Raw genomic sequence first — 115,343 nt, 5'->3', positions numbered from 1 at the left:
GTTACATGAAAAATAATGTCTATGTCGTGGAAAAGCATACCGATTTCATTTTTGCCAACATCGCTGAAGAGTTCGGCTTCATTGGAGGGGCATTTGTCATTACTCTTCTGTTTTTTGTTATTTACCGTATTGTTCTCATTACAGTAGAAGCAAAGGACCCATTTATGACATTAATGGGAGCTGGCATTGCTAGTTTATTAGCCTTCCAAATTACACAAAATATCGGTATGACAATTGGACTTTTACCTGTAACTGGTATGACTTTGCCATTTTTAAGTTATGGCGGTAGTTCCCTCATATCAAATTTCATGTTAATGGGCATTGTGCTGATTATCTATAATTCTTATAGCGGCTACATATTTAAAACAACAAAAGAGTAGGTGAAGGCTCGTATGAATGATACTTTAAAAAAGAGAATTTTATTATTACTATTTCTGGCAGGAGTTATTTTATTCATACTCATAGTGCGCCTTGCCTTTCTTATGCTGTAAGATCAAAAAGCTGTCTCAAAAGTGTTACTACGACTTTTGAGACAGCTTTGCATTTAAATTTTATGAATACTATCAATGACAACTTTTATAATTGTATCAAGATCCTCTTGTACAATATTAAGTGGTGGAGATAATGTTAATACGTTATTAAAGCCTGCAACAGTGGCACCATTTTTACCGATAATAATACCCTGCGCCTTACATGCAGCAATAATAGCATTTACTTTATCTATTGGTAAGGGCTCCTTAGACGTTTTATCTGAAACTAACTCAATGCCAATTAATAAACCTTTGCCGCGAACATTCCCAACATTCGGATGATTATTCAATGCTTGCTGAAGCGCTTGCAGAGTAGCAGCTCCAACCTCACTAGATCTTTCAAATAATGCTTCTTGCTGAAGAATCTCAATATTTTTCAATGCGACCGCACATGCGACTGGTGATCCGCCAAATGTATTGACATGACGGAAATAACCATATGCATCTGACTCGGTAAATGCCTCATAAATTTCCCGTTTTACCGCTGTAGCTGATAATGGTAAATAGGCACTTGTAATTCCTTTTGCCATCGTAATAATATCAGGTTTAACACCGTAGTTCATAAATCCAAATGGCTTACCTGTTCGACCAAAGCCACAAATTACTTCGTCTACAATCATTAAAGCTCCATGTTTTTTACACACTTCTTCAATGCCCTTTAAATAGTTCTCCGGAGGCATGATGACTCCCCCGCCTGTAATAATTGGCTCTAAAATCATCGCGGCTACTGTTTCACTTAGCTCCCACGTCATCGTCTTATCTACAGCCTTGACGCTTGCTAATTCTGTTGGGGCAAGTGTATCACTTTCATGTTCTCGATATTGATCAGGTGGTGCTACATGGATAAAGCCAGGAGATAATGGTTCATATTTATATTTTCGTTCCGCTTGCCCTGTCGCAGCCAATGCACCAAAAGAACTTCCGTGATATGCACGGTAGCGAGAAACAATTTTATAGCGAGAGCTTTCCCCTTTTTGTTGATGATACTGACGCGCAATTTTAAACGCAGTTTCGTTAGCCTCTGATCCACTATTAGAGAAGAAAATAACATAATCTCCACCAAGCATTTCATTAATCTTTTCAGCCAGTTCAACTGCTGGTAAATGCCCCTGCGATAAAGGAGCATATGCATTTTTCATCATTTGCTCATGTGCTACATCTGCTAATTCTTTGCGGCCGTAACCTACATTTACACACCACAATCCTGCCATTGCATCGATGTATTCAACGCCATCTGTATCAACAATCCTTGCACCATTTGATTTTTCTACTACATATGTTGCTTGTGGATTATAGGGTTTCATTGAATGCCATACATATTGTTCATCTTTCTTTAAAATATCACTTTTAAGATTTACTTGAACCATATCTATACACCCCTTCATGTTTTTTCACTTATTTACATCGTTATTGCTTGGGAACGCAAATGAACTTGTTGTATCCTCTGTTTCATCAGGCCAGCGTTCAGAAATTGTTTTCGCTTTCGTAAAGAATCGTGCTTGGTCTGGCCCAAACATATGCCCTTCACCGAACTTAGAGCGCTTCCATCCTCCAAAGTTGTGATAGCCAACTGGAATCGGAATCGGAACATTAACGCCTACCATACCTACCTCAATTTCTTCTTGGAATTTGCGCGCTGCCGAGCCGCTACCCGTAAACATCGTGACACCATTCCCAAGTTCGTGATCATTAATCAAATCAATAGCTTCTTGTAAGGTTTCAACGCCTACAACAATACGTGCAGGGCCAAAAACCTCCTCTTTAAAAATAGTCATTTCTGGCGTTACATTATTTATCAATGTCGGACCAAGATAAAAACCTTTAGATGTTTCACATATTTTCGGATTTCGACCATCCGTCACAAGATTAGCCCCTTCTGTAATAGCACCGTCGATATATCGTAGAATGGTATCTTTTGATTGCTGCGTAATAACTGGGCCAAAGTCTACCTCGTCATCTGTATATGGGCCAACCTTTAATTTTAAGATTTTCTCCTTTAATATCTCTGTAAAGCGTTGTTCAGTATCTTTCCCAACGACGATTGCTCCTGAAATAGCCATACAACGTTGAGACGCCGCTCCATATGCTGCACCTAAAAAGGCATTAGCTGTTTGCTCTAGGTTTGCATCTGGCATGACAATCATAAAGTTCTTCCCGCCACCAAATGCAGCAACTCGTTTATTGTGCTTCGTTCCTGTTTGGTAAATATACTCCGCAACAGGTGTTGATCCAACAAATGAAATTGCTTGTATCTCTTTATTTTCCAGCAGTTCATTAACCGCCTCTTTATCACCATTCACGACTGTCCAAATTCCATCTGGCAGTCCTGCCTCTTTCCATAAGTTACTTAAATATAAGGCCGAGATTGGCACACGCTCAGACGGTTTTAGAATAACTGCATTTCCTACCGCTACTGCCATACTTGTAATCGCCAGAGGGACCATAACTGGAAAATTAAATGGAGCAATTGTTGCAACAACTCCAAGTGGAGCTTTTGCAGAAAAGGCATTAATATCGCCACCTACATTAACCGAGTATTCCCCTTTCAGCATTTGCGGGGCGCTTATTGCCATATCTACAGATTCAATGCCACGAACAATTTCACCCTTAGCATCTTCCTTCGTTTTCCCACTTTCCTCACAAATTATTTCGATGAGCTCATCTTGTCTTTCAACTAACAACTGTCGGAAACGATGCAAAACCTCCACCCGTTTACCAATCGATGTCTTTTTCCATGCAGGGAATGCTACTTTCGCTAGCTGGATAGCTTGCTTTACCTCATCTCTAGTCGCTAACGGAACTTGCGCAATGACCTCTCCTGTTGTTGGATTATAAACTTCTGAGAAACGACCACTAGTACCTGCTGTTTCAACACCATTGATAAAATGCGTAAGCGTTTTCACTTTTTGCTGAACTGTCATAATTTCCCCACTCCTTATTTATCATTATTCAAGATCCAATTCTTCCTTTTGGAAAATAGAACTTGCTTCCTCTACTGGGTTTAACCATTTCTTCCTCTGTGTAACTAAATAGAAAATCATCACGACCGCTACTACAATACATGTAAATAAAATTTGCGAACGCATCGATTCAATAAAGAACATAGCGATTAGTAATGCTGTTGTAGCAAATATAGTGAAATACGTTAAATAGGGGAATAACCACATTTTCACTTTTAATAGTTCGGGATTTTCTTTCTCAATTTTCCGTCGCATTTTTAATTGTGAAAAGGCAATGATTAAGTAAAGAATCAACGTAATTGCACTACATGAACTAAGTAAAAACATAAATACTTTATCTGGTGAGACATAGTTCATAATAACGGCAATATAAGAGAAGAATGTCGCTGCTAATATGGCATTAACAGGTGCTCCCTTTTTATTTAATTTCAAAAATGCTTTCGGGGCTTCCCCCTTCTCCGCTAAAGAAAATACCATTCGAGATGTCGCATAAAGCGCGGAATTTAAGCACGATAAAACCGCTGTTAAGACAACAAAATTCATGATTTGCGCAGCTGCGGGAATGCCGATGTAATCCAATACTGCTACATAGGGACTCGTTAAAATACTTGAGGAATGCCAAGGTAATAATGTGACAACTACCGTTATCGACCCAACGTAGAAAATCAAAATACGCCAAGTAATTGAATTTGTAGCTTTTGTCACCGCTGCTAACGGTTCGTCAGATTCCCCTGCTGCAATCGCAACAATCTCTGTGCCCATAAAGGAGAAAATAACAATGACTACACCCATCAGGACAGCACCGAATCCATTCGGTAAAAAGCCACCCTCACCGATTAAATTAGCAGTACCTATCGCATCAAAATTAGGTGCGATTCCAAAGATAATAAATGCACCAAGTGCTAGGAAAGCTATTATACTTACAACCTTAATAAGAGAGAACCAATATTCAAATTCACCAAAAGCTTTTACGGAAAGGGCATTTGTTAAAGTAAGTGCTACAGTTAATATAAGACTTAGTAGCCATAAAGGAATGCCATCATACCAATATTGAATAATCGCAGCTGCTGCCGTTGCCTCTAAAGCAATGGCAACAACCCAGAAAAACCAATATAACCAACCAATCATAAAGCCAGCCCAAGGACCAATTGCTTCATGTGCATAATGCGCAAATGATCCACTTGTTGGATTGACAGCTGCCATTTCCCCAAGCATTCGCATGACAAGAATAACGATAATACCCGCAAAGATATAAGATAAAATTGCGCCGGGTCCGGCTAAGTTAATCACCGAACCGCTTCCCATAAATAAGCCTGCTCCAATAACCCCCGCAATAGCGATCATCGTCATATGCCTTTTCTTTAACCCTCTTTGTAAATGCGTCTGTTGCTCCATATCTGTTCACCTCTTTTATAGATTGGATTACCGCTTACAAAAATTTTACTAGTTACATTGAAATGAAGGTATAGACAAACTGTAAAATTCTATGCATTTGTTTTAAACATAATGTAAAATAGACTAAACATTCTAAAAATACAATATTTAAGTTAATTTCAGCAAAAACAACACATCAATGAGAAAACTAGAAAATATCTATGTTAAAAGGCGGGAGGTTAACATGAGTCAATTTAAGCTTCAAGTGAAGGATGTATTAGAAAACACACACTTCCAAAGTGCGGAGGTCGTAGCTGGTGAGGACGGATTATTACGAATTGTCAAGTGGGCCCATGTCATTGAAATTATACAAGTAGATAATTTTCTAGCTGGTGATGAATTAGTTTTAACAACAGGGATTAGCCTTCAGCACAGCATCGATAACTTTATCTTTTTCGTAGAATCTTTAATCGAAAAAAATTGTGCGGCATTGTGCATTGAATACGGGACTTCCATACAGACCATCCCGGAAGTGATTGTAGCTCTTGCTAACCGTCATAGCTTCCCTATTATCGTTTTTCATGACACCGTTCCTTTCGTCCGTATTACACAGGATTTACATAGTCAAATTATGAATCAGCAATATTTAATGATCTCTACTTTAGAATCCTACTCTCAAACATTAAATAAAAATGCTTTATTAGGACAAAACGCAGAAGAAATTTTACAAAATATGTATCATGAATTAAAGACACAAATTATCTTTTCTATTAAAGGTCGAGAGCCTATCTTTTTTCCTAATATGCCGCATACTAAGCGTCGGCAACTAGTTTCGCTGGAAAAGTCAGCACCCGTAGTTAAAAATGAGCCCATTTTTATTTTTGATCAGCATTATGCAGATTTAACGCTCTATAGAGAAGATGGTCTATTCTCTGAGTTCGAATTACTTATTTTAGACCGTACAGCTACTGCCTTGGCACAGCTGTTAATGAGAGATTTTTATATTGAAGAGAAAAGGGACATTGAGGATGCCTCTATTTTAGCGGATTGGATCGACCAAAAACTATCGAAAGAGGAAATTTATAAATTTATCGTAACCCATCATTCTAACTATAAACTTACTAGCGGAGCCGTTTTTATTTTAGCAACTCCTCATGCAGTCTCTAAGGTGCAGGAGGATATTGTCTATAGTAAGCTATACTATCGAAACCTTTTTGAGCAAAATGGATTTATACCATTTTTATTTGAAAGAAAAAGCTATGTCATTTTTATTTTACTCCATAAGAAGGATAGCAAATCGAGTCGCGAAGTATTAAATTCGTTAGTTTCTTCCGTACAGAAAACCGATTTTTATAAAAAACAAACTGCCCAAGGTTATCAAATCGCCATTGGCAAGGTCGTTGCAGACGTAGAAGAAATACCAAAGAGTTATCAAACGGCACTCGAAACATTGTATATTTGCAGTAAAGTAAAAACAACTTCTTATTTTTACGATGATTTACATCTGTATCACCTCATCTATAAATTACAGATGCAAGTCAATTTACAGGAAGTGATTCAAGATTATTTGCAGCCTGTTATTGAATACGACAAAAAATATAACAGTAAGCTATTAGAAACTCTACAGGTATACTTACAAACAAATGGCTCCAAACAACAAACAGCCAACCAACTGTTCATCGTACGCCAAACACTCTACCATCGTTTAAAAAAGCTTGAAAGTCTCTTAGGGGAAAATTTCATGAAGGGCCATAATCGAATTACACTTGAATTTATGTTGCTTGCCAATTCTTTAATAGAGGAGAACAGTTAATTTCTTAGTTGTTGATTGGGGTAGCGGCGATATTCGTTGGGTTGGCGGCGTTGCTCGCATGGGTAGTGCCGATGTTCATCGGGTTAGTGGCGTTGTTCATTGGGTTACCGGCGTTGTTCGCATGCTTATCAGCGATTTTCTTCTGCTTATCAGCGATATTTCCCTGCTTATCAGCGATGTTCTTCTGTTCATCGGTTAGCACGCTCAACATTGCTTGCCCTTTGAGCGTGCTAGCAGATTTTAGTTTTCGGTAACTACTCCGTTGTATAATCCAGGTCTGCGGTCGTCATAAACAGGAATTCGGCCTCTTACTTCATCGACAATTGAAAAGTCTACGTCGATGACAGCTACTTCTTCGTCCTCTGCACCAACCCATAGCACCTCGCCCCACGGTTGAATGATCATTGATTGGCCATTAAAGTTCTCTACTTTTCTAGAAATGCGATTAACAGCGATCACAAAGCATTGATTTTCAATGGCACGTGCTTGCAGTAATGTTTTCCAATGATCGATACGTGGTGTTGGCCATTGTGCCGGCACGAACAATACTTTTGCCCCCGCTAAGGCGTGAGCACGTAGCCATTCAGGGAAACGAATATCATAGCAAATCACGCCTGCAGCCTCGATATCTCCAAGGACAAAGCGATTCATTTCATCCCCAGCTTCTAAATATAAATGCTCGTCCATCAAACGGAAAAGATGTGCCTTGTTATATTCGCCTACTAGCACACCATTTTTATCAAACGTATACATCGTGTTGTAAAATTTATCGCCCTTCTTCGTTGAAACCGAGCCACCAACAATATGTACGCCAAGCTCTTTCGCTAGGTTTGATAAAAATGCCCTCGAACGCTCTCCATCCACATCTGCTAGCTCTGATAATTTTTCAAGAGCATAGCCTGAATTCCACATTTCTGGCAGCACAATAATTTCTGCACCTTGTTTTGCCGCTTCACGAATTTTGTCCTCAGCGCGAGCAAAATTTTCTTCTACTTTGCCAAAGCCTACGTTTAATTGAATACAACCAATTTTCATTGCTATTCCTCCTCTAGACAGTACTGTTCTGTATTTATACTACAATAAATCAACCTGACTTCCATGGTTTAAGCTCCATATTTAGATTATTATTTCACCACTTAATACTTGAACTGCAGAACCCGCAATAGCTACATCATTTATTTTTGGTGTAACATACAATAAGCCACCGCGTTTTGAAAGTTGTTTACTCACGATACTTTCTTTTGATAATTTTGGACACCAGTAAGGTCCTAGCGCACCATGAGTGGAACCATTTACATGGTCTTCATCGATGCCTTGTGCTGGAGAAAAGAATCTTGAGACAATATCAATCCCCTCATCTTTAGAACGACTTGTAATACAAACACCACGTACCGGGAACTGTTTCATCGCTTGAAAATCAGCTTTGAAATCTGCAATATACTCTTCGTGACTTAACTCCACTATATAATCCAATTCTGTTTTCCCTACATATGTTGGTTTCATCCCTAGCCATTCTTCAAGCCCCAAAGGACATTCAATCTCTTCTAACTGATACTTTTGAATTGTTATTTCAACTAATTCATTGAACCAATTTGCTTGCAAAGGGCCACTTACAGTCTGGAATATAATCGAAGAATTGATAGGTACAATCCCTTGTTTCCAAAGTAAAAACGCGCTAGCGATTGTTCCGTGTCCACAAATCGGTATTTCCTTTGCTGGCGTAAACCATCTAAGAAAAAAATGATTATCCTTCCTTTGAACAAAAGCTGTTGTTGGTACCGGGATCTCTTGAGCAATTTTCTGCATGGTCGACTCAGGTATCGTTGAATCAAGTAAACATACTGCTGCGGGATTTCCCTTGTAAAGCTCTGTAGTAAAAGCATTGACGATAAAATACGAGACTTTGTGCAATTTTCCCACCTCATTTGCGTCACTTTTGATTTTTCGTTAACTGAAAATACTCTAGACAATTACTAAAAAAAGTAATATTATGTGCATCATATCTTCAATAATTATTATATTCTGAAAAAGGTGGACGTGCATGGAATTCTCAAAAAAACTACAGCAACTCCCAACTCAATTTTTTGCAGCACTTGTACAAAAAGTAAACGCTGCTCTTGCTGAAGGACGTGATGTTATCAATCTTGGTCAAGGTAATCCAGATCAACCCACCCCTTTACACATTATTAAAGCATTACAGGAGGCGGCAGAAAATCCTCAAAATCATCAATACTCTCCATTTCGTGGCATAGCAGAATTACGCCAAGCAGCAGCAAGCTTCTACAAACGTGAATACAATGTGGACATTGACCCTGATACAGAGGTTGCTATTCTCGGAGGTACGAAAATTGGTCTTGTTGAGCTACCGTTAGCTGTTTTAAACCCCGGTGACACTATGCTATTACCTGACCCTGGATATCCAGATTACTTATCTGGTGTCGTATTAGGTGATGTTAATTTTGAAGTTATGCCTCTTTTCGCAGAAAATGATTTCCTGCCAGATTATACTGCTTTAGCCGATGAAGTAAAGGAAAAGGCGAAGTTGCTGTACTTGAATTACCCGAATAATCCAACTGGCGGTACTGCAACATTGGAATTTTTCGAGGAAACAGTACGCTTTGCAAAAAAGCATAATATTATCGTCGCACATGATTTTGCCTACGGAGCGATTGGATTTGACGGCCATAAACCTGTCAGCTTCCTGCAAGCTGATGGTGCTAAAGATGTCGGTATCGAAATGTATACATTATCCAAAACGTATAATATGGCAGGCTGGCGCATTGGTTTCGCGGTTGGTAACCCCGACATTATCGCAGCTATTAACCTTATGCAAGATCATCTATTTTGTAGTCAATTTCCTGCCGTACAACAAGCCGCAGCAGTTGCGCTTACTGCTTCCCAAAGTTGCGCGGATAAGCTAAGAGCGACCTATGAGCGTCGACGAAACGTCCTGATTGAAGAAGCTCAGCGAATTGGTTGGCAAGTTACAGCACCAAGAGGCTCTTTTTTTGCATGGCTCCCTGTTCCACTAGGTTTTACGAGTGAACAATTTGCCGATATATTGCTCGACAAAGCTGATATAGCAGTAGCTGCAGGCAATGGCTTCGGTCAATATGGTGAAGGCTTTGTACGAGTTGGTTTACTTGTTAGCGAAGACCGCTTACGTGAAGCGATCAGCAGAATTGAAAAATTAAACTTATTTAACCTGTGAACATTTCAATCAAAAACTGTTCCATTAGCTCAAACTTGCTATAGGGACAGTTTTTTCTCTCTTCTTTCGCGACTAAACATTAAAATAAAATGAAAAATTTTAAAAATTCAATTGACTTACTATATCCTATAATTTATATTAGTTCTATCGGATTTACAAAAAAATATTATAAATCTCTTATCAAGAGTAGCTGAGGGACTGGCCCTATGAAGCTCGGCAACCTCCTTTTTTAAGGAAGGTGCTAATTCCAGCAAACAATCATTGTTTGAAAGATAAGAGAGGACAATTTTTCATGAGCCTCTCTTAATTTTTAAGAGAGTTTTTTTATTTTTATTACCGATAAAACAACTTTGGAGGTATGTTTCATGAAAAAGAAAAACAAGATTTTATTAGGTTTAGCAAGTCTTACATTAGTAGCAGCATTAGTGGGCTGTGGTACTAAAGAAAATAGTAAGGATAGTCAAAGTAAGACTATTAATGAAAATAAGATTGTAGTAGGTGTAACTTCTGGTCCACACGAACAAATTGCAGAGGCTGCAGCAAAAGTTGCCAAAGAAAATGGCTTAGAGGTAGAACTAAAAACGTTTTCTGATTATGTTTTACCAAATACATCGTTAGCCGAGGGTGATCTTGATGTAAACAGCTATCAACACGAGCCTTTCCTCGATGCATTTAACAAAGATCACAAAACAGATTTAGTGCCAGTAGGAAAAACAATTTTAACTCCTATGGGCATATACTCCGAGAAATATAAATCATTGGATGAAGTTCCAGATGGTGCTACATTCGGATTACCGAATGATCCAACGAACGGGGCTCGTGCTCTATTTGTCCTTCAAGAGGCTGGCATCATTAAATTAAAAGACGGTGCAGACTTAACAGCATCTATTCGCGATGTGGAAGAAAACAAAAAGAATTTGAAATTCATTGAATTAGAGGCTGCACAAATTCCTAAACAGCTTAGTGAAGTAGATGTAGCTGCCATTAATACAAACTTCGCTCTTGATGCTGGCCTTAATCCTAAAAAAGACTCCATTCTTTTAGAATCTACGGACTCTCCATATGTGAACTACATTGTGGTGCGTGCTGAAAACGAAGATGACCCAACGATCAAAAAATTTGTTGAAGCTTATCAATCTGATGAGGTACGCAAATTTATTGAAGAAAAATTCCAAGGCTCCATAATTCCAAGCTGGTAAGTGACGATTAAGTATTTCAAGAATCTGCGAGACTCCTACAGGAAAGCTAGCAGATTCTTGCTTTATCGAAGGACTTAGAAAGGAGATATCACCTTATGATTCAACTAGAAAATATAACAAAAGAATTTAAAACTAAAAATGGTATCGTCAAAGCAGTAGATGGTATTAACCTGCATGTTAAAAAAGGTGAAATCCATGGGGTTATTGGCTACAGTGGTGCAGGAAAGAGTACCCTTATTCGCTGTGTGAATTTATTAGAACGTCCAACAACAGGAAAAGTATTCATCGATCATGTAGATATTACTTCCCTTTCTCTAAACGACCTTCGCAAAACTCGGCAAAAAATCGGGATGATCTTCCAGCATTTTAACCTTTTAAAAACAGCGACTGTTTACAACAATATCTCGATACCATTAAAGCTTCTTGGCTATAACGACTCTGAAGTAAAAAAACGCGTTGCAAAATATGCAGAAATTGTTGGTCTAACGGAGAAATTAGATAGCTATCCTAGCCAGCTTTCAGGTGGTCAAAAGCAACGTGTCGCTATTGCACGTGCCCTTGCCCAGGAGCCTGAGATTTTGCTTAGTGATGAAGCGACAAGTGCACTCGACCCCGAAACAACAGACGCCATTCTTGAGCTTCTCCTGAAAATTAATCGTGAGCTAGGTATCACTATTTTACTTATTACACATGAAATGAATGTTATTCAAAAAATTTGCGATGCCGTTTCTGTTCTTGAATCAGGGGCGGTTGTGGAATATAGCTCTGCTATAGAACTATTTTCGAAGCCCCAGCATCCAACAACACGGAAATTTTTAAATACCATTTCTCAACGTAATTTATCCCCTTCTCTTATCAAACAATTAAATGTTTCGGGAAGTGTTATTCGTTTAACATTCCTTGGAGAAAGTACGGGTAAACCATTACTAGCAGAAGTGAGTAAAGTTTATGATGTGCAACCAAATATTTTATCAGCCAATATCATAGAATTAAAAAATGGCATTGTCGGTAATATTGTCGTGCATCTACACGGTGAAGCACATATCGTAGAAAAAGCACTTAAGTATTTTACAGAAAACGGGGTAAGCATTGAGGTATTAGGAGGCGAATTACATGACTAGCATTCAAAGCTTCTTTGCAGATTGGTCAGATGTTATTGGGAAATCCATTCTCGAAACCTTCCAAATGGTTGGGATTTCATTATTCTTTTCTATTTTAATTGGGATTCCTTTGGGGCTTTTAATCGTTTTAACTCGCCCGGGGCAATCGTTTGAAAATAAATTTCTCTACCAATTTTTCAATTTATTTATTAATATTATCCGCTCTGTACCGTTCATTATTTTACTATTTTTCATTTTACCGTTCACGAAGCTAATCGTCGGCACAACTATTGGTGTAAAAGGTGTTATTGTGCCGCTTGTTGTTTATACAGCGCCTTATATTGCGCGACTTATGGAAACAGCACTTTTAGAAGTTGATCCAGGTGTTGTGGAAGCTTATACAGCAATGGGTATTAAACGTCGTCATATTATTTGGAACGTCTTATTACGTGAGGCTCGCCCATCCATTATTTTAGGTTTAACGATTGCCACAATCGGTCTTATAGGAGCAACAGCAATGGCAGGAATGGTTGGTGCTGGTGGTCTAGGTGATCTCGCATACCGTTACGGCCATCTACGCTATGAGGTTGACGTGATGTATGCGACGGTGTTTATCTTAATCATCCTCGTGCAGAGTATTCAATCACTAGGTAATCGCTTTGCTGCGAAGTTAAAGAAAGATTAGTAGGAGGTTTATGATGACAAAGACAACACATAGCGATCTACTGTTAAAAAATATTAATGCACAAGCCCCCTTCCCTATTTGCTTTACAGATTTAGAAAAGGCAGTTGCAGAAAAATTAGAAGCTGGTCCATTTGGTTACATCCGTTCAGGCGCTGGCGGTGAGCAAACATTAAGGAATAACCGTACAGCCTTTGAAAAATACTCTATCATTCCACGCTTTTTACAAGATGTTTCAAGTATTGATACATCGATTGAACTGTTCGGAAAAATATATCCAACTCCGTTCTTATTTGCTCCTGTTGGCATGAACAAAATGGCGCATGACGAAGGAGAGCTAGCCGTTGCACGTGCAGCTGATCAATTAAAAATCCCTTATATTCAAAGCACAGTTTCAAGCTATGCACTCGAGGATGTGGCACAAACAGCTCCCACTGCTACTAAATGGTTTCAATTATATTGGTCAACAAATGAGGAAATTGCCTATAGCATGGCCGCTCGAGCCGAGGCAGCTGGTTTTGAGGCTATCGTTTTAACTGTAGATACAGTCATGCTTGGCTGGCGTGAAGAGGATGTTCGTAATCAATTTTCACCATTAAAGCTTGGGTATGCACGAGGAAACTATATGAATGACCCTGTTTTTATCGCTTCCTTACCAGATGATTCATTCGAGTCATATATCCAAGGCGTATTGCAAAATATATTCCATCCAACATTAAATTGGGACAATGTACGTGAATTAAAGCGCCGTTCGAATCTCCCTATTTTGTTAAAAGGGATCTTGCATCCTGAAGACGCAAAACTAGCAATAGAAAACGACATTGACGGCATTATCGTATCCAACCATGGTGGACGCCAATTGGATGGCGTAATTGCTTCACTTGATGCACTTCCTGACATTGTGAAAGCTGTAAAGGGACAAATTCCAGTTATTTTAGATAGCGGTGTGTATCGTGGAATGGATGCCCTTAAGGCACTCGCTTTAGGAGCAGATGCTGTTGCCATTGGCCGTCCCTTCGTCTACGGACTTGCATTGGAAGGACAGCAAGGAATCGAAAAAGTAATGACAAATTTATATGATGAATTAAAAGTTTCTATCGCATTAGCGGGGGCAATATCTATAAAAGGACTACGTGATATCACATTGGTGAAAAAGGATGGAGCGTAAATATAGTGTCCGGCAGTTTGAGATGCAGATAAGAGACTTATCGGAATAAATTTTTGTTTTATCGGAACAATTTTGAGATTTATCGGAACAATTTCAGATTTTATCGGGACATTAATATAAAAAGGGCTACCTCACTATTGAGGCAGCCCCATTTTTTTATTGAATAACGCCTAGTTCACGGCCGACTTTTTCATAGATTGCTAGAGCATCGTCTAACATTTCTTTTGTATGTGCCGCTGTAGGCATGTTACGAACACGTCCTGTACCTTTAGGAACCGTTGGGAAAACGATTGATTTAGCGTAGACGCCCTCTTCAAATAGACGGCGAGAAAATTCCTGCGTAAGTTTTTCATCACCTATAATACATGGTGTGATTGGCGTTTCAGATTCACCGATATTAAAGCCTAGCTTAGCAAGACCCGCTTTTAGATAATCGCCATTTTCCCATAGCTTATCGTGAAGCTCTGTTGAGTCAATCAACATTTGTACTGCTGCTGTAATCGCAGCTACGTCACCTGGTGGTAATGCTGTTGAGAATAAAAATGGACGAGAACGCACTTTAAGCCAGTCAATTAAATTTTTCTTACCTGCTACATATCCACCAACAACACCAATTGCTTTAGAAAGTGTACCAATTTGGAAGTCAATTTCTTTTTCTAAACCGAAATGCTTCACAGTCCCCTTTCCTTTACCTGTTACACCTGATCCGTGTGCATCATCGACGTATGTGATTAAATCAAACTCTTTCGCAATCTCAATGATTTCTGGTAGTTTTGCAATATCACCGTCCATTGAGAATACGCCATCCGTAATGACCATGACTTTATTATATAAGCCTGATTCTTTTGCTTCCTTTGCCTTTGCACGTAAATCGTCCATATCAGAGTGATTAAAGGCAATGATTTTCGCTCGTGATAAACGACAGCCATCAATAATCGACGCATGGTTTAATTGGTCTGAAAGAATTGCATCATTTTTATCCATAACAGCTGAAATAGCTGCCATATTACAGTTAAAACCTGATTGATAAGAGATCGCTGCTTCAGTCCCTTTAAATTCAGCAAGCTTTTCCTCTAGTTTTACGTGTAAATCAAGTGTGCCGTTAATCGTACGAACTGCTCCAGCCCCTACACCGTATGTCTCAATTGTTTCTTTGGCAATACGCTTTAAATCTTCATTCGTTGCTAAGCCCAGATAATTATTTGATGATAGATTAATTAGATTTTTGCCACGTACCTGAATAATTGGTCCGTTTGCTCCCTCTACTGGATCAATTTCATTGTATAAGCCTTGATCGTGTAAGGCTTTTAGGTTTTCATCTAAAAATGCATTCAATACTTTTGACAAGCGTATCATCCTTTCCTAAGAACACTTTTCTAATTCCTAGTGTAGCACAAGCATACTATTCGAAAAATTACTTTGTTAATCTTTCGAATAGTGGGGCAGTTTTTTCTCGCCAAAGAGATGATGATACACAATTATCTAATAATCGCCGGATAGTATACTCCGCTTCCGCGTAACGCTTCGAATAGCCCATTGCATCCTGCATCGCCTCTTTATACTTTGCCCGAATATCTTCAATTTGAACTTCTGCCTCCTGTGAAATTGCGCAATGTTTCCCTATATCGAAAATTTCATCCCCTAGTCTTCCGTCCTGTGGGTCAAAGATATGAGGCTCTGTACTATCAAAAATACAGAAATTCAATTCCGGGATAATGACCATGTCCACTGAGTTTGAATCCAGGCCGCACCAAATAATTTGTGCATCGAGCCCTCTTGCATTTGCTTCGTCTGCCAAACCTTTCATTAACGAAGATTTACCTGTACCTGGCTTCCCTTTGATCATCAATCTTCTAGATACATTTTTTGTTATGCTATCTACGGTATTTTCGGCACCCCTAGGTGTTAATGTTCCGAGTAAGCGATGGGTGCGCACACCTGTTTTATTTAAGACGATTGATTGGAACACATCTGTCTTTAAATTTTCAACCTGATCATTCAATGCCTGCCAGTTCATACAACTCTGTGTGACTACTTCCCAATCATCATGGATCTTTATTGCATCATTAAGCTTCGAAATACACTTCTCACGCCATGACTCTCGTTCCGTCATTGCAGTAGCGAGCTGTTCGCCAACCCTTTCAAGCTGGATTTCTTCTAAGCAATCATAAAATGACATCACCCGATGCTTTGTTCCAAGGAAAACCGGTTCAATCCCCCAACCTGATGACCATACAAATAATCGATTACATCCTTGAACATATACTGCCTCAACAATATCCTCCAGCAAAGCATGCTTAAACCACTCCACCGCAAAGCCCTGCTTCACATAAAAATACCCAAGCTCTTTAAGAAGTTCTGATCCTTTAAACGTCGGTGCACCCTGTAAAATATAAACTAGTTCAGCCTCATCCATCATTTCTTTATATAAATGTTTAATTCCTTGCCCAGTCAGTGCGTGTCCATAATAGTAGGTCACATTTCCGTTCAATTTCGATCCCCCTTTATCTTATGCCTTGCATTATATGAAGGAACCTTAAAAAAAATGAAGCTACTTTTAATTTTTACACATAAAAGTAGCTTCCCATTTAATAGAATAAGTTCATGCCCTTAGAGTGCCGGCAATAAAAGCCTCTCGAATAAATCCATTAAACTAACGAGATAGAAAAAAAGGGATACCCAAAATAAAGTCGAATTATTACGGCAAACAAAAAGAACCCATTTTCAGTATTCTAAAACTATCTATTTTCACCAAAAGTGCCTAATTGAGTAAGTAGCAACCATCTGTTTCAACTGTTTGCTACTCTTAGATTACATCATTCTACTTTGCGATTCTTACATGAGCTATAGTAAAAATAAAATGACAGGAGTTGAAATCATGGAGTTCTATAAAAAGCTAGCCATTAAATTAAACTTTAGCAGACAATCCGTTTCTAAATAGGAGCTTGAAAAAGGTTACCCCAATATTGAAACGCTTAGTGCATTAAGTGATTTATTCAATATTAGTATTGACGAATTAATGAAAGGAGACAATTCCTTGAAAGTTACAAGCATCAAAGAAGAAAAGAGGGAATTAAAAATGACATATCTGTTCAAATGGATATATGTACTGAGTTCAATTTTAGTAGTATTTTGGCTTTTTGTACTTCCCTGGTCCGAACCATCAGGTCTTACATTAAGTATCATTAATCTCATAGCTGTTATTTACTTTGCAATTGTCATTAGCTACATCAAAAATAACAAGAACAAATTTTTTAATTAAACACGCAATTATGCCTGTGATGCAGGTCAGTTAACATTAGCTTAAGTTTGGAGGGAGATGTATGGTAAAAAAGTTGGGATTGTTTTGTTTACAATTGGTATAGTAATGATGTTTTTAGGTATGCCTTATTTATTGGGCTATTCAACAAATGAATTTTTAAAGTATCCTTTATATTTAGAATTAATAGTAACAGTTATCTCTTTCTGTGCCGAGCCGTTTACCACTACAAATTATCAATAAAAAAACTACCCAGCATTTCATTCTTGGGTAGTAGTGATTGATGCAATATTTGCTTTTGTCACAGCGACTAAATCATCTAGCTGTAGGTGGATTTGCATACCGATTTTCCCGGCACTCACTATAATATTTCCTTGCTCTTGGGCCGACGAATCGATGACAGTTGGATAAAGCTTCTTCATGCCGACTGGAGAGCATCCGCCTCGCACATAGCCTGTATAGCCAAGTAACTCCTTGACCGGGAGCATGTCGATTTTTTTCTCTCCTACAACCTTTGCAGCTGCTTTTAAATCAAGCTCATCTGCTACAGGAATAACAAATACAAAAAGCTTTTGTGCACTTGCCTTTGCTACTAATGTTTTGAAAACACGTGCAACTGGGTGACCAATTTTTTCAGCAACCGAAATTCCGTCAACTTGGCCATCACCAGTCTCATATTCAATTACTTCGAATTGTATTTTTTGTTGCTCAAATAATCTTATCGCATTTGTTTTCGCATGCTTTGCTTTTGCCATATCAAAAATCCCCCATCTGCAGCATTAGGCTATCATGGAGATCATGGAGTCATTACTCGGTCGATAGCCGTCTTTTGCCATTTGAATATGAGTGGCATACTTTTCAGAAGCGTGTTTATATGTTCGCGCCTTGTATGCCCCCGCATAACTCTTACCGAAAATTGTATCTACAAATGGATCTAATTTCAATTCCTTCGAAAAACGTTCTGGTACTTTGACTTCAATATCTTCCCGTACAAAAGCTGGCTCATTGTCATCAACCTCTTGACCATTTAATTGCGCTTGCATGTGCTGTACATTTACACGTAAATCCTGTGGTGATGGCTGCGCGGGTCCCAGCGCAGTATTCCGCACCCGCTCTAAAATTTGTAACGTTTCCTTGGCATTTGCATCATCTACTATAGGCGCTTCCTCATTTATACGCTCTACCTGTGAATAATGCTGCATTTGCTCATGGGCGAGCACATTTTTCGTCTGTTGCATATCTTGAATGATTGCTTGCTGTTGGGGTGTGACCTCTTTGGACGCCTCTTTTTGTTGCTCAAAGAGTTCTTGGTCTGTATGCCCTAAAAGTAAATTTTCTAGCTCAAGCAATAACGGATTTTTCTTTGGTGGAAAATACAGTGCACTTTTTCGATACGCATCACCAGCTTGTTTTCGCTGTAAAATCTTTTTACGATTATAGTATGATGATATTCTTTCTTGTTCAATTAAACTAGATAGTTTCATAAGATTCACCTCGGCTTTCTTATTTAATATGCAAGTTAAATAATAGATATGATAATTTCCTCTATTAACTTTATCTATTCCTTCAGAATAGTTTCTGTACCCTAATTATCGGAATTTTCTTTACCAAATTCAAGAGCGAATTAATACTAAGCTCCTAAAGAAATATTTCACTTTCAACGAAATAGATACAAAGACCTAACAAATTCCTCGATATTATATTCATTTAGTATTCCAATATTTAATTTCAATAAATTTTATTATCGTTACCACTTTATAAATGGTGTTAATTCACCACTAAAAAAACAGCCCTATCACAAGGACTGTTTCTATCTGTCTTTTTTAGGCTTAATAAGTATACTTTTATAGGCTAAGTAACCAAGCCATGCGCCGAGTGTATTTAATATTAAATCATCAATATCAGCCGACCCAACCGTAAAAATAAACTGGATTGTTTCTACCGCTAGACTAGAGAAAAAGCCTGCCCAAATAACTGTCCGCGCTTTCCGAAACCTTTTTGATAATAATGGAAGTAAAAAGCCCATTGGGGTAAATATCAATAAATTGCCTAGTAAATTAATAATAATGATATCTAAATTAAAATACTGAGAGTAATTTATATAGCGAAGAATTGTATCAAAGGGAATAAAATTTGTGGTTAAACGCCAGTCACTATAATCAAACAGCCCTAATTCGTCTAGAGAATATTCGCCATTAAATAAAATAATAATTACATTCACTAGTCGATCAATAACTAGTTTATAAAAAGCTATTACAGAATAAATACAAAAAAATATCCAACCTATTATCTTGATTGGTAAATAATATGTATCTATCAATGAACGATAAGGTAACGGTAGCTTGGCACTACCCTGTATATTATTTTTTGTCATGCCTATACGACCTACCTCCTGTATCCTCTCATAATTTTAATATGCCTCCCTTCCCCATGCAAGTGGCAATAAGAAGATGGGTAAAGCGTTTTAAAGGATACTAGCATATATTAGGTATACTTTATCCTCCTTTACTATACGTTTGTCCAGATTCAATTAGAAAAGAGAAAAAACAAATTTTAACAAAATACAATCCTCGGCTTTTAGTGATGCAAAAAAAGCTGCCTCAAATAAACTGAGACAGCATTCTTTCAGACTTTATACTGGATTTACTCCATGTTTACGTTCCGAGAATAATAAATATTTTGACATATACAGCTCTAAACGTGATTCAAGTGCTTTTCGTAAATCATTTGGCTCAATAACATCGTCAATGATGAGCTCTGAAGCTAGACGATAGACATCGATTTCCTCTTGATATTCCTTGCGTTTCTCTGCAATAAAGTGCGCTTGCTCCTCTTTTGGAAGTTCAGCGATTTTATTAGCATATACTGCGTTGACCGCTGCCTCAGGGCCCATTACAGCAATTTGCGCGTTAGAAAGCGCAATACAGCAGTCTGGCTCAAAAGCAGGACCTGCCATTGCATACAGCCCTGCACCATATGCCTTACGAACAATGACCGTTAATTTAGGGACTGTTGCCTCGCTCATTGCGAAAATCATTTTCGCACCATGGCGAATAATCCCAGCTTTTTCAACTTGCGTACCAATCATAAAGCCTGGTACATCTGCAAGGAAAAGAAGCGGAATATTAAACGCATCACAAAGTGAAATGAACTTTGCTGCTTTATCAGCTGAATCGTGGAACAAAACGCCACCCTTTACGCGCGGTTGATTGGCGATAATTCCAACGGATTGCCCATTAATGCGCCCTAGTCCTGTAATTAATTCTGGAGCGAATAATTTTTTCACTTCACAAAACGTATTTTCATCTATAATACGGTCAATTAGCTTATACATATCAAAAGGAACGTTTTGATTTTTTGGTATTAGCTCTTCAATCGATTTATCAAATGTAGCTGGTGGCTTTGGAGCCTCTACTTTGCCGCGCTCTGCATAATTGTTCGGGAAGTAGCTCAAATATTTACGCGCATAGGCAATTGCTTCCTGCTCGGTTTTAGCAAGCACATCTCCACAACCGGAAATGGTACAGTGCATTTTCGCTCCACCCATCGTTTCCAAATCTACCTTCTCACCAATAACCATTTCCGCCATACGTGGGGATCCTAAATACATCGATGCATTGCCCTCTACCATAACTACAATATCGCAGAATGCAGGGATATATGCACCTCCTGCTGCAGAAGGTCCAAACAGTAAGCATATTTGAGGGATTTTACCTGATAGTTTTACTTGATTATAGAAAATGCGTCCTGCTCCTCGTCGGCCAGGAAACATTTCTAATTGATCAGTAATACGTGCACCTGCCGAATCGACTAGATACAGTAATGGGCAATTTAACTTTTCAGCTGTTTCTTGAATACGAATCATTTTTTCTACTGTACGTTTACCCCAAGAGCCAGCTTTAATCGTCGAGTCGTTTGCTAATACGCAAACGGTACGGCCATGGATTTTACCGATTCCTGTTACAACGCCATCTGCCGGTAAGTCACCGGCTAAGCAGTTTGCGTACAAGCCATCCTCTGAATGCAGCCCATCATCTAATAATAATTCGAGTCGTTCACGTACAAATAATTTTCCTTGCTGCGCGTTTTTATCGTGGTATTTTGGCAGACCACCTGCTAAAATTTGTTCCTTCATTGTTTTAGTCGTATTTTCTGTCGGTACATTGCTCATAGTGAATTCCTCCTTTTGCCCATTCGGTTACGCCTTAGCATAAATAGTTAATAGTACACCTAGATTTCAGTTCATCATCATAGCGTGGGGTTGATTTCCGTTCCGGCTGGGCGCATTGTAGCTGCCGCTTTGCTTTCGCTACAGAAAACATTTGCCGCTGACGCTTCGCTTTCGCGCAGAGCAGAGCTTTCCTGGGCGCGTTCGATGGAGCCCCAAGAAGTCACCTAGCCCCACTTTTTGATGATATGCCAATATTTTGAAATCCTACTTTAAAACCTTTCAAAATCTATTATCAGGTCTTTATTTCCCTAAGTATTGCGGTGTTCGTTTTTCTTGGAAAGCAAGTAAGCCCTCTAATCGATCTTCTGTAGGAATCAGAGCATTATATGCAAGTGATTCGATTTTTAAGCCCGTAGCTAAATCTACTTCAACTCCTTGATTCATGGCGATTTTCGCCTGTACTAAAGAAAGTGGAGCATTCTTTGCCATTTCGAGCGCAAGCTGCTGAGCCTTTTCTAGTACTTCATGTCCTTCATGAACATACTCCACAATACCGTAGCTTCTCGCTTCCTCTGCATTTAGTCGACGTGCTGTATAAATTAATTCCTTCGCTTTTCCAATGCCAATTAGTCTTGGAAGTCGTTGTGTGCCTCCTGCACCTGGGATGATGCCGAGAGATGTTTCCGTAAGGCCGATCTTTGCATGTGCAGCTGCAAGACGTAAATCACAGGCTAACGCTAGTTCGAGTCCGCCACCGAAAGCAACACCATTTAGTACGGCGATAACTGGTTGGGCGAGTGCTTCTACTTTTGCCACTGTGGCACCGATTAATTGCACAATTTGCTTTACTTGTCGGTCCGGCATCCCTTTACGTTCTTTTAAATCTGCTCCGGCGCAAAAGGCTTTTTCCCCTGCCCCCGTTAGTAAAACGACTCGCACTGCCGGATCACCGTTTATGTTGTCGAGTGCCGTGCTTAGTTCTTGGAGTAGTTGTACAGACATTGCATTTGCAGCTTCAGGTCTGGAAAGTGTAATAAGCCCAATGCTACCATCTAATAATTCAAAACGAACGAGCTGCGTCATAATTGACTCGCACTCCTTTCATTACGGGCAATCGCCATTTGTTTAGAGGCAACGGCCTTCCCTAGTTTCTGTTCAATAAATTGCGCAGCCTCTAGCACTTTATTGAGCTCTATACCCGTTGTAATATCCATTTCATGTAATAAATACAGTAAATCTTCCGTAGCTACATTACCTGATGCTCCTTTGGCATACGGACAGCCGCCAAGTCCACCAAGCGCACTATCAAACTTCGTAATTCCCATTTTTAAAGATTGAACAATATTCGCTAGCGCTGTGCCACGTGTATCATGAAAATGCATCGCGAAATGTTCTGCAGGATATCTTTTTAGCAATTCTTCTAACAGATTTTCCACCTGTGTCGGTACACCAACACCAATCGTGTCACCGAGCGAAATTTCATCGACGCCCATTTCTAATAATTTTTCTGTTACTCGCAAAACCTTTTCTGGTTGTATGTAGCCTTCATACGGGCACCCAATTACCGTTGAGATATAGCCTCGTACGTTTTTATGCGCTGCCTTTGCCCCTACCACAACTTCCTGTAGTATCGGAAATGTTTCATTAATTGTTTTATTAATATTACTTTGATTATGGCTTTCACTTGCTGACATAAATACGCTTACTTCATCTATTTCAGCCTGCAATGCACGTTCTAAGCCACGCATGTTCGGAACGAGTGCCGCATATGTGATATCTTTTTGGCGTTTAATGGTCTGAAGAACCTCCACTGCATCTGCCAGCTGTGGAATCCACTTCGGATGCACAAAAGAAGTTACCTCAATATAATTCAATCCAGTTTGACTAAGTAAATTTACTAATTGTACTTTATCGGCAGTTGGAAGATGCGTTTTCTCATTTTGCAAACCGTCACGAGGCCCTACTTCCTTTAACGTGACATGCTTCGGTAGCTGCATAAAGAAGCCTCCTTATTCAATTTCTAAAATATCATCATCAACATTAATGAAATCCCCTTCGTTCGCAATGATTTTTGTGACTACGCCATCTTCCTCTGCTTCAATAGGAATCTCCATTTTCATCGACTCTAAAATTGCCACATCTTGTCCCGCTGTAACTTTCTCGCCCTCAGCTACAACAATTTTCCATACTGTTCCTGCCATGCTCGCTTTAACTGTTGCCATTGTAAATCCCTCCAAATGTTATGAATGTACTGATAACGCATTCGCACTAATATTTAAGTGCGAATGCTTTTATCATTTTCGCCTTGTCGTAATTGTTGTTGCTGGCGCTTCGCTTTCGCACAGAATATACATTTGTTGCTGGCGCTTCGCTCTCGAACAAATAAACAATTCGTCTAGACGTTTTATTTTGTCTCTGCTAATTGAGGTAAATAATATTCATCTACAAATTTAGTTGTTGTATAGCCCTTTAAAAATTGTTCATGTGTGACTGTTTTCAGTAGCATTGGAATATTTGTTTGAATTCCTTCTATTTTATATGCTTTAAGTGCCTCAATAAGTCGTTCACACGCAATTGCGCGTGTTTCTCCCCACACAACTAATTTGCTAATCATCGGATCGTAAAAAGGTGTTACCGAAGTGCCAGCCTCTACGCCACATTCATGGCGAATACCTTCACCTGTTGGTAATTCAAAAGCTGTGATTGTACCTGGAGAAGGGAAAAAGGTCGAAGGATTTTCGGCGTAGATGCGTACTTCAATCGCATGCCCTTTTCTTTCTATACTATCCCGCGTAAATGCTAATGGTTGTTTTGCCGCAATCTTTAATTGCTCCTCTACAAGATCTAGATTCGTAATTTCCTCAGTCACCGGATGTTCAACCTGTAAGCGCGTATTCATCTCTAAGAAATAAAAGTTTTGCTCTGCATCTACTAAATACTCAATCGTGCCAGCATTCACATAACCAATATGCTGAACTGCCTTGACGGAAGCATCTAGCATACTTTTTCTTGTTTCTTCAGAAATGAAAGGAGATGGTGCTTCCTCAACTACTTTTTGATTTCTGCGTTGAATCGAGCACTCGCGCTCAAATAGCGGTACGACATTGCCATTGTGATCCGCAATAATTTGTACCTCGACGTGATGAGGATTAGCAATAAATCGTTCCATATACATCGTGCCATCACCAAAAAATGACTGTGCTCGCTTTTGATTACCTTCAAAGGCTTTTGCCAATTCCTCTGCATTTTCTACGAGCTGCATTCCGATACCCCCACCGCCAGCAGAGGCTTTTAACATAATCGGATAGCCTAGATGGGAAGCAATTTCAATAGCTTCTGTTACATCCTTCACAGGTGTCTCTACACCTTCAACGATTGGTACACCTGCTGCCTTCATCGTTTTCCGGGCTTCTAATTTACTACCCATCGAAGCAATAACGTCTGCGCTAGGCCCAATAAAAACTAAGCCTGCCTCTGTACAACGTTTAGCAAACTCAGCGTTTTCTGATAATAAGCCATAGCCTGGATGAACAGCTTCAGCACCGCTTTCCTTCGCCACTCCCAGAATACGATCAATATTTAAATAACTTTGTGCAACAGGTGGTTTTCCGATACAGAACGCCTCATCCGCTTCCTTAACATGTAAGCTTTCGGCGTCTGCATCGGAATACACCGCAACTGTTAGGACATTTAGTCGTTTGCATGTTCTAATAACACGTCTTGCTATCTCTCCACGATTTGCAATTAAAACCTTTTTGAACATAACACCGGCCCCCTTCTTACTTCACTGCTGGAACAAAACTCTCTCGTAATCTATACTTTTGAACCTTTCCTGATGCAGTCATCGGATAGTCGTCGATAAAGAAAATATGTCGTGGTATTTTATGTCTAGATATTTTATCCCGACAATAATCCCGAATTTCTTCCTCTGTTGCCTGCTCTCCTTCACGCAAAATGATCCAAGCTGCCGCTTCCTCTCCATAAACAGGATCAGGAACACCTGCAACCTGTACATCTGCAATTTTCGGGTTTGTGTAAAGGAATTCTTCAATTTCCCGAGGAGATATATTTTCACCACCGCGAATAATCATATCTTTTAAACGTCCTGTTACACGGACATAGCCCGCCTCATCCATCGTTGCCAAATCCCCGGTATGCAGCCAACCAGCCCCATCAATTGCAAGAAGCGTTTCTTCTTCGTTTTTATAGTAACCTTTCATGACGTGGTAGCCTCTCGTACATAGTTCCCCTTGCTCATTTGGCGCAGCTTCTTCGTCTGTACCAGGAACGACGATTTTAACTTCCAAATTCGGTAATGCACGACCAACGGTTTCTACCTTTAACAATAGCGGATCATCTGCTCTCGTTTGCGTAATAACAGGAGAGGCTTCTGTTTGTCCGTAGCAGATAGTAACATCCTTCATGCCCATTTTGTCGATCACGGCTTTCATCACCTCAATTGGACAATTAGAGCCTGCCATTACTCCAGTGCGTAACGTTGATAGATCAAAAGACGAAAAATTCGGTAAATTAAGTTCACTAATAAACATCGTTGGTACACCATGTAACGCTGTACATTTCTCTTTTTCAACTGTTTGTAGCACTTCAGTAGCTGAAAATTCCTGCACTGGTACCATCGTCCCGCCACTAGTCGTAATGGCTAATGTTCCAATTACACAGCCAAAGCAATGGAAGAATGGGACAGGGATGCATAAACGATCTTCGAAAGTTAAATCCATACATTCTGCAATATTAATCGCATTATTGACTAAGTTATAATGCGTTAACATAACACCTTTCGGAAAACCTGTTGTTCCCGAAGTATATTGAACATTAATAACATCATCATAATGGAGCTCTTGCTGTCTTTTATCTAATTGCTCCTCTGTTATTTGCTCTGCAGCCGATAACACATCAGCCCAGTTTAGCACTCCGGGGTATTTTGTCTCGCCAATTAAAATAACATTTTTCAATAAAGGCAGACGCTTTGATTGCAAATTACCCGGTTCACAATGTTCAAGCTCTGGACATAACTCTTGCAGTGTATTCATAAAAGAATGGTCTCGATAATTTTCAATTAAAATAATCGTTTTTGCATCGGATTGCTTCAGTAAATATTCCAACTCGCTTGAGCGATAATTAGTGTTGACAGTGACGATGGGAGCACCCATTTTACCTGTACCAAATTGCAGCTGTACCCATTCCGGGACATTGGTCGTCCATACCGCAATATGCTCGCCCTTCTCTATTCCAAGAGCCATCAACCCTCTAGCGACTATGCGACTTTGCCGATTGAGCTCCTCATAAGTCATACGTAAATCCCTATCTGCATACACTAATGCTTCGCGTTGTGGATATTTTTCCGCTTGTTCATCTAGCAATTGACCAATAGTTTGATACACAAGTTCTGCCATGAAAATCCCCCTTTTAGCTACCTAAGATGATTAACAGCCTATTAAACGAGAAATAACGAGACGTTGAATTTCAGACGTTCCTTCACCGATTTCCATTAACTTAATGTCACGCAGATGACGCTCTACGTCGTATTCTTTCATATAGCCTGAACCACCGTGAATTTGAATGGCTTGATTACAAGTTCGGAAGCCCATTTCAGAAGCAAATAATTTTGCCATTGCCGCTTCCTTCCCGAATGGTTTCTTTTGATCTTTAAGCCATGCCGCCTTATGTACTAACGTACGTGCAAGCTCTATCTCCATTGCCATATCGGCCAATTTAAACTGTATTGCCTGAAGTTTTGAAATTGGTGCACCAAATTGTTCACGTTCTTTTGCGTATTTTAATGATTTCTCATAAGCTGCCTGTGCAATTCCTACTGATAATGCTGCAATGGAAATACGGCCTCCGTCTAAAGTATTTAAAAATTGGCTAAATCCGCGTTTTTCATCCCCTAAAAGATTAGCCCTTGGTACACGAACATTTTGCAAAATAATCTCACATGTATTGGAGCCGCGTACGCCCATTTTGTCGTAATTGCAGTTGATCGTTACGCCAGGAGTATTCGTCGGTACAATGATAGCTGAGATGATTTTTTTACCATCCTCACGTTTACCTGTCACTGCAGTCACAATAACTTGACGCGCATGGCCAGCATTTGTGATCCAGCATTTTTCACCATTAATGATGTAATCATCACCATCAATTACGGCTGTTGTACGCGTCCCACCAGCATCTGAACCAGCATTAGGCTCTGTTAGACCAAACGAACCTAATGTTTCCCCCTTCGCTAACGGAACAAGCCATTCTTGCTTTTGCTCCTCGGTACCGAAATTATAAATAGGCGAAGCACCTAAGCTAACTGCTGCTGCATAGCTTAATCCGGTGCCACCACACGCACGACCGATTTCTTCAACAGCAAGTGCGTAGGAAACAGTATCTCCGCCTGAACCACCATACTCTTCAGGAAATGGAATACCTAATAAGCCTAGCTCTGCCATCTTGTTAAAGCTCTCTATTCTCATTGTCGATGTCTCGTCAACCTCACGAGCATACGGTTTAATTTCATTTTCAGCAAAATCACGCACCATGTCTCGAATCATTGCTTGCTCTTTCGTTAGTTCAAAGTTCATCCCCAGTCCCCCTAATGTTTAATGTGCCATAGCGGATTTCGTTCAGATGACAGTTGCAAAAAATCAATTATACCTCGGCATAATAGCATCCGGAATCCGGACGGAGGCTTTTGGCCAAGTGATGTTGGTCACTCAGTCGTTGCCACAGGACGTGGCGGTTTGAGATTGAGTTCCTCTATTTCAACGGGTGTTTAAACACCCATTGAAAGAAATTGATACCGACTAGTCGGTTTGTTTTAACTATTAATAAAACCAGTTTTTGCTTCTGGCTTCTCCTTGACCATAAATTGAACGGCTTCTTCCATTGCTTGTTCAGTGACAATCGCACGCAATACCATATCCATAAATACCTCTGTAATTTCCTCCATCGTTAAAGGACCTGATTGCTTAAACCATTTGTATGTCCAGTTAATCATCCCAACAATAGCCATCGTTACAATAGTACAAGGTAGTTCTGTACGAAAATCCTTTGTTTGCTGGCCTTCCTCTATGACTTTTTGTAAAATATCCCGATATTGATCTCGTTTATTATGAATAATTTCACTATATTCCTCTGGCAAGGAACGACTTTCCTCATAAAAAACAGTAATATGTGCTTGATACACATCAAATACTTGAGTCAGTGTTTGCAGCATTGCACATAAACGTGTAATCGGTGTATCGTATTTGTCATATGCCTCCTGTGATTGTTTAATGACATAGGAAATAAATACATCGTGAATTTCATACAACAACTCATCTTTCGATTTAAAATTATGATAAAATCCACCCTTTGATGCACCAATATATTCAACAATGCGATCAACAGTGACATTATGATAGCCATCTTGCTGAAATAGCACTACAGAAGCGTCAACAATGCGTTGTTTTAACGTTTTCTTTACCATAGGCATCTATCATCCTTCTTATAACTCTTTACTCCATCACTCTTTATAACTAGAAAAAGTTTGGGTCATCACCATAATGTGTTGTTGATTTCCGTTCCAGCTGGGCGCTTTGTAGCTGACGCTTCGCTTTCGCTACAGAAAACATTTTGTAGCTGACGCTTCGCTTTCGCTACAGAAAACATTTGTAGCTGACGCTTCGCTTTCACTACGGAGCAAAGCTTTCTGGGGGCGTCCGATGAACCGCTTCACTCGCGATGCTCGCTCCCAGGGTTTCATCTGTGAAGCTGATCCCCAAGAAATCGTCCAACCCTCCAATCAACTTACGTATATCGTATAAAATGCCATCCTATCTATCGGTGGCGAAACCTGATTTTTCTTAATTATAAAAAAACTATGACACTATTAATATAGCATTCACAAAAATTAGTGTCTAGCACCGAGATAGATTTTATTTAAAAATACGAGAATTTATTTTACACAAAGCAGAATTTTTAAAATCCCACGAATTTATTTCGCCTTGGTGTAATTGGCCGCTGTCGCTTTGCGTTTGGAGGTTTTATCTTTATTCAGTATCTCATCACCTACTGAAGTGGGAATGTTCTGTAGCTTCAAGAAAGATTTGTAACAGTCATTTCACTTACGTTACATTAAACATTTGCTGATTAAAAAACATACAATTACTGTATGAACATCAACTTGTTTTCATTACTAAGATCCAAAAAAATTCCCTAGCGCTGTATAAAAACACTAGAGAATCTCAAAAATATAATTAGTAAGCTTTTGGTATTTTACGTAGCCACGAGATGATAATAGCTATGATTAGTGCAAAGCCTAAATACCCCATTGTTGAATATACCTTTCCAACTAAAGTCGTGAACCCTACTAAACTCGCGACAAAGCCTATTAAGCCTATTACCACAATACCCAATTTAAAGCTTTTATGGTCAGGCGCTATAAAACGTACTGTAAATGCATAAAGCATTCCTACAGCCGTATTGTACATCATACCTAATAGAGCAATAGACATTAAAATACCTACTACAGGATGAATTTGTTTTGCTAGCTCTAATGTTGGCATTGCTGTCCCACCAACTATATCCATTTTAACGAACAAAGCAATATTAATAAGTATGATTAAAACACCGAGCATTACGCCACCAAGAAGACCACCTAAACCAGCAATCTTGCGCTCTTTTACCGTTCCCCCCATAACAATTAACATCGCAGTACCAGCAGCTATGTTATAAGATACATAGAGAAGTGCGCCCAATATCCAATTAGAAGACGCAGATGTTTGCTCCTGTGCTAACACATTCTGTTCGGCAATTGTTAAGTCCATCGTGAAAATAGAATAAATTAATATAATAAAAACGATTCCCATTAAATAGGGCGTCACTAAAGCTATTATATTAATAATATTTTTTACATTTAATAGCAATGTTAAAATCGTAATGATGACCATAAAAATACTACCAATCATCGGATTTATATTAAACATTTGCTCGAATGTAGACCCCGAACCAGCAAACATAACAACCGCAACGCCAAATAAGAAGAATGTAATGACAATATCTAATAGCACCCCAACATACCGTCCACCAATTTGATAGATAACCTCTTTATGTGAGGTCGTTTGTGAATCCGCTCCTAATTGTGCTAGACTCATCCCTAAAAAAGCAAATGCGATTGTTGCGACTATTCCTCCTACTATCCCGTAAAGACCAAAGCTCGTAAAATATTGCATAATTTCCTGTCCTGATGCAAAGCCAGCACCAACGATTAGTCCTACAAATGCGCCACCTATCTGCCAACTTTTTTTCATAGACCACCTGCTTATCTATTTTTTCAAATCCATAAGACGGTAGATTCCTCGTAGGAGTTATCGCCTTATGATTTAAGTTCTATCCAATAGTTTTCTAAAATCGTATTATTTATATATTTTCTGTGCTACTGTGAATAAATCGATTGTCTCCCTATTCACTTCATAGCCGATTCCTGCTTTTTGAGGAACTTCAATATAACCGTCCTTCACTACAACTTCTGGGTCGATGATATCTTTTTCCCAATAACGGCTTGAGCCTGCAGTATCTCCAGGTAAAATGAAATTCGATAATGTAGTTAATGCCACATTATGTGCACGACCAATACCAGACTCTAGCATGCCTCCACACCAAACTGGAATGTTATTTTCCTCACAATAATCATGTATTTTCTTCGCTTCTGTTAAGCCACCAACACGACCAATTTTAATGTTAATAATTTTAGTACTGCCTAACTCAACAGCTTTCCGTGCATCTTCTAACGAATGGATACTTTCGTCTAAGCAGATTGGCGTATCGATTAATTTTTGTAATGCTGCGTGGTCAATGATGTCATCCGACGCCAATGGCTGTTCGATCATCGTTAAATTAAAAGCATCTAACTGCTTGAGCGTTTCAGCATCTTCGAGACGATAAGCTGAGTTCGCATCTGCCAAAAACGCCACATCAGGGAACGTTTCACGTAATGTACGCATGACCTCTACATCCCAGCATGGCTTAATTTTGATTTTCATTCGTTTATAGCCTTCATTCACAAAGCCATCGACTAACGCAATGAGGTCCTCGATTGTTTTTTGAATACCGATACTGATCCCTACTTCAATTTTATCCTTGTTGCCACCAAGTGCTGCCGCCAGCGATTGATTCGTCTGTTGGGCGTAAATATCCCAAATAGCACCTTCAATCGTTGATTTTGCCATATTATTTTTGCGAATTGGTTTAAATAGCTCATTAACCTCATCCGGATGCTGAAGCTCTTTATTTAAAATAAGAGGGATTAAAAAATCCTCCAGCATATGCCAGTTCGTTTGCAATGTTTCCTCATTGTACCAAGGAGAATGAAATGCAACAGATTCTCCCCAACCGATTGTTCCTGCCTCATCCTTAGCCTCTAAAACTAAAAAATCTTTATCTTCGAATGTGCCAAAGCTTGTTGTAAATGGTTCTTTTAATTTCATTTTTAAATGCCTGATGATAATTTCTGTAATTTTCATATTGGTTTTACCCCTTCCAAATCTAAAGTTTCTAATTTTACGAGGACATACTCGTTATAATATTCTTGTTGCTGCAATTGAACTGCCGCATAGCCTTGTGCAAATAGGCGTTGTAATAAATATCTCGTTTTGAAACGCCAATCCAATGCTAATGCTGGATCTTGTAGCTTCAAAGCTTGAAAATCCTTTGGTACAGGCAATGTATATAAGTCTTCTTTATATTTTAAATTTTCAGTTATAATCAAACATAGAAATCCTTGTTCATTTAATACACAGCTAGCCACTGGTATGGCATCCGTCGTATCTATTGAAACATTTTTACTTACATAATTAGAGGTTATATGCCAACACACCTCAAAACGGTCTGAAGGTAGTCCTTTATTTAAGCCATCCTGCATTTCACCGTAGCAGTTTTCTATATACGTATAACAAATACCATTTAATTTGGTCAGATTGAGAAAACCATTTCGAGTCTCCAGCGGATCAAACGTCCACACCATTAAATCGTAGCCCCGATCAATAGCAATAGCTTGCTGGGCATATTTTAATTGTTCACCTATTCCTTGAGAGCGGTAATTTTCATCTATCCCTAACATATGGGAGCATAAATAGCTTTTGCCCTCTCGAAACCCCGAAAAGCCATAGCTAAAGCCAACTAATTGATCACCATCATAGGCACCAACAACGATACCGCCATTTTTCACAGCTGTTAAAGTTTGATGAATAGGAATTGAAGGCATGCCCCAAACGTTATATTCCAATTGCTGAACTTGCTCCAGCTGTTCGATTGTCTTTATTTCCCTTATGTCAATCATTGCTATCTCTCCTCCTTAGGGTCTATAAAGCTCGTAAAATAGCTCTCGTGATAATGTTCACGCCGGTAATAAGCCGCTCTCGATTAAAGGTCATGTTCGGATGATGTAATCCTGGTGTTACACCACAACCTAAGCCAAGCATTGTTGCTTTCAGGTTCGGACGTTCATACGTATAAAAATGAAAATCCTCTCCTCCAGGAGTGACAACTGGTGAAGCACATGCTTTTTCACCAACTACGTCAACAATCGCTGCTTTCATATGTTGTAATGCCTCATCATTCACTAATGCTGCAACAATATGTGCATCTACATGTAAGGAAATTTTTGCACCATACATCACTTCTACCGATGCTTTGACACGTTCAATACTATCCGTGAGCGTTTGCATTACCTCATTTGTTTGTGCTCGTGCATCGATGCTAAATGTTGCTTTCCCCGGAATAATATTCGTCGAGGTTCCTCCTGCATTAAATTGTGTCATTTTGACTGAAGCAGAGACATTGGGGTCGGTCCAGATCTTTTGTAAACCTTCGACCAATGCAGCCCCTACTTCAATTGCATTAATGCCGAGTTCAGGTCGTGCACCATGAGCCTCTTCCCCCAAAATTGTCCCAGTAAAAAGCTTTGCAGCACCGTGGTACAATGCTGGAGCATACGTCCCGTCCCTTAATTCTTTTAACGGACGAACATGGACACCAAATAAGTATTCTAAATGATCGATAAGCCCCTTCTCGACGAATGCGCGAGCGCCCTGTGCCTTTTCTTCAGCGGGCTGGAAAAGAATACGTACTGCACCTGGGAGTGAATGCTCCATATCCTTTAACACTAGTGCCGTCCCAATAGCCATCGTCATGTGACCGTCATGACCACAAGAATGATTAGCCTTAAATTCACCATCTACTTCCTGCCATAGAGCATCAATATCCGTACGAAATCCGACTCTCGGTATTCCTTCACCAATATCTACATACAGTCCCGTCATATCCTCAAACAATTGAGGCTCCATCTGTGCCTCCTGCAATAAACCAGCGATGTATTGCGTTGTCTTCTTTTCTTGCCAGCTAATTTCCGGATGCTCATGTAAATATGTAAAAATATCAGCCAATCTCGGCTGTAAGTTTTGTAAAATCTGATTCATAGTATTCAACTCCATCGATTTGCTAAAAAGCTATTTTGGAAATCATCATATTTTACGCGCTGATTTTCATAATAGTCGTGATCTTGTGCAGTCATACCTGCAATTAATGTATTTAAAAATGAAATCAGTGCTGGCATTGCATCAATCGTAGACATTTCTTGTTGTTCATTCACAAAGGTAATCGTCGCATATTGCGTGATAGGTGCAATTTTAGAATCAGTTATACTAATTATCTCGCATTTTTTTTCTTGAACTTCGGCTGCAAATTGAATTGGTTCTTTAAAATAACGATGGAACGATAAAATAATGACTACACTATCCTCATCAATTTCTTGTAAAGCTCTAATGATTTCACTAGTTTCAAATTCTAAAAGCACTACGTTAGGACGTAGTATATTTAACGTAAAACACAACCATTGTGCCGCTAAATGGGAGGATCCATTCCCAACAATATAAATTTTTTTCTTCGTATGCAGCAGGATGGAGGCACGATTAAAATCCTCCTCGTTAATGTTCTTCGCAACATTTAAAATACTCGCTGCATCCTTTTCCATCGTTTTTTCATAAAAACGTGGGGTCTCAAAAAGTGCCTGCTTTGATTGCAAATAATTGTGTAAGCTACTAGTATTTCCTTCATTGAATAGCTGCATCGTAATTTCACGCTGCAGCTCAGCATAACCCGATAATCCGATAGCGTAGCAAAAGCGGATAACCGTCGTTTCACTTACCCCTGCCTTCTCCCCCACATATGCGGCTGAATGGACACCAACAGTCTGCAAATTTTTGAGGATGAAGATTGCTACCTTTTGCTGACTCTTTGAGAGCTCCTGATATTTATGCTGAATGACTTGTTGAATTGTTTGATTATCCATCAAAGAAGTTCATCCTTCTATTTTTATTTTTTGAAGCTTAAACTGCATTTTCATGTTACATACAGTAGCACAGTTATTTTCTTAATTCAATATATTTTCTGAAATTTCTGTTTATAACGAAAAAAAAAGCGGGAATGTTAATTTAGTTAACACTCCCGCTTTTTTATTTATAACTATTCATCAAACTTCATCCCTTTTAACAAATCTGCAAAAGCATTGTTCAAAGGTTCTGCTTCTTTTTCTTGCTGTTTCATATATTTCTGCACACTGCGCTTATCTACTTTGCCACCGCCTTCTTTTTTACGACGGGCTTCAAATGCAGATAACTTTTCGCGATAACCACATTTACATACGAAGATTTGGCCATCACCTTCACCACGAAGTTCAAGCTTTTTCTTACATTGCGGGCATCGTGCGTTTGTGACGCGTGATACATTTTTACGATGACCACATTCGCGATCTTGGCAGACAAGCATCTTACCTTTTTTACCGTTAACCTCAAGCATTGGTTTGCCACAATCTGGGCAGGACTTTGTTGAAATATTGTCATGCTTATATTTTTTATCACTTGCTTTAATTTCAGCGACTATTTCTTGTGTGTGCTTTTTCATTTCGTTGATGAACACATCTTTCTTCAACTTACCTTTTGAAATGAGCTCCAGCTTTTGCTCCCACTCCGCTGTTGTCGCTGGAGAGCGTAATTCTTCAGGAACTAAATCAAGCAATTGACGACCTTTGGATGTAATGTAAATATCTTTGCCGCCACGTTTTTCGATTAAGAATGAATTAAAGAGCTTCTCAATAATATCTGCTCGTGTTGCAACTGTCCCTAATCCACCTGTTGATTTCAACGTATCTACAAGTTTCTTATCGTTCGTTTCCATATACTTCGTAGGATTTTCCATAGCTGATAGTAATGTCGCCTCTGTAAAACGAGCTGGTGGCTTTGTTTGACCAGACGTTTGAGCAATTAGCTTCGTTTTTAATACTTGTCCTTGTTCTAAACGAGGAAGCAGCTGCTCTTTGACATCATCCGTGGATTCTTCATCTTCAAAACGATTTTGATATACTTCTTTCCAACCTGCAACTGTTACAGTTTTCCCTTTGGCAATAAATTTCTCATTACCGATTTGAGCTTGTACTGTTAATTGCTCATATTCTTGTGCTGGGAATAATACAGCTAAAAATCGCTTTACTACTAAATCATATATTTTACGCTCTTTATCATTGAATGCAGATAAGTTCACATAGCCTTCAGTTGGAATGATCGCATGGTGATCTGATACTTTACTGTCATCTACAAATGATTTATTCGCTTTAATCGGCTTTGTTAAAATTTTATTCGTTAATGTACGATATTCGCCAATGCCACATGCTTTTAGACGCTCAGGTAATGTGCCTACAATATCAGATGATAAATAGCGTGAATCTGTACGAGGGTATGTCAGCACTTTATGATATTCATATAGCTTTTGCATAATATTTAAAGTTTCTTTTGCAGAATAACCAAATAATTTATTGGCATCTCGCTGTAATTCTGTTAAATCATAAAGACCTGGGGCAAATGATTTTTTAGGCTTGCGGTCAATTGAAGCAATCTTTGCATCTTGATTGCCTAATGCTTTAACAATAACGTCGACTTTTTCTTTATTAAAGCTACGTGAATTGCCATTTGCATCTTGCCATGTAAGCTTTAATGAATCTGTTTGTGCTTCAATACCGTAGTATGTTTGTGGTTTGAAGTTTTTAATTTCATCTTCGCGTGCAGCAATAATCGCAACGGTTGGCGTTTGCACACGGCCACAATTCAGCTGTGCATTAAATCTTGTCGTTAATGCCCGTGTCGCGTTTAATCCGATATACCAATCCGCTTCAGAACGCGCAACAGCAGCGGCATATAAATTGTCGTAGTCCTTACCCGGTTTTAAATTAGCAAATCCTTCTTTGATCGCTTTATCTGTAACAGATGAAATCCATAAACGTTTAATTGGCTTTTTCACATTCGCTTTATCAATAATCCATCGAGCAACTAATTCCCCTTCACGCCCAGCATATCTCCATATAAATGCACATAAATATTTTGCACATAATAAGCGTTATATGTTATCTTGAATTATTAGATTATTCAGAATTAAAAGGAGTGATTTTATTGGGGAATGATAATTTAATATTTCTAAAGAAGGAAGATATTAAATTTATTTCAATACCTATATGGCTTGATTATGTATTTTACAATGATGGAAAAATAGAAAAAAGACAAATATGCGTGATAGGAATTAAGGGTTTAAAACTTAATATTCATTCAATTCATCCTATAACTGAATTTATTATGAGCTTTTGGCAGAATAAAGCATTTAATACACAAAAAAAACATGCCAATAATATTGTAAAATTTTTAAACTATTTAATTAAGAATTACAAGAGCCTCAGGATTGACTCTATTTTAGATATAAAAATAAATCACGGAAATTTGTACTTAAATACTTTAACAGAAGAAGGATTAAAAAAAGATACTATAAAAAATTCTGAACAAACTCTATCTTATTTTTATAAATGGTTATCGGAAAATTTTAATACTCAGTTACCAAGTATTAATGTTAAGCATGGCAAGTTCGGTGAATTTTTAGAGTCACCTTTTTCACCTATTTATCCAGCAACTACTCCTAAAAATATTGAGCACGCTTTTCCACCTAGCTATATTCCACTATTCTTTGAGGTCGCTATTGCTATTGCTAAACCAATAGCATTAGGAATATATATGCAATTTCTAGGAGGTTTGAGGGTCGGTGAAGTTGTTAACTTAACGAGAAATCAAGTGTTAAAATCAGTTTCTCAACAAGGCATGACATTAAAACTAATGAACAGAAACTTACGTCCAGACTTAAAAGAAAATAGTAGCGTTAAAAAGAAACGGTTTCAAATAATTTTTGAATTAGATAATTGGACAAACTCATTAATAAAAGATCATTTAGCTTTGTATAAATCCTCGAATGAGTCTAATCCCCTTTTTGTTAATACTGCAGGAAAAGCCATGTCTGAAAGAAGTTATAGGCAATATTTTGAAAAAGTAAAAAAAGCATTCATTGACCTTTTAATTAACAGTTCAGATTTGGAACAAAAAATGTTAGGAATACATTTAAATCAAATAAAATGGTCTACTCATATAGGGAGAGGCACATTTTCGAACTTATTAGCCGAATTTGCTGAAAATCCATATGAAATAGCCCAACCTCGCGGAGATAATGATCTTAATTCATCCTTAGCATATATGAAGCGATCTGTTAGAATTCATGAAAAAATTCAACAGAAGTTTTCTAATCTACATGAAGTATATATGCCTAGCTTAATTGAAAGAGAGGATTAATTATGCAGGAATATTTAAGTTTAAAAGAAGCACAAAAAATACTGGGTTATAGAAGTCCTACAAGTGTTAGAAATCTTATAGATAAAGGTTTAATAAATTCAAAAAAAGTTAAGGGGAAATGGTTAATTTCTAAAGATGAACTAGAATCTTTTATAGACAAGTCAAATAAAAAAGATTATTTCACTTTAATAGAAGCTGCCAAAATATTAAATAAAAATCCCGAACACCTGGCTCGCTTATATAAAAAGGGAGAAATTTTTCCTAATGCTGAGAAGAACACACGCCTATGGAAAATCCCAATGATAGACATTATTGAATACCAAATGAAATTAGAGGCAGCAAATGATTATTATACACGTTCAGATATATCAAAGTTATTGGGGATACAAGCTGTAACAGCAACAAAGTTAATAACGAAAGGTTTACTCTCCGATCATATACAAAAAGTTAATGGTGAATATCGAATTCCAAAAGATGATTTTGATATGTTCTTACATAAACAAAGAACATACGATGAACAATATATTTCTTTAAAAGAAGCAGCACTAGCAATCAATAAAAACTTTACCGCTATAATACAGCGAGTAGAAAAATACTTTCCTAATGCTGTAAAAGATTTTAGAGGGAATTGGAGAATTCCACACCATGATATACAAATTTATTTAGATGATAAAAATCAAAGCAAGCTATATGATTCTAGCATAGCTTTAAGAGAACTACTTATGTTTATTAATGATTGTATAAATGATTTTAAATATAAAGAGACTTTGAATCTATATAAAGAATTTATTAGAATTCAGTTTAATAAAATGAGCGGAGCTACTTCCTATATAAGAGATAGAGAAGGTACATATAAAAACTTGTTTATCTATCTTCAAGAAAATCTTATAAATGAAATTTTTCTTTTAGAAGTTAACGAAATAGAAAATCTTCTAAATCAATCCGGATCAAAAACAAAGAAATTGTTAATACCTAGATTTATTAACTATTGTTACTCAGTGAAGGGAATCGATAACGAGGAAAAAATTATAATAGATTCGTCTAAGCGAAAGAAGAATGATACGATTTATTCCCCTGCCATCTTCAATAAAATATACCTTTATGTTAAAAATATAGACTTGCACAAAAATGAAGCTATAGAGAATCAAAATTATGCGAATATGTGGACATACACTCTCCTTTTACTTACTGACTTTATTCGTGGTGCAGATTTAATTATTCAAACCCCGATTATTAATATAGAAGATTTGGCAGTAAAATCCTTAAAAGATTTATATTCTATTGAACTTACACCAAAGGAATCACATTTAATTATTAATCAGCTCTATATTCATTTTAGAAACAAAAGAGCCAGCAAAAATAAGGAATTATTAACTTTTATAGTATCGCCAGATTTAGTCGAACCACTAGCTCATGCATTAGTTATTAGCGAAATGCATAGACAAAAAAATAATGACCCCTTCTTACTCAATAGTTTCGTTAGCGACTCAACGTTTAAAACTACTTATACCAGTGGACTTAGTACTCATAAGAAATTTTTCAATAAATCCGCATTACCAGATGCTTTTAAGTTTAATAGTCAAACAATGAATAGGAGTGTGGCAACGTATTTATTTTTTAGTATTGTAGAAGAAGACGCAGAGAATGCTGACCTAGCATTAACATTAACGCAAAACAGTAGGTCTCATGATGATAATAACTCTACAGCTATTTACATTCAATTAACTAACAAAGATGGATATATTAATCGCGTCTCTATAAATTTATTTCGTAGAGGATACTTTGGTTGGTTATATAATTATTTAATTTTAATTGCCCTACAAGACGAGAATAAAAATCACACCTTAGAGGAACGAACAATCGCCATTGAAGAATTGAGAAAAAGGTATTCTCCTGTGAAAACAGAAGAAATAGCTCAAATATTTTTAGATTATACATCATCAGGCGATATTGAAAGATTTCTTGAAGAAAGTGAAAATGATAATTATTCAAAACTATTAACTGAAATATATTCAAAGTCTAATAGCGTAATCGAAAGATTAAAAAAGTATTCTAGGGACGAGATTAAAGAAATAATTGTTAAATTAGCTAAAAATGAGCTTCCTTCTAAAAATGAATTTGGCCAATGTTTAATACATCCTAATTGTGAATATCCATTAGCAGAGAACTGCTTTAACTGTGAATATTTTATCCCACAGTATTTAATTTTGATTGAGCTTAAACAGGAACTTAATAAGGTTTTAGATCTTATTCATACATCTAATAATGTAGCTATGCTACAAAAATATACGTATTTTTTAAAGCATTACCTATTTATCTGGAAAGAGGCTCGATTAGCGTATGGAGAAGACATCACTAGCGCTTATCTACCCAAAGAACAAGTCACACTTAAGCTCGAAAAAATTGCACATAAGCTTGTATTGAATGAAATTAGAGGTGATTTATAAGTGGAATTAAAACTAAATCTATCTAGTGTATCCGATAATTTAGTTATGAAAAAATTAAAAAAAGTAAATGCTTTAACATTTAACGAGAATGAATATAAAGAAATGTTTAATAATCTAGTACAAATAAATTTAATCAAAGGTAAATATGAATTATCAACTTGGGAAATATTCGATGAATTACAAGACATGTTCGTTGAATTTTCTTTTGATATGGGAGGTAATAACTCATTACAAAACTATTTAAAATGGTATGTCTTATTAAGATTACAAGCTAATAAACAAACAATGACTGTTTATAATGAAAAACAAAATATTAAGAAGTGTATTTTGGATAATGATGGTTTAAAAAACAGCTTAAAATTAGAAATATTTTTACATGAGGAATATATGAAAAGTAAAAATAACGGTGGCAATATAGCCAGTGATTTAAAACAATTTTTAAAGTTTATCAAGATTAAAAATAAAGATGAACTAATTAGTATTTGTGAAAAGTTTCCACAAAAAAAATATCTAAATAGAAGTTTACCAAAGTTACAAGATGTTCTGAAGTTTGATGAAATTATTAATGATTATTTTAGGTACTACGGGATTGAAAGTACTTTTAGATATTTGCCTATAATGTTGTGGTGGTTAATTACAAATATTATTCCTCAGAGACCAACTGAATTTTTACTTTTAAAGAAAGACTGTTTATTTCATGATCAAATTGATGATAAGAATAAGTATTTCATTACGATTTATAGAATTAAGAATGATAATAACGAAGAATCAATAGAAATCGATAAAACAAGTTATAATATTATAAATAATCTTATAAATAAAATTACTACCCATTTTAATAACGACTCTCCCTATCTATTCACTGTCGATTTTTATTATTACAATCGTCCGCAAAAACACAAAAGAAGAAAATCAAATCATAGATTAAACAGACGAGATTTTTATTCGATTTTGGATGATTTTTATCATGAAGTAGTTAGTGGCTTATATCAAGTTAATGAGATTGAAAAAGTTAAATTCGGAGATACCAGACATTTTGCAATTATTAATATGTGTTTGCAAGGATTTAATATGCTTTCAGTAGCAAATATGGCAGGTCATCAAAGTATTTACACACAAAATGAATATTTCTCTCATGCGAAGCATTTTGCCACATCCTATGTCTGTATAATGGCTCAGAAAAAATTAGGATATTCTTTCACTAAAAACTTTTCAGGTGGATTAGTGGGCTGGAAACGTTATATGTACGATATTGGTAAAACGATTTCCTATGAAGAATTAGATTTTGAAGAAATTGTTGGACAAATTGATTATGGTATCTGTACAGAGTTAAAGAAAGAATTTCCTATGAATTGTATTGGAGATTGCAGATTTTGTAATAAGTACTATTTCAAACCTACTATTTCAGAATTCGAAGAAGGAATGGAATGGTTAATTAATGGTTCTAATCAAATGAAATTTAAAATTGAAAACGCTATAGATTTCATGAAAGATATAGTTACTAATAGTATAAATAATAACAATAGGGCTGCTCAGAACTTATTACAAACCACATCAAGAAATCTTGTAAGTTATATGGATTTAAAAGCTATAGTCGACGCAAAGATATTGGAGAGTGATAAAAATCATGAGTTCTAAAGAAAATACTACAAGACCTGGGAGACCAAAAGGATACACCGATTCGGAGTTAAAGGAGCTAGCAGTTAAAATAAAATATAAATTTAAAGGTAAGAAAATTACCCCTTCATTTCTGGAACAAGAAACAGGTATAGGGAGAAACACTTGGAATAGGCGATTAAAAAAGTTTATACAGGAACTTAATGATCCTGTTTTACGCTCAATTCCTTTAAATGATTCAGATGAAGTTTTTCTACCTAACATTGAAATGATTTTTGAGAAACATGGTGATAATAAAACCGGTATCATACGAGAACTATATGCTTTAGAAGAAATGATAGATACTTTATATTCTGAACTTAGATTATTAAAAACTGAAAATAAAAAGTTAAGTAATTATAAAAGTGAAGCTATTAAATACAAACAACAATTCACAGAGCAGCTTCAAAAAGCAAAATACTATGAGGAATTATACAATAAAACGGTTGCTTCAAGCTTGTATCCGCATCTATATTCAAAATCGCCTCTATTAAAAGAATTTAACATCAATAGTAAACTCATAGATGTTAAAAATAATACTGACGAGCATATGAAATTTAAGAATATTAAGCTCGATGTCAATGTAGTGGATATTTCTGAAGAGATTCTTTCAACAGATGATGCCAATAAAAAAGAAGACGTAATGGCTTTTTTAAAGGATGAATTTGATTTATAAAAGGCTTCTACTGTAAATATTTTCAGTGTAAGCCCGAAGTATAAAAAATAACGCACCTTTACGGTATGCATGACGAAATTTAGATTTATATGCTAATTACCTATTATTATTAAAAGTAGATTAACTATATATTTATATGTAAGTTTTACCTTAATTTGATATAATTTATTTAACTAATTAAAAAGGGTGAAATAAAATGAGAGCTCTTCCCTCACTTGATAAGCCACTGTTTTCAACTTTTACCGGATTATATATGTCAGGTATTTTTATTAATGATCCAAAATCACTCACAATAATGAGCTTACTTTATGATAAAATTTATCTACCTAATCAATTGGATTATGTTATAGAATTCTCCCAAAAATATAAATTCGCAAAATATGATTCCGACTTAAATGTTAACCTTAAACCTTTTTCTTCTAATGAGGAAGATATTGATCCTCTAGATAGTTTAACTCCTGAACAACGACTTACAGCTAATCAGTATCTTAAAGCCATTGGTAAATTCTCGATGCATTACTCTAAACTTTTTGGAGAAGTTTTTATATCTGACTTTTTTGAAAATAATAAAGTTCTTAATGCTAAATTAGTTAGACAAGGAGCTCCAGGTGAGTTAAATACTTATGAAGTAAGTATGAATCCCATTATTGTCTCATCAGATAATGACGAAAGAACATTGGAAGTGCTCGAGTCTGGTGCTATCCCAGTCTTTGGAGAGCATCACATACGCCAAAACATGCAAGCTGATAAATATAGTGGTAAATTTCTTGCATCTCTATTAGCTATGAAATCGATTGATATCGTGCTTCCACCCATAAAATCTGCACATCCTGAAGCGATATTAGAGGCTAGATATAATTTAAGAGATTACTTGCCACTTTTTTGGTCTGAAATGTTACGATTTACACAACTCTTCAAAAACTCTCTATCTAATGGATTGTCCATAGAGAATGTCATGTTTGAAGCAACTGACTTTGTAGATTGTTATATCAGACCATTACTCATCGAAATAAATAATAAAATGATTCAAGAAAAAAAATCTCGGTTCAAGGATATTGTCTCACTCTCAGAAAATGAATTTTTAAATCTATCAATTGGAAACCCGCAAGTTACAAAATCAGATATTATTAATATGGGACTACCTTTGAATCGTAGTCAGTTAGATTCTTCGTCTAAAGAAGAATCCGGATTAACTTTTCTATTAAACCTTTCACCAAACTTGTCTAAAATCACATACTAGTTATACTTTGCAAAAACTAAGGGTATCCTCAATTCACAGATACCCTTCACCACTGTATAGATATTTATTTTTGCTCCACTTGGCTTTTAAGTTCCTCAAACACTGAGTTACCTATTTTCCAAAATTCCCCAAACGATTTACCACCATCTAAAAAAATTTGATGATTTTGTAATATTTTGCAAGTGCGAATTATTTCCTTAATTTTTATCATACTATTAGGATTAAGTATTTCATCTAGGATTGAATTATTATCAATCAATCCACTAGCTAAGGAACTAAGAATATGCTTTCCATTTGTAGTTGAATACGGATTACTATCCCTTTCACTTTCCCATTCTAACTCCATTTGATAAATAAAGCTTAGTAATTGTTTTTTTGAGTTTTTAACAATTTCTTCATTGTCTTGAACACTTGTTACATTATCTTGGGAAGTATGATTAATATTCCTTATTAATGCAGTTAGTTGACGATCTAGTTTTTCCCTAAACTCTGATAACGATGTATAGCTTTCTAGTAAACCTTCTTTCATAAGCTTATCTTTATAAGTTTTCAGTTTGCTATATTGTTTCATATCTAAACTTGCGGGAGCTACAGGGGCAGAGGAGAAGTATAGCATTACAGGCTTATTTTTACTTCTAAATTCTTCAATTTCCTCCGCAGACCCTGATTCAGCTACACCCGTTTTTGAACCTAGCCTTGTCCAAAAAGCCCCCACAAGGATATCACAATAGTCTACTAATTGCTTATTAATTATTGCCTGTGGCCTGCTCCCTAATTCGGGTATTGAATGCGTTTCCCATTTAACTGGGAGAATAACCGCATGATAATGAGATGCATTTTTTTCATTCCATGTATGTACAACTTCTGATATTATTTTTCTTTCCTCAGCTACATCTGAAGGTGATGCAATTAGTATTCGATATACATTAGCGCTAAACATAAATTTTCCTCCTATAATTATTATAGATATAACTCATTATCCCTTTTCTTATATATATCATAAATACTACATTAGTTTACTTACCTGAATTTTATATTCTTAATTTCCCCATTTGTGTTTTGTAATAAAAAATGTATGAAACAATTACGTCTAAATGATTCTAATCAATCAAAAACCCGTTATGATACGGTTATCCGTAAAATGACCAAATGCTGTTAGTATTCTTCCTCAACAAAAGAAGAAATTCGTTTGTTGTCTATTTTTGAAAGTAAAAATAACCGTGACCAACTACTAAGTTCTCTAGCATTTTCTTCTAAAGACATTTCTTCTTCTGTATTAACTGTTTCTTCTGAAAGCATTTCTTCTGTTTCAACCGTCTCTTCTAATAGCATTTCTTCCTCTGTTTCAACCGTCTCTTCTGATAGCATTTCTTCCTCTGTTTCAACCGTCTCTTCTGATAACATTTCTTCTTCTGTTTCAACCGTCTCTTCTGATAACATTTCTTCTTCTGTTTCAACCGTCTCTTCTGATAACATTTCTTCTTCTGTTTCAACCGTCTCTTCTGATAACATTTCTTCTGTTTCAACCGTCTCTTCTGATAACATTTCTTCTGTTTCAACCGTCTCTTCTGATAACATTTCTTCTTCTGTTTCAACCGTCTTTTCTGAAGACATTTCTTCTTCTGTTTCAACCGTCTTTTCTGAAGACATTTCTTCTTCTGTTTCAACCGTCTTTTCTGAAGACATTTCTTCTACAGTCCTCTCAATTTGTTCAATTTGAGTCTGTAAAGTCGTTCTAATTATTTCTTTAAAATCTTCATCTAAATTAATTTGATATTCAGAGATTACGTCTTCTAATAAAGACAATAATTCACTGTTAGCATCTAAACTATATTTCTTTATGCAACGGCTACAGATGATATCTTTAACCTCCATTTTAACTTTTGAATAATTCGGAGAAATAAAAGTAATACTATGCTGTAGTAGTTGTTTAAAGAATCTGTCATTATTTAGGATAGTTGAATCCTTCTCTAACCAGTTATTTATACAACATTCATATAAAAACATCCAGTTCTCATCATATAAGTCATTATTCACAATAAAACGTTTATAATCACTAAAATCTACAGTGGGATAAATTAAATTTTTGTCATTTAGTATCATTACTAAAATATTTACTAAGGAATTTTCATACTTAGTTAATTTTTTTGTAGTATTTTCATCAATACAAATCATAAATTTATTTGCAAAACTCAATGCCCAAATCATCTCATAATCATTGTTTAATTCTATATGTTCATTTAATACTGAATGTACAAATAAGCTTAGTTTATCTAATTCCATGTTATAACCCTTATATTTATAACTCTCAATAATTTCGAGTACCGTAGGAATTACTGCGGAATCTATTAATGCTGACTGAAGTAGCAGAGATTGAAATAAAGTCCAATTTTCCCTATGATAATTCGCTTTCAAAGGATTTTTAAAGCATATTTAATTATTCCTTTATCATTTATTTCAATTTGGTATTTAAACATTTGATTGAAATATTCTTTTAAATCCTTTTTTTCTAAGGAAATTTGGATTTCCCTTTTATTACTGCTTCTAAACTTAAATTTATTAAAATAATATGTCCAAACATTATCGACTTCTAAAGGCAATTGTTTAATTTTTGTCTTCTCGATATTTATATCTAAATTATATTCTTTTAATATCTTTGTCATTATACCTAGCGCTTTATTTGCTTCATCAATATTATTAAAATAGTATTCTATATCATCTGTGTACCTAAAGCCTGGTATATCTTTCCCCATTAGTTGTTGAAATTCTCGATCTATCGACGAACCAATAATTTCTTGAATAATTGCTGAGGTAAGTGGTCCAATAGGTATTCCCATCGTCTGACCATCCTGCATATTTCTAACTTCTAAATCAATCTTATTACCTAATAAAGTCATATCCCTAGAATTAGACTTAGCGATTGGTTTAGTATGTAAAGCCCATGGAATTGAGTGAGTATATATACTTGGATAATATCTATTAATATCTATTATCAAAATATATCTATTAAAAGCTAAATTTTCCAATCTAACTTCTTGCTTATGATTAAAACTATATTTAGTTTGAATTTTACCTCTTAAATATTCAACCTTCGTTAGCGATACTTTAGATTTCTCAAAATGTGATTCCAACTCACTCCAATTTTCCTCTAGTACCCTAGATAATTTGATATAGTGTAAGGGGTGAGGGACAGCAGCAATTCTTCTAAAATTATTTTTTTTTGGTATAGAATACTGGAGTAACTTACTCCATTTATTCACACCTTGATTTGATAATTTACTTGGACTCAAATCCAACTGTTCTAATGCATTCCCTATTTTATAACTACTAAATTCAGACGGTAAATCTCTAAAGAAACCCTCACTTATTATGTATTCCGAAATATTACTTTCCACCAAATCCCCCCCTGATTTGAATTATAGATAAATTTTACCATATAGAAAGAGGCCGGGACATAACTAAGTAGTTCCTTCACAAAGTCGAATAATCTGTAAATTCAAAACACGATAAATAGAAAAATCGAACTATTCATAAACACTTCATAAGAGTTTCATTGAATAGTTCGGTATTTTTGTTGGCTGAAACACATTTGTCCTAGCCTCTTTAAACAGTACTTAAATATGATACGGTTCTCCGCTATGCGGCTAAGTGCAGTTTTATTATTATAACTGAAATGAATAACTGGGATTATTGAGTTTTAAAATGGTAAGGATTTAAGTTCTTTCATGCACTCATTTTCCTTATATCCCATTTTTTCAAGTATTTTGTACTGTGCAATTTTACGAAGCCCGCCAACGTATCTACACAATACCATCTCTTGACGAGAAGATACTTCTACATCAGATAGGCACTCCTTAACAATTTTCAACTTGGTTACTGCCTCTTCATTATCAATACAACCAACATAATTCCATGTTGCACTAGTAATGTTACTGTCTCTTAATGCTTTTCTATATGCCTCATTTCTAAATACCTTGTCTTTTCCTAGAATATTTACAAGAACCTTGTCAGCTAAAATGGACTCTTCTATCAACATAGTTCTTGCTGGTCTTTCTTCCCAAGGATGTGTTCCCACACCTAGCCCTCGATCTGCTCTAACACTTATAATCAGTTTTCTATATATATATTTAATTATAATCTGCTGCCACTCTTCTGGATATTCAGCGGCTGTAAAAGTAGAAAAGTAATTATCTAAAATACTACTCTCTTTTGAATATGCTTTATCCAAATCATTGTGAAATCTATAATTATCTTTAGTCATAACTCTATCATGCTGGCCAGCGATTACTTGATCGAGAGAATATTCATTTTCTCCCTTACCGAATTCATGTGTAGGAATATTCCTCATAATATCTAATGCAAACGTCTTAGACTGTACCCCAAGCTCTGAAATCATTTTTTCAAACTCTTCATCTTTACTACTTTCATTTTCTGGTTTGAATGCTTCTAATAATTTCTCTTTCATTTCTTCCAGAAACAACTCTTCAGGAAGTATGATTTCATCTTGATCCATTGTTGGGAAAATAATGCAATGGTTTGCTGGATCCAAAACATCCAATTCTGTAGAAATAATGTTTCCTTTAAGATCCTTAAACAATTCACTGTAAGCCTCCATATCTTTGCGTACCGCTACTCTCGCTTCTTCATATTTTTTATTTGTTAAAAAGATTCCTTCTTTTTTATATAAAAAAGCAACTTTACTAGTTGCAACATCTGCTTTTATCTGAGTCACAATTTTTCGTAATGTCTGGGACTCATCACCATTATCAGGCTTTACCAAAAATAGGTAAATGTCAGATTTGGCAATCTTAGCTGCTTCAACATTGCCTGAAACACCTGGTGTATCTACAATTTCAAAACTTCCAATACCACATTCTCTTAGAAGTTCCTTACAAAATTCACCAGGTCGTTGGAATGTATCAATATAGGTATTACTATTCTTTCTATTGGGATATCGCTCTTCTATAGATCTAATTTCTCTAATGACTCCTTCAATCTCAATCATCTTTTGGACATCTTCCTGCAAGTATGGATGATTTACCAATGCAGATATTCGGTCCTTTAAGTTCTTAAGCTCTTCATCTTCTTTTTCATCTTCTACTTTATACATACTATTAAAATCTGTATGAAACACAAAACTCTCTAATGTTACATACTCAGATATTTTTATATATATGGGGCATGCTGTTTTATCACTGTTATTTCCACAAAACAAATTAACGTATCCATTACGATCAAACACAAATCTTGAAATAAGAAAAGATTTCCCGCCACGCGCACGTCCAATTATTGCCATACGTTTTGATGATATTTTCCCTGTTGAAATCACATCATATTCATCTTTAAATTTTTTCTGAAGATATGTAACAATATCTTCTGCCTTCCATATCGGGCCAGCAGACGTATTAGTATATGGTGTCGGAAATTTTGAATCACGTGATCTCCAATTAGAAATATTACTATTACTAGTTCCACATAATTTTGCCACATCGCTTAATCCTAATAGTTCCTTTTCAACAATCATAAATCCGCCTCCGTTAACATTATTCACAGTATTTGTGAACGTCATTAACAAATACCGTATTTATAATATACAGAATATTATTCCAATTTTCAACTTAAAATAAAAATAAGCCAGCAAAACATTAAAATTAATGTCTTAATGACTTACTTTAAAACCGCACTTACTTATGGTACGGTTCACCGAAACTAATTTTAAATTCGTTATAAAAATGGAATTCCTTATTGGACTAACTTGCCCCGTTAGCCATCCATGTGGTGTAAAACTAACACTACACCACAGAAAATGAAAGATGATTACGTTCTTTCATGTGAGTTTAAGTACATTTCTTCACAATTTTCATAGTGATATTAATAAAAAAACCCATCTCTCAACAAAGAAATCTCTAGAGGGGAGATGATTTTAATCAACCTATAATTAAAATTATCTAAATTTGTAGTAAATTATCAACATTAATTAAAAGGCTACATTAAAGGTTTCAAAAGATAAATTAAATTATATTTTTAGAAACCTTTAAATTCAATGCATTATTTCAAACAATTTCTTATGTCCTCAGCTAAAATTTTTGACCCCGATATTCCTTTTAAAAACTTTAAATCTCCATTTGACGACCAATCTATTTCCCCTATACTTAGCAGCTTGTTTGCGATTTTAACAGAATCTGTTTGCTGTGATTTTTCTGAGTAAAATTCACTTATTAGCTCATTGCCTACTATTGCAAGAGCATTTAAACATGTTATATGTGTGAGACGGTAATTTATATAATCATTCCATTCATCAGGTAGCAATTCTTTGATCAAATTAAAGTAAAATAATGCAATATTTAATATCTTTTCCTTTGGTAACTTTACTAAAGGTGATTTTTTAGTTAATAAATTTACAATTTGATTTAAATTTTGTAATGTAATGTGTTTTTCCTTTGTACGTCTTCCAATTAATGTTCCCTTACTAAAGAATGGGCTTTCTGGCTTTAAAATAAGATTAGTGGCTATCCAACCAAAATCGTCATTATTCCGGTTTAAATAACGACTCAACGAAGTACCAATTCCTTTAGCTTTCGTATTGATGACATCGAAAAGTTTAATTTCATCATCATCTAAATAATGAAAAGCTAAAAATGGCACAGTTAATGTACTATCTGTTTCACTAATATATTCTTTAATCCCTTCTAAACGATGCTGCCCGTCCATCAAGGTTCCCTTTTTTCGGCATACTAAACGGCCATAGCTTCCTCTACTTCTATCATATGCATGGAATTCCCAATTTCCACAAGCATTTAATAATATAGGCGTATATAATGAATCTTCTCCTTGAGATAAATAATCAGCAAAATCTTTACATCTCTTTTTGTTTATAGGGCGTTGATAACCTTTACCTGAAGGATCATTAAATAATTTTGAATAACAGAAATTAATAGCTACTTGCGATGATACAGCACCTTGATATATTACTCTTCCCCTCATCTTCGATTGGATAACATTTTCTATCACTATATTTGAACTTAAATGGTTATTCATATAAGTAAACACTCCTTAAAAATATTTCAAAGTACATAATAGTACTTATAAGTACTGAAAACAAATAAAATATACTTTTATGAAACTTCATGTGAATTTGCGCCTCACATAGTCTTTAAGTGAGGTGATTAAAATGGAACAGTTAGTGGATATAGTTGGTGTTAATATTAGAGAAATTCGAAAGCAAAAAAAGCTCACCCAAGAAGAACTAGCAGAAAAAAGCGGACTACAAACTTCTTATCTAGCAGGAGTTGAGCGTGGCGATAGGAATATTACTTTACAAACGTTAGAAAAAATTTCTTTAGGGTTAGAAATTAACGCTAAGGAACTATTTGAACTGGAATCACCATTAATTAAACTAGCCTTAGAAAAACAACAATTACTACAAATATTCACAAGCTATATGCAAGATAAATCCGAAAAAGAGATTCAATTGTTAATAAATATTGCGAACAATATATTTGAAACATACAAGTAATTATTTTGAGAATTGATATATTGAAAAATTTAAGTACCTGCAAAGGCTCATAACTTATTTGAAAAAGAGTTTTATGTTATATTTGCATGATAAGAAAGGGTGTTTTTATGTCTAAAATAGCGGTACTTGCTGAAAAGCCATCTGTTGCAAGGGATATTGCAAGAGTATTGAAGTGTAATAAAAAAGGAAATGGATATCTTGAGGGCGATAAATATATAGTAACTTGGGCTTTGGGTCATTTAGTAACACTAGCCGATCCTGAAAGCTACGATGTAAAATATAAAACTTGGGATTTAGAGTCTCTACCGATGTTACCTGAAAAGCTAAAGTTATCGGTGATTAAACAAACAGGAAAACAATATAATTCGGTCAAACATGTATTAGAGAGATCTGATGTAGCAAGCTGTATTATTGGTACCGATAGTGGTCGTGAAGGTGAATTAGTTGCAAGGTGGATTTTAGAAAAATTAAAGTATAAAAAGCCTATTCAAAGATTATGGATTTCATCTGTTACCGATAAAGCAATTAAAGAAGGGTTTGCGAACTTAAAACCAGGCAAAAATTACGATAACCTATATCATGCAGCTGTTGCTCGTAGCGAGGCAGATTGGTACATCGGTTTAAATGCAACACGTGCTTTAACGACACGCTTTAACGCACAGCTAAACTGTGGACGTGTACAAACACCGGTAGTAGCGATGGTTGCAGCACGTGAAGATGAAATTAAACATTTTAAGCCACAAACGTATTATGGCATCGAAGCACAAACTACCGATAAATTAAAGCTAACGTGGCAGGATGCAAAGGGCAATTCACGCAGCTTTGATAAAGATAAAATCGATACAATCGTTAAAAAGATTGGCAATGACAATGCTAAGGTTGCCGAAATTGAGCGTAAACCGAAAAAAACATTTGCTCCTGGCCTATATGATTTAACTGAACTGCAAAGGGATGCAAATAAAATTTTCGGCTACTCTGCGAAAGAAACATTGAACATTATGCAAAAGCTTTATGAGCAGCATAAAGTTCTAACTTACCCACGAACAGACTCGCGATTTATTTCAAGTGATATCGTTAGTACGTTACCAGAGCGTTTAAAAGCTTGTGGTATTGGCGAATACCGTTCACTTGCGAATAAGGTATTAACGAAGCCGATTAAAGCGACTAAAGCATTTGTAGACGATTCTAAAGTGTCTGACCACCATGCTATTATTCCAACAGAAGAATATGTGAACTTTGCAAACTTTAATGATAAGGAACGTAAAATTTATGATTTAGTTGTAAAACGTTTCTTAGCAGTATTCTATCCTGCGCATGAATTCGAGCAATTAACGCTACGTGCGAAAATTGGTAATGAAAGTTTTATTGCGAGAGGTAAAACAATTGTGACAGCTGGTTGGAAGGAAGTATATGAGAACCGTTTTGACGATGAAGAAAATCAGGACGATTTAAAAGAACAGGTCTTCCCTCGTATTGAAAATGGTGCAACACTAGAAGTTCGTTTAATCGCACAAACATCTGGTCAAACGAAACCTCCTGCACGTTTCACTGAGGCCACATTACTGTCTGCAATGGAAAACCCAACAAAGTATTTACAAACAAATGATAAGCAGCTAGCGGATACTTTAAAATCTACTGGTGGATTAGGGACCGTTGCAACACGTGCTGATATTATCGATAAGCTCTTTAACTCGTTTATGATTGAACAGCGTGGTGGCAAAGACATTTATATTACATCAAAAGGTCGTCAGCTATTAGATCTAGTCCCAGAAGAATTACGCTCACCTGCTACAACTGCTGAGTGGGAACAAAAGCTAGAGTTAATTGCCAAAGGGAAATTGAAAAAAGAAGTATTTATCAATGAAATGAAGCAACATACGCAAAAAATTGTTGCTGAAATTAAAGCAAGCGATAAAAAATATAAGCATGACAATATTTCAACAAAGTCCTGTCCTGATTGCGGTAAGCCTATGCTTGAGGTAAACGGTAAAAAAGGTAAAATGCTTGTTTGTCAGGATCGTGAATGTGGACATAAGAAAAATGTAGCCCGCGTAACAAATGCTCGTTGTCCTCAATGTAAGAAAAAGCTTGAATTACGTGGTGAAGGCGATGGCCAGATTTTTGTATGTAAATGCGGCTACCGTGAAAAATTATCCGCATTTGAAGCTCGTCGTAAAAAAGAAGGCAACGGTAAAGTAGATAAACGTAGTGTTCAAAAATATATGAAGCAACAGGAGAAAGAGGCAGAACCATTAAATAATCCGTTTGCTGATTTATTAAAAGGTATGAAGCTCGATTAAGTAAATTAATAATAGTGAATTTAAGCGCCCCAATCGTTGAGTATACTAAACGATTGGGGTGTTTTTTTTATACTATCTAAAATTTCTTTGAATTCTTTCTGATACATTCCTTTAACTGATCTTCCAACTTTATCACTCAACAAAGTAATAAAATCATTCATTGAAGGTATTATTAATTCTAATTTTCTCATATCTAAAGCTAATTGAAATAGAAATTTAGGTAGCAAAAGTTTAATAATCAAACATTTTAAATTGCGCAAGAACTACTACTGATTGACAGGGGACTGCTCGCTGAAAACAAGCAGTCCCCTGTCAACACTATATTCTTATATATCAAATACCCACGTTAGTGAAATTATAATATTTTACCAATAACAATATTTACTCCAGCAGGAATTTTATATTCACCTGTTGTGAACTTATATGGCGAGAAAGCACTAAGTAGTTTAATTTCATCTTCCTTGCTACTTATTTCATTTTTCAAATGAAGTTCTTTATAATAATTTAGTAAATGATTATCATTTTCCAATTTAACAAAACCATTAAGATGCTCTTCTGAATAATCAAGTAGTTGCTTATTTTTCAAATTTTGGAGAGTATTTAAAAATACCTTATAAGTATAACCTCTATCGTAATAGGGGAAAGGCAGAGTTTCTTCCATTATTCTTGTTGCGTAAGATTGTTCAACTGAATACGCATCAAAATAAAAGAAGACAAAATCACACCCTTTTTTTAAACTTTTAAAAAGTTTAGAAATATGATTACTGGCTTTTTTTTCAGACTCTATTAAATTATTTGATGGTATAATTTCATTTGTGCTATAATTTTTTGTCTCGAAAAAACTTAAAATGGAATAATTAAATGCCCAAAAACTACATATTAAATCATGGGTATTAAAATTATCATATTGATTAATAAATTCATTAATTTCAAAAACTGAAAAATCTGCTCTTGGTTCATTGATTTTTTGTTTTATTTGATTTATCATGCTTTGGCTAATATCAATTCCCTTATAGTCTTTCGACTTATTTATTAAATAGGAAGTAATTCTACCAGTACCTACTCCAAGCTCCAAAATAGATGTATATTGTTTATTATTAAATAATGAACAAACCATTTCTTCTTCTAAAATATATTTTTTTGATTCAAAATCAAAAAAGTAATATTTGGGTAAATATGAATCATATTTTATTCCTGTGTCTTAATCTAAATATTTAGATCCTTTAATATACATCAGTTTAATCCTCCCTTTATTCATTCACTCTTCACTTTAATAAAACTTAAAAATAAAGTACATTACATTGCAATATTTACATTGCAATATACGCTTTGTAAAATCCAAATTTTAAGTGAATTTTTGATTCATAAATGATTTTAATTTAAAAATAAGCGGTATCCCCATTATTGCTATCCCAGCAGATACAAAAAACATATACTCAATAGAGATGTAATCTAAAATATTTTTATTCATAAATAAAATTAATATAATAATTATTTCTGCAATAAATGATAAGGTAGACATAGCTTGGCCTTTATTTTTAAACTGAAACAAAATTTCATTATCAAAATTATGTAGAGCACTACTTGCTGCTCCAAATCCAATTTGAAAAAGACCAAATAATAATACTCCTATAAAGTTCTTAAAAAATGGTATAAGAGCTGCGGAAACGATTATTATACCTAAATAAATTAGTATGGATGTATGATTTTTCAAATAATTTATTGTAATGGTATAAAATTGCCCACCAATTATAACTCCTATAACACTAATACTATAAACTAATGCTAAATTAAAATTCAGTTCGCTTACGAAATAAATTGACCAATAAATTAAGATAAATTGTGCCGATCCTTCGATGATTGCATGCAAGAATATTAAAAACTTCATGTTTTTACTTTTTAATACCTTCTTGTCAAGGAAGAGCAATTCACTACTTTTCTGAGCTTTATTATCTAATAAATTATTATATTTCGTCCAAACATAAATAATTAATGGGTAAATAAATAACCCAATAATTGATAAAATTAAAGGGAAATTAATATTTATTGTATACAAATAACTTCCAATATTTCCGCTTAACAAAATAGTTATATTGGCTAGTGATGTTCGAAGACCCATTATCTTACTATCCATTTTAATGCCTAGCTTTTCTTGTAAATCGTTAATATACGCTAATACAATTCCTGAATTAAATGCAAGACCAATTCCATATAAAAATTCTGCTATAGAAAAATATAATTCATTTTTTAAAAGTAACATCATTAAAAAGCTTACCGCAATTAGTAGAGCAGAAATTGATAGTATTTTTAAACGTCCGAATTTATCAGCAAAATAACCGGCTGGTAATAAACCAACTAATATTCCAATACTTTGATACGCTTTAATACTACTAATCTCACTTTCGGAAATGCCATTATCAAAATAATAAATAGAAAAAATTCCGGACATAATAGTTCTAAAAAAAGTAAATATTATAATATAAAGCAAAAATGTTACAGATATTATTTTCACCTTTGTGTTAATATCCATATCATCAATATATACTTTAGTATTCATATTGGAATGCCATTTTTATTACATTATCTAGATTGTAAGTACCCCCCATTTTTTCATGACTACTATACAAATCCATAAAATCAATTAATTTATCAGGAAATTTTCTATATTCATTTTTTTGAAGGTCGTTATAAATACTATTAAAATCTTCCTCTTTCAAAGTTTTAATTCCTAAATATTCTAACAGTTTTATATATATATGATAAACAACTTCTTTACTTACTTCACTTAACTTTAATATATTAAATCTTCTCTCTAATGCTCTATCAGTTTTCAAAATTTCAAATTCATTTATGGTTGTAGCTCCTATAACTTTAATATTCGAATTTGTTACATAAGGTTTTAATATATCAGCTCCAGATAAACTTCCTTCAGATTTCCCTACACCTAATAGAATATGGATTTCATCTATAAAAAGAGTCACACTATTCCGTTTTGAATAATCTAAAATTTGCGCTAGTTTCTGTTCGAATTCTCCTCGATATTTAGTATTAGAAAGAACTTTATCCATTTCAACTACAAAAATCTCTTCATTGGAGATTCGGCTATATTCTTTTACCAAACTAGTTTTTCCAACACCAGGTTCACCAATTAATAGTAGATTATTTTTTATTTTTCTATTTAGTGTCAAACTCATATACCATAATTCCTCTGTTCGCCCTGAAAAATATACATCTTTTTCTTCTAAAAAATACCCTAAAGATTCTACTTCATTTATTAATTTTTTTTTCTTGTTATTCACAACTTTCGATATCTTTAATTTGTTGTATTGCGTATAAATAAATTTAAAATCTGAATCAGTTTGATATAGATATTTTAAAAAGTCTCCTACTGTAACATTCTTATTACTGTTTTTTAAAGAATTAAATTTACTTTTTAAATTTTCATTCATAATATTTAAATTACCTAATCCAAATAGGTGATCACTTGGAAATGTGGCTTTTACCAAAGAAAGTATTTCATTCAAATCTGATAAGGAATTCATCGGTGTATTTTCAATTTTTGTTAAATCAAGTTCATAATTCATAAAAATTCACTTCCCAAGTATCAGTATCTAAAACTAATCGTTTATTAATAATCTGTGACTTTCTATATCCAGTTAAAAACTTTACTATTTCAATTGAAGCCATTTTAGCTGCCATGCCATTGTATGGATCCATTATTGTAGGGGTAAATCTTTCATTAATTCTTTCCACTTTACTATCCATATTAAAGGTTGCAGGTGGAATTTGTTCTTTTAAACTTTTTGTTTCACCTGGAATAATTATTGGACCTAACGAGATTTTTGAAAAACTAAAAGGAGCAAATGTAATCCATGGAATATTATTTTTACATGCTACATCATCTACCAAATACTCAATTTCACCTCTAGGAGTATCTGCACATTGAACAATAAAATCTACATCCTTAAAAAAGTTATCTAGTTCATTTAAATTATTTGAACTAACAAAAAGGTTCTTGGTTTCAATTTCAGTTTTCTTATTAACCAGCTTTAATTTCTCTGCTGCAACCTTTATTTTTTCCTTATTTATATCTTCTTCATTGTACAGTATTTGACGCGAAGTATTACTTAATTCAACTATGTCACCATCAACTAGTTTTAGTTTTCCTACTCCAATAGCGGCTAACCCGTATGCTATATAAGATCCGACACCTCCTACTCCTAAAATACCTATAGATGTATTCTCTAATTTTTTTTGAAACTCCACTCCATCTTTAATTGTTAGGCCTGGTAAAATTCCAAAGTTTCTTATTTGTCTATCATATTTCAAATACTTCTCTTTAAAGATTAATTCTTCTGCATCATCCTTTTCTTTAAGAATATTTAAGTGTAACCAATCTGTTGTTAGTTCATTAAAATCTTCTTCTGATATAATATAACCTAGGGAATCCAATTCTCTAATTATTTCCTTTGAATTTCTCGTTCCATCAAAAAGATATAGTACTTCCATATAAAAATCTGGATTCACTTCGTACTCTATAGCGTCTTTACCTGCTACAGAAATAAATAAATTTCCGTTGTTAGTTTTATGGCAACTAAGACTTATATTTGTAATTAACACCTTAACATCACCTTTCCATAAAAGTAATTTATCCTTACTTAATCACTTAAATTTAAAAAGTAAAAGGCTGAATCAAAGTCATAAATGACCTTTGAAACAGCCTCTTATTTTTTAGCGATCAGCACGATAACTGATAGCTGCAACTACTGTTTTCGGTGATGCTACTACAGGCTTAGCAACTTTAATTTGAGTAATAGTATTCATTATAACACCCCCTATCAAACACATTAGGAAATACTTTATTTACACATATTTGAAAATAAAACTTATATTTCCTTATTACATATTTTAATATAAAATACCATTTTTTTCAAGTAAAATATACGAAATAATCTATCTAATTGAATTTTCAGATATTTTTATCTACAGTTTTTATCTTACCTCCTTTTTACTAGACCGAAGCATAGTTGCAATTTTTTACTGTATTTTTAAAACCATTCGAGTTGTTTTAAGAACATGCCCATCAAAATCTTCATCAAATTCATCAACTATTTGAAACCCCTTTGCAATGTAAAAATTTTTCCCAATCACATTCTCAGTTTCAACATTTACAAATATCAATTCCGGCTTTAAGTCTTGTATACCTTTATCTAGAAGTTTTGAACCAATCCCTTGACTTTTATATTGAGGATGAAGATAAATTGCTGATAATTCAGTACTTCCATCGTTATTAATATTAGAATAGTTTGCAAAACCAACAATTTCTTTTTTCAATTCCGCAACATAAAAAGGTGTTCGTTGATATCTTTTTTCTAATATTTTTTCATTATAAGCCTGAGCTAAAAAGTTATCTTGAATAGTTCTAGGAATAATACCATCATATGTTTCATGCCAACTTTCTCTGGCAATTTTAGTAATCCTGCTAATATCTTCTTGTTTCATCCTTCTAATAAGTAAATCCATGCTTACATCTCCTTCAAAAAACTTAATTTATCTACTTTTTCAAACAAAAAGTACTAATCAATATTTATCTTAAATGATATAAATAATAACAATCCTAATATAAACAAAATAATTGATATAATAATTATTACAAACTGTGGGCCAAGAATAGCAATAACCATTGATATTGCAGCTATTGAAAATGGAGAAACCGAATTTAGTATTACTCCTCTTATTGCAAAAAAATCGCTTTGTTTCTCTTTTGGAATAGTACTTTGAAAAAAACTATTGTTATGGATTCTCAATAGTGAAAGAGAACACCCTATTACTAAACTACCAATAGCACCGATAATTAAGTATTGTGATAACCCTATTAGTAACATCCCAATAGAACATAGTAAAAATGAAAACACAATAAAAAATTTACTTTTATTTACTCCAGTTTTAACAAAAATTTGACTTACCGATAATATAATTAATCCCAAACTAAAAGTTACTTCATAGAACGCTAATATGGTAGCTGAGAGATTCTTTTCATGAACAATTAGGGCGGGGTATAGTATATTTAATAATGGAATCATAGTAAAATTAAATATTAAAAAAGCACCCATCAGGAATAAAATCGTTTTGTTTTTAAATAAATCTATCATATTTTTAAAAAAAACATTTCGATTTAAACCATCATATTGATGTGGAATAAAATTTTTCCATTTTAAAATATTTATTAATCCAATTAATAACACTAATAATACTACAATAAATAGATACGCATTTCCTCCAGAATTAATACTTATTAAAAGAGAGCCAAGAAGTGGACTAATAAAAAGGGAAATATTATCAATTAATGAAATTATGGAGTTTACGCCTATATATTCATCTTTTTTAGCTATTTGAGAAACTGTACTATAAATAATTGGATCTAAAAAGGCATCAGATAAAGAATGAATAGTCATTATCAATCCCAGTATCCAATATTCAGAAGAACCCGATGAAAAAAAGATAAAAAAACATGTGTATGTAATAATTCGCATAACATAAGATAACTTAACAATTTTAGATTTTTCCATGAGTCGAGATATTTTGAAATACTTACTATACTATCTAACAATATTAAAACACCTATTATTTTTGCTGAATCAATACAAAACCACAAAAAAAACAAAACTCCAAATTCACCAATTCTATTAGCAAAACTCATTGAAAAAAATATATATAAAAGTTTTCTTATATCTACATTATATTTGGATATATTCCCAAGTAATATTATCTTACTACCTCCCTCCATAAATATTGATATTTCAATGGCTCACGTAACTTTTAAGTTTTTAAAATATTCTTAACACATACATCTATCTTTATTTCACAATTATTTATTTTTCTCACAATCAGCTCGAACGCTTTGCTAAAAACTGACCATTAATCAGTAATTATATTCCTGATCTAGTACGGTCTGTCGATTCACTTGTGGATCTTCGCACAGCTTATGATGATGAACCCTCCCATGTCTCTAGGAGTCTACTTACTCATACATTCCTTCATTCAATCTATGCAATAAGGCAGAGAAACTTCTACTAATTGTTTTCCCTTTGGCAGATGTGGGGATTTCACCCCATCTACTCGGCGATATAAAAAGAGTAGTTCTTCTGGGGATCTCCCCTTTATATCCATTGATAGCTGGATTATTTTGAAACACCATTGCCATTTTTCTGAAGCTTTTAAATACCCTGTTAAAATCATGGAAAAAGTGATCTAATCAACGATTTTTGTAGGGCATTTAAATATCTAGAACCTTTAGAACGCTTGATTAATTTTATGGTTCGTCTTAGATTTCATAAGATAGTCCTGATTGAGTCAATGGTCTTTGATACTCAAGCAACATATTAGAGGAGCTTTTTTTCAAGTTACCAAAAATCCCTCTAATAAAAATGCTCCATTAAGGAAATGGGTGAGGGTGTTTTTTCAAATAATTAGATTGTTCAATTGTAAAATATTCATTAATCCACGTGTCTTCCGCTCCTTTATAATACAAAGGTAAAACCCCATTTAAAAATGCTCTTACTACTTGAAAATTATATTGTTCTAAATAAGTTGGTTTTATGTTTATATACTCTATATCCTCTTTATTTAATTCATTAAGGATATTTTGATTTTCGAAGTCCCAATTTATAATTTTGTTTTTAGGTTGTATAAAATAGTGTTTGACCATGTTAAATTTTTCTTGATGATTTTCCGAGCTGTTATAAAAATCGATATGAAAATCTAACCCATTTTTGGCTGGATGGTGGTTCCAATTAAGATCTTTCAAATCAAAATAAAGACCTATTAGTAACTCTCCAAATGCTTTATCCAATGCGACTTCCTTGTCGGAAAAATCACTGCCAATACCCGTTTTTATATAAGGCATTTCTTTATTCAAAATATTTCGGTTAGAAATAATAACTAGAAAACAATTAATATTGTACTTATTATCCAAATATACAATTGAAACATTATAACCACTTTTTCTTAAATCTGAAATATATTTTTTAAATCTGCTTGGTAGTGAACTTTGATTTATTAAATATATATTATTTTTGTTAATCCAAGATTTCATTACAGCATCTCTCTCTAAAATTTCACATAACGCACTAGTTTTTGCATCATTAATAGTTGTATGTGCAGCAACACCATTTGAGTTACCTTTATTAAAAGAATAGTTTTCTCCTTCTTGTATACACATCGCGTTTAAATTAAACTTTTCATTATTATTCTTTTTAACAGGGAGAAATACGCAGAATCTCTCTAAACTTTCCATAATAGCTTTTGTTTTCGCAATTTCTTCATTCATATCAATCCCAATTGACATATCAATTGGAAAGTAATTTTTATTTATTAAACTCAATGGATGATAATAGTAAGAAAAGAACACAAAATGATCTTCAAAAAAATAATTTTTAAATACCGCTTTAATTGAAAGGTTAATATGGTCAATATTGCGAATTACGCCTATTGGACTTTTTAAACTATTAAAATTTATACTATTATCTTCTCCAATTTTTTTTTGTGAATTACACTTACATAAAAAGTGTTTAATAAAATTTTCTCCTTCTATAACTTTAAAAGAGTAACTTTCACTGTCAATTATAAGCAAATTATCTTCATATAAATTTTCATTTACTATAGATACTATTTGTTTAATTTCTGGTTTATAGTAATTGATTGCATCTTCATTATATTTTTCAATAAAATCTATTAGTTCTCTTTCATCCAGTAAATAATAGATTAAACATGAAGGACAGAACGGTATATCGGCATCCCTTTTGTAAGAAATAACAACATTTAGAAAAGAGACTAATGTTATACAATCATTTGAACAGATATCATCTTCGTCTGTGTGTATTTCTAAAACTTCATTATTTTTTATAACAAATGTTTTGTAGATATTTTCAATTAAGTCTTTTTTATAGAACATTAGAACGTCCACCTACCGCAATACAATGGATTATCCATTTTTTTTCTTTATTAAAGTTTAAAAGATTATCTTCAATTTTGCTTTCGATGTAACTCCCTAGGTTAATCATCTCTATGTCTAAATCATTTACACAATAAGCAATATTTTGTGCAATCATTCCTGCCTCAATAAGTGCAAAACGATAACCTCTGTCTCCATATTTTTGCTGATTTAATTGCGGATTATAACAAATAAATACAAAGCAGGAAACATTATCATAGTTAATGTCCTCTCCAACAAAAAATTCTTTAAAATCCCGGACATTGGAAATATATTGTAAATCCAAATCATGGAAATTAATTGAGTATATCCCTTTTTCAAACCCGGTCATATTTTGAAGCCCAATAAAGATTTCTAAAGGATAGCATCCACCCGCGGATGCTACAGTCCTACTTTTCCCATCGCGGATAAATCCATAAGCATACGCTAAAATTTTTATTAACTCATTTTCTCTTAAAAGACAACCATTATTAGAGAAATCTCTATAAGATTTTCTTTCAGATATGAAAGTTGGATATTTAATTAAATTGTATTTTTTATAATTAACTAATATTTTTTGCTCTTTTTTATTAATTATCCAAGGAAAATGATTTATTCCCATAGATGTTCTCCTATGAAAATAGGCTGAAAAATTAGAATTCCCTAATTTTAACAATAAATTATGTGTAATAAAAGTTTGAACAACTTCATTTGAAATTCGATTTTTTATTTGTTCTATTTCTTTAGGTCGATCTTTCAATTCAAGTAAATAAGAAACTTGCTCTGAAGGAAACTCTTCTAATTCAATCCTATAAAAATCATTTTCAAGTATTAAAGTGTTAGTCAGATGAATAATTTTTAATGAAGCTTCAAGCATATATAATGGCCCATTCACTTCCATTGCTATTCACCTATCGCTACTAAGTATCGTATATCCTCTTTTAATGGAACTAAATCAAATAAATCTACCAATTCGGTATCTCTAAGAGCCGGCGTTAAAAATGACTTTTTTCCATTAGAAGTAGTAGCCAGTATTATACTTTGAGCTAATTGTGAAACATCCATAAGTAAATTACGATAAGCTCTTTCATGCCTATATCTCCACATATACTTTTCATATTCAGCAGAGATAAATAGTACCACTGCTGCATTTTTCATTTCTGGTTGACCATAGCAATAATATCCAATATCTGATGTATCAATATTTGTTTTTAATTGGTGCAATCCATGTAACTCCATATCATAATGATAAATTCCTTTTTCTACACCTCTAACATTTGAAATCATTAAATATAATTCATTTGAAGAAAAAAGCGAATTTGTAAAAAGGGCTTGATCTTGTTCGATATTACTTGATACATATTTTCTTAATTCTCTGGCCTGAAACGTTCCGTAAAATAAAATATAACTTAAATCTTCAATAGATAAAGGTTTATCTTTAAATACTCTAGAAGTTTTTCTATTTAATAGAACTTCTGAAATAGAGACGTCCATTTTATTTTTTATATCCGGAAGTTTAATGTATTTCGTATTATATTTTTTATAAAATTCAGGTGAACTACTTACCTCTAATAAACTTTTGTACTCTTTTTGTTTTTTACTATAATCCTCTTCTCCCCCTATATCTTCAAAGTTAATATTTCTTGATTCTGTATAATGTATAATAGAAGGCTCCCAATCCATTTCCTTCCACGATATTTTTCTTTTATATACATCACTCTTTTGACTGATTATTAAATCATTTTCTACTAATTTTTTTACTAATTCATTTGAGATTTCTTCGGATAGTTGAAATTCTGCTTGTAAAAAAACTACAATGTTTTCTTTGTTGTTAGGAGTCTCTAAAAAATTTAACACAGAGAAAATAACATCTATATTAGTTTCGTATTTTTTATTATTATGCAAATTTACTAATAAAGGATTATCAAGAAAAGTTGCATACAAAAGTTCATTTTTATAATATATTGTATCCACTGTTTTTCCCCCTAAATTGCTGTATAGTAGATTATTCCTTCTATAAATCCATCAATATTTAAAAATTCCTCTATTTTTGAATCATTTAAACCAGAACCAATAGTATAGGTAGAAAGATTCAACGAATTTGTTACTATTCTGAAATTATACAAAATATGCCCAAAATCATAAAATATTACTTTATATGTTTTAGGCTCACGATACCTCCACCAATTTCTTTCAAAAATTGAAGTATGTAAAAATACGACTTTTGGGTCTTCTTTATAGTCAACTAATCCATAACAATTTTTATTGCAAAATTCAGTAAAATCACCTTTTTTCAAAAATATTAAAGAATGACTTTTAACCGAATAATGATATAATCCTGGCTCTAATCCTTCAATATTAAAAATAACTAAATAGCATTCAGAAGGATGCCTTGCCCCTCCAGATGGACTAGTTCTACGAAGAAGTGCCTGCGTTACAGGAAATTTAATTTTATTCACTTCACCATATGTATAATATAAAATTGAGCTAAGTTTGTATAAATCTATATTTTTATTACATGATGAAATGTTTACTAAAGAATCTTCATAAGACATGTCTATTTGAGATGGAGGTGGTAATTTTATTTCTTTAATGAAATTCTCAAATGTTTTATAAATCTTTGGTTCATCTTCTATTTTTTTATACTCCCTCATAGCATCTTGATCTCTTACATATGCTTCAGCTGTTGAATAATCTAAAACTGGGTAATCATATGTGAATTCATGGTAAAGTAAGCTATTTCCCCAATTATTTTCGATCCATCTCTTAGCTTTTTCTTCTTTTATATTCCCTTGTTCAACGATAAAATTGTGTACCTTAAGGTAATTCAATAATTCACTTACATCCTCTTTTATAATATTTAGTTCTTGGATGCAATAATCATAAACTTCTTCTATTAATCTATAGTCATTTAAAAAATCAAGTATCTTAATTATTAATTCATTACCTTCAATACTTTTTTTCGAGACAGCATTGGCAATTAGATAAGCGGTTTGAGATTTTTCAGAACTATAAATATAAGTAAAATGACTAGTTTTTATCAATTCTTTTTTTTGTAGTAACAAATTCATATTAAAAGCTCCTCCTTAACATTGAATAATAGGAGTTATCTTTAAAGATAACTCCTATTTCCAAATATTTACTTACCAGTACCAGTAACACAACCTTGGCGACGAGCCGCGTTAGTAACTTTAACTTCAGTAATTTTAATTTTTACTTTTTTTGTCATAAATGTCACCTCCCAAACTGAATATACTATAAATTTCAAATTTTGTAAACATTATAATTATATTGATTATAGTTATATTGTTTTTTCACTAGCGTCGCGTTGAAATAACAACACTGTTAACAAACCGGATTTTTAGATTTAGTGGCGCTATTTCATGAGAAAACTCCTTTTGAACACCCGCGGTAAATTAGCCCCTCGAAAAATATGATTTCAGTACGTTTCGGCTGAAGGCTAGCTTCCTCGTAATTTCTATTTTTCTTCTATATTTTGGTTCATCACCAAAAGTCGTGGGTGACAAAATTAGCGACATGTTTCTAAACGCAAACGAAGGAAAAAACGATCTTCATTTTCTATAGCCAAAACCACGTCTTTTGATGAGTTTAATTATTCGCGCCTTCCATCATGCTATTTGATAGCGATTTTAACAATGATATACAGCAATGTTTTTTCACGTGTTATTAATGTTTTGCTATTTAATAAACGGCACCAAACAGATGAAATTGATACAGTTTAAACCATTCTGGTCTTGATTTCGTTGAGGAACAATCGCCAAAATACGCCCTGTGTCGGCATTTAAAACACTGGTCGCATAGTTATGCCTTTTGCGCAAGGCAAAATCATCAACTCAGATAGCAGTAGCTGTAGCTATTACTTCTGTTAATTGATCAGACACATACAGGTAATACCAAAAACTCAACAGTCGTATAGGGTAGTTCATATTCACAATAGAACGACTTGACAAGCTCTCTACGAAACAAAGAAAATGACGCTTGTACAATCCCTAAATCAAAGTCATAGGTAAACGTGAGATCACAAGTCACACGACTGTGACGTGGAATCATCATCTCAATCCATCCGTGATGCCAAGCATAACCATGGTGAAAATTTATAGAAAATCAACCACAAGTTTTTGTGATGAACCTAAATAAAATAAATTCAATAATAAACTCCCTTTACATTTCTAATATTCCACTAGAATTTTTCATGGATTCAGTAGAAACTTTGATTGAATGAAAAAACACAATGCATTTCACTCTGTGGATATTTTCTTTCATACGGATAATTTTCAAATTAATAACGCAATATAAATAGAAAACCCGAACTATTATGAAACACTAAATGGTATTTCGTAATATAGTTCGGGTTTTTCAACAGCTAAAAACCTTTTGTCCCAGCTTCTTTCTTACCCCAGTCAATAGTTTTTTTTAATGCTTTGTTTAAAGAGATCAATTTTTGCTGGGGCCGTCCAAAAAGCCCAAATAAAAATGGATTTGGTAAACGAGTAGTTTTCCGAATCCATTTTGATGTTTAAGGAATTGGCATAGCGTTTGCCCGTCAACTTCCTTAAAATATGTGCCATGGCAATCAATCCGAATTCCGTTCGGGTCTTTAATAGACCACGCAATAGAAATCGCATGAACGACAAACTACCCTTGAGATTTCCGAACACTCTTTCAACATCTACTTTACATTGTGCATAAAGTTTTGAAAGTTGCTCGCCCTCAAGAGCTGCTTTCGCTTTCATTTCTTCATAAATTGAATTTCAAAGTACTTGGCGATTGACTTTTACTTTTGTACACTCAGATTTGGATGGACAATCACTACAGTCTTCACACTCAAAAATTTTGTAGTCTTGGACCAATTCATCCCTTGTTTTCTTTTTTAGATACTTCTTAAACACGACAAGTTGTTAGTTCGAACAAATGAAGCAGTCACCTTCTTCAAGATACAACCATTTTTTCACGTTTTTCTGATCATTTTTAAACAAATGCTTTTGCTCTTTTAAATAGGTATTATATGGAGCGACTAGCCGGAATTGTGGTTCTCCTGCTCGTTCTTCCTTTTTTTTAAATAATTTTGTTCACTCGCATAGCCGTCATCTGCCACCACCATTTTATAAAGAAAGAATTTTATCTAGATTTTAATAAATTTAAGAGCTTATCAAATGGGAGCAACTTTTTTTGGTAGGCTTTTATTTATGTGCAAATCATAAAAATAATTATGTGCAATTTTAAAATGCAAGATAGTATTGAAATGAAAATCTTTTATAATATTTAGGTTTTATGTGCATGCCGTTTTTATAGAGATACTCCCGTATCAGTAGCCACAATGATTTCATTGACATCATTACGAGTTAATTGTGATTTAACTGCATTATATTGCTTACCTGTTTGTTTCATCACGACTAGCTTCATTCGTTCTGGCAACATTGGAAGGTCGTCCAAATTCCATGTTTTATATTTATTATCGTAGGCTTCTGGATCCGCTAACGTCACTAAGTGTCCTAATGCCCAAGTAACTATATATTTGTCACCTTCTAAAAATCCGTTCCCCTTTTTATTACATTTCAAGACATTTGCAATATCACGTGCCACTGAAGGTTTTTCAGCAATAACTACACTTTTAACCATAATTCCCGTACTCCTTTACTAACTATGTACTGTCTAATATACCATAAGTTCGGGGTAGAAATTGGTTAGAGCTATCTCTAATAGTCATTGCATGAGAAACAAGGGGGAAATGATCAAGTTCCTCACAGAGCTGGGGAGACGAATAATTTAAGGCTGTTTTCTAAAAGATTATTGCTTTTAAAACATAAAAAAAGAGTAAATCTACAAAATGTGTAGAATCAACTCTGTATTTTGGTTTGATATTTCGTAAATTTTAACTAAAGCACCCGTCGTAGAAAAAGAAAGCTTTAATTTTCACTATTATTTACTGACCAATTTAATAATTTCCGATTTTCCGTTCCACTCCAATTTGGCCTCAATCTTCTCATTTTCAGTTGTATAAACTTCACAACCTGTACATTCGACATTACCGGAATGTATATTATTTTCTTCGTTAAAAGTGTCTTCAGCAATACCAATATCAAGCGATGCACTCTTTATTTTATATGCGAATACTTCAGGAGCCGGTTCTTTTCCAATATATTCAATTGTATATTCTCCTAATTCTCTTTCTTTAGTCACTTCAGTTTCATACTTAACAACCCAATTGTTACCTTCTCCATTAAAATTATATTTTTCCCCATCACCTGAACAAGCACTTAAAATCAATACTGAAAAAAGAAATACTGGACCTAAGATTTTATATAATTTCACTGTTCTCCTCCTAAATAATATTTCTTTAATCTTTCACGTAAACTTTAATACTTTGAACACCCCTGCACAGTTAATTTAATAAGAAAGAGCAGCCTATGTACTCAACGGTCCTCAAAAATAGTTTCTGACAGAAAACCCCACTTGTATAAGTGGGAGTAGTTCAAGTTTCGCCCATAAACACAAGTAGTAAAATTGACAATGAAACGCCAATGACATAAATCCCAAAAACAACCATAGGGGAATACTTCCAAATTCCTTTTTCTCTTTTTTTAAAGCTCTGAACACTAAATATTATTCCTATGACGAACATAATAGCCCCAACAAAGAATAGCCAAGCAGTATTAAGTTGAAAGTAATAAAAACATGCTACACAAATAAGTCCTACTACAGAAAATAATGTTGATAATATCCCTTTTTTACTGAGCATCGCTTACCCCCTCCTTAATTCTATAATTACTATAAGGACGAAAGAAGTGAATGTCGGTTCCAATTTTAACTAATTTCACCATTTAAAATCTATAGAATCCATTATTGCTTATTGGGCTACACTACACCGTTAGTTGAAGAGCAACAATTTAAAGAGCAAATTCACGTTAATTGTGAATTTGCTCTTTTTCTATGCTTCAAATAAAAATATCGAAAATGGACTGCATACTCAAACGCTCAAAACATATGCTGAGTTAACAGAATGTTCACAAAATCGAAAGGGGATGAATGAATGGATGCTCGAACTTTCAGACCTCGGAATGTGATTTGTATGACAATTGTCGTTTTTGTATCGATGTTAATTGGTTACGGTATATATATTAATTTTATTGATGTTCCTTTTCCATGACGGCCTTATTTCTTTAACTGACTTAACAAGAACTTTCGGTTGTCTAGTATGCGCTGATCTTTTGGCTTAAATTTACGTGCTTCTTCATTATGCTGATATGCATTTTCATAGAGGCGTAAGCGATTGTATAACAAGCTTAGCTGTAAATGTGGAAGCCACGTGGAATAAGCGTGCTTGTGTATAGCCATTGTCTGCTCTATAGGTTGCTGTAATGCTTGCGAATACCAGTAAATAGCCTCTTTATTTTTCGATTGTTCCATAAAAAAATGACCGATTCGGCAGCATGTTTCTGGTCTTGGTCGATCATATAATAATGACTGTAAAATAGTTTGTGTTGCTTGTTTTGAGTCATGTAGCTGTTGGTAGCAATCCGCTAAATTTAAGCAAGCTTGAATTTGATCATCAGCTGAGCCTTTTGTGGAATCTAGGAAAATATTATAATGATTGATTGCTTCTATAAATCGCTTGTGGAATTTAAGCTCATTTGCGTAATGAAAAGTTTCTCTAGCTGAAAATGGGTGCCCTTCTTTCTTTAAACGCTCATAAATAGTAATATTGCGATGAATATCACTTTTTCTTGGTAAATGTGTAATTGCTATATCGCTATGATAGAGCTGGCCTGTTACATCTAAATATTCATGGACGGCACCCTGCCACTGAAAATTACGCGCACGTTTTACGAGACGAAATCTTTTTTCACTTGATTCTACATAGCCATCAGCATCCAGCGTTACAAAATAATCCATGGACACAGCATCGACATTAGGATGAAAAAGAGATTGTTTAAGTTGAAGAAACTTTTGCTGATGTTCTGTTGTGATCACGTCATCAGCATCAAGCCATAAAATAAAATCTTTCGTCGCTTGTTGAAAGGAAAAGTTGCGAGCTTTGGCAAAGTCATCGCACCAAGTAAAGTCGAAAATTCGTGAGGTATAGTTCCGGACGATATTTTTTGTACGATCAGTTGAGCCTGTATCAATAATATTGATTTCATCCACTAAATGTTGCACGGAGTCTAGGCATCTTTCAATAGTACATTCTTCATTTTTAACAATCATACATAAACTAATCGTAAACATCGGTCCCCTCCTTTTTTTGTAATAATATATGCAAGCTTAAAAATTTAACGAGGCTATTTACCATTTAATCACCTAAATTATTTAATTTGTCACCTAAATTTTTGTATTTATCACCTAAATTATTTAATTTGTCACCTAAATTTTTGTATTTATCGCCCAACTTATCCATCAAAAAACGAACGCTGCACACGTTCGTTTTTTATCTTATAAGTACTTTTCACGCCACTTTTGTTGTTCTTTTTCTGAAAGCTGCTGTTCTAGGTGCGAATCCCATTGGTTTAACAGTGCATTCCATACTCGAACGAACAAAATATCTTGTTCTTTATCGTGAAGGACAAATTCAAGGCATGGGATATCATTGATTTGTTTAGCGTCTGTTTCAACAATTTTGGAAATTATTTTTTGAGAGGCTCCAGCTTCAGCTTTTTCTTCATCCTCTTGCTGTAGCGCTTCTATTAACATTGCTTCTTCGAATTGCTCCTGCTTCTCAGCCTCTTCATCCACATAGCGATATAATTCTGGTAGGTCATCATATTCTTCTATATTGTCCCCGTCGACAGCAAGAAATGCAAGATGGCATGGACTGTAGTAAAGGGTAGCCATCTCCACATCTAGCTCCTCTTCGAAGATGCCACGTTCCAGCTGCTGCTGTCCTTTAGCGGTTAATCTATAGAAGTCTTCCGTTTGCTCAATAAGACTTACTCGGGACATTAACGATACTAAATCCTCAATAAATAACGGATCAACTAGTAATAGCTCACTTAATTCTTGTGCGTTTGCAAAATCCGCTTCCTGTATGCTCATTAACAGCATTGTCATCAAGACATCCATAGTAGAACGACGAACTGGCTCATAGGTCACTTCTACTGTTCGAATCGGGATGCACCATTCATCGGTTTTGACGATTTTAATATTTCGATTTTGCTGAAGTTCACGCATTAAGCGCTGCTGTAATTTTGACAATCTACTTCACCTGTCCTTCATGATTACGCAAGCCGTTATAGGATTTCACGGTCTCTAACAGATTGCTATACATTTCTCGTGTATCTGGATGCTTCGCTCGTTTGGCAAACATCTCAGCACTTCCGACAAGTAATAATAGTTCTCGAGCACGAGATAAGGCAACGTTTAAACGACGATAATCTCTTGCAAAGCCAACGTCTCCCCCTTTAGGCGTATTACGTACCATACTCACTAATATGACATCCATCTCCATACCTTGGAACTTATCGACTGTCCCGGTTCTAAATTGAAGATGTGGTAGCTGTAATTCCTGTTGTAGAAGGCGATTAATTTTCTTAACTTGCTCCCCATAGAAACTAATTACCCCAACACTTTTTTGTGCATCTTGAGGCATGTGGCCAGCCGTTTTAGCTTCAATAACAGCCTTGTTCATATCTATTAAAATACGACGAATTGTTTGTAATTCACCCTCGTTATAACGACTCGTTCCGCCCTTTACCTGCTCCTCTAGATAAGGTTTTTCAGTTGGAATATCAATCCATAGCAAATGATCATCTCGGTTCACAAATTGGCCTTCTAGGCAATGGTCTCGTGCTGCATCCGAATCTGGTAAACCACATTGCAGACCGTTTTCCTCTTTCGCGTAAAACGGTGTAATACTGTGCATAATTTTTTCATGCATTCGATACTGCAATGCCAGCATTTGCTTATGTGTTTGCGGTAAATTATTAAATAAACGTTCAAACAGTGATTCACGCAGTAAATTTTTCAACTCCTGTGCGCCGTCAAAGTTTGGATTTTCATCGAGCATCGCCTTTAACGTTTCTTCCAACGTATCATCTCCAAGTAGTGGAGGTAGCTGATGATGATCGCCTACTAAAATAACTTTTTTACCTTTAAGCATTGGCAATAATAGCTCTGGTGGTGTTGCCTTCGAAACTTCATCAATAATAACAACATCAAATGTCGGGTAATTCTCCATAAACTCCTTACTTGCCGAAGCAACGCATGTTGTACCGATCACATTCGCATGACGCACATATAATTTACGAATTTCATCTAAATCGTATTCAGTAGCATTTTGTAGCTTGTCACGCCATTGCTCTTGTAATTTTTTGCGAAGAGGTAGTTGCTGTTCCTTGCGCTGTAATTCCACTATTGCTGTTTTCGAGGATGCAATTGCTTCCACTACTTCCTCGGAAGTGCGCTCTGGTGTTGATTGTAGAAGCCTTGTGCATGCTGTAAGCTGCTTCTCCTTCTTCAATCCAGCTATATTAATTTCTTTTATATTTTCTTCTAATTGTGTTAGCTGTAGTTCAATCTCTTGTAAGTTCGTCTGCGCTGTTTGAAGTGCCGCTTTCTTTGGTAGGAGCTGTGAATTAGCGTGCTCCACTGCCTCAAGTTGTTGACGTGCTGTTTGAAGTGAAGATTTCGATTGTGATACGAGCATTTTTAAATGTTCTACAGACTCTTCTGGCTCAGCATCAATTTGGAATGCCTCAGCTAACTGCTGAAGTCGTTCTGTATGCTGTAAAAATGGCTGCAATTGTCGTTGCAAGCTTTGGACGTCAAAGCTAGTAATGGCGCATTCTTGATGTAATAGGCCTGCAATACCTTTACGCAAGGACTCAAACTCCCGATCTTTATGATCTTGTTGTTGTTTAAGAGCTACACCCTTTTGCCAGACAAAATCACGACGCATATATAATCCGAGCAAGAAACGCTCAATTTGCTCGGCAGGTGGTGTTTGATCATCTTGAAAGGCTGTATTGAGCTGTGCAAAAACACCTGTTAGGTTTTGCAATGAAAACGATTGAACTTGCTGCACTCTACTTTTAGCAAGGGCACGTTCTTTTTCTTCATCGGATACTAACGGTTCAAGCTTTGCGATCGCTTTTTGTAGACGTGAATTGATGGTTGCCCACGCCTCTAAATCTTTGGCATCCTCTAAATGTTGCAAACGGCTAATCTGCTGTGACAGCACATAGGATGGGCGAATGTGATAGTGCTGTAAAAATCGTTCAATTCGCTCATAGGACGTTAAATTACTAATATATTGTTCGGCTTCCTTCATTAATTGAAGACGATTATTTTCCTCTTCATATTTCGATTGGATATCTTTGAACTGCAGTGCTAAATGCTGCTTTTGCTCTTGCAGCTCCTTATATTGAGCAGCTGCTTCCAATTGCTCAATTTTTTGAGTAGTTTCTTCTATAGTAAGCTTCAGCTGCTCTATAGATGGGCTTTCAGCAAGGGTTTGCTCAAGCGACTTTACAGCAGGCTCGATTTGCGCCAGCTGTTTTTCGTAATGCTCTTTATGTGCCTCATTCTCCTGTTGTTCAGCTTTTGCTGCCTTTAATTCTTTCTTTAACGCTTGTATTTCCTGCTGTAAAATTGGCTCATCTATTGCGGCCTGCTGTTTTGCAGCTATTTCCTTTGTTAACTCCTCAAGCCACGCCTCAAGCTTTGCTAGCTCTTCTTCAGCCTTGATAATACTTGATTTTAGTTCTTGCTCACGTTCTGTAAAAGCTGTTATTTCCTCTTCAATCGCTACGAGAGTTTGCTCACGCCAATGAAGCGCAACATTTTCCTCAATAAACTTTTTACCCTCTTCTTCTATGCTTTCCGTTCTACCGTAACGTAAAATTCGAATTTCTTGATTGGAAAGAAGTCGTCCTAAAGCATTATCAACGGCGAGATTTGATTGGGAAGCTACGAGTGTTTTTAAGCCCGCCTTAACATTTTGCTGACAAATTTCAGAAATAACAGTTGTCTTACCTGTGCCAGGTGGTCCTTGAATCACATACAAATCTTCAACAGACAATGCTCCTAACACAGCCCGTCTTTGATATTCGTTTAAATTATTGTGAAAAACAATATCCTCTCGAAGCTTGGATGCTCGGACAGTTGGGCGTTTTTCAAATAGTATTGTCTCTAAATTAGGGTTAACTGCCTCGCCTTTTTCTAGTTTTGTAAAACCATTGCGTAATCGTCTAATTTGACTCAATGTCGCAAAATTACTAAAGCTCGCTTGCTTTGAACGAAGGTTAAGTTGATCCTTACGTGCTAAATCCTGCACAAAAGGCTTTAAGTCAATTTCTATTGTCTGCTTTCCTGCATTCGCCTTCAATACTTGTCCAATTTCACCGCGTACCCCTTGAATGCTCACACTTAACCCTTCAAGCTTCTTCCATTCCTTCGATTTTATATAAGGGCAGACAATTGTCAGCCTAGTAAAATCTTCGTTAAAATAGCTTTGCTTAAACTCTGTATGAATATCATCAATGGTCGCATCGCGTTCTTGAATTTTTAAATAGCCTTCCCAGCTTGATATACGCTTTTTCACGTATTCTGTGCGTTCCTCAGCTATCGGTAGCGCTCTTATTTTTGTATGAAGATCAAGCGGAATCCCTGCTCCATTATTAGGTCTTGTCACAAATTCTAATGCTGCTGGTAAGCGTCGGTTCGTATTGATTGGGCCTCGCATATGTACAAAACGAATATTTGTAGCTAGCAATCCTTCAACCTTTAGCACACAATCCATAATGGCTGTTTTCTCAGCAATGACGTCGGTTAACTTTTCATTTTGCTCCGCATTAAAATAAATCGATAAAAATGTTTCACCAACTGTTTTTGCTTTGCGCTTTTCGATATAGACGGTGAATGTTTTTTGTAAGGCAAAAAAGGCATGCTCGTTTGCTGAGCATTCCTCTACCGCTTCCTTCGCCTTATTCGTCAATATTAGACTACAGCGTTGTTTTTCTAGTATAGCGATGTCCTGCATGAGCAGCCCTCCCTTCCGTTTCACTAAAATCCTATTTTATCACATCGTAAAAGGATACTTGAAAAGAAAAATCCCCTGCACAGTGATTTCTTTCCACTGCGCAAGGGATGAATTTTATGTTAATGTTGATCAATCGGTTCTTTCGGTAATGTTTTGCTCATTTCACAGTACTGTACAAAAACACGAGCCAATTCACGTAAACGATTATGAACATCTTCATCGACTATATGATTATTTGCATCAAAGTGAGATGTGTGTGTGTATACATAGTTCGGAGTTACAAGTGCACGGAAGTAGTCTAAAATTGGTTTCAACTGATTCTCTACTACTAAATGGTGCTGATACGTACCACCATTTGCCACAATCGATACAGGCTTATAGCGCATTGTTTTCGGATGCAAGAAGTCAAATGCGTTTTTTAAAACGCCTGGAATCGATGCTTGGAAAATTGGTGTAGCGATAATATACGCATCCGCTTCTTCGAACTTTTGAATCATTTCTTTCATGTCATCATTTAACGGTGAACCGTCTACAATTTGATGCTTATATTGACTAAAATGCATAATTTCTAACTCGAAACCTGCATCTAATTCTTTAATATATTGCTCCACTTGTTCTAAGATAACACCAGTTTTACGACCAAACATTGTGCCATCAACGAGTAAAATTTTCATTTTCGCTTTGCCTCCACATTCATTTCTACAATAATATTGTAACAAATGAAAAGAGGCACGGAAAGAATTGTAGTAGTTAAAACCGTAAATTCAGTCTTTAGGCGGAACGGTGTTTACACAAGAAATATTGCTTCAGAAAGAAACTTCAGCATGTTGATTACTTGTTATTAAAATAATATAACCACTTTCATCCATAGTTAGAGAGGCTAATTTTCGCTACAGGCTACTTGCTTCGGGCGAGCGTCGAGCCGCTTCCTCCGCTACAATCAGCAAAAAGTGAATATATATTACATGTAATAAAAAAATCCCTTTTTAGATAATTATAAACCTATATTTCCCTAATCAACGTGCCTGATATGTTCATTATTATTTTATTCATCACCAAAAGTTAAGGATGACATTTGTTAAAACATATACCATATGTAAAATGATTGTAGTGGAGATTGGGCGACTCCTTAGGGATCACCGCGTCACTGATGAGACCCTCCAGCGAAGCGGCAGCTACAAATGTTTTCTGTAGCGAAAGCGAAGCGGCAGCTACAAAGCGCCCAGTCGGAATGGAAATCAACTTCACGTTATGGTGATGAACGTTTTATTTATCCTCACGACGTTGGAATTTTACTTCTTTATCTACAACGGTTTCCTCTATTTTATATTTATCTCGATTAATAATGACTTCACGATTTACTTTATCTTCTTCATCGTTAGCACTGTACTTATTCCAATTAAATAATGGCTCTCTTGAAACATCATCATCCTGCATTACAGGGAAATCTAGCTTAGCCAATTCCTGTGATGGATAAATTGTAACTGACTGTTTATTACCATACAGCGCAATAATGATCATCGCCTTCGCAACCTGGGAAGCTTCTATAGCTCTTGAACGCTTTAATGGCCCAACTAATAATGGCTTTACTAATTTTAAAGCTTTCTCTCCCGCCTTTTCACCAAAGCGAAATTCCTCTCTATCGCCAACCAATAGAGATGGGCGAATAATCGAAAGTCTCTGTAAGCCTAGCTCCATAAGATCATGTTCAAGCTTCCCTTTCACTCGATTATAGTAAAATGGCGAACTTTCATTTGCACCCATCGCCGTAATGACTAACATATGTGGGATTCCTCGATTTTTTGCTAATGAGGCAATCGTTAACGGATATTCAAAATCAACTTTCTCAAATTCCTCACGTGATCCTGCCTTTTTCATTGTTGTTCCTAAACAACAATAAAGCTCATGTGCAAATTCGATATCTTTTTCCTCTAAAGTATCAAAATTACGAATTTTCACTTCTAGCTTTGGATGCGTGAATGCTAGCGCTCTTCGTGCAATAACCGTAACTGAAATGTATTCATCATTTTCACATAATTGTTCTACAAGAGAGGTACCTGTTAATCCAGTAGCCCCTACAACAATCGCCGCGCGCATTCCCATTGGTTGTACCCCCTTCTATACGGAACAAAAGTTTTGCTGAAAAACTTGCAAACTCTACTTTATTTATCGGTCAAAGAAAGAGCTCTTACTCATTTAATTTTAGGTTTTTAGCAATTATACCTCGGTAAATTTGATTTAATAATCCTAATTTTTACACATACTTGCCCATCATTCACCATAGTTTAAATAGACGGATGAAAGGATGGGATACATTTGCAAAACGAAATTCAAACAACGGAACTAAAAAAGACGATTGTTTTCATTATTGAAAGCTGTATCGATAAAGGGCTGTATCCTTTTGAACGGGTTGCAACGCTGGCAAAGCTACTTACAAATCAAGAAGTTTTCATATTTGTAAAGACCCCTTCAAACGATGGAATTCAAATTTTAATGAATGAAAATCTCTCGCCAATCTTATTTGAACATTTCGATGAGCTACCAAAGCAAATGAAAGGTATTCAGCCTGATTTAATTGTAAGAGATGGTCGTAACTCCGAAAGCTGGCAAGTACAAAATTTACGACCGTTCTGCAAAACTATCATTCATTTTGATGATTTTGGTGAGGGTGGCCAAGCCTGTGACTGTGTATTGCTAGCACTCTATCAAGAAGTTAAAGATTATTTACCATCCCATTATATTGGGGGGAGTTTCAACTTCGCATTACCACAAGCTTTTCAGAAGTTTGATGATAGACCCGACAGTAAAATACCTGAAAATCCACCTCATATTGTTGTTGCTTTTGAGGATGGGGACGAGCATAACTTAACCTACCGTACTCTTCGACACTTAACGCAGCTACAAATTCCACTACAAATTACAGTGATGATTGATGATAGCTATCGCCACGCAACCGATGATCTGCAAATGATGGTGCTTAGTCGTCGTAATACCGCCATTCTTCGTGATAAAAACGCACTTCTAAAATTATTACCAAAAGCAGATGTAATTATTTGCAATGCTAACTATACACCTTATAAAATCGCCTCTTATGGTGTACCTTGTATTACTCTTGCACAAACTGAGGCTGAGCTATTACATGCCTTCCCTCGCGAACAGAACGGCTTTATTCACCTTGGACTTGGTCGCAAAATGAAGCAATCACAAATCCAAAACGCTGTTATGGAGTTTTTATTACATGAGGCCCGAAGCGAACGTGCTGTAAAAAAACAACGACAGCTCAATCTAGCAAATAACAATGAAGCACTACAGTCATTACTTTTAGATTTCGCTTACGATCGACACAATATCGCTTCTACTTAGTGATTCTTTGAAGGTGGATATGATACAATATAAAAGAATTTCATCTTTAATTATAGAAGTGAAATCAAGCAACATTAGTACCCGATTGATAGTAACTAATAAGCGGTGGGGGATACAAAAACCTCCATCGCTTTAACTTCTTCAGCGGATGTCAAGGAATCGAAATTTGCCACAAAGCCGATTCCGGACGCAATTATGCCGAGGCATAATGGATACGCATTCGCTATACAACTATACACATAAAGGAGCCATCATCATGCCATCAAAAAGTGATATTGAATATCAAATTAGAGAGTTAAAAATGGATTATATGAATTTACAAGGCGACATCGAGAAGCTTGAATCTACAGGTCATAATGATCAAGTAGCAAAAGCAGAGCAACGTCTTGCAAATATGGAAGCTACGCTAGCGCAATTAAATAAACAATTAGCAGAACTATAAAAATGATATCGCGGTCATAAAATAACTTAGGCCGCTCTCTCGGAGGAACGTATATGGCAATATTAACAGTTGAAAATTTAGGTCATTCTTTCGGTGACCGTACACTTTTTAAAGATGTCTCTTTTCGTCTAGTTGAAGGTGATCATATTGGTCTTGTAGGTGCAAACGGTGTTGGTAAATCAACATTAATGGGCATCATTACAGGTCAAACAATTCACGATACTGGTAAAGTTGAATGGCTTCCAGGAACGCATTACGGCTATTTAGATCAGCACACTGTATTGACAGCTGGCCGAACTATGCGTGATGCATTACGTGACGCATTTCTTCCTTTATATAAAAAAGAAGAAGAGCTTAATGAAATTACAGGAAAAATGGCCGAAGCAACACCTGAAGAATTAGAAGATTTACTAGAGCAAATGGCTGAAGTGCAAGATGCTCTGGATGCAGGAGATTTCTATTCTCTTGATATGAAAATTGAAGAGGTTGCACGCGGTCTTGGTCTTGATGCAATTGGCTTAGAACGTGATGTTGCTGCCCTTTCAGGTGGTCAACGTACAAAGGTTTTACTAGCTAAGCTATTACTTGAAAAGCCCAAAGTATTATTACTAGATGAGCCGACGAACTATCTGGATGAAGAGCATATTACATGGTTGAAAAACTATTTAAAGAACTATCCACACGCTTTCTTATTAATTTCGCATGATACCGAGTTTATGAACGACACGGTGGATGTTATCTTCCAACTAGAATTTTCAAAATTAACTCGCTATACAGCGACATATGAAAAGTTTTTAGAGCTTGCTGAAATCAATAAGCGCCAGCATATTGATGCTTATGAAAAACAACAGGAGTTCATTAAAAAACAAGAGGATTTCATTGCGAAAAATAAAGCTCGCTACTCAACTACTGGTCGTGCAAAATCTCGTGCCAAGCAGCTTGACCGTTTAGAGCGTATCGATCGTCCTGAAACAGCTGTAAAGCCTGAATTTGGCTTTAAAGAAGCACGTTCTTCAAGTCGTTATGTAGTAGAGGCTGAAAACTTAGTCATTGGCTACGACAAGGACAAGCCGTTACTTCCTCCACTTACATTTGCGATTGAACGTGGGGAAAAAATTGCTTTAGTTGGTATGAACGGTGTAGGTAAATCAACATTATTAAAAACAATGTTAGGCAAAATAAATCCGCTAGATGGAAAAGTAATTCGTGGTGACTATCTTTACCCATCATACTTCGAACAAGAAGTAAAAGCTGAAAAAATCACTCCTATAGATGACGTCTGGAATGCCTTCCCTTCAATGGAGCAAGCACAAGTACGTGCGGCATTAGCACGCGCGGGACTAAAAACAGAGCATATTACTCGCCCTCTTAATTCTTTATCTGGTGGTGAGCAAGCAAAGGTTCGTTTATGTAAGCTCATGATGGATGAAGCAAACTGGCTTCTATTTGACGAACCAACAAACCACTTGGATGTCGATGCAAAAGATGAGCTAAAACGTGCCATGAAAGAATTTAAAGGCACCATCGTACTAGTAAGCCATGAACCTGATTTCTATGAAGGTTTAGCAACAAAGGTTTGGAATGTTCAAGACTGGTTTACTTCAGGACAACAAAACTAGAAATATTATTAATATGGGCAGTTACCGCTGTGATTCATGGATCAGTTCGGGGCTGCCCTCTTTTTTGTCTAGAAATCGAGTGTCAATTGTAGCAATTTGGTGGTTCTTTGAGCTACATGTGTAGTTTTTTGACTACATGCGTGGTTTTTTGAGCTGTCTGATAAAGTTCCTCGCCTACCAGAGCGGTTTCTTGGCAAAACCTTATCTGCTCCATAGCCTACCCGAGCGGTTTCTTGGCAAACCCGATCTGCTCCATGGCCTACCAGATCTGTTCCTTGTCCAACTCAATAATGTTCTCTAACCTACCTGAGCAGTTCCCTTGCCCATTCAAGCTTGAAAACAGCCCTCTTCTCAGCCTCGAAATAAAAAATTTATTTATCTATGCATAAAAACCTGCATTAAATCATAATAATAATCAGTGGATTAACAATATAGCTATCTCCTTCAAATCAGACTATTTCTCTCTATATTAGAACTGCTCTCTTTTTTCTATGAGCTTCTATTATTAATTGAGTAAACTTACATCATTGTAAGCTGAATTCGCGAAACTTTTCGCTCTTTTGTGCGTATATTTTAGTGTAGTAGAAAAAATTCATTTCTGTTTAAAAATTTTCAAAAAACTATTGATTTATATATAGCTTACTAGTAAGATATATGTATAACCTAATTAACTTACTAATAAGATATATATTAAATATAATTCTAAAAAAGAAAGCGGGGAATGAAGAATGACAGTTACAATTTATTCACAAGCGAGCTGTTCTTCATCCAGAAAAGCATTAAAATGGTTAAAAGATCACAAAATCGAATATAAAGAAAAACGTATTACTTCACATCCACTAACACTTGCTGAATTTAAAGAAATTTTAAGCATGACAGAAGATGGAACAGACGAAATCATTGCAACGAACTCAAATGATTTTAAAAATTTAAATGTTGATATTGATCAGCTCTCTATCCAAGAGTTGTTTGCCATCATCCAAGCTCACCCAAGAATGTTACGAAGCCCAATCTTAATTGATGAAAAACGTATTCAAGTTGGGTACAATGAGATGGACATTCGCCGTTTTATTCCACGCAGAGTACGTGCTTATGAGTTAAACGCGATGACAAGATTGGCACAAGAAAGTTAAAACAGTTTTGGAGTTGACCTTATATGGATCAAGAAAAAGAAAGAGCCATTACCTCGTTATTTGAAGTAGTATCTTCCATAGAGCGTAAGTGGGCAAACGAGTGGAATAATCATAATGTACTCGGCTTTTCAAAATCCCATATTTTAATTTTAGACTACTTATCGCAGGAGGGACCAAAACGCCCTTCTGCCATTGCTGATCGGTTAAAAGTGACAACAGGTGGTGTCACTGTTTTAACAAGTAAGCTCATTAATGCTGGCTTTATTGAAAAAACACAGCATGCAACAGATCGACGAGCATCCCAATTGAAAATTACTGCTGATGGCGAAAACATTTTAGAAGATTCCCGCCAGCAAGTTAACGCAATTATACAAAATATGTTTGGTATGCTGTCAGCTGAAGAAGTACAAACTTTACGAGATATTTTTGCAAAATTACTCAACGCTGAATCTAATCGACATGAGTAAACACTTCATTTTCACACCGTAAAAAGTTAGACATGCAATCTAACTTTTTACGGTGTTTTTTTGACGAGTTTCGAGTTTCTGGTAACTCCCCTCCCCCTTTTTTTATCAGCGGTTTCCGAGATTTTGACGGAAATAACTTCCGGAGTGATGGATAGAACAGGCAAAGTGACTTGACTAAAGTCTTGTGCCTAACGTTGGGATTTCGAGGTTTAGCGGGGTTTCTTCTTGTTAGCGGCGCAACTTTATGGTTTGGCGGCGTTCTTTTCTTGGTTGGCGGCGCAACTCTATAATTTGGTGGCGTTCTTTTCTTCGTTGGCGGCGAAACTCTATGATTTGGCGGCGTTCTTTTCTTCGTTGGCGGCGAAACTTATGATTTGGCGGCGTTCTTTTCTTCGTTGGCGGCGAAACTCTATTGTTTGGCGGCGAGTTCCAACATAAGCTGTAAAATTTAGAAAAACTAAAATCAGGGTTGAAAAACTTTGGATAGAATTTTACACAATATTAAAGATTTGACTCTATCAGTGATGTTCGGGCGTTTATCAGCGTTTCTGAACCTTCTATCAGCGATGTTCGATCCTTTATCAGCGGTTCTTTCTCTTCTATCAGCGTTTTTTGCTATTCTATCAGCGATGTTCAGGAGTTTATCAGCGATTTTTACCCTTCTATCAGCGATTGTGAACCCTTTAGCAGCAATGTCCATATTATACCAACTTTTACCATCTGCACTGTTCATTCTCTTGGCTATAAAAATCCATCAAAAAAAGATGCATTGCAAAAAATTTTGCAATGCATCTTTTTTGGGATTGGATTGGCCGGGCGAATACTTCCGTCTAAGTAATTATGCTAGTGCGACCAATGCATTTCATTATGCTGGTAGCACAGACTCTACTATGGATGCATCGGCCATTAGCATTTCTTTTAAACGAGCTTTTGCACGGAATAAACGCGATTTCACAGTACCAATTGAAACTTTCATAATTGAAGAGATTTCTGCTAGTGAAAATTGGTCTATGTAGAAATACCATAATGTTTTACGATAGATTGTATCTAATTGACCCATTTTATCCTGTACTAATTTAGTAACAATATCTTTTTCAATTTTTTCTTCTGTTGAAATGTCATTATTGGGAACCAAATCTAATATCGGTACGTCTAATGTTTCAGGTTGGTTCATCATGTATTTACTACGTCGTGTTTTTTTACGATAGCGATCTCTAAATGTATTCATTGTAATTGTTGTTAGCCAAGCTTTAATATGCTCTACCTCGGCAACGCTATCCTCATAGCGCACAACTTTTACCCATACCTCTTGCATTAAATCTTCAGCTTCTACATTATTGCGAGTAAGTTTTAAACATAAATGGTATATGTAACGATTGTATTCCTCATATACGCCTTCTAATTTTTCATTCATTGTGTATTCCTCCGCTTCTTGTTCTTGCTTCTATACACATTCTCGCAAAATAATGTATTACACTCTATCGTATTGGCTTTCAATTACATTACAATCGTGTAAGCTTAAATGCTTTCACTTGTAATATTCGTAAATAATGTTTTATTACTATATTTATTATTCGGGGAAAAGCTTTATAACACGCCCCTCTCTCTTCTTTTTTATTAAATATTCAATAGTATTCCCTTGAAATTCCTATCACAAAGGAAATCAGATTTTTCATACCTTTCAAACACTTAATTCAGAAGCAACAACTTGAGTTTTTCGTTCGACTGAGTTCAGACCATTTTTTTCTAATCAAATTCAAAAAAATGTTATATGATAAATGAAATACTATAAAAAGGAGCTGACTATTATGATCTTTTCACCATTATTTGAACACGATGTACCTGAAGTTGTTCTCCCTTAACGGAGAATCATCATTTCTCCGTTAAGGACAGGCATTGTCTAGAGCTAACGGAGGGGAAAAAATGAAAAAAACCTTATTAGGTTCCTTATATTTATCACTTGCTGCAAGCATTTGGGGCGGCATGTATGTAGTAGTAAAGGTAGTTGTCGATACCGTACCACCCTTAGAATTAGTATGGCTGCGCTATACGATTGCCATCATCGCTTTGTTCATTATTGGCACTATTACAAAGCAATCGTGGAAAATTGATAAGCGGGACTGGCTGTTAATTTTTATGATTGGGTTAATTGGAAATACGATTTCTATCGTTGCCCAAGAAATTGGTACTATGCTGTCTACTGCTCAAATGGGCGCCATCATTACAGCAACGACACCAGCATTTATGGTTGTTTTTGCGCGATTCATTTTAAAAGAAAAAATCACTTTAAAAAAAGCTGTTTCTATTCTTCTAGCGACGTTCGGAGTCTATATGATCGTAGGTAATGCACATATCGATGCCTCCCATCAGTTAGGTGGGGTTGCTCTACTAATCGCTGCCCTAACCTGGTCACTGATGTCTGTCCTTATTAAACGGGTACCAGAGCAATATTCACAAATCGTTGTCACTAGCTACGGAACACTTGTCGCTATCATGGTCTTAACACCTTTAGCCATTCCACGACTAATAAAATTAGATTTACATGCTATGGCAGAGCCATCTATCTGGGGTGGCCTACTCTACTTAGGCGTTATCTCTACAGCGTGTGGCTTCTTACTGTGGAATCGTGGATTACAGATGCTTAATGCCGCAAGTGGTGGTTTATTTTTCTTCTTTCAGCCAATTGTCGGCACCTTCCTAGGGTGGCTATTACTAGGGGAACAAATCGGCCTATCCTTTTGGGCTGGAACTGCATTAATCTTTAGTGGTGTACTATTGGTTATTCGTGAATAAACACTAAAAGCTGAATGATCTCTCTCATTCAGCTTCTTATAAGAAATAATTTAGTGCGAACCTAGGTTAGTTAGAAATAAAAGATTCCGAATTTAGGTGCTCACAATATTCCCTTATTAGCTTCCATTCATCATTTTGTTCTTTCCTAAATCTCTGAACAAATAATTTCACTACCTCTATAAATTTTCCATCCATTTCAAAAGTTACCCAAAACGTTGCAATCACTTCATTTTCTGATGCAGGTGTAGTATACAATTCTTTAAAATGCCATTTTGGATCATGACCTTCATACTGTTTATATGCCTCTACCCAGCCTTTACAAGTTTCTTCGTATCCCCAATCTGAAATATCAGTACCAGGCCCTACCCACCGTACTGCTATATCCCTTGAAATTAAAGCATTCATTTCATCCGCGTTGCAACCATTCCATACTTTTTGAAAATGATTAAAAAAACTTTGAAAATCTTCGATTAATGTTGTCGTAGAAGACATTTAAAAACCCCCTTATAAATATAGTTCACTAAGTACATCAACACAAAACTGAAAATTAAGAAAACTTCAAAACCGCTACTATTTGTAAAGAATTTGAAGACTTTTTCTTCTTAAAAAAATGGCGACAAAATCTAAAAGCAACACAAAAAGCAACCCCGAGAGTAGATGCTTTTTGCGTTATGGAAATTATAAAAATTACATTAAGAGAAAATAAGATAAAGTTGAGCCCGTATTAGTTGTATAATGCTTTTTTCAATGCTCGATAAGTTTCTTCCGTTGCCAATTTACTTATAGCCGCATTTGGAACTATTGCTTCAAACTCATGGAAACATCCTGGATAGAGATGAAATTCTACTGGTACACCTGCATTTATTAAATTTGTAACGTATTGTAATGTTTCATCTCTAAAAGGATCAAGTTCTCCGACTGAAGTATAAGTAGGAGGCAGATTAGAATAATCTTTTGCTCTAGCTGGTGCAGCATATATAGGCGTTTTCTTTCCAATATTATTTTTTAAATATTGATTCCAAGCAAATCTATTAAAATCGCCGCACCACACACGTTTATCAATAATCTCTTCACTAGATTTTGATTGACAGCTGTCGTCGATCATAGGAAATAAAGGCATTTGGAATTTAATTTTTGGCCCCCTTCGATCTCTTGCCATTAGAGAAAGTGCTGCTGTTAAACCGCCTCCTGTACTACCTCCTAGAACAGCGATGTTGTTCGGATCAACATTGTATTGCCGAGCATTTTTAGCAAACCATTGCAATGCAATATAGCAATCTTCAATCGCAGCAGGATATGGGTGTTCCGGAGCTAACCGATAATCTACTGAAATAACTACACAATTTACCTTCTCTACAATTTCCCCACATTTTGCATCGTTACCTTCTACTGATCCGAAAATATATCCACCGCCGTGTATATATAAAACGCCAGGCAATATATCCTTTTGATATTTTGGTCGGTAAATTTTAATCCTTATCTTTTCACTATCATTTATCCATTGTTCTTCTAAAATTAGGTTCTTATTTTGATAAGGCACTATCATCTCTCTGTTTTTTCTTCGGATATCTTTTATATTCTCAACTGTCAGTGTCATTTCTGCTAATGATGAAAATGTTTCTTTTAAATCTGGATGTACTCTTTGATCCATCAATGATTCTTCCTTTTTAGTTATTTTTTAAATACTCTAAAATATCTGCTAATACTTTTTTATTTTCAGATGGAATGGAAGTATTTAATATCGTTTCGGCCGTCTGTCCATAAATGCCACCTTCTATATAATTTCTATCTTCCTCCACTAATCGCAACAACGAATTTGTAGTCATTTCTAAGTGAAATTGCAAACCAATTACATTTGAATTATAGATAAAGGCTTGATTTGAACAAGCATCAGTTGAATACAGTCTCTTACTTTCTTTAGGAAGTTCGAAAGTATCTCCATGCCAATGCAAAACTTCAAGTGCACTAGGTAAAAAATCATATTCGTTAGTAACCTTTTTTACCTGATAAAAACCTACTTCTTTACCTTTCTGATTTTTATAAACCTCTGCACCTAAAGCTTCTGCAATGAGTTGTGCCCCTAAACAGATCCCTAAAATCGGTTTATTTGCTTTAATTATTTCTTTAATAAACATTTTTTCAGATTCTAACCAAGGAATTGAATCATTTACACTCATAGGTCCCCCTAAGATAATTAACATACTAACATTTTCTATTGAAGGTAATTGTGCATCTTCGTACATTTTAATAATCGGATTTTAATTAAACATGGTATTCAACATCTTAAATCATATAGTCAAGGGGCTTCCATGATTATTCAAGATGCACTTGCACATTTTATGGAAGAAGGTTATTTTGAAAAACATTTACGTCGCATGAAAACAACATACCAAAAGAAACATAAAGTACTATTAAAAGCCATTGAAAATTACTTATACCCTTTTGTTGAAGTAATAGGAGAAAAAGCTGGTCTGCATGTATTACTTTATTTAAAACATATAAAAGCAGGGGATTTAATTATTGAAGCTGAAAAATTGGGCGTTCGAATATATTCCCCAAACGTCCATTGGTCTCTTCAAAAGCCAGAATCTATCATTATGTTGGGATTCGGAGCATTATCAGAACACCAAATCGAAAGTGGCATTCAATTATTATCTTCCATTATTAGTCGTGAAGCTGTTCCAAAAGGGGTATATTCATAGTCTTTCAAATACAAAACCCCTACCGTAGCCAAGTGCTTTGTGTTAATCATCAAAGACTAAGCATTGACTAATTAAAACGTTAGAAACCATTGCTATAACAAGATTCCCCAACCACATTATGCTATACTATTTCTATTATCGAAATATTTGAAAAGAGGGATGCTAGATGACAAATTTACAGCAATTAGATGCGTATTTCTCAGAACATCGCGAAGCACATTTAAATGAATTAAATGAATTTTTACGTATTCCAAGTATTAGTTCTTTATCAGAGCATAAAGGAGATATACAAAATGCCGCTGAGTGGCTAGCAAATGCTTTTAAAAAGCTAAATCTTGAGAATGTCTCTATTACGCAAACTGCAGGACACCCTGTTGTTTATGCGGATTGGTTACACGCAGAGGATAAACCAACTATTCTATTTTACGGTCATTATGATGTACAACCGGTTGACCCACTAAATTTATGGGAAACAGAGCCATTCAACCCAACAATCCGAGACAACAAACTATTTGCTCGTGGTGCTAGTGACGATAAAGGGCAAGTATTTATGCACTTAAAAATGATTGAAGCATTATTTGCGACAACTGGCACTTTACCAGTGAACGTGAAATTCATCTATGAAGGTGAAGAAGAGATTGGTAGTCCTAACCTTCCTGCCTATGTTGAAGAGCATAAGGAGAAACTAGCTGCTGACTTAATTTTGATTTCTGATACAGGTTTATATGGCCCTGGTAAGCCTGCTGTATGCTATGGATTACGTGGCTTAACAGGTGTTCAGATTGATGTTCGTGGTGCAAAAGGTGACCTTCACTCTGGTCTTTACGGTGGCGGTGTCCAAAACGCTATTCATGCATTAGCTGACATTTTAGCATCCTTCCGCGATGAGCATGGTACAATTCAAGTTGAGGGCTTTTATGATAAAGTTTTACCATTATCGGAAGAGGAACGTGAAGCTTACCGTGCGCTTGGTTTCGATGAAGAATCTGTGAAGGAAGAAGTTGGCGTGAAGGAATTATTCGGTGAAGCTGGTTATTCCTATTTAGAACGTACTTGGGCACGCCCAACACTAGAGATCAATGGTGTATTTGGTGGCTTCTCTGGTGAAGGCATTAAAACAGTGCTTCCTGCTGAGGCTGGCGCAAAAATCACATGTCGTCTAGTACCAAATCAAGAGCCTAATGAAATTGTAGCACTATTAAAAGCACATATTGAAAAACATAAGCCAACCGGCGTTGAAGTGACAATCTCTGAATTCGATAAAGGTCGCCCATTCTTAACGCCATTTGATCATCCATTTATCCAAGCTGCTGGTCGCTCATACGAAAAAGTATATAATGTGCCAACTGCTTACACACGTGGAGGAGGATCAATCCCTATCGTGGCTGCCTTTGATGAAATTTTAGAATTGCCAGTAGTGCTAATGGGCTTCGGCTTATCAAGCGAAAACTTCCATGCACCAAATGAACACTTCCATTTAGAAAACTTCGATAAAGGATTACGCGTTTTAAGTGATTATTTATTCGAGGTAGCTGAATTACGAAAATAAATTAAATAAATCCCCTCGTCCATTTTAAACGAGGGGATTTTACTTTTGTTATTCTCCAAAAATCGAAACGATATCTACTGATTTTTTACGTTCTTTCCCTTTTGGTACTTCATCAAAATAGCCAACTTGTAGCATCGCGATTACGCGCTCACCCCGCTGAATCTTTAGAGCTTCACGGAATTTCGGGTTATCTAGGAATCCAGGTGTTTTCCAACATGAGCCGATTCCCTTATCCCAAGCTAGCAATTGCATATTTTGAATAAAAATGCTTGCCGCTCCGTAATCTTCTAAACGCTCTTTTTGTCGAGCATCCTCTGGAACGATGACAAAAGCATAGCCACCCGGTAATGTAAATTTCGTCATTTGCTTCGCTAAATCTTCACTTGAAAGCTCCTGCCATTTCGGTATCGTTAGATCACGCAATAAATTATGAAGACCATCTAACTCCTTACCACATGCAACAACTAAACGCCAAGGCTCTCGATTCCCATGATTCGGTGCCCACACTGCATCGTCAATAATGGCCAATAAGTCTTCACGATCCACCGGCTGTCCATTAAACTTTTTAATAGATCGACGCTCAATAATCGCATCCCTAACAGATAAAAATTGTTCGCTCATTTACTCTTATCTCCTTCTAAACACTACAATAATTAAGATTTATCTTCATTCGTAAGTGAAACGGTAGTTACAAATCTCTCTTGTACCGAAAGCAAAGCGACAGGTACAGAGGACTAGACTCCCTTCTCTGAAAGTAATGAGATAAATTCAGATATAGTTCCTTTATTTGGTATCCACATACCTACTGAATGAAAATAAAGCCTCCGGCGGATGTCACGGATTTTGTTATTACAATTCAAAACCGGACGCAATTACGCCAAGGCAAAATTAATATCTTCTATCTTTCACATTATCACAAAATGATGAGCTTTAACACTACTATCACCTTAAGCAAAACTATCCTCTATATGAATATAATGATAAGTCATGCTTGGCGTATAAGCCGTTGAATCTTCATAAAAATACGGTCGATTAATGCTATCTGAAGTGTGTGCGTTAACATACGGAATACCGTTTTGGATACTTGTCACAATTACGGAATGATCAACTCTTCCATCCCCTTGGAAATCATAAAAAATAATATCTCCAAGTTCTAATTCTTCCGCAGATTGTACACGCTTACCCTTCAATCCCGTTGTCGAGCCTTCCAAATACCATCTAAGGGAATGTGCAACAGACCAGCTAAAGCTCCAATTTCCATGTTGAACCCACCAACCTTTCCCTCTATTTGGAGCCCCTCGCATTGGTGCTCCTCCAGCAAGTAAACATTGGGATATATAGTTCGTGCAATCAACAGTAAAATTCGGAAATGCTGGATTACGCCTGTTCCACCACAAGTTTGCATACTGTACAGCGGCCTGTCTGTTATACATTTTTGCCACGCTTCCCCTCCTTAAGTTCAACATATGTATAATGAGGGATTTCTATTAGCTAGGTCCTTATTCATAAAAATGTCGAATGTGGTCTTATTTGGCACTATCATTGCCAATTTTGAGATAGTTTTTGCTACAATAAGGGTAAGAAATTATAGGCTTTTATATTACGAATCAGAAGGGATGTTAAAATTGAAGCAGCATGCTGAGAAAGAAATTATACAACCTACTCTTTTATGCGATAAAAAAGGTAATTTAAATCCAGCTGCCATCGGATTTGCTCGTAAACCGCTCATAAACAGCAATTTAAGTGGCCATATCATGCGCAAAAAGAAATGGAATTATTGGTGTGTCTATGGCGATGAGATCATCTTCTCAGCTACTATTAGCCATCTAGACTACGCAGCGGTCTGCTTCGTCTATTTCCTTGAATATGAAACACAGCGCTACTTTGAAAAAACAATTACAATTCCATTTGGTGGAAAGTTAAAAATGCCTACACAGGTGCTAGATTCCGTATCCTTCAAAAATAGTGAAATGATGATTGATATGACATATGTACAAAATGAAACCCATCTATCCGTTTCAATCCCAGACTTCGATGGAGATGTTTTACGTGCAAAGCTTGTCATTCAGCATCCGCCTACAGATGAGTCATTAAATGTAGTCATCCCTTGGAACCGTAAAACATTCCAATTCACAGGTAAGCATCATATACTCCCCACTTCTGGGTTTGTGACGATTGGTAATCGCCGTTTTATGTTTTCTCCTGAGGAAAACTTCTCTGTCCTAGAATACAGCCGTGGCGTTTGGCCCCGTGAATCCACATGGACTTGGGGAATGGCCTCACAGCGAGTTCGAGGCAGACGAATCGGACTTAATTTAGGGGGTAAATGGACAGACGGCACCGGAATGACGGAAAATGCTGTTTTCGTAGAAGGTAAAATGACCAAAATACATGAGGATGTACTGTTCAATTATAATCAAGAGGATTTAATGCAACGCTGGAAAATTAAAACTAAATTCACCAACCAAGTTTCATTAACATTCTCCCCATTTTTCGAGCGTGTATCCGTCACAAAAGCTGGTCTCATAAAATCTGAAGTACATCAAATGTTTGGCTATTTCGACGGCTCCGTATTACTAGACAATGGCGAAACACTTGTCATCAAACAAATGCTAGGCAGTATCGAAGAAAACCGCGCAAAGTGGTAAGAACCAAAAATTAATCGCTTGCTATACTCTTCACATACTAGGATTTAACGCACTGATTCGCACACCTCAGCGCGTTAAATCCAAAAAAGCCCTTAATAGCGCCTTTTTCGGCGATTGGCGGTTTTATCCGCCGCTTTGACTGGTTCTATCCTCGTCAATCTGTCGGGGCGGATTCTCGATTTCGGCTGGGCTATCCGCGACTTTGAGCATTCTTTCCTTCTGTTGGGGCTATCCGAGATTTCGGCCTTTTTTTCCGTCGTTCTGGACTTCCTATCCGTCGCTTTGACCATTCTTTCCGTCACTTCGACTCTTCTTTCCGTCGCTCTAATTTCTATCCGTCACTTCGGCCTTTCTTTCCGTCGTTCTGGACTTCCTATCCGTCGCTTTGACCATTCTTTCCGTCACTTCGACTCTTCTTTCCGTCGCTCTAATTTCTATCCGTCACTTCGGCCTTTCTTTCCGTCGTTCTGGACTTCCTATCCGTCGCTTTGACCATTCTTTCCGTCACTTCGACTCTTCTTTCCGTCGCTCTAATTTCTATCCGTCACTTCGGCCTTTCTTTCCGTCGTTCTGGACTTCCTATCCGTCGCTTTGACCATTCTATCCGTCACTTCGACTCTTCTTTCCATCGCTCTGATTCCTATCCATCGCTTCGACTCTTCTTTCCGTCGCTCCAAACTTCCTATCCGTCACTTCGACTCTTCTTTCCGTCGCCCTAATTTTTATCCCCCGCCCCTGCCATTCAACCCTACAAATCAGTCAATCCTGATACTATCTTTTCCGGGTCGTCTGTAAATATTGCCTGTACACCGAGCTGCTGTAATTGCTTTGCATGCTCGACATCATTAACTGTATAGACACGGACAGTTGCTCCTTCATTAAGAGCTTCTTGAATGGATCTCCGAAATGCTGTAGGTAGGCTAACATGTATAGCATCTGCCGGTATTTGAGCTGTATAGCAGTTAAAATCAACTAAAATTTCTGCAAACAGTGCCGCTTTTTCAATATATGGTGCTCTTTGTGCCACGATCTGAATAGATTCATGATTAAAGGAGGAAATAATGACTCTTTCTGTCATTTGATATGCAGCGACCTCCTTAATTACAAGCGCCTCTATCCCATTATATGGAAATATATCGGTTTTGAGCTCAATATTAATGCGGTGATTTGTGCCTGCAAATAACTCTAAAACGTCTCCTAGAGTTGGTATACTCTCCTCTTCAAATTTAGAAGAAAACCATGAACCATAATCAAATGCACGGAGCTCTTGTAGCGTGTAATCCTTTACGTAGCCAGAGCCATTAGATGTGCGATCGATCGTTTCGTCATGAATAACGACTAACTCCCTATCCGCTGTTAAATGAACATCTAGTTCAATCCCTGTAATCGAAAGCTTTGATGCGGCCACAAAGGCAGCCATAGTGTTTTCTGGGTAATGTGCCGAAACGCCTCTATGGGAAAAAATATCCAAATTTGATAACCTCCTATTTCGCCCAACTCTCAACTCAGGCGGGCCATTAAAATTTCGATTTCTCTTCTTTCTTAATAAGCCTATTACAATTTCACTTGATGGTAAATATTATATATAGTAGTATGAGAATCTACTTGAAAATGTAAGTACTTAGGAGGTGCTAAAAATGACTGCACAACATCCAGATTTTCAGGCTGAAGTGAAGCGACTAGCTTACACTAAAAATTACATGCAGCAAATTTTAAATGAATCACAAAGAGGTTTGCAATCTGCTCAGGAGAATATTCGTAAATCGATGGCAGATCTTGATTATTTAGATTCAAGTTTGGGCTACATTAATATCTTAGCAAATGCTCGTTTCTTTGAAATGGCCCGAAACCAAAAGGAAGGCTTAGAGGCTATTCAAAAAAAGCCTTACTTTGCCCGAATTCATTTCCAAAAGACAGGGGATCCTGAAGAATTTCTTTATATCGGAAAAACGTCTTTGTTTCATCGAGAAACCCATGAGCCTATAATAGTCGATTGGCGTTCACCGGTTGCAAACGTCTATTATGATGGTCGCCTTGGGGATATGGAATATGATGTTCGTGGAGAAATCCATAAGGGACATCTATTTGCCAAACGCCAATATAAAATTAATGATGGTGAATTGCTCGATTTACGGGATATTGATTTAACAACAAATGATGAATTACTGCAAGAAGCTTTAGCTGGAAAAGCAGATGTGCGTTTAACAGAAATCGTCTCCACTATTCAAAAGGAGCAAAACGAAATTATACGAGCACATCTTCGTCAGCCAATTATCGTACAAGGTGCTGCTGGTAGTGGAAAAACAACAATTGCCCTACACCGAATATCTTACTTCCTTTACACGATGGGCGAGCATTTTAACCCTGAGCAGCTCATGATTTTAGCACCAAATAAGTTATTTATCGATTATATTGGTGATGTTTTACCAGAGCTTGGTGTTGATAAAATTTGCCAAACAACCTTTTCCGATTACGTTCTAGCCGCGACGAAACTTAAATTGAAACTTCAAAACCCAAATGAGCAGTTAGAATCTCTTGTTGCAGGAGAACCCCAACAGGTAGCTTCGTGGATATCTGAAATGAAGGGCTCGCTTTATTATCGAGATGTAATAGAACGATACGTTCAAAAAATAGAGCAGGAAATTGCCAACCAATTTGAGGATGTTTTCATAGAAAAATACTGCATTATGCGTGCCTCCCATTTAAAGAAGCTATTTTTATATGAATTTTCTTATATGCCAATTGAAAAACGACTAGCACATATTAAAAAAGTGCTAGCAAGCCATGCTCGTCAAAAGAAACAGGCTATTTTAAATACACTTCATAAAAAATATGATGAAGCACTAGGCAGAGCACTTGATGGATTTCGTGATGATGACAAACGGCGTCGGGTTGTCACGAAGTTTATTGATGAACGTGATGAACGCATTCCTGCCATTGAAAAAGAGGCAAAATCAACAGCAACAGTTTATATGCGACGCTTTGCTAAACATAACATCAAGACTCTCTATCGTACTCTCCTAACAAATGCTGAGCTTTTAGCAGAGCTTGCTCCAGAATGGCATTATCTTGAGCAACAGCAATTTTTACAGGCACATACTAAAGAACAATGGGCGCTTGAAGATTTAGCTGCACTGTATTATTTACAAGCTCGTATAAAGGGTATTCCTGATGAATGGAAAATGCGAGTCGTTTTCATCGATGAAGTACAAGACTATAGTTTATTTCAGCTTGCTGCTTTAAAAACTGGCCTTGAAACAGATATGTTTACAATGGTTGGTGATTTAGCACAAGGAATTCACAGCTATCGTTCTCTTACTGCCTGGGAACCTGTCCAAAATCTATTTCCTAGAGCAAGCTTTAGAACACTGCAAAAAAGCTATCGAACAACAATCGAAATTATGGAGGTCGCTAACAAAGTCTTAGCTCAAATGGATGAACAGCTTCCATTAGTAGAGCCAGTAGTTCGACATGGTAATGTCCCTACCTTTATTCAAGCTCAATCATTTGATGCCCTGCAAATAAAGGAAATTTTTGAAGCCATTCGCGCCAATGGACATCATTCCGTTGCTTTAATTTGCAAAACGACCGCAGAGGCAAAAACAATGCAGCAAGCATTACAGGACGAAAAAATTGCTTCTCAGCTTCTTACTGAAAATGAATCCATCAATCAGCAATTATTGCTCGTTGTTCCGAGTCATTTAGCAAAGGGCCTTGAATTTGATGCTGTGATCGTAGCTGCCTTCGAAACACCCTTCTACGATACGAAGGTCGATCGCAAGCTACTTTATGTTGCACTCACTCGAGCCATGCACGAGCTTTATTTAATTGGTCCAACAAAAAATACATTTCTATTAGAAAATGAACAGACATCATAATTGCGCTTTCGCTGGAAAAAATACTTACTGAAAGAAGATAAAAAAGTCGCTATTAAAGCGACTTTTTTGCATCGAACATTTAACTCATTTATCGATTCCGAGGCGGTATACGATAAAACCTCCCTCTGGATAAGTACGCTTTCACAACTTTCCACCATGACCTTGGTGCTTCCCTTGGAGGAGACTTCTTTTTAGGTAATGCCGGCATGCGCATGATAACGACTCCTTTCATAGCCTTACTAATACTATATGAAGATAGTTACAAATTTATGATAAAAAGGATCCCAATATCTTACTGTGAATCCTCGGTTCATTCGTAAAAAACATGGCGGAATCTTAGCCATTTCTTGTACTGTTTATCACTTATCCACAATAAAAAGAGAGATGCATCAAATATATGATAAACCCCTCCTTTTCACGTTCTAAAAACCAAGTATTCAAATATACACTGTATTGTCCACATGTAAGTTTTCACTTTATTGTCTGCCAGAGCGGTAATATGCGAGCTTTGTCCAAGCAGTTGATATTCAGAAATTAAGGCTGCTTAGGTTTTTTCAAAGTGCTGGTGTCGTGCATTAGCTTTAAACAATTGAAGTTATTCCTACTAATAATAGGCCTAAAATTTATTTATTTTCATACAAAAAAAGCCGAGGAATAAATCCTCGACTTTTTTTACGTGCCTAGCGACGTCCTACTCTCACAGGGGGAAGCCCCCAACTACCATCGGCGCTAAAGAGCTTAACTTCCGTGTTCGGTATGGGAACGGGTGTGACCTCTTTGCCATCATCACTAGACTTATTTAAAGAATTATTCTTTCAAAACTGGATAAACGGTGCATTGAATGCTTCAAACGTTTTGGTTAAGTCCTCGATCGATTAGTATTCGTCAGCTCCATGTGTCACCACACTTCCACCTCGAACCTATCTACCTCATCGTCTTTGAGGGATCTTACTTACTTGCGTAATGGGAAATCTCATCTTGAGGGGGGCTTCATGCTTAGATGCTTTCAGCACTTATCCCGTCCACACATAGCTACCCAGCGATGCCTTTGGCAAGACAACTGGTACACCAGCGGTGTGTCCATCCCGGTCCTCTCGTACTGTTACTCACCCGTCCGCCGCTAACGTCAAAGGAGCAAGCTCCTTTTCTGTTCGCTCGACTTGCATGTATTAGGCACGCCGCCAGCGTTCGTCCTGAGCCAGGATCAAACTCTCCATAAAAAGAAATTTGATTAGCTCAAATTGTTTTGCTGGCATCATGTTTGATGTCCAAAATTTTGTTTCGTTCACTAACTCGAGGTTAGCTAGTAAAAACTTTATTGATTACGTTTTGCTTGTTCAGTTTTCAAGGTTCATTTCGTTGCCGTTTTCTCAACAGCGACTTTCATATAGTATCATGTCGTAAACTCTATGTCAACAACTAGTTCAGCTGTTTTTTAGTAGCTGTCTTAACGACTTGTATAATATTACACGCCTAATTTAAAAACGTCAATACTTTTTTCTAAAAAAGTTTATAGTTTTTTACTTCGTCGAGAAATTTCCTATTATAATGATTTTAAAAATAATATAATATTTTAAACTTATAATATGACATTTGTTTAATGTTTTACAGTTAATCTAAATAAGATATCATTATAAAATATATTACGAATTCGAATGATGTTCCTCGGAAAAAAAGCCAAGGTCTTCCCCATCCATTTACGTAGTTCGTTTATCTCTACCTGAAAATTCACTTCCTTTTCCGGTGTGCAGACTTCATTGCTGAACATAAAAAAGTGAGGAGCACACTCCTCACTCTTCACTTATTGTTTTACATAATAGTCTATTTGTTGAGCTTTCATAAAGCCGGCCTTCTCATAAACAGAAAGCGCTTTTCTATTGTCAATTTCTACATCGAGCATGACGAATTTAGCTTCAGTTTTGCTCGCATAATCTTTAGAAAATGACAGCATTGCAGTACCAATTCCTTGCCCCTCAAAGTTTGGATGCACTGCCAATGCCGTTACCCATTGAATTTCATTTTCCTGGGCAGTCGTCACTGTTCCAACAATTTCTCCATCTTTACGGGCTACCCATAGCTTTCTTCCAGTAGTTGAAGTATTAAAAGCGATTAGCTCTTTAGACTCCTCAGGTAGATCTCCAAACGCCGCACTATAGATGGCAATCAACTCTGCCTGTTCATCTGTATAAGGAATAATTTCGATATTATTCTTTAATTCTACTGACTCTGCTCTTGTTTCTAAAGTGGCCTCTGAAAAGCTATATGTGAAGCCTTTCTTTTCTATAAAAGTGTGTCCAAAAGGCGATCCATCAATCACTACCGCCAATTGACCTTCTGCCCCACGCTCTTCGAGGCCAACCTGTAAAGCTTCCACTAAAGCAGTTCCAATTCCCTTTTGACGGTACATAGGTGTTACAACTAAAGACCATTCATATGTATGCAGTCCCATTAAATCTATTGCACTAGCTGCACCCACTAATACATCTTTGTCATCTTCATATGCAAGTACCATAAATCCCTTCGTTTCAAAGGAACCCGCCATAGGCAAACCCATAGCAGTCTCATATACACGATAATCATGTGTGGTCGCTTCTTCACACAATAATTTTAATTCATTTAATGTTTCTCCATCTATCGGGAAAGACACTGTCATCACTGAAATATTCATCATTTACTCCGTTCTTGTATCAGACTATTGCCCTATTGTAGCAAGAAAGAAAATAAGCTGGCAACAAAATATACTAACCACTTCTAATCATTTCTATTTATTAACAATTTTACTCCAAATATAGTGAAATTAAAAGGTTTTATATGATTTTCAACGGTTATAAACTGAAAATTACTAGAATAAGGTATGTATTTTTATACACACCATTCATTTGCAGGCACTATTTCTGCTGCCAGGGAGCATCTAGTTGCTCCCTCACCTAAAAGAACTAATCCCTCTTAATCTATCTATACTTAATTATACTATTTATCCCAATAAATTACATTTAAATTATAGATTAAAAATCATGCTTCAACTAAAAAAGAGCAATTCCAAAAGTTCGAAATCACTCTTTTTTATACTGGATGAATGAGATTTATACTTACATCGTTATTTTCACACTACTCATCAAGATGATGAGATGAAGATTGTAACATCTGCGCATAAATGCCACCCGATTCCATTAATTTTTGTTGAGGGCCTGTTTCAACTAACTCACCTTTGCGCATAACAATCACAATATCGGCATTGTGTACTGTATTTAAACGGTGGGCAATAACAAAGCTTGTGCGTCCATGCATTAACACATCAAGAGCATCTTGAATCGCAAGCTCCGTAACAGTATCAATACTACTTGTCGCCTCATCCAACAACAAAATTTTCGGATCAGCAATCAAAGCTCGCGCTATTGATAATAACTGCTTTTGACCTTGCGAAATTCCACTGCCATCTGCAGCAAGTACAGTGTCATAGCCATCCTTTAGCATCATGATAAAGTCATGTGCATTTGCACGCTTCGCCGCTTCCTCTATCTCTTCGTCGCTAGCATCTAATCGACCATAACGAATATTTTCACGTACAGACGCTTCGAACAGAAACGGATCCTGTAAGACAAAGGCCATTTGCGAGCGCAATGCTTGTCGTTCTATTTGCTGAACGTTTACACCATCAAATAAAACCTCACCCTTTGATACTTCATAAAATCTTGCAATAAGCTGCAGGATCGTTGTTTTTCCTGCACCGGTTGCCCCAACCAGAGCAACCGTTTGTCCGGGCTCCACGTTAAAATTAATGTCCTTCAAAGTGTAAGCTTCCGCTGCTTGCTCATATTTAAAGTACACATGTCGAAAGCTCACTTGCCCTAATAGCTTATGCTCCTGTGCTGAAGCAGCTTCCTCCTCGGGCTGTTCATCCAGTAACGCAAATACACGCTCAGCACCAGCAATCGCTGACAGCACGGTATTAAATTGATTGGCCAAATCATTTAAAGGTCGTGTAAATTGTCTCGCGTATTCTGTAAAAATAACAATTACTCCAATTGATACATGCCCATAAAAAGCAAGTACTCCGCCAATACCAGCTACAATTGTAAAACTCATATTGTTTAAAAAGTTCATGACCTTTGGTATATACCCGGAATATGTCTGCGCCCAAAAGCCAGTACTTTTTAAGCGTAAACTTTTTTCGCGAAACTCAGCTTTCATGCGTTCCTCTTGTGAGAAAGCTTTGACAATTCGTTGGCCCGAAATCGTTTCTTCAATCATGCCATTCAAAGCTCCTATGGCCGCTTGCTGCTCCTTAAATAATGGTGCGGTTCTTCGTGTGATCCAACGCATCGCCCAAAACATAATCGGTATAATGGTCATCGTTAATACTGTCAGTAAGGGGCTTAGACTTAGCATGATAATCACTGTTCCTGTAAGCGTTACTACACTAGAAAACACTTGAATAAAGGAGCTATTTAATGTTGAGCTAACAGCTTCAATATCGTTCGTCATTCGACTCATTAATTCTCCATGCTGACGACGATCAAAAAAGGTAATCGGCAGTCTTTGGAAATGAGCAAAGACACTCGTTCGTAATCTATATATGGTTTGTTGGGCAACACCAATCATCCAATAGTTTTGCAAAAATAATGATATTGCTAATAGAGCATAAATGCCGATTAACAGCATAATCCCTTTTTCAAGTCCTGTGAGCTCTCCATGCGTTACGTACATGTCAATCATTTTGCCAATTAAATACGGTCCAAGAAGAGACAAGATGGAACTCGCCAAGACAAGTAACAGCACAATAATTAGTAGTACACGTTGTTCATCGACTATTTTCCATAAACGTAGTAGTGTGCTTTTCCAATCTGTTGCACGAGGTCCCTTCTTTTTCTTAACAACTTGCCTCACGTCATCTTTCGTCAAAATCGGCTCATAGCCAAAAGGCTTTTGGAAAAATCTCATTATTCCTCCACCTCCTGTTGAGAGATTGCGATTTTTTTATAAAGCACTGACGTTTGTAAAAGCTCTTCATGCGTCCCATATGCAACCACTTTTCCTGCATCAATGAGTAAGATGCGACTTGCACCTTTAGCTGTCCGAATTTTTTGAGTGACTACTAGCATTGTTGCTTGTTCTTCACTCAAAGCTTCCCATAATGCCTGCTCGGTTTTAACATCAAGTGCACTTGTACTATCATCAAGCATTAAAATATGCCCTTTTCTTAATAACGCTCTTGCAATCGATAATCTTTGTTTTTGACCGCCTGAAAGATTAACACCCTTCTGACCGACTTTTGTCTCGTAACCATTCGGGAAATCCTCTACAGAAGCATGAATTTGTGCTTGCATTGTAGCCTGTAGCACTGCATCCATTTCAGCCTCTGCATCGCCCCAACGAACATTATCCGCAATGCTTCCTGTAAATAATAATGATTGTTGGGGAACATAGCCGATGATTTCACGTAGCTCTTGTAAATCCCATTGCTGTACATCTTTCCCCTCTACTACTATTTTACCTTCAGTCACTTCGTAGAAACGTGGAATAAGCTGTAACAACGTAGATTTTCCTGCACCAGTTGCCCCCATAATTGCAAGCTTTTCACCAGATTTCACTCGGAAGCTTACATCAGATAATACAGGTGAGTCTTCCCCAGGATAAGTAAAACTAACATGCTCAAAAGCTAACTCTCCAAAATTCAAGCCTTTAGACGTTTTCTCTGAAGATGATGGTAGCTCTATCTCATTCTTAGTCGAAAGAACTTCTGCCATACGTTCTGCGGAGGCTTTTGCACGCGCATAAAAAATAATAATAAAAGCAAACATCGAAAACGAGCCTGTCATACGCATCGCATAATTGACAATGGCAACTACATCTCCGAGCGGTGTTGTACCTGAAGCTATTTGTTTTGTCCCAAACCACAGTACTGCAAGCAGACTCATATTCATGATGAATAACAGCACAGGCATAATATACTCCATTGTGCGTAAAGCCTTTACAGTATCTATTTTTAAGCGTGAGGCAACTTCATCAAAACGAGAGGCCTCATACGCACCACGTAAATAAGCCTTCACTAATCGTATAGCCTGTAAATTTTCCTGTAGTACACGATTCAAACGATCCATTCTTTTTTGCACAAGTCCAAAATAAGACACACCTTTTGTCACCATAAAAATAAGAAAAATCAAAATAATCGGTGCGCCAATAACTAAAAACAACGCTAATTTAGCATTTACTACAAAAGCCATAACGATGCTGCCAACAACGGCAAGTGGTGCACGAAGCATAATACGCAAACTCATAAACAGCACCGTCTGAACTTGCGTTACATCATTCGTTAACCTTGTAATAAGAGAAGCTGTTGAGAATTTTTGATAAGTGGTTAATGTAAAGGATTGTATTTTTTCAAACAATGCATTTCGTAAATCATAGGAGAAACTCTGAGCTGTATGCGATGAAAAATACGAATTAACGACACCGGCTATAAAGGCTACGAATGATAAGCCAAGTAAAACAATTCCCCATTGCCAAATCATCCCTTGATTTTGAGCTCGTACTCCATCATCTATAATTTTAGCCATGATAAGTGGCTGAGCGAGTTCCACAAACAATTCCAACAGCATTAAGCATAACGCGATAAATGCAGTCCATTTATAAGGCTTCACATAGGAAAAAATTTCTTTCATATTCTTCCCCCTTATTATTAGAAAGGAGTTCCACAAATTTCAAATATAGTGAATAACTCCTATACAGATAGTATTTTTACGCTTTTCTCCACCTACAGAAAGCCATGTTAAATAAACAAGCATACTAAAGACATCCATTAATTGCCCAAACCTAAAGATGTACCAAACACGATACTGAATAACCATTGCTGTAGCGGTTTAATACTAGAAATCATCTTGTTTCTACTTAAAATAGCACAAAAACAACAGATTTGACTCCAAATGCACAATTAATCTCTCATGCGAATCCTCCTATAAGCATTCCCCGTACGGCAACAAGTAGTATACTTCATTCTTTTTTCAAACTTGCAGGGTACAATGTGTAGACGGCATCGTAAGACCAATCGCTACTCCCTACAATAAGGCTTTACTACTAACTAATAAATCATCCAATGAAGCGTTCATTAGTAGGAGAGAAAGACCTAAAAGTGTACCAATAATCCCTATCACTTGATATTTCGATGGCCATTTCCTTAAACTAAGAGAGACATAGGCAACAACAAATATCGGTGCTAGAAATTGACATTACATAGAGAAGCCCAGTTTAAGATAGCCACGTCCTGTGGCAATTTATCAGTAGGTGTTAGGACACCCACTGAATGAAGATAAATATGTAGGTAATGAAATACCTGCACCCAATAACGAATTGTTAACTATGGAATGGTGTATTGTGAGTAACAACTCCATTTAAAGTGGGTTCTCCCCGTATTATCGCACAGGAGACGATTAAAACTATTTTTTTAATCTTTCCACATAATTCTAGATCCCTATATTCATACTAAAAAATGTTATTTTTCTTCAATATTTTCCTTATTCCCAACTAAAAAAGTCCCGAAATTTTTTATTATCAAATATTTACAATCATATTCATAATGACTAATTCCCGATAATTAACTATAATAATAGTATATATAGATTACTCAAGGAGATCGAATAATCATGAGTCATATGCATAAATCATTTACGATCGATGAACATTATTTAAATTCACTTCCTTTTCCTGCTATTGTCTTGAATCAAGATGGACAAGTTATAAATTTGGGAAAGCTTGCTGAACAGCTATTTGATTTTTCAGATACTACTATTAAAGAACATACCACTTTATTTATTCATGAAAATTTACTACGTCAGCTTTCATTAGAAACCTTTCACGCTATTATGCAAAATAATGACAGCACGTATATCAATCAAATTCAATTAAAAACGTATACAAATGAAGAAATTACAACAGCGCTACTAGCTAAACCATTTACTGAACAAGGAAAGCATTTCGTTCTTATGATGTTCATGCTCCCAGAGTTAATGATTAATTCTGTCTCAAGTAGCAGCACTCTCGTAGACTTAAAAAAGGGATTAGACTCGACATTTATGACAGTTACTCTTGATCATGATGGGTTTATTTTAGAATGTAATAATGAATTTCTAAAAACGAGTCAATGGACACCAAAACGCGTGATTGGTAAAACGTTTTGGCAATTATTCCCTGAAAATAAAGAAAGCGAAAAGATCACAAATACCATCTGGCGGAATTTAAACATTGGCCAAACGTGGCAAGGTGAAGTCGAAAAAGTTACAAAAGCAGGTCAGTCTTATTGGGTACTACTAACAGCTATCCCTACATTTAATATCGAAACAAATGAGCAACAATTTTTATTAATTGAAAAGGATATCACCAAGTCCAAGTCAATTCAACATCAGCTGGAAAAAATCGCTTATATTGATACAGAAACTGGTCTGATGAATGCACATCGACTTGAAAAAGTGATTTCCAATATGATTGAGGATGAAAGAAACTTTTCTTTTGTCTATTTGAGTATTGATAAATTTTATACATTAAAAGAGTTACATGATCAGCAAATCGGTCAAAGTCTTATTGTAGAGTTTACAAATCGTATAAAAATGTACTTCCAAGATAGCACAATGGCACGTATTAACGAAAATGATTTTGTCGTGATTACACCATTAAGTGAATGGTTTATTCAAGGCTTCTTGTCTTACTTACAACAACATCCAATTTATAACAGTAATGTTGCTGTCCCTATTTCTATTAGTGGCGGAATTACACGTTATCCAGAGGATCAAACAACATTCTCCCAACTAATGAAGGCATCCATTGCTACTATCACAACTGTCCGTGAAGCAGGTGGCGATAAAATCGTCTCACTATCCAAAGCAACACATAAAGCATTAAATCGTAAAGCTTTAATTGAAAAACGTTTACTTCAGGCTCTTGACCAAAAAAATCTAAAAGTCCTCTATCAGCCACAAATTGATGTTTATACAGGAAAAATTACAGCTGTAGAAGCACTAGTCCGTTGGGAAGATGAAGTAATTGGCGTTGTTTCACCAGATGAGCTTATTCCAATCGCTGAGGAAACTGGTCTTATTAATAATATCGGTTCCTTTATGCTAGAAAAAGCTTGTGAACAGGCACTAATCTGGCAAAAAGCTGGTCTTAATTTAAAAGTATCCATTAACTCTTCTGTACGCGAATTCCGTGATAAAAACATGGCAAAGTCAATCCTTGGAACTTTGGCAAAAACCGGCTGTCCTGCAAGCCTTATTCAAATCGAAATCACTGAGAAATTTGCGCTAGAAGCAGAAGCTGCTACCTTTATCACACAGCAAATGCGTAAGCTTGAAAATGAAGGTATTGCCTTTATACTAGATGATTTCGGTACCGGGTATGGTTCATTTAGATATATGCAAATTCTACCAATAGATACATTAAAAATCGATAAAACATTTACAAGTTCTTTATTAAAGTCCGAAAAAACGCAAAAGCTAATGCACGGTATGGTGCAACTCGGAAAATCTATGGAACTTAAAGTTGTAGCAGAAGGTGTCGAAACTGCTGAACAAGCAAATCTTTTGATTTCTTATGGCTGTGATGCTATTCAAGGTTACTATATTAGTAAACCAATTCACGCAGAGGAAATTGAAGCATTACTAGTTAAATAGTAATTTGAAAAAGGAGGTTACGTTTATAAGACGCAACCTCCTTTTTTATATTTGTTCTATCCGCTGTGCTCATTCGTTTGATGAGTGTCTTATTTCTTGTAGACCTTTTGGAATGTCGCTTTACCAGTACGTACAGAACGGAAAATAAGCTGTATTAGTACCTCTGCAAACACAAGTCCTATAACGATGGCACCTGTAATTAAAAAGGCCTTTAATCCATACTGTAGCCCTTGTATATAATCATCCTCTACAATATTTCTCATTGCGTTATAAGCCATACCTCCCGGAACTAACGGGATAATACCGCCGACAATAAAAATAATCATTGGCATTTTGAAGCGCCGAGCATACAAATGGGAAACGATAGCAATTATAAAAGAACTAAAGAATGAGGCATATACTATATCCATGCCATGTTCTGTTAGAATGAAGTAAATCATCCAGCCTACTACCCCAACAAAACCACAATAAATTAGATTTCTTCTAGGTACATTAAAAATAATTGCGATACCTATCGTCGCAAAAAAACTAAGAATCAACTGTACGATATAGTCCATGTCGTCTGCCTCCTAAAACGATAGAGTGACAGCAATAGCTGCACCGATTGCAAAAGCTGTTAAAAAGGCCTCTACACCCTTCGCCATCCCCGACATAAAATGACCTGCTATTAAATCCCGAACGGCATTCGTGATCAAAATACCTGGTACTAGTGGCATAACGGAGCTAATAACAATTTTATCTATTTCTGTACCATGGCCATATTTCACTGAAAAGACAGCTATAGACCCTACTACTAAAGAAGCTGTAAATTCTGCGAAAAACTTCACTTTTGTTAAATCATTTATCAATAAAAGTACTAGGAAGCCTAATCCCCCTGCTAAACATGCAAAAAGGAAATCAGACCATCCTCCCTTAAACATTATTAGGAAACAACCACTCGCAAGAGCCGCTGATATGACTTGAATATAAATTGGTAAAAAATAATTTGTTTTTTGTATCGACTTTAGCTCGTCATAAGCTTCTTCTAATGTTATCATGTGAGATGTGAGTCTCCGAGATACTGAATTTACCAAGGCTATTTTTTGCAAATCTGTTACCCTGTTGGAAATTGATGTAATTCTCGTCGGCTGTGTCTTGCCTAACGAAAAAATGATCCCTGTAGGTGTAGCATAACATTGCGCATCTAGCATATTTTGAGAATGTGCCATGCGTAGCATTGTATCCTCCACACGGTATGTTTCTGCACCACTTTCAATCATAATTCGACCTGCAAGCAATAAGCAGTCAATCGTAAATTCATTGTCCACTTCATGTAAAACCATTACAGTTATCTGCCTCCTTTAAAGGGTTCCTTGCCAATAGTATCGAACTGCAAATAAAAACTCAACAAAAAATTTTTTAAACTTTTAACCAAAGTAGTTTGGCTTTCATATACTAAAAATGGTAGCTACTGAGTAATTTTTTCATGGAGATGGGTTTCCCATAAATTGATAGCAAAACTTCATAGATTCGTATAACTTTTTCAATGACTAACACGTCTGATTTTATAAGCAGTCTAAAAAACTAAATAAGGAAAGGAGCGTATCCACAAAAATGCCGGAACGCAGAAAAAAACGCGGCCCAATGATTGATTTCCTATTAATTGGCCTCATCATTACATTAACAACTATTATTTTAGTCATCATCCTATCAAAAGATGACTTTAAGTTTCAAAAAATTAGTGCCTCTAAAGAGACAACTTCAGATTCAATAAAGAGTAACCTATCCACAGATAGCTCTGCGTTTCCAGGTATACGTATTGTAACAGATGTCTCTAATGATAAGCGAACACCTTTTGCTATTCACTATCCAGAAACAGATAATAAAGCTTTTAACGATGCTGTATTACAGTACATAACGGATTCAAAAGAAAACTATCTGTCATCTATGAAAGAAAATAAAGATAAAGAGGTCATGGGTGAGCTTAATATTAGTTTGGAAACTTTCCCATATCAAAAGAAATACTATTCCTTTGTGCTAACAAAAATGTTGTATACAGGCGGCGCCAACCCCGAGGTTTCAACAAAAACATTCTTCATCAATCAGGAAACTGGTGAACTAATTTCCATTAAAACATTGTTGAATAACGATAAAAACAATTTATCAGTGTTAGCTACTCATGTACGTAACGACTTACAACAAAACCTTAAGTTAAAGGATGAGCTTTTCAAGGAAGATTTAATAAAGTCAACTGAACCGAAGTGGTCTAACTTTAATCGCTTTGCTATCGTTGATGATTCGATACAATTCTATTTTGATGAGTATGAGATTGCTAGCGGAGCAGCAGGTCCACCAATTGTGAAGCTCCCACTATCACTTATCAATCCGTTGTTAGCCTCTGATTTCCAGATTGCTATGGAAAAGCCGGTAAAGCCAACTAATACAGGTGATCCAAACAAAAAGCGCATTGCCTTAACTTTTGATGATGGTCCACATCCAAAGGTTACAGAACAGATATTAGATACTCTTGATAAATATCACGCAAAAGCTACCTTCTTTATGCTTGGTAGTCGTGTACAATATTATCCTGATATCGCAAGAGATGTTCTTGCACGAGGACATGAAATAGGTAATCATTCATGGAACCACCCTGTATTAACAAAACTGTCACTAGAGTCGGCAGTAAATCAATACACATCTACAGTTGCGGAGATAGAAAAGGCCCTTAACCAAAAGCCAACTGTATTTAGACCACCGTACGGAGCAACAAACGATACTATCAACAGTCAAATTTCAGTTCCTGTTGTTTTATGGTCGATCGATACATTAGATTGGAAGTATCGCAATGCGCAACAGTTACTGCCTAATGTCAAAAATAATTTACACAATAACGCCATTGTCTTAATGCATGATATTCATCAATCGACTGCCGATGGTCTTGATTCCGTTCTTGCTTATTTACAAGGGCAAGGGTATGAATTCGTGACAGTATCGGAAATTCTTCCATATCGTCAAAAATAACCACAAGAAAAGTCCAATAACCTCAAGATCGAGGTTATTGGACTTTCCTTTTTATTTTACAGTTAATGTATCCAGTGGTTTGAAGTCTTTTAGCTGATAGCTCTTCACTTCATTGTTCGCTACTGTGTAAAGAGCGTCACCTATATAGACTACTCGCTGTACACGCTGCTCCCAATTTTCATACTGATCGCCAGTGCTTTTATTCACAATATTTCCTTTTAGGACGATTCCTTTATCTGCAGTGATTTCATAGATTTGCGCGCCTTGACCTTTGTAGACGATTTCATCACCCTTCCCTGCATCATACAGGACAACCGGGAAACCGAAGTAATTGTATTCCTTGTTGCGGAATAGTGCTTTCGGATTGTATTGAACTTCAGAGTACGAGCCTTCTCCGCCTATTTTTACTGTCGATTGTTCCGTTGGATTTTTGAAATCTGAAACATCAAACAATGACATTTTCATATTAGTTGTGACCGTAAAATTCCGCTTCGAATATGCATCATAGCGTTGCTCGGTATCATAGCCAATACCGATTAAATGTGTATCGTCTAATGGATGCAAATAGTTACTAAAGCCTGGAATCTTTAGCTCACCAAGCACTGTTGGCTTTTTCGGGTTTGCGACATCAATAACAAACAATGGATCCACTTCCTTAAATGTTACTACATATGCTTTTTCGCCCATAAAGCGTGCAGAATACACTTTTTCACCAGGAGCTAAATCTTTTACTGCACCGAGCTCTTGTAAATTTTCATTTAAAATAAATAGGTGGTTTCGAGATATTTTTTGTTCATCCCACGCATTTCCTTCGGTAGTAACGATGCGGAAATTGCCTTTATACTCATCCATTGAATATTGATTTAACACGGTTCCTTTTACTTCCGTAGTACCTACAAAATTCATGGCAGTTCCATCAATATTCCATTTAAAAACTTGTGTATTAGTTGTTCTCGGTATCCAAATCATATCCATCATGCGCCCCGAAGCAGGCACCCGATTTCCATCATAAACTGGTGTTGTTAAATAAAGTGCATTGTCCGACATATAAAGTCCACTACTACCACCTAAGTACCCCTTAGTGTTCGCAGTTGTCTTTGCACCATTTTTTAAATCCACTGCTGTAATTAAGCTATATGTTCCATCCATTGTATTTGGTAAAATAGAAATTTTCTCTAGAGGTAAACTTTTGTACTCATTTCCTTCTACACTATCAAATGTTTTCGGTTTTAAATCCGGCGTTTTTTGCTCTCTAAGCATCCAATAATTCGGATACATATTCCCGATTAAATATAATGTATCATTTGTAATTCGAATATCGTTTAAATACCCCTCTTGCCCCACTTCACGTATAAGCTTTGGATTGTTAGGGTTTGAAATATCATACAAAGAGGCTGTCGACATGCTTGTGCCTGCTTTTTCTAAATATTCATCCCCAATCACTATTAATAAATTATCATATAAGGCTAGCTTCGAAATATATCGTGACTCCTTCAGCTTGATTGTAGTTGCTAACTGTAATTTTTTCGGATCTTTAGCATTTACTACAGTAATGCCATGATCTTTTACAGCATAAATAAAGCCATCTTTAACAACTACAATATCCCCTTCTTCCACTCCTTCGACCTGATTATTCGTTGTAGAGGAATTGTCTGCACTCGCTTTGTCTTCACTCTTTGCCAGTTCTATGGTTGCCTCATTCCGTTCTTTTTGTGAGTTAGCTAAAAGTGTTTCGAAATATTGTTGTAGTTCTTTTTCTGATTTTACAGCTTCAAGCTTTTCAATGATGGTAAATGCTATTACTTGCGATGTTGTTTTAGGTCCATCTAGTACAAACGCTTCTTTCTTCACATGTAATTTATAGCTTCCAGGTACTAAATCACTTACGATCATTGTCTGTTTATCTTCCCCGAATGTTACTGTTGCTGTTACCTTTTTATTTTTGCTATTTGTTACGTAAACATTGTTCTCCGCTACTGCGCTTTCTTTTAGTGCCTCAGTAAAGGATACTTCCCAGCTATAGGTAGTCGTACTCGTACTCTTAGTTTGCGCCTCAACTTTTTGGGTCGAGTCCAGCATAATAATCCCTGGCAAAATAGCTAGTACTGCGATGAGTAAAATTGCTAACCAATTCCTTTTCATTATTATTCCTCCCTTTCATAAACTTGTTTATGAATTAGACTACCAAAGAATAGGAAAGTTACATTATTCCGAATTTTTTATCATTAAAAAAACGAGAGGAAGTGAATCCCTCTCGTCTTAATTACGAGCAGCAACTAATGTTTCTACGTTAGCGCTGTTCTTTTTTAAGTAGACACTTGATATATGGATACATTATAGAGATCAGATCAGCCTCTACTGTTGAAACTAAAACTTATTTCTTAAACATATAATTATTGTACATTTACTGTATATGCCCCGTTTTCATTATCAAATTTATAAATGTATAAATAATATTTGCCTGGTTTCGCATCATATTTACCTTTTATAGTATTGCCATCTTCCTGTCCATATGCTACGTAATTTCGCATATCAGACTCATGACAAAGCACCCATGTCATGCCAATTTGATTTTCATTCAGGACAGAAATATCGATTTCTTTTGGAGACGTAACATCGAATGTGTATACATCCGTATGATCATCATCCATCAAGCTACCTTTTAAAGACTTATTAAATGGAATCATATTCGCTTCTTCTGGACGATTATTTGGTTCTAGCTCTGTTTTTTGTCCACTATTTTGTACATTTACTGTATATGTCCCGTTTTCATTATCAACTTTATAAATATATAGATGATACTTTCCTGGTTCCGCATGAAGTTTACCTTTTATACTATTTCCATCTTCCTGCCCATACGCTACATAATTTTGCTTATCAGACTCATGATAAAGCACCCATGTCATGCTAATTTGATTTTCATTTAAGACAGAAATATCGATATCTTCTGCAGCTGTAACATCGAATGTGTATACATCCGTATCATCATCACCAACCAAATCACCTTTTAGAGGCGTATTAAATGGAATGATCTTCGCTTCTTCTGGATGAGGTTTCTCTGTTTGTACGCCTTTTCGTACAGATACAATTGTACGATCTTTACTTTCTATTCCCTTATCATTTTTCACCGTTAATGTCACATTGTATGTTCCATCTTTTTCGTATACATGAGTAGGGTTTGCCTCTTCACTTGTTTTTCCATCACCAAAATCCCAAAGGTAAGAAACGATTTCTCCATCGTTATCTTTTGAACCATCACTCTTGAACTGGATTTCTTCATTTTCGATTCCAGCATATGGACCATTTATCTTTACTATAGGCGCTTGGTGATCTCCTTCATCTGTCGCAATGCCGTGGAAAACAATATCATATTCAAATTGGTTTGCTGCATTCACACGGTAGTTTACAAAATACGCTGTCACTGTTTTATAGCCGCTCCACTCTTTTTGCGACAGTTGATCTAGTGCCTGGTTCACTTGTTCACTCATCGTTTTCCAGTCTTTAGATTCACCCTTTGTTGCACTACCCACATACGTACCTTCGACTGTAAATGTATTAAAGAATTCAGACTTATGTTTTGTCATTTTCGCATCTTTTACGTTAGCAATATCTGCAATTTCTTGTACTACTTCATTTAACGCTTTTGGGTCATGTTTCATTAAATAATCTTCTGATACTTGTGGCACCGCGTACTTTTCCTGATTATCAATCAATTGCTGCATATACGCTTGGTATTCCGCATTCAGTTGTGGATCTTTACTTAATACGTCACGATACTTATCGTAATTTTTCACATCATTCGTACGAATTAAATCTTGAATCTTAACAAATGTGTCAAATTGATGATTATACATATAAGACTGCAGTGCAAATGAATAATTATAAAAATCCCATGATCCATATTTTGCAAACATTGTTTGTTCAGCAGTGTAGCGTTGTGATGGTTCATATGATAAGCCACTAATAATACTATTACGTGGAACTACATCATTTGTACGTGTTGATCCTGCAAAGAATTCCGCATTTCCTTCCTGGAACCATGTTAGTCGTTCATTTTGATACATATCTCCTGTTCCGAATAAACCAGGAACCTCGTATCTTCCTTGTAAATAGTGTGTGAATTCATGGCGGAACAACTCTTCTAAACTATAAATACTTTGCTCCGGCGTACGTTCATATGTAAAGAACGTTCCCTTCTCTTCAATATAAATACCACCATTATTTGTTTCATAGCCATACAATTGACGATTTAATCGATATTGATCTGGAGAGTCATAAATGACAACTGTTAATACATCGTCAGCATTACCTGGCTCTAATGCTTTATCATTGCCAATTACACGGTGATATTGTGCTTTTACTTCTTTTGCAGCCCAGTATAATCTTTGAATTTTGTCTTCTGTTACGTTAGCTCCCGTTTTAAAGACAATCGAGCCATTATCAAATGTATATGTTTTCGGTAAATACTGCTTCTTGCCCTCTTCACGCATTTTTTCTAAATCTACTGCATTACCACTATAGTCTTTTCCATCATAATTTGTAGTAAGTTGTTCAACTGCTACAAAATAAGCTTCACTTAAATATGGATACATTTGCATTGCTTGTGTAACAACTTCTAAACCTATATTTGGATTACTATGGAATCCACCTAAACGCCCTGCATAATAAATGCCATTATTGATTAACCAACTATTGTTATTTGTTACATTATGTATAAGAGCAATGTTATTCACTTCATTGATGAAACTATCAATCTTTCCATACCACATCGTCGTATTCGCTTCTTTACCTGTCTGATGCAAGTACGACTGCAAGTCATAATCAATGCCATGTATTAAATCATAGATTGCTTGCCCTTTTAAAGAATCGCTTTCATATGTAGAGAGATTTTCGTTATACTGTTTTAAAATCTTTGCAGCATACTGAACTGTTTCTGCATCACTTGAAGCATTGCCGATTAATTTCCCATAGGCAGATACCACTTTATCTTGCTCATCTGTACCAAGTTTAAAGTTCGGATTTTTAGCCATTTCCTTTAATGCTGGTAAACATAGATCTTGGAAACTTCTCTCGTTTAAATAACTTAGTTCCTTATTATAAAATCCTAAATAGAAAGCAGAACGCAATAGCTCAACAAATGTTTCAATACCCTTTGAATCATCTTTCGTAAAAGAACTTCCTCTTTTTCCTAATTCATCAATAATAACTTGCATACGTTCTTTATTTTGATAAAAAGCTTTTGTTTCATTATTGAATTGGAATAGGTCTGTAATTTGATACCAACGAATATTTCCTAGCGTATCAATTAGCTCACTATCGCTCATTCTAGTAAGCTCTTCCATCGAATACTTATCCTGCAATTGCTTCGTTTCAGCAAGCTTTATAGTTGGAGCTGGTTGTTCCGAAAAATCTCCCATTTCCAAACGTTTTTCAAATGATAATGTTTCATCAGCCTTTGTAGAATGTGCGATTTCATCTTTCGCCGTATATATGCCCACAGGCTTCATTTGTAATACATTATAAGGCGTTTTTTCTGCTGCCGATGCTTCTGCTTGTAATGCTCCGAACGACAGTGCCATTGTACTTACCCCAATTAACACTTGATTGAGTTTTAATTTCTTCTTCATAACAAATCCTCCTATAGTACTACCTTTACAAATCCGTAATACGTTGATTATTTGGAACTATATTACCCATCTAAAAATAACATATTATGTGAATAAGGCAATATAAAATGTTATTTTTAGTAATATTTTCTTGTATAATTTGAACGCTAAGACACAATTAGACCATAATTCCCTTCTTTAACATAAAAAAGAATCCGAAATTCGGATCCCTAACTAATCATTTTCTCTCTACGGTCACTAAAGAAAAAGCCGATTATCCTTAAACTGTACCCTATAAGATAGACACTTTGAAAAAAGTCTATCCTATAGGGTACTTTTGTTTATAATTAGAAAAAAGATGTCGGAGCGGAATAAATGACGAAAAAATTATTTACTAAAAAAGAGCAAGAACAACTTAACTGTAATCCTAATGTCCAAGCTATTAGTGATAAAGCGATTACTTATACTGAGGAATTTAAACGCCATTTTATTGCAGAAAATGAAAAAGGAAAACTCC

General features: G+C 35.8%; 88 protein-coding genes, 1 rRNA gene, 5 pseudogenes, 1 riboswitch and 1 other annotated feature (1 of these 96 running past the window's edge). Of the genes and pseudogenes, 28 read left to right on the top strand and 66 right to left on the bottom strand.

The window, feature by feature from the left end; all coding sequences use genetic code 11:
• Positions 1-380 carry the end of an FtsW/RodA/SpoVE family cell cycle protein gene (locus MY533_RS01555; protein ID WP_248717770.1) on the top strand. The gene continues 790 nt to the left of window position 1, outside the view, so only the last 380 of its 1,170 coding nucleotides appear in the window; its start codon lies off the left edge, out of view; the stop codon is at positions 378-380.
• 164 nt (positions 381-544) lie between these two features.
• Here the strand turns inward: MY533_RS01555 and MY533_RS01550 are convergent, their stop codons facing one another.
• From MY533_RS01550 to MY533_RS01540, 3 genes are read right to left on the bottom strand one after another with little or no spacing between them, the layout of a single operon-like run.
• The gene (locus MY533_RS01550; protein WP_248717769.1) at positions 545-1,897 is read right to left on the bottom strand and encodes an aspartate aminotransferase family protein; all 1,353 of its coding nucleotides are present in this window, start codon (positions 1,895-1,897) and stop codon (positions 545-547) included.
• 24 nt (positions 1,898-1,921) lie between these two features.
• On the bottom strand, positions 1,922-3,451 hold the full coding sequence (locus tag MY533_RS01545; protein WP_248717768.1) for a CoA-acylating methylmalonate-semialdehyde dehydrogenase: 1,530 nt from the start codon (positions 3,449-3,451) through the stop codon (positions 1,922-1,924).
• 24 nt (positions 3,452-3,475) lie between these two features.
• The gene (locus tag MY533_RS01540) at positions 3,476-4,885 is read right to left on the bottom strand and encodes an amino acid permease (RefSeq protein WP_248717767.1); all 1,410 of its coding nucleotides are present in this window, start codon (positions 4,883-4,885) and stop codon (positions 3,476-3,478) included.
• A 223-nt stretch (positions 4,886-5,108) separates the two neighbouring features.
• Here MY533_RS01540 and MY533_RS01535 point away from each other — a divergent pair, with 223 nt between their 5' ends.
• Positions 5,109-6,677, top strand: coding sequence for a PucR family transcriptional regulator (locus tag MY533_RS01535; RefSeq protein WP_248717766.1), 1,569 nt, complete (start codon positions 5,109-5,111; stop codon positions 6,675-6,677).
• Between the two features lie 4 nt (positions 6,678-6,681).
• Here the strand turns inward: MY533_RS01535 and MY533_RS01530 are convergent, their stop codons facing one another.
• The 3 genes from MY533_RS01530 to MY533_RS01520 all read right to left on the bottom strand — a co-directional run bounded on the left by MY533_RS01530 (position 6,682) and on the right by MY533_RS01520 (position 8,588).
• A complete protein-coding gene (locus MY533_RS01530; RefSeq protein WP_248717765.1) occupies positions 6,682-6,888 on the bottom strand; it encodes a hypothetical protein in 207 nt (68 codons plus the stop codon).
• 29 nt (positions 6,889-6,917) lie between these two features.
• Complete coding sequence (locus MY533_RS01525) at positions 6,918-7,712, bottom strand: carbon-nitrogen family hydrolase (RefSeq protein ID WP_248717764.1); 795 nt, start codon at positions 7,710-7,712, stop codon at positions 6,918-6,920.
• 81 nt (positions 7,713-7,793) lie between these two features.
• On the bottom strand, positions 7,794-8,588 hold the full coding sequence (locus MY533_RS01520; RefSeq protein ID WP_371873288.1) for a PhzF family phenazine biosynthesis protein: 795 nt from the start codon (positions 8,586-8,588) through the stop codon (positions 7,794-7,796).
• Between the two features lie 130 nt (positions 8,589-8,718).
• Between MY533_RS01520 and MY533_RS01515 the strand changes: the two genes are divergently transcribed.
• The 5 genes from MY533_RS01515 (at position 8,719) to MY533_RS01495 (ending at position 14,037) form a co-directional block, all read left to right on the top strand.
• Positions 8,719-9,888: a pyridoxal phosphate-dependent aminotransferase gene (locus MY533_RS01515; protein ID WP_248717762.1), complete on the top strand. Its 1,170-nt coding sequence runs from the start codon at positions 8,719-8,721 to the stop codon at positions 9,886-9,888.
• A 174-nt stretch (positions 9,889-10,062) separates the two neighbouring features.
• Positions 10,063-10,167: riboswitch (SAM riboswitch) on the top strand.
• An 86-nt stretch (positions 10,168-10,253) separates the two neighbouring features.
• Positions 10,254-11,087 (top strand): MetQ/NlpA family ABC transporter substrate-binding protein, encoded by an 834-nt coding sequence (locus MY533_RS01510; RefSeq protein ID WP_248717761.1) that lies wholly within the window; start codon positions 10,254-10,256, stop codon positions 11,085-11,087.
• Between the two features lie 95 nt (positions 11,088-11,182).
• Complete coding sequence (locus MY533_RS01505) at positions 11,183-12,208, top strand: methionine ABC transporter ATP-binding protein (RefSeq protein WP_248717760.1); 1,026 nt, start codon at positions 11,183-11,185, stop codon at positions 12,206-12,208.
• On the top strand, positions 12,201-12,872 hold the full coding sequence (locus MY533_RS01500; RefSeq protein ID WP_132360181.1) for a methionine ABC transporter permease: 672 nt from the start codon (positions 12,201-12,203) through the stop codon (positions 12,870-12,872). Before MY533_RS01505 ends, MY533_RS01500 begins: the two co-directional genes overlap by 8 nt.
• Positions 12,873-12,885: 13 nt before the next feature.
• Positions 12,886-14,037 carry an alpha-hydroxy acid oxidase gene (locus MY533_RS01495; protein ID WP_248717759.1) on the top strand — a complete coding sequence of 384 codons (1,152 nt, stop codon included), beginning with the start codon at positions 12,886-12,888 and terminating at the stop codon, positions 14,035-14,037.
• A gap of 156 nt (positions 14,038-14,193) precedes the next feature.
• Here MY533_RS01495 and MY533_RS01490 read toward each other — a convergent pair whose 3' ends face one another.
• Together MY533_RS01490 and MY533_RS01485 are read right to left on the bottom strand one after the other, a co-directional pair.
• Positions 14,194-15,393, bottom strand: a complete 1,200-nt coding sequence (locus MY533_RS01490; RefSeq protein WP_248717758.1) for a glycine C-acetyltransferase — start codon at positions 15,391-15,393, stop codon at positions 14,194-14,196.
• A 58-nt stretch (positions 15,394-15,451) separates the two neighbouring features.
• Positions 15,452-16,528, bottom strand: coding sequence for a nucleotide kinase (locus MY533_RS01485; protein ID WP_248717757.1), 1,077 nt, complete (start codon positions 16,526-16,528; stop codon positions 15,452-15,454).
• 855 nt (positions 16,529-17,383) lie between these two features.
• On the opposite strand from MY533_RS01485, the gene MY533_RS01480 reads away from it, so the two are divergent.
• Positions 17,384-17,539, top strand: a complete 156-nt coding sequence (locus MY533_RS01480) for a hypothetical protein (RefSeq protein WP_248717756.1) — start codon at positions 17,384-17,386, stop codon at positions 17,537-17,539.
• 17 nt (positions 17,540-17,556) lie between these two features.
• Here the strand turns inward: MY533_RS01480 and ybaK are convergent, their stop codons facing one another.
• From ybaK to MY533_RS01395, 17 genes and pseudogenes are all read right to left on the bottom strand, one after another.
• A complete protein-coding gene (gene ybaK / locus MY533_RS01475) occupies positions 17,557-18,051 on the bottom strand; it encodes a Cys-tRNA(Pro) deacylase (protein WP_248717755.1) in 495 nt (164 codons plus the stop codon).
• Between the two features lie 24 nt (positions 18,052-18,075).
• Entirely contained in the window at positions 18,076-18,780 is a 705-nt protein-coding gene (locus MY533_RS01470; RefSeq protein WP_248717754.1) for a hypothetical protein, read from the bottom strand.
• Positions 18,781-19,106: 326 nt separating this feature from the next.
• On the bottom strand, positions 19,107-19,670 hold the full coding sequence (locus MY533_RS01465; protein WP_248717753.1) for a VanZ family protein: 564 nt from the start codon (positions 19,668-19,670) through the stop codon (positions 19,107-19,109).
• A gap of 258 nt (positions 19,671-19,928) precedes the next feature.
• Positions 19,929-21,467 carry an acyl-CoA carboxylase subunit beta gene (locus tag MY533_RS01460; RefSeq protein WP_248717752.1) on the bottom strand — a complete coding sequence of 513 codons (1,539 nt, stop codon included), beginning with the start codon at positions 21,465-21,467 and terminating at the stop codon, positions 19,929-19,931.
• A 300-nt stretch (positions 21,468-21,767) separates the two neighbouring features.
• Positions 21,768-22,550: an enoyl-CoA hydratase gene (locus MY533_RS01455; RefSeq protein WP_248717751.1), complete on the bottom strand. Its 783-nt coding sequence runs from the start codon at positions 22,548-22,550 to the stop codon at positions 21,768-21,770.
• Entirely contained in the window at positions 22,547-23,464 is a 918-nt protein-coding gene (locus MY533_RS01450; protein ID WP_248717750.1) for a hydroxymethylglutaryl-CoA lyase, read from the bottom strand. Before MY533_RS01450 ends, MY533_RS01455 begins: the two co-directional genes overlap by 4 nt.
• Before the next feature lie 12 nt (positions 23,465-23,476).
• Positions 23,477-23,689: an acetyl-CoA carboxylase biotin carboxyl carrier protein subunit gene (locus MY533_RS01445; RefSeq protein ID WP_132360160.1), complete on the bottom strand. Its 213-nt coding sequence runs from the start codon at positions 23,687-23,689 to the stop codon at positions 23,477-23,479.
• Positions 23,690-23,871: 182 nt separating this feature from the next.
• Positions 23,872-25,230, bottom strand: coding sequence for an acetyl-CoA carboxylase biotin carboxylase subunit (locus MY533_RS01440; RefSeq protein ID WP_248717749.1), 1,359 nt, complete (start codon positions 25,228-25,230; stop codon positions 23,872-23,874).
• Between the two features lie 16 nt (positions 25,231-25,246).
• Entirely contained in the window at positions 25,247-26,881 is a 1,635-nt protein-coding gene (locus MY533_RS01435; protein ID WP_248717748.1) for an AMP-binding protein, read from the bottom strand.
• A 30-nt stretch (positions 26,882-26,911) separates the two neighbouring features.
• Positions 26,912-28,054 (bottom strand): acyl-CoA dehydrogenase, encoded by a 1,143-nt coding sequence (locus tag MY533_RS01430; protein ID WP_132360154.1) that lies wholly within the window; start codon positions 28,052-28,054, stop codon positions 26,912-26,914.
• 236 nt (positions 28,055-28,290) lie between these two features.
• A complete protein-coding gene (locus MY533_RS01425) occupies positions 28,291-28,941 on the bottom strand; it encodes a TetR/AcrR family transcriptional regulator (RefSeq protein WP_248719126.1) in 651 nt (216 codons plus the stop codon).
• 769 nt (positions 28,942-29,710) lie between these two features.
• Positions 29,711-30,763 carry a YkvI family membrane protein gene (locus tag MY533_RS01420; RefSeq protein ID WP_248717747.1) on the bottom strand — a complete coding sequence of 351 codons (1,053 nt, stop codon included), beginning with the start codon at positions 30,761-30,763 and terminating at the stop codon, positions 29,711-29,713.
• A gap of 105 nt (positions 30,764-30,868) precedes the next feature.
• On the bottom strand, positions 30,869-31,975 hold the full coding sequence (gene menC, locus MY533_RS01415; RefSeq protein ID WP_248717746.1) for an o-succinylbenzoate synthase: 1,107 nt from the start codon (positions 31,973-31,975) through the stop codon (positions 30,869-30,871).
• Complete coding sequence (locus tag MY533_RS01410) at positions 31,972-32,790, bottom strand: GNAT family N-acetyltransferase (RefSeq protein WP_248717745.1); 819 nt, start codon at positions 32,788-32,790, stop codon at positions 31,972-31,974. The genes menC and MY533_RS01410 overlap by 4 nt, the downstream gene beginning before the upstream one ends.
• A gap of 22 nt (positions 32,791-32,812) precedes the next feature.
• On the bottom strand, positions 32,813-33,928 hold the full coding sequence (locus MY533_RS01405) for a M20 peptidase aminoacylase family protein (protein ID WP_248717744.1): 1,116 nt from the start codon (positions 33,926-33,928) through the stop codon (positions 32,813-32,815).
• A 5-nt stretch (positions 33,929-33,933) separates the two neighbouring features.
• Complete coding sequence (locus MY533_RS01400; RefSeq protein ID WP_248719125.1) at positions 33,934-34,800, bottom strand: MurR/RpiR family transcriptional regulator; 867 nt, start codon at positions 34,798-34,800, stop codon at positions 33,934-33,936.
• Positions 34,801-34,973: 173 nt separating this feature from the next.
• Positions 34,974-36,851 (bottom strand): annotated as a pseudogene (locus MY533_RS01395) (DNA topoisomerase III); the annotation flags it as partial.
• Positions 36,852-36,949: 98 nt separating this feature from the next.
• Between MY533_RS01395 and MY533_RS01390 the strand changes: the two are divergent.
• The 5 genes from MY533_RS01390 to MY533_RS01370 all read left to right on the top strand — a co-directional run bounded on the left by MY533_RS01390 (position 36,950) and on the right by MY533_RS01370 (position 44,183).
• On the top strand, positions 36,950-38,164 hold the full coding sequence (locus MY533_RS01390; RefSeq protein ID WP_248717743.1) for a site-specific integrase: 1,215 nt from the start codon (positions 36,950-36,952) through the stop codon (positions 38,162-38,164).
• 2 nt (positions 38,165-38,166) lie between these two features.
• Complete coding sequence (locus MY533_RS01385) at positions 38,167-40,611, top strand: helix-turn-helix domain-containing protein (protein ID WP_248717742.1); 2,445 nt, start codon at positions 38,167-38,169, stop codon at positions 40,609-40,611.
• On the top strand, positions 40,612-42,249 hold the full coding sequence (locus MY533_RS01380) for a hypothetical protein (RefSeq protein WP_248717741.1): 1,638 nt from the start codon (positions 40,612-40,614) through the stop codon (positions 42,247-42,249).
• Positions 42,239-42,943, top strand: coding sequence for a hypothetical protein (locus MY533_RS01375; RefSeq protein WP_248717740.1), 705 nt, complete (start codon positions 42,239-42,241; stop codon positions 42,941-42,943). Before MY533_RS01380 ends, MY533_RS01375 begins: the two co-directional genes overlap by 11 nt.
• A 196-nt stretch (positions 42,944-43,139) precedes the next feature.
• Entirely contained in the window at positions 43,140-44,183 is a 1,044-nt protein-coding gene (locus MY533_RS01370; protein ID WP_248717739.1) for a hypothetical protein, read from the top strand.
• Between the two features lie 64 nt (positions 44,184-44,247).
• Here MY533_RS01370 and MY533_RS01365 read toward each other — a convergent pair whose 3' ends face one another.
• From MY533_RS01365 to MY533_RS01345, 5 genes are all read right to left on the bottom strand, one after another.
• Entirely contained in the window at positions 44,248-45,123 is an 876-nt protein-coding gene (locus tag MY533_RS01365; protein ID WP_248717738.1) for a DUF4062 domain-containing protein, read from the bottom strand.
• 215 nt (positions 45,124-45,338) lie between these two features.
• Entirely contained in the window at positions 45,339-46,466 is a 1,128-nt protein-coding gene (locus MY533_RS01360) for a hypothetical protein (RefSeq protein WP_248717737.1), read from the bottom strand.
• Between the two features lie 128 nt (positions 46,467-46,594).
• The gene (locus tag MY533_RS01355; protein WP_248717736.1) at positions 46,595-47,578 is read right to left on the bottom strand and encodes an RNA-directed DNA polymerase; all 984 of its coding nucleotides are present in this window, start codon (positions 47,576-47,578) and stop codon (positions 46,595-46,597) included.
• Positions 47,579-47,880: 302 nt separating this feature from the next.
• On the bottom strand, positions 47,881-49,707 hold the full coding sequence (locus MY533_RS01350) for a hypothetical protein (protein WP_248717735.1): 1,827 nt from the start codon (positions 49,705-49,707) through the stop codon (positions 47,881-47,883).
• A gap of 524 nt (positions 49,708-50,231) precedes the next feature.
• Positions 50,232-51,221: a DGQHR domain-containing protein gene (locus MY533_RS01345; RefSeq protein ID WP_248717734.1), complete on the bottom strand. Its 990-nt coding sequence runs from the start codon at positions 51,219-51,221 to the stop codon at positions 50,232-50,234.
• 133 nt (positions 51,222-51,354) lie between these two features.
• Here MY533_RS01345 and MY533_RS01340 point away from each other — a divergent pair, with 133 nt between their 5' ends.
• Together MY533_RS01340 and MY533_RS01335 are read left to right on the top strand one after the other, a co-directional pair.
• Positions 51,355-51,699, top strand: a complete 345-nt coding sequence (locus MY533_RS01340) for a helix-turn-helix domain-containing protein (RefSeq protein ID WP_248717733.1) — start codon at positions 51,355-51,357, stop codon at positions 51,697-51,699.
• Positions 51,700-51,806: 107 nt separating this feature from the next.
• Positions 51,807-53,999 carry a DNA topoisomerase III gene (locus MY533_RS01335; RefSeq protein WP_248717732.1) on the top strand — a complete coding sequence of 731 codons (2,193 nt, stop codon included), beginning with the start codon at positions 51,807-51,809 and terminating at the stop codon, positions 53,997-53,999.
• Between the two features lie 355 nt (positions 54,000-54,354).
• Here the strand turns inward: MY533_RS01335 and MY533_RS01330 are convergent, their stop codons facing one another.
• From MY533_RS01330 to MY533_RS01240, 20 genes and pseudogenes are all read right to left on the bottom strand, one after another.
• Complete coding sequence (locus MY533_RS01330) at positions 54,355-55,116, bottom strand: methyltransferase domain-containing protein (RefSeq protein ID WP_248717731.1); 762 nt, start codon at positions 55,114-55,116, stop codon at positions 54,355-54,357.
• Between the two features lie 228 nt (positions 55,117-55,344).
• Entirely contained in the window at positions 55,345-56,556 is a 1,212-nt protein-coding gene (locus tag MY533_RS01325; RefSeq protein ID WP_248717730.1) for an MFS transporter, read from the bottom strand.
• Positions 56,546-57,583 (bottom strand): AAA family ATPase, encoded by a 1,038-nt coding sequence (locus MY533_RS01320; RefSeq protein WP_248717729.1) that lies wholly within the window; start codon positions 57,581-57,583, stop codon positions 56,546-56,548. The genes MY533_RS01325 and MY533_RS01320 overlap by 11 nt, the downstream gene beginning before the upstream one ends.
• Complete coding sequence (locus MY533_RS01315) at positions 57,573-58,619, bottom strand: HesA/MoeB/ThiF family protein (protein WP_248717728.1); 1,047 nt, start codon at positions 58,617-58,619, stop codon at positions 57,573-57,575. The genes MY533_RS01320 and MY533_RS01315 overlap by 11 nt, the downstream gene beginning before the upstream one ends.
• Before the next feature lie 417 nt (positions 58,620-59,036).
• Complete coding sequence (locus MY533_RS01310) at positions 59,037-59,522, bottom strand: GNAT family N-acetyltransferase (RefSeq protein ID WP_248717727.1); 486 nt, start codon at positions 59,520-59,522, stop codon at positions 59,037-59,039.
• Between the two features lie 53 nt (positions 59,523-59,575).
• Positions 59,576-60,568, bottom strand: a complete 993-nt coding sequence (locus tag MY533_RS01305; protein ID WP_371873287.1) for an MFS transporter — start codon at positions 60,566-60,568, stop codon at positions 59,576-59,578.
• Positions 60,569-61,434: 866 nt separating this feature from the next.
• Positions 61,435-62,952, bottom strand: a complete 1,518-nt coding sequence (locus tag MY533_RS01300; RefSeq protein WP_248717726.1) for a YcaO-like family protein — start codon at positions 62,950-62,952, stop codon at positions 61,435-61,437.
• On the bottom strand, positions 62,942-63,871 hold the full coding sequence (locus tag MY533_RS01295) for a SagB/ThcOx family dehydrogenase (protein WP_248717725.1): 930 nt from the start codon (positions 63,869-63,871) through the stop codon (positions 62,942-62,944). Before MY533_RS01295 ends, MY533_RS01300 begins: the two co-directional genes overlap by 11 nt.
• 2 nt (positions 63,872-63,873) lie before the next feature.
• The gene (locus MY533_RS01290) at positions 63,874-64,944 is read right to left on the bottom strand and encodes a SagB/ThcOx family dehydrogenase (protein WP_248717724.1); all 1,071 of its coding nucleotides are present in this window, start codon (positions 64,942-64,944) and stop codon (positions 63,874-63,876) included.
• A gap of 11 nt (positions 64,945-64,955) precedes the next feature.
• Complete coding sequence (locus MY533_RS01285; protein ID WP_248717723.1) at positions 64,956-66,041, bottom strand: SagB/ThcOx family dehydrogenase; 1,086 nt, start codon at positions 66,039-66,041, stop codon at positions 64,956-64,958.
• 627 nt (positions 66,042-66,668) lie between these two features.
• Positions 66,669-66,812 (bottom strand): annotated as a pseudogene (locus MY533_RS22260) (hypothetical protein); the annotation flags it as partial.
• A gap of 579 nt (positions 66,813-67,391) precedes the next feature.
• Positions 67,392-67,880: pseudogene (locus MY533_RS01280) on the bottom strand (transposase).
• A gap of 409 nt (positions 67,881-68,289) precedes the next feature.
• Positions 68,290-68,610, bottom strand: a pseudogene (locus MY533_RS01275) (toprim domain-containing protein); the annotation flags it as partial.
• Between the two features lie 300 nt (positions 68,611-68,910).
• Positions 68,911-69,303, bottom strand: a complete 393-nt coding sequence (locus tag MY533_RS01270) for a hypothetical protein (protein WP_248717722.1) — start codon at positions 69,301-69,303, stop codon at positions 68,911-68,913.
• A 160-nt stretch (positions 69,304-69,463) separates the two neighbouring features.
• Entirely contained in the window at positions 69,464-69,730 is a 267-nt protein-coding gene (locus MY533_RS01265; protein ID WP_132360138.1) for a hypothetical protein, read from the bottom strand.
• Positions 69,731-70,143: 413 nt separating this feature from the next.
• Positions 70,144-71,217, bottom strand: a complete 1,074-nt coding sequence (locus MY533_RS01260; RefSeq protein ID WP_248717721.1) for a glycosyltransferase — start codon at positions 71,215-71,217, stop codon at positions 70,144-70,146.
• Between the two features lie 204 nt (positions 71,218-71,421).
• Entirely contained in the window at positions 71,422-72,180 is a 759-nt protein-coding gene (locus MY533_RS01255; RefSeq protein WP_248717720.1) for a hypothetical protein, read from the bottom strand.
• 1 nt (position 72,181) lies between these two features.
• Complete coding sequence (locus tag MY533_RS01250) at positions 72,182-75,964, bottom strand: DEAD/DEAH box helicase (RefSeq protein ID WP_248717719.1); 3,783 nt, start codon at positions 75,962-75,964, stop codon at positions 72,182-72,184.
• Positions 75,965-76,083: 119 nt separating this feature from the next.
• On the bottom strand, positions 76,084-76,638 hold the full coding sequence (locus tag MY533_RS01245) for an NADPH-dependent FMN reductase (protein WP_248717718.1): 555 nt from the start codon (positions 76,636-76,638) through the stop codon (positions 76,084-76,086).
• A 592-nt stretch (positions 76,639-77,230) separates the two neighbouring features.
• Complete coding sequence (locus MY533_RS01240) at positions 77,231-78,067, bottom strand: NAD(P)H-binding protein (protein WP_248717717.1); 837 nt, start codon at positions 78,065-78,067, stop codon at positions 77,231-77,233.
• Between the two features lie 213 nt (positions 78,068-78,280).
• On the opposite strand from MY533_RS01240, the gene MY533_RS01235 reads away from it, so the two are divergent.
• The 6 genes from MY533_RS01235 (at position 78,281) to MY533_RS01210 (ending at position 83,426) form a co-directional block, all read left to right on the top strand.
• Positions 78,281-79,327 (top strand): PseG/SpsG family protein, encoded by a 1,047-nt coding sequence (locus MY533_RS01235; protein ID WP_132360126.1) that lies wholly within the window; start codon positions 78,281-78,283, stop codon positions 79,325-79,327.
• Between the two features lie 256 nt (positions 79,328-79,583).
• Positions 79,584-79,769 (top strand): SE1832 family protein, encoded by a 186-nt coding sequence (locus MY533_RS01230; RefSeq protein WP_132360124.1) that lies wholly within the window; start codon positions 79,584-79,586, stop codon positions 79,767-79,769.
• A 53-nt stretch (positions 79,770-79,822) separates the two neighbouring features.
• Entirely contained in the window at positions 79,823-81,388 is a 1,566-nt protein-coding gene (locus tag MY533_RS01225) for an ABC-F family ATP-binding cassette domain-containing protein (protein WP_132360122.1), read from the top strand.
• 728 nt (positions 81,389-82,116) lie between these two features.
• Complete coding sequence (gene spx / locus MY533_RS01220) at positions 82,117-82,521, top strand: transcriptional regulator Spx (protein WP_053484570.1); 405 nt, start codon at positions 82,117-82,119, stop codon at positions 82,519-82,521.
• A 23-nt stretch (positions 82,522-82,544) separates the two neighbouring features.
• Positions 82,545-82,988 (top strand): MarR family winged helix-turn-helix transcriptional regulator, encoded by a 444-nt coding sequence (locus MY533_RS01215; RefSeq protein ID WP_132360120.1) that lies wholly within the window; start codon positions 82,545-82,547, stop codon positions 82,986-82,988.
• A gap of 225 nt (positions 82,989-83,213) precedes the next feature.
• A complete protein-coding gene (locus tag MY533_RS01210) occupies positions 83,214-83,426 on the top strand; it encodes a hypothetical protein (RefSeq protein WP_248717716.1) in 213 nt (70 codons plus the stop codon).
• 427 nt (positions 83,427-83,853) lie between these two features.
• Here the strand turns inward: MY533_RS01210 and MY533_RS01205 are convergent, their stop codons facing one another.
• Positions 83,854-84,402: an RNA polymerase sigma factor gene (locus tag MY533_RS01205; protein ID WP_132360114.1), complete on the bottom strand. Its 549-nt coding sequence runs from the start codon at positions 84,400-84,402 to the stop codon at positions 83,854-83,856.
• Positions 84,403-84,911: 509 nt separating this feature from the next.
• Between MY533_RS01205 and MY533_RS01200 the strand changes: the two genes are divergently transcribed.
• On the top strand, positions 84,912-85,781 hold the full coding sequence (locus MY533_RS01200; RefSeq protein ID WP_248717715.1) for a DMT family transporter: 870 nt from the start codon (positions 84,912-84,914) through the stop codon (positions 85,779-85,781).
• Between the two features lie 66 nt (positions 85,782-85,847).
• Here the strand turns inward: MY533_RS01200 and MY533_RS01195 are convergent, their stop codons facing one another.
• The 3 genes from MY533_RS01195 to MY533_RS01185 form a co-directional block, all read right to left on the bottom strand.
• The gene (locus tag MY533_RS01195; RefSeq protein ID WP_248717714.1) at positions 85,848-86,273 is read right to left on the bottom strand and encodes a Cif family virulence factor; all 426 of its coding nucleotides are present in this window, start codon (positions 86,271-86,273) and stop codon (positions 85,848-85,850) included.
• 232 nt (positions 86,274-86,505) lie between these two features.
• Positions 86,506-87,432 carry an alpha/beta hydrolase gene (locus MY533_RS01190; RefSeq protein ID WP_248717713.1) on the bottom strand — a complete coding sequence of 309 codons (927 nt, stop codon included), beginning with the start codon at positions 87,430-87,432 and terminating at the stop codon, positions 86,506-86,508.
• Between the two features lie 16 nt (positions 87,433-87,448).
• Positions 87,449-88,024, bottom strand: a complete 576-nt coding sequence (locus MY533_RS01185) for a type 1 glutamine amidotransferase (RefSeq protein ID WP_256469495.1) — start codon at positions 88,022-88,024, stop codon at positions 87,449-87,451.
• A gap of 66 nt (positions 88,025-88,090) precedes the next feature.
• Here MY533_RS01185 and MY533_RS01180 point away from each other — a divergent pair, with 66 nt between their 5' ends.
• Together MY533_RS01180 and MY533_RS01175 are read left to right on the top strand one after the other, a co-directional pair.
• Complete coding sequence (locus MY533_RS01180; protein ID WP_248717711.1) at positions 88,091-88,483, top strand: aminotransferase-like domain-containing protein; 393 nt, start codon at positions 88,091-88,093, stop codon at positions 88,481-88,483.
• A 166-nt stretch (positions 88,484-88,649) separates the two neighbouring features.
• The gene (locus MY533_RS01175; RefSeq protein ID WP_248717710.1) at positions 88,650-90,032 is read left to right on the top strand and encodes a dipeptidase; all 1,383 of its coding nucleotides are present in this window, start codon (positions 88,650-88,652) and stop codon (positions 90,030-90,032) included.
• Between the two features lie 48 nt (positions 90,033-90,080).
• On the opposite strand, the gene MY533_RS01170 is transcribed toward MY533_RS01175, so the two are convergent.
• Positions 90,081-90,653: a nitroreductase family protein gene (locus MY533_RS01170; protein ID WP_248717709.1), complete on the bottom strand. Its 573-nt coding sequence runs from the start codon at positions 90,651-90,653 to the stop codon at positions 90,081-90,083.
• A gap of 326 nt (positions 90,654-90,979) precedes the next feature.
• Positions 90,980-91,474 (bottom strand): amidase domain-containing protein, encoded by a 495-nt coding sequence (locus MY533_RS01165; protein ID WP_248717708.1) that lies wholly within the window; start codon positions 91,472-91,474, stop codon positions 90,980-90,982.
• A 183-nt stretch (positions 91,475-91,657) separates the two neighbouring features.
• On the opposite strand from MY533_RS01165, the gene MY533_RS01160 reads away from it, so the two are divergent.
• A complete protein-coding gene (locus MY533_RS01160) occupies positions 91,658-92,680 on the top strand; it encodes a DUF2804 domain-containing protein (RefSeq protein WP_248719122.1) in 1,023 nt (340 codons plus the stop codon).
• Between the two features lie 748 nt (positions 92,681-93,428).
• On the opposite strand, the gene MY533_RS01155 is transcribed toward MY533_RS01160, so the two are convergent.
• Positions 93,429-94,151, bottom strand: coding sequence for a glycerophosphodiester phosphodiesterase (locus MY533_RS01155; RefSeq protein WP_248717707.1), 723 nt, complete (start codon positions 94,149-94,151; stop codon positions 93,429-93,431).
• A gap of 166 nt (positions 94,152-94,317) precedes the next feature.
• On the opposite strand from MY533_RS01155, the gene helD reads away from it, so the two are divergent.
• Entirely contained in the window at positions 94,318-96,558 is a 2,241-nt protein-coding gene (gene helD / locus MY533_RS01150) for an RNA polymerase recycling motor HelD (protein WP_248717706.1), read from the top strand.
• Between the two features lie 678 nt (positions 96,559-97,236).
• On the opposite strand, the gene rrf is transcribed toward helD, so the two are convergent.
• The 5 genes and pseudogenes from rrf to MY533_RS22255 all read right to left on the bottom strand — a co-directional run.
• Positions 97,237-97,352, bottom strand: a 5S ribosomal RNA gene (rrf, locus tag MY533_RS01145).
• 73 nt (positions 97,353-97,425) lie between these two features.
• Positions 97,426-97,678, bottom strand: a sequence feature (23S ribosomal RNA rRNA prediction is too short).
• Between the two features lie 681 nt (positions 97,679-98,359).
• A complete protein-coding gene (locus MY533_RS01140) occupies positions 98,360-99,229 on the bottom strand; it encodes a GNAT family N-acetyltransferase (protein WP_248717705.1) in 870 nt (289 codons plus the stop codon).
• Between the two features lie 437 nt (positions 99,230-99,666).
• Complete coding sequence (locus tag MY533_RS01135; protein WP_248717704.1) at positions 99,667-101,499, bottom strand: ABC transporter ATP-binding protein; 1,833 nt, start codon at positions 101,497-101,499, stop codon at positions 99,667-99,669.
• Positions 101,499-103,220 carry an ABC transporter ATP-binding protein gene (locus tag MY533_RS01130; RefSeq protein ID WP_248717703.1) on the bottom strand — a complete coding sequence of 574 codons (1,722 nt, stop codon included), beginning with the start codon at positions 103,218-103,220 and terminating at the stop codon, positions 101,499-101,501. Before MY533_RS01130 ends, MY533_RS01135 begins: the two co-directional genes overlap by 1 nt.
• A 39-nt stretch (positions 103,221-103,259) precedes the next feature.
• A pseudogene (locus MY533_RS22255) lies at positions 103,260-103,781 on the bottom strand (EamA/RhaT family transporter); the annotation flags it as partial.
• A 417-nt stretch (positions 103,782-104,198) separates the two neighbouring features.
• On the opposite strand from MY533_RS22255, the gene MY533_RS01125 reads away from it, so the two are divergent.
• The gene (locus MY533_RS01125) at positions 104,199-106,220 is read left to right on the top strand and encodes a GGDEF domain-containing phosphodiesterase (protein ID WP_248717702.1); all 2,022 of its coding nucleotides are present in this window, start codon (positions 104,199-104,201) and stop codon (positions 106,218-106,220) included.
• An 89-nt stretch (positions 106,221-106,309) separates the two neighbouring features.
• Here MY533_RS01125 and MY533_RS01120 read toward each other — a convergent pair whose 3' ends face one another.
• Both MY533_RS01120 and MY533_RS01115 read right to left on the bottom strand, forming a co-directional pair.
• On the bottom strand, positions 106,310-106,777 hold the full coding sequence (locus MY533_RS01120) for a threonine/serine exporter family protein (RefSeq protein WP_248717701.1): 468 nt from the start codon (positions 106,775-106,777) through the stop codon (positions 106,310-106,312).
• Between the two features lie 12 nt (positions 106,778-106,789).
• Positions 106,790-107,542: a threonine/serine exporter family protein gene (locus MY533_RS01115; protein ID WP_132364716.1), complete on the bottom strand. Its 753-nt coding sequence runs from the start codon at positions 107,540-107,542 to the stop codon at positions 106,790-106,792.
• 271 nt (positions 107,543-107,813) lie between these two features.
• Here MY533_RS01115 and MY533_RS01110 point away from each other — a divergent pair, with 271 nt between their 5' ends.
• On the top strand, positions 107,814-109,220 hold the full coding sequence (locus MY533_RS01110) for a polysaccharide deacetylase family protein (protein ID WP_132364714.1): 1,407 nt from the start codon (positions 107,814-107,816) through the stop codon (positions 109,218-109,220).
• Between the two features lie 51 nt (positions 109,221-109,271).
• Here MY533_RS01110 and MY533_RS01105 read toward each other — a convergent pair whose 3' ends face one another.
• Together MY533_RS01105 and MY533_RS01100 are read right to left on the bottom strand one after the other, a co-directional pair.
• The gene (locus MY533_RS01105; protein WP_248717700.1) at positions 109,272-111,362 is read right to left on the bottom strand and encodes a beta-propeller domain-containing protein; all 2,091 of its coding nucleotides are present in this window, start codon (positions 111,360-111,362) and stop codon (positions 109,272-109,274) included.
• A gap of 251 nt (positions 111,363-111,613) precedes the next feature.
• Positions 111,614-114,847, bottom strand: a complete 3,234-nt coding sequence (locus MY533_RS01100; RefSeq protein WP_248717699.1) for a collagenase — start codon at positions 114,845-114,847, stop codon at positions 111,614-111,616.
• Positions 114,848-115,343 lie beyond the last annotated feature (496 nt).

The sequence above is a fragment of the Lysinibacillus sp. Ag94 genome (assembly GCF_023242215.1).
GTDB lineage: Bacteria > Bacillota > Bacilli > Bacillales_A > Planococcaceae > Lysinibacillus.
This window is presented reverse-complemented; position numbering and strand designations above follow the sequence as displayed.

Bases quoted from the DNA above. Each gene is read 5' to 3' on its own strand.
- MY533_RS01550 (WP_248717769.1), bottom strand. From the start codon at position 1,897: ATGGTTCAAGTAAATCTTAAAAGTGATATTTTAAAGAAAGATGAACAA.
- MY533_RS01545 (WP_248717768.1), bottom strand. From the start codon at position 3,451: ATGACAGTTCAGCAAAAAGTGAAAACGCTTACGCATTTTATCAATGGT.
- MY533_RS01540 (WP_248717767.1), bottom strand. From the start codon at position 4,885: ATGGAGCAACAGACGCATTTACAAAGAGGGTTAAAGAAAAGGCATATG.
- MY533_RS01535 (WP_248717766.1), top strand. From the start codon at position 5,109: ATGAGTCAATTTAAGCTTCAAGTGAAGGATGTATTAGAAAACACACAC.
- MY533_RS01530 (WP_248717765.1), bottom strand. From the start codon at position 6,888: ATGTTGAGCGTGCTAACCGATGAACAGAAGAACATCGCTGATAAGCAG.
- MY533_RS01525 (WP_248717764.1), bottom strand. From the start codon at position 7,712: ATGAAAATTGGTTGTATTCAATTAAACGTAGGCTTTGGCAAAGTAGAA.
- MY533_RS01515 (WP_248717762.1), top strand. From the start codon at position 8,719: ATGGAATTCTCAAAAAAACTACAGCAACTCCCAACTCAATTTTTTGCA.
- MY533_RS01510 (WP_248717761.1), top strand. From the start codon at position 10,254: ATGAAAAAGAAAAACAAGATTTTATTAGGTTTAGCAAGTCTTACATTA.
- MY533_RS01505 (WP_248717760.1), top strand. From the start codon at position 11,183: ATGATTCAACTAGAAAATATAACAAAAGAATTTAAAACTAAAAATGGT.
- MY533_RS01500 (WP_132360181.1), top strand. From the start codon at position 12,201: ATGACTAGCATTCAAAGCTTCTTTGCAGATTGGTCAGATGTTATTGGG.
- MY533_RS01495 (WP_248717759.1), top strand. From the start codon at position 12,886: ATGACAAAGACAACACATAGCGATCTACTGTTAAAAAATATTAATGCA.
- MY533_RS01490 (WP_248717758.1), bottom strand. From the start codon at position 15,393: ATGATACGCTTGTCAAAAGTATTGAATGCATTTTTAGATGAAAACCTA.
- ybaK (WP_248717755.1), bottom strand. From the start codon at position 18,051: ATGGCAAAAGCAAAGCATGCGAAAACAAATGCGATAAGATTATTTGAG.
- MY533_RS01470 (WP_248717754.1), bottom strand. From the start codon at position 18,780: ATGAAACTATCTAGTTTAATTGAACAAGAAAGAATATCATCATACTAT.
- MY533_RS01465 (WP_248717753.1), bottom strand. From the start codon at position 19,670: ATGACAAAAAATAATATACAGGGTAGTGCCAAGCTACCGTTACCTTAT.
- MY533_RS01460 (WP_248717752.1), bottom strand. From the start codon at position 21,467: ATGAGCAATGTACCGACAGAAAATACGACTAAAACAATGAAGGAACAA.
- MY533_RS01455 (WP_248717751.1), bottom strand. From the start codon at position 22,550: ATGACGCAGCTCGTTCGTTTTGAATTATTAGATGGTAGCATTGGGCTT.
- MY533_RS01450 (WP_248717750.1), bottom strand. From the start codon at position 23,464: ATGCAGCTACCGAAGCATGTCACGTTAAAGGAAGTAGGGCCTCGTGAC.
- MY533_RS01445 (WP_132360160.1), bottom strand. From the start codon at position 23,689: ATGGCAACAGTTAAAGCGAGCATGGCAGGAACAGTATGGAAAATTGTT.
- MY533_RS01440 (WP_248717749.1), bottom strand. From the start codon at position 25,230: ATGTTCAAAAAGGTTTTAATTGCAAATCGTGGAGAGATAGCAAGACGT.
- MY533_RS01435 (WP_248717748.1), bottom strand. From the start codon at position 26,881: ATGGCAGAACTTGTGTATCAAACTATTGGTCAATTGCTAGATGAACAA.
- MY533_RS01430 (WP_132360154.1), bottom strand. From the start codon at position 28,054: ATGAACTTTGAACTAACGAAAGAGCAAGCAATGATTCGAGACATGGTG.
- MY533_RS01425 (WP_248719126.1), bottom strand. From the start codon at position 28,941: ATGGTAAAGAAAACGTTAAAACAACGCATTGTTGACGCTTCTGTAGTG.
- MY533_RS01420 (WP_248717747.1), bottom strand. From the start codon at position 30,763: ATGAAAAAAAGTTGGCAGATAGGTGGCGCATTTGTAGGACTAATCGTT.
- menC (WP_248717746.1), bottom strand. From the start codon at position 31,975: ATGAAAATTACAGAAATTATCATCAGGCATTTAAAAATGAAATTAAAA.
- MY533_RS01410 (WP_248717745.1), bottom strand. From the start codon at position 32,790: ATGATTGACATAAGGGAAATAAAGACAATCGAACAGCTGGAGCAAGTT.
- MY533_RS01405 (WP_248717744.1), bottom strand. From the start codon at position 33,928: ATGAATCAGATTTTACAAAACTTACAGCCGAGATTGGCTGATATTTTT.
- MY533_RS01400 (WP_248719125.1), bottom strand. From the start codon at position 34,800: ATGGATAATCAAACAATTCAACAAGTCATTCAGCATAAATATCAGGAG.
- MY533_RS01385 (WP_248717742.1), top strand. From the start codon at position 38,167: ATGCAGGAATATTTAAGTTTAAAAGAAGCACAAAAAATACTGGGTTAT.
- MY533_RS01375 (WP_248717740.1), top strand. From the start codon at position 42,239: ATGAGTTCTAAAGAAAATACTACAAGACCTGGGAGACCAAAAGGATAC.
- MY533_RS01370 (WP_248717739.1), top strand. From the start codon at position 43,140: ATGAGAGCTCTTCCCTCACTTGATAAGCCACTGTTTTCAACTTTTACC.
- MY533_RS01365 (WP_248717738.1), bottom strand. From the start codon at position 45,123: ATGTTTAGCGCTAATGTATATCGAATACTAATTGCATCACCTTCAGAT.
- MY533_RS01360 (WP_248717737.1), bottom strand. From the start codon at position 46,466: ATGGAATTAGATAAACTAAGCTTATTTGTACATTCAGTATTAAATGAA.
- MY533_RS01350 (WP_248717735.1), bottom strand. From the start codon at position 49,707: ATGATTGTTGAAAAGGAACTATTAGGATTAAGCGATGTGGCAAAATTA.
- MY533_RS01345 (WP_248717734.1), bottom strand. From the start codon at position 51,221: ATGAATAACCATTTAAGTTCAAATATAGTGATAGAAAATGTTATCCAA.
- MY533_RS01340 (WP_248717733.1), top strand. From the start codon at position 51,355: ATGGAACAGTTAGTGGATATAGTTGGTGTTAATATTAGAGAAATTCGA.
- MY533_RS01335 (WP_248717732.1), top strand. From the start codon at position 51,807: ATGTCTAAAATAGCGGTACTTGCTGAAAAGCCATCTGTTGCAAGGGAT.
- MY533_RS01330 (WP_248717731.1), bottom strand. From the start codon at position 55,116: ATGGTTTGTTCATTATTTAATAATAAACAATATACATCTATTTTGGAG.
- MY533_RS01325 (WP_248717730.1), bottom strand. From the start codon at position 56,556: ATGAATACTAAAGTATATATTGATGATATGGATATTAACACAAAGGTG.
- MY533_RS01320 (WP_248717729.1), bottom strand. From the start codon at position 57,583: ATGAATTATGAACTTGATTTAACAAAAATTGAAAATACACCGATGAAT.
- MY533_RS01310 (WP_248717727.1), bottom strand. From the start codon at position 59,522: ATGGATTTACTTATTAGAAGGATGAAACAAGAAGATATTAGCAGGATT.
- MY533_RS01305 (WP_371873287.1), bottom strand. From the start codon at position 60,568: ATGGAAAAATCTAAAATTGTTAAGTTATCTTATGTTATGCGAATTATT.
- MY533_RS01300 (WP_248717726.1), bottom strand. From the start codon at position 62,952: ATGTTCTATAAAAAAGACTTAATTGAAAATATCTACAAAACATTTGTT.
- MY533_RS01295 (WP_248717725.1), bottom strand. From the start codon at position 63,871: ATGGAAGTGAATGGGCCATTATATATGCTTGAAGCTTCATTAAAAATT.
- MY533_RS01285 (WP_248717723.1), bottom strand. From the start codon at position 66,041: ATGAATTTGTTACTACAAAAAAAAGAATTGATAAAAACTAGTCATTTT.
- MY533_RS01265 (WP_132360138.1), bottom strand. From the start codon at position 69,730: ATGCTCAGTAAAAAAGGGATATTATCAACATTATTTTCTGTAGTAGGA.
- MY533_RS01260 (WP_248717721.1), bottom strand. From the start codon at position 71,217: ATGTTTACGATTAGTTTATGTATGATTGTTAAAAATGAAGAATGTACT.
- MY533_RS01250 (WP_248717719.1), bottom strand. From the start codon at position 75,964: ATGCAGGACATCGCTATACTAGAAAAACAACGCTGTAGTCTAATATTG.
- MY533_RS01245 (WP_248717718.1), bottom strand. From the start codon at position 76,638: ATGAAAATTTTACTCGTTGATGGCACAATGTTTGGTCGTAAAACTGGT.
- MY533_RS01240 (WP_248717717.1), bottom strand. From the start codon at position 78,067: ATGGGAATGCGCGCGGCGATTGTTGTAGGGGCTACTGGATTAACAGGT.
- MY533_RS01230 (WP_132360124.1), top strand. From the start codon at position 79,584: ATGCCATCAAAAAGTGATATTGAATATCAAATTAGAGAGTTAAAAATG.
- MY533_RS01225 (WP_132360122.1), top strand. From the start codon at position 79,823: ATGGCAATATTAACAGTTGAAAATTTAGGTCATTCTTTCGGTGACCGT.
- spx (WP_053484570.1), top strand. From the start codon at position 82,117: ATGACAGTTACAATTTATTCACAAGCGAGCTGTTCTTCATCCAGAAAA.
- MY533_RS01215 (WP_132360120.1), top strand. From the start codon at position 82,545: ATGGATCAAGAAAAAGAAAGAGCCATTACCTCGTTATTTGAAGTAGTA.
- MY533_RS01205 (WP_132360114.1), bottom strand. From the start codon at position 84,402: ATGAATGAAAAATTAGAAGGCGTATATGAGGAATACAATCGTTACATA.
- MY533_RS01200 (WP_248717715.1), top strand. From the start codon at position 84,912: ATGAAAAAAACCTTATTAGGTTCCTTATATTTATCACTTGCTGCAAGC.
- MY533_RS01195 (WP_248717714.1), bottom strand. From the start codon at position 86,273: ATGTCTTCTACGACAACATTAATCGAAGATTTTCAAAGTTTTTTTAAT.
- MY533_RS01190 (WP_248717713.1), bottom strand. From the start codon at position 87,432: ATGGATCAAAGAGTACATCCAGATTTAAAAGAAACATTTTCATCATTA.
- MY533_RS01185 (WP_256469495.1), bottom strand. From the start codon at position 88,024: ATGTACGAAGATGCACAATTACCTTCAATAGAAAATGTTAGTATGTTA.
- MY533_RS01180 (WP_248717711.1), top strand. From the start codon at position 88,091: ATGATTATTCAAGATGCACTTGCACATTTTATGGAAGAAGGTTATTTT.
- MY533_RS01175 (WP_248717710.1), top strand. From the start codon at position 88,650: ATGACAAATTTACAGCAATTAGATGCGTATTTCTCAGAACATCGCGAA.
- MY533_RS01170 (WP_248717709.1), bottom strand. From the start codon at position 90,653: ATGAGCGAACAATTTTTATCTGTTAGGGATGCGATTATTGAGCGTCGA.
- helD (WP_248717706.1), top strand. From the start codon at position 94,318: ATGACTGCACAACATCCAGATTTTCAGGCTGAAGTGAAGCGACTAGCT.
- MY533_RS01140 (WP_248717705.1), bottom strand. From the start codon at position 99,229: ATGATGAATATTTCAGTGATGACAGTGTCTTTCCCGATAGATGGAGAA.
- MY533_RS01135 (WP_248717704.1), bottom strand. From the start codon at position 101,499: ATGAGATTTTTCCAAAAGCCTTTTGGCTATGAGCCGATTTTGACGAAA.
- MY533_RS01130 (WP_248717703.1), bottom strand. From the start codon at position 103,220: ATGAAAGAAATTTTTTCCTATGTGAAGCCTTATAAATGGACTGCATTT.
- MY533_RS01125 (WP_248717702.1), top strand. From the start codon at position 104,199: ATGAGTCATATGCATAAATCATTTACGATCGATGAACATTATTTAAAT.
- MY533_RS01120 (WP_248717701.1), bottom strand. From the start codon at position 106,777: ATGGACTATATCGTACAGTTGATTCTTAGTTTTTTTGCGACGATAGGT.
- MY533_RS01115 (WP_132364716.1), bottom strand. From the start codon at position 107,542: ATGGTTTTACATGAAGTGGACAATGAATTTACGATTGACTGCTTATTG.
- MY533_RS01110 (WP_132364714.1), top strand. From the start codon at position 107,814: ATGCCGGAACGCAGAAAAAAACGCGGCCCAATGATTGATTTCCTATTA.
- MY533_RS01105 (WP_248717700.1), bottom strand. From the start codon at position 111,362: ATGAAAAGGAATTGGTTAGCAATTTTACTCATCGCAGTACTAGCTATT.
- MY533_RS01100 (WP_248717699.1), bottom strand. From the start codon at position 114,847: ATGAAGAAGAAATTAAAACTCAATCAAGTGTTAATTGGGGTAAGTACA.